The 113,091-nt window shown below is 68.5% G+C and carries 104 protein-coding genes, 2 tRNA genes and 2 riboswitches (1 of these 108 only partly in view); of the genes, 43 read left to right on the top strand and 63 right to left on the bottom strand.

All coding sequences use genetic code 11. From position 1 onward, the window contains the following. On the bottom strand, window positions 1-576 hold the beginning of the coding sequence (locus FHS98_RS15455) for an HAD family hydrolase (protein WP_167107115.1). It extends 1,812 nt beyond the left edge of the window; only the first 576 of its 2,388 coding nucleotides appear in the window; it begins with the start codon at window positions 574-576; the stop codon falls past the left edge of the window. Window positions 577-952: 376 nt separating this feature from the next. Here FHS98_RS15455 and FHS98_RS15450 point away from each other — a divergent pair, with 376 nt between their 5' ends. Next, complete coding sequence (locus FHS98_RS15450) at window positions 953-1,198, top strand: hypothetical protein (RefSeq protein ID WP_167107112.1); 246 nt, start codon at window positions 953-955, stop codon at window positions 1,196-1,198. A 64-nt stretch (window positions 1,199-1,262) separates the two neighbouring features. Here FHS98_RS15450 and FHS98_RS15445 read toward each other — a convergent pair whose 3' ends face one another. From FHS98_RS15445 to fliG, 8 genes are all read right to left on the bottom strand, one after another. Further along, window positions 1,263-1,961, bottom strand: coding sequence for a flagellar hook assembly protein FlgD (locus tag FHS98_RS15445; RefSeq protein WP_167107109.1), 699 nt, complete (start codon window positions 1,959-1,961; stop codon window positions 1,263-1,265). Between the two features lie 12 nt (window positions 1,962-1,973). After that, complete coding sequence (locus FHS98_RS15440; RefSeq protein ID WP_167107106.1) at window positions 1,974-3,269, bottom strand: flagellar hook-length control protein FliK; 1,296 nt, start codon at window positions 3,267-3,269, stop codon at window positions 1,974-1,976. A gap of 86 nt (window positions 3,270-3,355) precedes the next feature. Then, window positions 3,356-5,437 (bottom strand): flagellar biosynthesis protein FlhA, encoded by a 2,082-nt coding sequence (flhA, locus tag FHS98_RS15435; protein WP_167107103.1) that lies wholly within the window; start codon window positions 5,435-5,437, stop codon window positions 3,356-3,358. Window positions 5,438-5,464: 27 nt separating this feature from the next. Further along, entirely contained in the window at window positions 5,465-5,914 is a 450-nt protein-coding gene (locus tag FHS98_RS19015; protein WP_167107100.1) for a helix-turn-helix domain-containing protein, read from the bottom strand. After that, a complete protein-coding gene (gene fliN, locus FHS98_RS15425) occupies window positions 5,914-6,276 on the bottom strand; it encodes a flagellar motor switch protein FliN (protein ID WP_167107097.1) in 363 nt (120 codons plus the stop codon). Before fliN ends, FHS98_RS19015 begins: the two co-directional genes overlap by 1 nt. Next, on the bottom strand, window positions 6,273-7,802 hold the full coding sequence (gene fliF / locus FHS98_RS15420; protein ID WP_208402309.1) for a flagellar basal-body MS-ring/collar protein FliF: 1,530 nt from the start codon (window positions 7,800-7,802) through the stop codon (window positions 6,273-6,275). Before fliF ends, fliN begins: the two co-directional genes overlap by 4 nt. 144 nt (window positions 7,803-7,946) lie before the next feature. Beyond that, window positions 7,947-8,612: a FliH/SctL family protein gene (locus FHS98_RS15415; protein ID WP_167107091.1), complete on the bottom strand. Its 666-nt coding sequence runs from the start codon at window positions 8,610-8,612 to the stop codon at window positions 7,947-7,949. 49 nt (window positions 8,613-8,661) lie between these two features. Next, the gene (gene fliG / locus FHS98_RS15410; RefSeq protein ID WP_167107087.1) at window positions 8,662-9,696 is read right to left on the bottom strand and encodes a flagellar motor switch protein FliG; all 1,035 of its coding nucleotides are present in this window, start codon (window positions 9,694-9,696) and stop codon (window positions 8,662-8,664) included. 98 nt (window positions 9,697-9,794) lie between these two features. Here fliG and FHS98_RS15405 point away from each other — a divergent pair, with 98 nt between their 5' ends. The 3 genes from FHS98_RS15405 to FHS98_RS15395 all read left to right on the top strand — a co-directional run bounded on the left by FHS98_RS15405 (window position 9,795) and on the right by FHS98_RS15395 (window position 13,456). Next, window positions 9,795-12,509 carry a hypothetical protein gene (locus FHS98_RS15405; RefSeq protein ID WP_167107084.1) on the top strand — a complete coding sequence of 905 codons (2,715 nt, stop codon included), beginning with the start codon at window positions 9,795-9,797 and terminating at the stop codon, window positions 12,507-12,509. Window positions 12,510-12,553: 44 nt separating this feature from the next. Next, window positions 12,554-12,964, top strand: coding sequence for a flagellar basal body protein (locus tag FHS98_RS15400; protein WP_167107081.1), 411 nt, complete (start codon window positions 12,554-12,556; stop codon window positions 12,962-12,964). 156 nt (window positions 12,965-13,120) lie between these two features. Then, window positions 13,121-13,456 (top strand): PilZ domain-containing protein, encoded by a 336-nt coding sequence (locus FHS98_RS15395; protein WP_167107078.1) that lies wholly within the window; start codon window positions 13,121-13,123, stop codon window positions 13,454-13,456. Between the two features lie 2 nt (window positions 13,457-13,458). On the opposite strand, the gene FHS98_RS15390 is transcribed toward FHS98_RS15395, so the two are convergent. Next, complete coding sequence (locus FHS98_RS15390) at window positions 13,459-13,794, bottom strand: hypothetical protein (RefSeq protein ID WP_243848049.1); 336 nt, start codon at window positions 13,792-13,794, stop codon at window positions 13,459-13,461. Between the two features lie 190 nt (window positions 13,795-13,984). Between FHS98_RS15390 and FHS98_RS18695 the strand changes: the two genes are divergently transcribed. Then, a complete protein-coding gene (locus tag FHS98_RS18695; protein WP_208402302.1) occupies window positions 13,985-14,833 on the top strand; it encodes a hypothetical protein in 849 nt (282 codons plus the stop codon). A 40-nt stretch (window positions 14,834-14,873) separates the two neighbouring features. Here FHS98_RS18695 and FHS98_RS15380 read toward each other — a convergent pair whose 3' ends face one another. From FHS98_RS15380 to FHS98_RS15370, 3 genes are all read right to left on the bottom strand, one after another. Beyond that, a complete protein-coding gene (locus tag FHS98_RS15380) occupies window positions 14,874-16,289 on the bottom strand; it encodes an amino acid permease (protein ID WP_167107075.1) in 1,416 nt (471 codons plus the stop codon). A gap of 170 nt (window positions 16,290-16,459) precedes the next feature. Then, complete coding sequence (locus tag FHS98_RS15375; protein ID WP_167107072.1) at window positions 16,460-17,194, bottom strand: CbtA family protein; 735 nt, start codon at window positions 17,192-17,194, stop codon at window positions 16,460-16,462. A 9-nt stretch (window positions 17,195-17,203) separates the two neighbouring features. Then, entirely contained in the window at window positions 17,204-17,431 is a 228-nt protein-coding gene (locus tag FHS98_RS15370) for a CbtB domain-containing protein (protein WP_167107069.1), read from the bottom strand. Window positions 17,432-17,465: 34 nt separating this feature from the next. Continuing rightward, a riboswitch (cobalamin riboswitch) is annotated at window positions 17,466-17,616 on the bottom strand. Window positions 17,617-17,629: 13 nt separating this feature from the next. On the opposite strand from FHS98_RS15370, the gene FHS98_RS15365 reads away from it, so the two are divergent. The 5 genes from FHS98_RS15365 (at window position 17,630) to FHS98_RS15345 (ending at window position 26,256) form a co-directional block, all read left to right on the top strand. Next, window positions 17,630-18,190, top strand: coding sequence for a histidine phosphatase family protein (locus FHS98_RS15365; RefSeq protein WP_167107065.1), 561 nt, complete (start codon window positions 17,630-17,632; stop codon window positions 18,188-18,190). A 60-nt stretch (window positions 18,191-18,250) separates the two neighbouring features. Beyond that, a riboswitch (cobalamin riboswitch) is annotated at window positions 18,251-18,491 on the top strand. A gap of 200 nt (window positions 18,492-18,691) precedes the next feature. Further along, window positions 18,692-19,726, top strand: a complete 1,035-nt coding sequence (cobW, locus tag FHS98_RS15360; protein ID WP_167107062.1) for a cobalamin biosynthesis protein CobW — start codon at window positions 18,692-18,694, stop codon at window positions 19,724-19,726. Next, on the top strand, window positions 19,726-23,451 hold the full coding sequence (gene cobN, locus FHS98_RS15355) for a cobaltochelatase subunit CobN (RefSeq protein WP_167107059.1): 3,726 nt from the start codon (window positions 19,726-19,728) through the stop codon (window positions 23,449-23,451). The genes cobW and cobN overlap by 1 nt, the downstream gene beginning before the upstream one ends. Then, window positions 23,451-24,056, top strand: coding sequence for a cob(I)yrinic acid a,c-diamide adenosyltransferase (gene cobO, locus FHS98_RS15350; RefSeq protein WP_167107317.1), 606 nt, complete (start codon window positions 23,451-23,453; stop codon window positions 24,054-24,056). The genes cobN and cobO overlap by 1 nt, the downstream gene beginning before the upstream one ends. A gap of 91 nt (window positions 24,057-24,147) precedes the next feature. After that, window positions 24,148-26,256: a S9 family peptidase gene (locus FHS98_RS15345; RefSeq protein ID WP_167107056.1), complete on the top strand. Its 2,109-nt coding sequence runs from the start codon at window positions 24,148-24,150 to the stop codon at window positions 26,254-26,256. A 351-nt stretch (window positions 26,257-26,607) separates the two neighbouring features. Here FHS98_RS15345 and FHS98_RS15340 read toward each other — a convergent pair. The 3 genes from FHS98_RS15340 to FHS98_RS15330 all read right to left on the bottom strand — a co-directional run bounded on the left by FHS98_RS15340 (window position 26,608) and on the right by FHS98_RS15330 (window position 28,965). Then, window positions 26,608-26,684, bottom strand: a tRNA-Pro gene (locus tag FHS98_RS15340). 101 nt (window positions 26,685-26,785) lie between these two features. Next, window positions 26,786-28,105: an FAD-dependent oxidoreductase gene (locus FHS98_RS15335; protein WP_167107053.1), complete on the bottom strand. Its 1,320-nt coding sequence runs from the start codon at window positions 28,103-28,105 to the stop codon at window positions 26,786-26,788. A 98-nt stretch (window positions 28,106-28,203) separates the two neighbouring features. After that, entirely contained in the window at window positions 28,204-28,965 is a 762-nt protein-coding gene (locus tag FHS98_RS15330; protein ID WP_208402301.1) for a CsgG/HfaB family protein, read from the bottom strand. 180 nt (window positions 28,966-29,145) lie between these two features. On the opposite strand from FHS98_RS15330, the gene lepA reads away from it, so the two are divergent. Together lepA and FHS98_RS15320 are read left to right on the top strand one after the other, a co-directional pair. After that, window positions 29,146-30,954 (top strand): translation elongation factor 4, encoded by a 1,809-nt coding sequence (gene lepA, locus FHS98_RS15325; RefSeq protein WP_167107050.1) that lies wholly within the window; start codon window positions 29,146-29,148, stop codon window positions 30,952-30,954. A 231-nt stretch (window positions 30,955-31,185) separates the two neighbouring features. After that, complete coding sequence (locus FHS98_RS15320) at window positions 31,186-31,995, top strand: hypothetical protein (protein ID WP_167107047.1); 810 nt, start codon at window positions 31,186-31,188, stop codon at window positions 31,993-31,995. A gap of 221 nt (window positions 31,996-32,216) precedes the next feature. Here FHS98_RS15320 and FHS98_RS15315 read toward each other — a convergent pair whose 3' ends face one another. Beyond that, entirely contained in the window at window positions 32,217-33,938 is a 1,722-nt protein-coding gene (locus FHS98_RS15315) for a putative bifunctional diguanylate cyclase/phosphodiesterase (RefSeq protein ID WP_167107044.1), read from the bottom strand. A gap of 231 nt (window positions 33,939-34,169) precedes the next feature. Between FHS98_RS15315 and FHS98_RS15310 the strand changes: the two genes are divergently transcribed. The 4 genes from FHS98_RS15310 (at window position 34,170) to FHS98_RS15300 (ending at window position 36,909) form a co-directional block, all read left to right on the top strand. Then, complete coding sequence (locus FHS98_RS15310; RefSeq protein ID WP_167107041.1) at window positions 34,170-35,261, top strand: sensor histidine kinase; 1,092 nt, start codon at window positions 34,170-34,172, stop codon at window positions 35,259-35,261. Beyond that, the gene (locus FHS98_RS15305) at window positions 35,258-36,064 is read left to right on the top strand and encodes a LytR/AlgR family response regulator transcription factor (RefSeq protein WP_167107038.1); all 807 of its coding nucleotides are present in this window, start codon (window positions 35,258-35,260) and stop codon (window positions 36,062-36,064) included. Before FHS98_RS15310 ends, FHS98_RS15305 begins: the two co-directional genes overlap by 4 nt. Then, complete coding sequence (locus tag FHS98_RS18690) at window positions 36,039-36,233, top strand: GIY-YIG nuclease family protein (protein ID WP_208402320.1); 195 nt, start codon at window positions 36,039-36,041, stop codon at window positions 36,231-36,233. The genes FHS98_RS15305 and FHS98_RS18690 overlap by 26 nt, the downstream gene beginning before the upstream one ends. A 175-nt stretch (window positions 36,234-36,408) precedes the next feature. Next, the gene (locus tag FHS98_RS15300) at window positions 36,409-36,909 is read left to right on the top strand and encodes a hypothetical protein (protein WP_167107035.1); all 501 of its coding nucleotides are present in this window, start codon (window positions 36,409-36,411) and stop codon (window positions 36,907-36,909) included. Here the strand turns inward: FHS98_RS15300 and msrB are convergent. Then, a complete protein-coding gene (gene msrB / locus FHS98_RS15295; protein ID WP_167107032.1) occupies window positions 36,900-37,421 on the bottom strand; it encodes a peptide-methionine (R)-S-oxide reductase MsrB in 522 nt (173 codons plus the stop codon). The two genes, FHS98_RS15300 and msrB, sit on opposite strands and share 10 nt — an antisense overlap. Before the next feature lie 131 nt (window positions 37,422-37,552). Here msrB and FHS98_RS15290 point away from each other — a divergent pair, with 131 nt between their 5' ends. Together FHS98_RS15290 and FHS98_RS15285 are read left to right on the top strand one after the other, a co-directional pair. Continuing rightward, window positions 37,553-38,350, top strand: coding sequence for a hypothetical protein (locus tag FHS98_RS15290; protein WP_167107029.1), 798 nt, complete (start codon window positions 37,553-37,555; stop codon window positions 38,348-38,350). A 97-nt stretch (window positions 38,351-38,447) separates the two neighbouring features. Further along, on the top strand, window positions 38,448-39,005 hold the full coding sequence (locus FHS98_RS15285) for a hypothetical protein (RefSeq protein ID WP_167107026.1): 558 nt from the start codon (window positions 38,448-38,450) through the stop codon (window positions 39,003-39,005). A gap of 3 nt (window positions 39,006-39,008) precedes the next feature. Here the strand turns inward: FHS98_RS15285 and FHS98_RS15280 are convergent, their stop codons facing one another. The 15 genes from FHS98_RS15280 to FHS98_RS15210 form a co-directional block, all read right to left on the bottom strand. Continuing rightward, a complete protein-coding gene (locus FHS98_RS15280; RefSeq protein ID WP_167107023.1) occupies window positions 39,009-39,701 on the bottom strand; it encodes an ATP12 family chaperone protein in 693 nt (230 codons plus the stop codon). After that, window positions 39,698-39,928 carry a hypothetical protein gene (locus FHS98_RS15275; protein WP_167107020.1) on the bottom strand — a complete coding sequence of 77 codons (231 nt, stop codon included), beginning with the start codon at window positions 39,926-39,928 and terminating at the stop codon, window positions 39,698-39,700. Before FHS98_RS15275 ends, FHS98_RS15280 begins: the two co-directional genes overlap by 4 nt. Continuing rightward, the gene (locus tag FHS98_RS15270) at window positions 39,925-40,590 is read right to left on the bottom strand and encodes an HAD-IA family hydrolase (protein WP_167107017.1); all 666 of its coding nucleotides are present in this window, start codon (window positions 40,588-40,590) and stop codon (window positions 39,925-39,927) included. Before FHS98_RS15270 ends, FHS98_RS15275 begins: the two co-directional genes overlap by 4 nt. Further along, window positions 40,587-41,180, bottom strand: a complete 594-nt coding sequence (locus FHS98_RS15265; RefSeq protein ID WP_167107014.1) for an FMN-binding negative transcriptional regulator — start codon at window positions 41,178-41,180, stop codon at window positions 40,587-40,589. The genes FHS98_RS15270 and FHS98_RS15265 overlap by 4 nt, the downstream gene beginning before the upstream one ends. Further along, the gene (locus FHS98_RS15260) at window positions 41,180-42,289 is read right to left on the bottom strand and encodes an RluA family pseudouridine synthase (protein ID WP_167107011.1); all 1,110 of its coding nucleotides are present in this window, start codon (window positions 42,287-42,289) and stop codon (window positions 41,180-41,182) included. Before FHS98_RS15260 ends, FHS98_RS15265 begins: the two co-directional genes overlap by 1 nt. After that, a complete protein-coding gene (crcB, locus tag FHS98_RS15255) occupies window positions 42,286-42,666 on the bottom strand; it encodes a fluoride efflux transporter CrcB (RefSeq protein WP_167107008.1) in 381 nt (126 codons plus the stop codon). Before crcB ends, FHS98_RS15260 begins: the two co-directional genes overlap by 4 nt. A gap of 60 nt (window positions 42,667-42,726) precedes the next feature. Then, window positions 42,727-43,266, bottom strand: a complete 540-nt coding sequence (locus tag FHS98_RS15250; protein ID WP_167107005.1) for a hypothetical protein — start codon at window positions 43,264-43,266, stop codon at window positions 42,727-42,729. A 95-nt stretch (window positions 43,267-43,361) separates the two neighbouring features. Beyond that, window positions 43,362-43,943: a hypothetical protein gene (locus FHS98_RS15245; RefSeq protein ID WP_167107002.1), complete on the bottom strand. Its 582-nt coding sequence runs from the start codon at window positions 43,941-43,943 to the stop codon at window positions 43,362-43,364. Between the two features lie 253 nt (window positions 43,944-44,196). Next, the gene (locus FHS98_RS15240) at window positions 44,197-45,255 is read right to left on the bottom strand and encodes a ribonucleotide-diphosphate reductase subunit beta (protein WP_167106999.1); all 1,059 of its coding nucleotides are present in this window, start codon (window positions 45,253-45,255) and stop codon (window positions 44,197-44,199) included. A gap of 2 nt (window positions 45,256-45,257) precedes the next feature. Continuing rightward, entirely contained in the window at window positions 45,258-45,611 is a 354-nt protein-coding gene (locus FHS98_RS15235) for a hypothetical protein (RefSeq protein ID WP_167106996.1), read from the bottom strand. A gap of 175 nt (window positions 45,612-45,786) precedes the next feature. Then, window positions 45,787-48,042: a transferrin receptor-like dimerization domain-containing protein gene (locus FHS98_RS15230; protein ID WP_167106993.1), complete on the bottom strand. Its 2,256-nt coding sequence runs from the start codon at window positions 48,040-48,042 to the stop codon at window positions 45,787-45,789. Between the two features lie 172 nt (window positions 48,043-48,214). After that, window positions 48,215-50,119 carry a ribonucleoside-diphosphate reductase subunit alpha gene (locus FHS98_RS15225; RefSeq protein ID WP_425057353.1) on the bottom strand — a complete coding sequence of 635 codons (1,905 nt, stop codon included), beginning with the start codon at window positions 50,117-50,119 and terminating at the stop codon, window positions 48,215-48,217. Window positions 50,120-50,535: 416 nt separating this feature from the next. Beyond that, the gene (locus FHS98_RS15220) at window positions 50,536-51,384 is read right to left on the bottom strand and encodes an oxidoreductase (protein WP_167106987.1); all 849 of its coding nucleotides are present in this window, start codon (window positions 51,382-51,384) and stop codon (window positions 50,536-50,538) included. Between the two features lie 66 nt (window positions 51,385-51,450). Further along, complete coding sequence (locus tag FHS98_RS15215) at window positions 51,451-52,827, bottom strand: FAD-containing oxidoreductase (RefSeq protein WP_167106984.1); 1,377 nt, start codon at window positions 52,825-52,827, stop codon at window positions 51,451-51,453. After that, window positions 52,824-53,282 carry a DUF4126 family protein gene (locus FHS98_RS15210; protein ID WP_167106981.1) on the bottom strand — a complete coding sequence of 153 codons (459 nt, stop codon included), beginning with the start codon at window positions 53,280-53,282 and terminating at the stop codon, window positions 52,824-52,826. The genes FHS98_RS15215 and FHS98_RS15210 overlap by 4 nt, the downstream gene beginning before the upstream one ends. A 174-nt stretch (window positions 53,283-53,456) precedes the next feature. Between FHS98_RS15210 and FHS98_RS15205 the strand changes: the two genes are divergently transcribed. From FHS98_RS15205 to FHS98_RS15190, 4 genes are read left to right on the top strand one after another with little or no spacing between them, the layout of a single operon-like run. Beyond that, window positions 53,457-53,942, top strand: a complete 486-nt coding sequence (locus FHS98_RS15205) for a MarR family winged helix-turn-helix transcriptional regulator (RefSeq protein ID WP_167106978.1) — start codon at window positions 53,457-53,459, stop codon at window positions 53,940-53,942. Beyond that, the gene (locus tag FHS98_RS15200; protein ID WP_167106975.1) at window positions 53,939-55,369 is read left to right on the top strand and encodes an efflux transporter outer membrane subunit; all 1,431 of its coding nucleotides are present in this window, start codon (window positions 53,939-53,941) and stop codon (window positions 55,367-55,369) included. The genes FHS98_RS15205 and FHS98_RS15200 overlap by 4 nt, the downstream gene beginning before the upstream one ends. Beyond that, complete coding sequence (locus tag FHS98_RS15195) at window positions 55,366-56,577, top strand: HlyD family secretion protein (RefSeq protein WP_167106972.1); 1,212 nt, start codon at window positions 55,366-55,368, stop codon at window positions 56,575-56,577. Before FHS98_RS15200 ends, FHS98_RS15195 begins: the two co-directional genes overlap by 4 nt. Next, a complete protein-coding gene (locus FHS98_RS15190; RefSeq protein ID WP_167106968.1) occupies window positions 56,574-58,121 on the top strand; it encodes a DHA2 family efflux MFS transporter permease subunit in 1,548 nt (515 codons plus the stop codon). Before FHS98_RS15195 ends, FHS98_RS15190 begins: the two co-directional genes overlap by 4 nt. Window positions 58,122-58,157: 36 nt before the next feature. Here the strand turns inward: FHS98_RS15190 and FHS98_RS15185 are convergent, their stop codons facing one another. The 6 genes from FHS98_RS15185 to FHS98_RS19105 are packed head-to-tail and all read right to left on the bottom strand — an operon-like array spanning window position 58,158 to window position 63,722. After that, a complete protein-coding gene (locus tag FHS98_RS15185; RefSeq protein ID WP_167106965.1) occupies window positions 58,158-59,393 on the bottom strand; it encodes an adenosylmethionine--8-amino-7-oxononanoate transaminase in 1,236 nt (411 codons plus the stop codon). Continuing rightward, entirely contained in the window at window positions 59,390-60,007 is a 618-nt protein-coding gene (bioD, locus tag FHS98_RS15180; protein ID WP_167106960.1) for a dethiobiotin synthase, read from the bottom strand. Before bioD ends, FHS98_RS15185 begins: the two co-directional genes overlap by 4 nt. Then, window positions 60,004-60,747 (bottom strand): methyltransferase, encoded by a 744-nt coding sequence (locus tag FHS98_RS15175; RefSeq protein WP_167106957.1) that lies wholly within the window; start codon window positions 60,745-60,747, stop codon window positions 60,004-60,006. The genes bioD and FHS98_RS15175 overlap by 4 nt, the downstream gene beginning before the upstream one ends. Continuing rightward, the gene (locus FHS98_RS15170; RefSeq protein ID WP_167106954.1) at window positions 60,744-61,355 is read right to left on the bottom strand and encodes an alpha/beta fold hydrolase; all 612 of its coding nucleotides are present in this window, start codon (window positions 61,353-61,355) and stop codon (window positions 60,744-60,746) included. The genes FHS98_RS15175 and FHS98_RS15170 overlap by 4 nt, the downstream gene beginning before the upstream one ends. Then, window positions 61,352-62,515: an aminotransferase class I/II-fold pyridoxal phosphate-dependent enzyme gene (locus FHS98_RS15165; protein WP_167106951.1), complete on the bottom strand. Its 1,164-nt coding sequence runs from the start codon at window positions 62,513-62,515 to the stop codon at window positions 61,352-61,354. Before FHS98_RS15165 ends, FHS98_RS15170 begins: the two co-directional genes overlap by 4 nt. 55 nt (window positions 62,516-62,570) lie before the next feature. After that, window positions 62,571-63,722, bottom strand: a complete 1,152-nt coding sequence (locus FHS98_RS19105; protein WP_167106948.1) for a diguanylate cyclase — start codon at window positions 63,720-63,722, stop codon at window positions 62,571-62,573. A 302-nt stretch (window positions 63,723-64,024) separates the two neighbouring features. On the opposite strand from FHS98_RS19105, the gene FHS98_RS15155 reads away from it, so the two are divergent. Then, complete coding sequence (locus tag FHS98_RS15155) at window positions 64,025-65,119, top strand: branched-chain amino acid aminotransferase (RefSeq protein WP_167106945.1); 1,095 nt, start codon at window positions 64,025-64,027, stop codon at window positions 65,117-65,119. Window positions 65,120-65,139: 20 nt separating this feature from the next. Here the strand turns inward: FHS98_RS15155 and FHS98_RS15150 are convergent, their stop codons facing one another. Then, complete coding sequence (locus FHS98_RS15150) at window positions 65,140-66,135, bottom strand: aldo/keto reductase (protein WP_167106942.1); 996 nt, start codon at window positions 66,133-66,135, stop codon at window positions 65,140-65,142. Window positions 66,136-66,229: 94 nt separating this feature from the next. On the opposite strand from FHS98_RS15150, the gene FHS98_RS15145 reads away from it, so the two are divergent. Next, complete coding sequence (locus FHS98_RS15145) at window positions 66,230-67,114, top strand: LysR family transcriptional regulator (protein WP_167106939.1); 885 nt, start codon at window positions 66,230-66,232, stop codon at window positions 67,112-67,114. Here FHS98_RS15145 and astD read toward each other — a convergent pair. Together astD and FHS98_RS15135 are read right to left on the bottom strand one after the other, a co-directional pair. After that, on the bottom strand, window positions 67,098-68,519 hold the full coding sequence (gene astD, locus FHS98_RS15140) for a succinylglutamate-semialdehyde dehydrogenase (RefSeq protein WP_167106936.1): 1,422 nt from the start codon (window positions 68,517-68,519) through the stop codon (window positions 67,098-67,100). The two genes, FHS98_RS15145 and astD, sit on opposite strands and share 17 nt — an antisense overlap. A gap of 14 nt (window positions 68,520-68,533) precedes the next feature. Further along, window positions 68,534-69,730, bottom strand: a complete 1,197-nt coding sequence (locus FHS98_RS15135; RefSeq protein WP_167106934.1) for an aspartate aminotransferase family protein — start codon at window positions 69,728-69,730, stop codon at window positions 68,534-68,536. Window positions 69,731-69,822: 92 nt separating this feature from the next. Here FHS98_RS15135 and gcvA point away from each other — a divergent pair, with 92 nt between their 5' ends. Beyond that, a complete protein-coding gene (gene gcvA / locus FHS98_RS15130) occupies window positions 69,823-70,734 on the top strand; it encodes a transcriptional regulator GcvA (protein ID WP_167106931.1) in 912 nt (303 codons plus the stop codon). On the opposite strand, the gene FHS98_RS15125 is transcribed toward gcvA, so the two are convergent. The 6 genes from FHS98_RS15125 to FHS98_RS15100 all read right to left on the bottom strand — a co-directional run bounded on the left by FHS98_RS15125 (window position 70,709) and on the right by FHS98_RS15100 (window position 78,166). Continuing rightward, on the bottom strand, window positions 70,709-72,931 hold the full coding sequence (locus FHS98_RS15125) for a TonB-dependent receptor (protein ID WP_167106928.1): 2,223 nt from the start codon (window positions 72,929-72,931) through the stop codon (window positions 70,709-70,711). The two genes, gcvA and FHS98_RS15125, sit on opposite strands and share 26 nt — an antisense overlap. Window positions 72,932-72,992: 61 nt before the next feature. Continuing rightward, complete coding sequence (locus FHS98_RS15120) at window positions 72,993-73,409, bottom strand: hypothetical protein (RefSeq protein WP_167106925.1); 417 nt, start codon at window positions 73,407-73,409, stop codon at window positions 72,993-72,995. A gap of 116 nt (window positions 73,410-73,525) precedes the next feature. Then, complete coding sequence (locus FHS98_RS15115; protein ID WP_167106922.1) at window positions 73,526-75,799, bottom strand: TonB-dependent receptor; 2,274 nt, start codon at window positions 75,797-75,799, stop codon at window positions 73,526-73,528. 119 nt (window positions 75,800-75,918) lie between these two features. Beyond that, window positions 75,919-76,344, bottom strand: a complete 426-nt coding sequence (locus FHS98_RS15110) for a nucleotidyltransferase family protein (RefSeq protein WP_167106919.1) — start codon at window positions 76,342-76,344, stop codon at window positions 75,919-75,921. 90 nt (window positions 76,345-76,434) lie between these two features. Beyond that, on the bottom strand, window positions 76,435-77,358 hold the full coding sequence (locus FHS98_RS15105) for a pirin family protein (protein ID WP_167106916.1): 924 nt from the start codon (window positions 77,356-77,358) through the stop codon (window positions 76,435-76,437). Between the two features lie 109 nt (window positions 77,359-77,467). Further along, window positions 77,468-78,166, bottom strand: coding sequence for a pirin family protein (locus tag FHS98_RS15100; RefSeq protein ID WP_167106913.1), 699 nt, complete (start codon window positions 78,164-78,166; stop codon window positions 77,468-77,470). A gap of 214 nt (window positions 78,167-78,380) precedes the next feature. Between FHS98_RS15100 and FHS98_RS15095 the strand changes: the two genes are divergently transcribed. Further along, window positions 78,381-79,334: a CorA family divalent cation transporter gene (locus FHS98_RS15095; protein ID WP_167106910.1), complete on the top strand. Its 954-nt coding sequence runs from the start codon at window positions 78,381-78,383 to the stop codon at window positions 79,332-79,334. Here the strand turns inward: FHS98_RS15095 and mtnP are convergent. Further along, complete coding sequence (gene mtnP / locus FHS98_RS15090; RefSeq protein WP_208402300.1) at window positions 79,312-80,196, bottom strand: S-methyl-5'-thioadenosine phosphorylase; 885 nt, start codon at window positions 80,194-80,196, stop codon at window positions 79,312-79,314. The genes FHS98_RS15095 and mtnP overlap by 23 nt on opposite strands. Before the next feature lie 104 nt (window positions 80,197-80,300). On the opposite strand from mtnP, the gene FHS98_RS15085 reads away from it, so the two are divergent. Together FHS98_RS15085 and FHS98_RS15080 are read left to right on the top strand one after the other, a co-directional pair. Then, window positions 80,301-81,308 (top strand): threonine aldolase family protein, encoded by a 1,008-nt coding sequence (locus tag FHS98_RS15085; protein ID WP_167106907.1) that lies wholly within the window; start codon window positions 80,301-80,303, stop codon window positions 81,306-81,308. Beyond that, window positions 81,305-82,246: a DMT family transporter gene (locus FHS98_RS15080; protein WP_167106903.1), complete on the top strand. Its 942-nt coding sequence runs from the start codon at window positions 81,305-81,307 to the stop codon at window positions 82,244-82,246. Before FHS98_RS15085 ends, FHS98_RS15080 begins: the two co-directional genes overlap by 4 nt. Here the strand turns inward: FHS98_RS15080 and FHS98_RS15075 are convergent. Then, complete coding sequence (locus FHS98_RS15075) at window positions 82,213-83,016, bottom strand: Rossmann-fold NAD(P)-binding domain-containing protein (protein WP_167106900.1); 804 nt, start codon at window positions 83,014-83,016, stop codon at window positions 82,213-82,215. The genes FHS98_RS15080 and FHS98_RS15075 overlap by 34 nt on opposite strands. A 54-nt stretch (window positions 83,017-83,070) precedes the next feature. Here FHS98_RS15075 and pepN point away from each other — a divergent pair, with 54 nt between their 5' ends. Beyond that, window positions 83,071-85,668, top strand: a complete 2,598-nt coding sequence (pepN, locus tag FHS98_RS15070) for an aminopeptidase N (RefSeq protein ID WP_167106897.1) — start codon at window positions 83,071-83,073, stop codon at window positions 85,666-85,668. A gap of 36 nt (window positions 85,669-85,704) precedes the next feature. On the opposite strand, the gene FHS98_RS15065 is transcribed toward pepN, so the two are convergent. From FHS98_RS15065 to FHS98_RS15050, 4 genes are read right to left on the bottom strand one after another with little or no spacing between them, the layout of a single operon-like run. Beyond that, window positions 85,705-86,295, bottom strand: a complete 591-nt coding sequence (locus FHS98_RS15065) for an ABC-type transport auxiliary lipoprotein family protein (protein WP_167106894.1) — start codon at window positions 86,293-86,295, stop codon at window positions 85,705-85,707. A gap of 11 nt (window positions 86,296-86,306) precedes the next feature. Further along, complete coding sequence (locus FHS98_RS15060) at window positions 86,307-87,254, bottom strand: MlaD family protein (protein WP_167106891.1); 948 nt, start codon at window positions 87,252-87,254, stop codon at window positions 86,307-86,309. After that, window positions 87,254-88,138 (bottom strand): ABC transporter ATP-binding protein, encoded by an 885-nt coding sequence (locus FHS98_RS15055; protein WP_167106888.1) that lies wholly within the window; start codon window positions 88,136-88,138, stop codon window positions 87,254-87,256. Before FHS98_RS15055 ends, FHS98_RS15060 begins: the two co-directional genes overlap by 1 nt. Next, complete coding sequence (locus FHS98_RS15050; protein WP_167106885.1) at window positions 88,135-89,235, bottom strand: ABC transporter permease; 1,101 nt, start codon at window positions 89,233-89,235, stop codon at window positions 88,135-88,137. Before FHS98_RS15050 ends, FHS98_RS15055 begins: the two co-directional genes overlap by 4 nt. A 113-nt stretch (window positions 89,236-89,348) precedes the next feature. Here FHS98_RS15050 and FHS98_RS15045 point away from each other — a divergent pair, with 113 nt between their 5' ends. Genes FHS98_RS15045 through FHS98_RS15035 form a run of 3 tightly spaced genes read left to right on the top strand, consistent with a single transcriptional unit; the run spans window position 89,349 to window position 91,902 of the window. Further along, entirely contained in the window at window positions 89,349-90,470 is a 1,122-nt protein-coding gene (locus FHS98_RS15045) for a CDP-alcohol phosphatidyltransferase family protein (protein WP_167106882.1), read from the top strand. Further along, entirely contained in the window at window positions 90,458-91,222 is a 765-nt protein-coding gene (locus tag FHS98_RS15040; RefSeq protein WP_167106879.1) for an NTP transferase domain-containing protein, read from the top strand. Before FHS98_RS15045 ends, FHS98_RS15040 begins: the two co-directional genes overlap by 13 nt. Window positions 91,223-91,251: 29 nt before the next feature. Further along, window positions 91,252-91,902 (top strand): HAD family hydrolase, encoded by a 651-nt coding sequence (locus FHS98_RS15035; RefSeq protein WP_167107311.1) that lies wholly within the window; start codon window positions 91,252-91,254, stop codon window positions 91,900-91,902. Here FHS98_RS15035 and FHS98_RS15030 read toward each other — a convergent pair. Beyond that, on the bottom strand, window positions 91,899-92,330 hold the full coding sequence (locus FHS98_RS15030) for a hypothetical protein (protein WP_167106876.1): 432 nt from the start codon (window positions 92,328-92,330) through the stop codon (window positions 91,899-91,901). The genes FHS98_RS15035 and FHS98_RS15030 overlap by 4 nt on opposite strands. Before the next feature lie 73 nt (window positions 92,331-92,403). Next, window positions 92,404-93,726, bottom strand: a complete 1,323-nt coding sequence (locus FHS98_RS15025) for a cystathionine gamma-synthase family protein (protein WP_167106873.1) — start codon at window positions 93,724-93,726, stop codon at window positions 92,404-92,406. Window positions 93,727-93,795: 69 nt separating this feature from the next. Here FHS98_RS15025 and FHS98_RS15020 point away from each other — a divergent pair, with 69 nt between their 5' ends. Together FHS98_RS15020 and FHS98_RS15015 are read left to right on the top strand one after the other, a co-directional pair. Continuing rightward, entirely contained in the window at window positions 93,796-94,197 is a 402-nt protein-coding gene (locus FHS98_RS15020; protein ID WP_167106870.1) for a VOC family protein, read from the top strand. Window positions 94,198-94,231: 34 nt separating this feature from the next. Further along, the gene (locus FHS98_RS15015) at window positions 94,232-94,567 is read left to right on the top strand and encodes a hypothetical protein (RefSeq protein WP_167106867.1); all 336 of its coding nucleotides are present in this window, start codon (window positions 94,232-94,234) and stop codon (window positions 94,565-94,567) included. Here the strand turns inward: FHS98_RS15015 and pgeF are convergent. The 4 genes from pgeF to lgt are packed head-to-tail and all read right to left on the bottom strand — an operon-like array spanning window position 94,497 to window position 97,642. Continuing rightward, window positions 94,497-95,255, bottom strand: coding sequence for a peptidoglycan editing factor PgeF (pgeF, locus tag FHS98_RS15010; protein ID WP_341786079.1), 759 nt, complete (start codon window positions 95,253-95,255; stop codon window positions 94,497-94,499). The two genes, FHS98_RS15015 and pgeF, sit on opposite strands and share 71 nt — an antisense overlap. Then, window positions 95,252-95,758: a GNAT family N-acetyltransferase gene (locus FHS98_RS15005; protein ID WP_167106861.1), complete on the bottom strand. Its 507-nt coding sequence runs from the start codon at window positions 95,756-95,758 to the stop codon at window positions 95,252-95,254. The genes pgeF and FHS98_RS15005 overlap by 4 nt, the downstream gene beginning before the upstream one ends. Next, entirely contained in the window at window positions 95,755-96,798 is a 1,044-nt protein-coding gene (locus FHS98_RS15000) for a class I SAM-dependent methyltransferase (protein WP_243848047.1), read from the bottom strand. The genes FHS98_RS15005 and FHS98_RS15000 overlap by 4 nt, the downstream gene beginning before the upstream one ends. Then, window positions 96,782-97,642, bottom strand: a complete 861-nt coding sequence (gene lgt / locus FHS98_RS14995) for a prolipoprotein diacylglyceryl transferase (RefSeq protein ID WP_167106858.1) — start codon at window positions 97,640-97,642, stop codon at window positions 96,782-96,784. Before lgt ends, FHS98_RS15000 begins: the two co-directional genes overlap by 17 nt. 97 nt (window positions 97,643-97,739) lie before the next feature. On the opposite strand from lgt, the gene FHS98_RS14990 reads away from it, so the two are divergent. The 5 genes from FHS98_RS14990 (at window position 97,740) to FHS98_RS14970 (ending at window position 102,942) form a co-directional block, all read left to right on the top strand. Further along, on the top strand, window positions 97,740-99,950 hold the full coding sequence (locus FHS98_RS14990) for a molybdopterin cofactor-binding domain-containing protein (RefSeq protein WP_167106855.1): 2,211 nt from the start codon (window positions 97,740-97,742) through the stop codon (window positions 99,948-99,950). Between the two features lie 2 nt (window positions 99,951-99,952). Next, entirely contained in the window at window positions 99,953-100,948 is a 996-nt protein-coding gene (gene hemH, locus FHS98_RS14985; protein WP_425057352.1) for a ferrochelatase, read from the top strand. A 33-nt stretch (window positions 100,949-100,981) separates the two neighbouring features. Next, window positions 100,982-101,704, top strand: a complete 723-nt coding sequence (gene phbB / locus FHS98_RS14980; RefSeq protein ID WP_167106849.1) for an acetoacetyl-CoA reductase — start codon at window positions 100,982-100,984, stop codon at window positions 101,702-101,704. Between the two features lie 11 nt (window positions 101,705-101,715). After that, entirely contained in the window at window positions 101,716-101,982 is a 267-nt protein-coding gene (locus FHS98_RS14975; RefSeq protein ID WP_167106846.1) for a ribbon-helix-helix domain-containing protein, read from the top strand. A gap of 408 nt (window positions 101,983-102,390) precedes the next feature. Continuing rightward, the gene (locus FHS98_RS14970; RefSeq protein WP_208402298.1) at window positions 102,391-102,942 is read left to right on the top strand and encodes a hypothetical protein; all 552 of its coding nucleotides are present in this window, start codon (window positions 102,391-102,393) and stop codon (window positions 102,940-102,942) included. 51 nt (window positions 102,943-102,993) lie between these two features. Here FHS98_RS14970 and FHS98_RS14965 read toward each other — a convergent pair whose 3' ends face one another. Together FHS98_RS14965 and FHS98_RS14960 are read right to left on the bottom strand one after the other, a co-directional pair. Beyond that, window positions 102,994-107,685 carry an NAD-glutamate dehydrogenase gene (locus FHS98_RS14965; protein WP_208402297.1) on the bottom strand — a complete coding sequence of 1,564 codons (4,692 nt, stop codon included), beginning with the start codon at window positions 107,683-107,685 and terminating at the stop codon, window positions 102,994-102,996. 159 nt (window positions 107,686-107,844) lie between these two features. Continuing rightward, window positions 107,845-109,119 (bottom strand): PAS domain-containing protein, encoded by a 1,275-nt coding sequence (locus FHS98_RS14960; protein ID WP_167106841.1) that lies wholly within the window; start codon window positions 109,117-109,119, stop codon window positions 107,845-107,847. A 143-nt stretch (window positions 109,120-109,262) separates the two neighbouring features. On the opposite strand from FHS98_RS14960, the gene FHS98_RS14955 reads away from it, so the two are divergent. From FHS98_RS14955 to FHS98_RS14940, 4 genes are all read left to right on the top strand, one after another. Next, a tRNA-Thr gene (locus FHS98_RS14955) sits at window positions 109,263-109,338 on the top strand. A gap of 152 nt (window positions 109,339-109,490) precedes the next feature. Beyond that, a complete protein-coding gene (locus tag FHS98_RS14950; RefSeq protein WP_167106838.1) occupies window positions 109,491-110,711 on the top strand; it encodes a tyrosine-type recombinase/integrase in 1,221 nt (406 codons plus the stop codon). A 189-nt stretch (window positions 110,712-110,900) separates the two neighbouring features. Continuing rightward, the gene (locus tag FHS98_RS14945) at window positions 110,901-111,638 is read left to right on the top strand and encodes a HipA family kinase (RefSeq protein WP_341786078.1); all 738 of its coding nucleotides are present in this window, start codon (window positions 110,901-110,903) and stop codon (window positions 111,636-111,638) included. Window positions 111,639-111,663: 25 nt separating this feature from the next. Continuing rightward, window positions 111,664-112,455 carry a DUF3037 domain-containing protein gene (locus FHS98_RS14940; RefSeq protein WP_243848046.1) on the top strand — a complete coding sequence of 264 codons (792 nt, stop codon included), beginning with the start codon at window positions 111,664-111,666 and terminating at the stop codon, window positions 112,453-112,455. 124 nt (window positions 112,456-112,579) lie between these two features. Here FHS98_RS14940 and FHS98_RS14935 read toward each other — a convergent pair whose 3' ends face one another. After that, window positions 112,580-112,780 (bottom strand): helix-turn-helix transcriptional regulator, encoded by a 201-nt coding sequence (locus tag FHS98_RS14935; RefSeq protein WP_167106835.1) that lies wholly within the window; start codon window positions 112,778-112,780, stop codon window positions 112,580-112,582. Window positions 112,781-113,091: the final 311 nt, after the last annotated feature.

Here is a 113,091-nt window from a genome sequence, read left to right as displayed (position 1 = left end):
GATGGCGGACGGCGGAATGCCGAGCCCGGCCAGCACATGGCTGAACAACCCGGCCGCCTTGCCCATCCCATATTCGGACGAGCAGAAGATGTGGTCGATCATGCCGAGAAGTTCGGGGCCGGCGGTCCGCTCGATCAGGGTGCGGAGCTGCGGCGCCGACAGATAGGTGTCCGAGACGATGACGACATGAAGACCGCGCCGCCGGGCATCGAGGATCAGGTCGCGGGTCGGCGCGAAGGCGTAGCAATGCCGCGCCTCGGCATCGAGTTCGGCCTGAGCCATGGCGGCGCGCGCCGCCTCCGTGCTTTCGGGCAGCAGTTCGGCGTGGATTTCCTCCAGCGTCACCTCGGTGCGGCCATGCAGATAAGGCGCCTGGCGGCGGGCCTTGCGCTCGGCCCATATCCGCGATTCCACGGCGCCGCCGGGCAGCGGGAGATCGGCGAAGACGTCGATCGGCGCGTGGACGTTGCGCCATAGCAGCGTGTCGAAACAGTCGAGCGACAGGCATCGGATCTCGGGCGGCATCGTGGCCAGCAGCCCCGGCAGGCCGTCGGCCCGGATGGAAGTCTGGATCATCGTCATCCCCAGCGGAAGAGGGGCGCCCGGATCGGGGCGCTCCTTCCGTTATAGGATGAATGGGAGCCGTCTCGTGCGGCGCCGTCCGTTTGTCGCGAGGGCCGCAGGCCGCGATCCGGGTGGCGATCGACCTTAGGCAGTTTAACCGGAGATGAACCTAAGGATTATCCCGTAGTTGGTGAACAATTCTTCATGTTGAACAGCGCTGTCTGGCGGGGTCGTTCGGGCGACGCTCGGCGGCCAACCCGGGGGGGAACGGCGAATATGTGTTTGGAGCGGGACACAGATGGACGTATCTTGGGCGAGCGGAATCGGGGATCCCTGCCTCAAGGGTGAACTATCCGTAACGATATATGACGCAATCCTGAAATTCGCGGTGTCCGATCCGTCGCTGCTGTGGCGTGCCGCTGCGCGCCGGCTATCGGAGGGGGGGCTGGGCCTCGACGACGTGAACGCGACGATCGGTCATGCCGACGATCCGCTGATCGAGGAATGCCTGACCGCGCTGATCCTGCCGCTCTCGATCGAGGGGAGCGAACTGATCGATTACGAGGTTCAGCCCGACGTCGAAACGACCGCGATCGTCGGGGCCGAAGAGATTTTGTCCGCGCTCAACAGTTGAGCCGCCGCAGGGGGGAGGGGGCACGCCGCGCCATCGGCGGCGGCCTCGTCGTCGCGCGCGCCGCTCAGGCGTCCGCGGTGGGGGCCGAAGGCGATGAGACGGCCACCAGCCCCTGCAAGGAATAGCGCAGCCCGTTCACGCCCAGCAGCACATTCTGCCCGTCCGTCACCACGTCCTTGACGATGCCGACCGTGTTGATCGTCGCCTGCAAATCCGCGCCATTGTCCGTCTTCGCCGAAAGGGAGAGCGTATAGGCGCCGTCGGGCGCGGTCGTGCCGTCGTCCATCTTGCCGTCCCAGGTGAACCGCCCCTCGGAGGCCGGATCGAGCGTGACCTCCTTCACCACCTTGCCATCGGCATCCTTGATCGTGGCGGTCAGCGTGGCGGGCGTGCTGGAGATGGCATAGGTCCAGGTCGGTGTCGCATCGCCCTTGAGGCCGGCGGTGTCGGTGTCGAACCGCGCCTCGCGGCCGATGAAGGCGGAGGCCTGCGACACGCCCTGCGAACTGAGGCTGGCGAGGATGTTGTTGAGCGTGCCGGTCTGCTGCATCTCCTGCTCGACCTGCGAATATTGGACGAGCTGCTGGGTATATTCCGACGTGTCCATCGGGTTCAGCGGATCCTGATTCTGGAGCTGCGTGGTGAGCAGCTTCAGGAAGAGGTTGAGATCCGGCGAGAAGCTGTTGGCGGCCTGCTGCGTGCCGCCCGCATTGCCGGTGGCGGTGTTGCTCGTCGAGGAATCGGCGCTGGGAACGGAGGTCATGTCGGGTGGCTCCTATGCCATGAGGTCGACGCGGCCGCTCGTGCGGAGCTGCCGGTATGGGCTGAGGGACGCGATGGGATCGCCGTCGCCACGATCGCGGAAGGCGGCGCCCGTGTGGCGCGGGCGCCCGTCGGAATGGCCGTGCTGCTGTTGATGCTGCTGCTGGGCGAACTGGCCGGCGCCGCTGTCGCGACGATCGAAGCTGAAGCTGGAGCTGTCGGCGCGGATGCCCGCGTCGGCGAGCGAGCGGCCGAGATCGCCGGCATCGCGACGCAGCATGTCGAGCGCCTGCGGGTTGTCGGCGCGCACCGCCGCATGGAGCGCGCCCTTGTCGTCGAAGGAGAGACGCACCTCGACATGGCCCATCTCGGCCGGCGTCAGGCGGATCGTCACCTCGTCGCGGCCCGCCGCGACATGGCGCGCGATCTCGACGCCGATGTCCCGCCCGATCCGGCCGGGCTCGGCGGCGGCGACGGGGCTATCCTGCGGAGCGGCGGAGGGAGCGAAGACCGGCGCCTGCCGGACGGGTTGCGTCAAGGCGGGCGTCTGGCTGGCGAGCAGCGGCGGGAGATTGTCCGGGCCGTTGGCCGCCGGGGCCGCGCCGGCGGGATCGTGCGGCGTGGGGAGGACGGCCGATGTTCCGGCGCTGCCGCCCGTGGCGTCCGTGCCCTCGCTTTTCTGCCCGGCCGCGTGCCCGGTGGAGGGCGGCGGAAGGATGGCCGGGGCGGGGGCGGCTGCCAGCATCACGGGTTGTGGCGGCTGCGCATCGCCAGAGGCAGCCGGAGCGGATTTGGCGGTCTTGTCCTTGTCCGTGCCGAGGCCTTTCCCGTCCTTCGCTGCGGCATCGTCGTCTTTGGCGCCGACGACCGGCTTCCGGGCTTCGACGTCATCGGTGGGGATGGCCTGCCGGGAGCGCAACTGCGTGACGAGCGTCGCCGCCACGGTGGCAGGCGCCGGAGCCGCCGGCGCGGGTGACATGGCCGGGGTGGGCGTGGCCGCTGTCTCGGCTTCAGGCGGCGTGGCCTCCGTGACGGGCTGATCCGGCTGCACCTCCGGTTTCGCGGGGAGGGGAGCGGATACAGGTGGCCGATGGTCGGCGGCGGGCGCAGCGCTCGCGACCGGCTGGGGAAGCACCGGCTCGACAGGCGCCGGGGCCGGCGCAACACCCGGCTGGGCGGCTGGCGTCGCCGTGCTGCCGGACGTCCCGCCCGCCATCTCCAGCAGTCCCCCGAAGGCGGAGGCCGCCGGTGACGGAGCATCCGCCGCGCGGGCGGGCGTAGGCGTGGGGGCGACAGGCGCGACGTTCATTCAGCAATCTTCCCGCAGGATAGAAGGGGCATATTCCATCATAGGAGGATCGGGCCGGAGGCCGGTTCCGCCCCGCCGCTTTTGGATCAGCCGACCATGCCGAGGCTGCGGATGCGCGCGCGGGCATGGATCTCGTTCTGCGACAGCACCACGGTCGACGGCCGCACCCGCTCGATGATCGATCGCACGAAGGGCCGCAGCGGCGGGCTGGTGAGCAGGCAGGGGATTTCCCCATCCTGCGCCAGCCGGTCGAACGTCTCGCGGACGGAGGCGATGAACTCCTGAAGCTTGGAGGGCGCCATGGCGAGATGCCGCTCCTCGCCCTGCCCCAGGATGCTGTCGCCGAACGCCTCGTCCCAGCGCGGCGCGAGCGTGACGATCGGGATCGTCCCGTCGCGCGTCTGCTGGGCCGAAATCTGCCGCGCCAGCCGGCTGCGGACATGTTCGGCCATCTGGGCGATGTTCTGGGTGAAGCCGGTCGCCTCGCCGATCCCTTCGAGGATCGAGGGGATGTCGCGGATCGACACGCCTTCGGACAGCAGGGTCTGGAGGATGCGCTGGATGCCCGAGATCGAGATCTTGGCGGGAACCAGTTCGTTATAGAGCTTCTCGCATTCCCGATGCACTTCGGTCAGCAGCTTTTGCGTCTCCGAATAGGAGAGCAGGTCGGCGATCGAGTCCTTGACGATCTCGGTCAGGTGGGTGGTGATGATCGCGCCGCTGTCGACCACGGTGAGGCCCCGGAAGCCCGCTTCCTCGCGCAGCGTCCGGTCGATCCACAGCGCGGGGAGGTTGAACACCGGCTCGCGCGTCTCCTCGCCGGCGAGGCCCGGCGGGCCGCCCGAGGGATTGATGACCAGCAGCTTGTCGATGCGGATCTCGCCGCGCGCGACCTCGGTCTCCTTGACGTGGACGACATATTCGTTGGGCTTGAGCGACAGATTGTCGGTGATGCGCACCGCCGGCAGCACGAAGCCATAGTCGGTCGCCATCTGGCGCCGGAGCGCGCGGACCTGGATGTCGAGGCGCGGCTCGGTCTGCGAATTGTTGATGATCGGGAGCAGCGCATAGCCCAGCTCGATGCGCACCGCATCGATGGCGAGCGTCTGCTGGATGGGTTCCTCGACGTCGCTGGCCTGCTGCTGCGCGATCGCTTCCTGAAGCCGGGCCTGCGCGGTGGTTGCGACGGCCCGGCGGTTGAGCGCCCAGCCGGCCCAGCCGGTCAGCCCGCCCAGCACCGCGAAGGGCAGGAAAGGCAGGCCCGGCATGATCGCCAATATCGCCAGCAGCGCCGCCACCATGCCGAACGCCTTGGGATAGCGGCCGAGCTGATCGCCCAGCGCCGCGCCCGTCTTGCCGCTGATGCCGCCCTTGGAGACGAGCAGGCCGGCCGCCGTCGAGACGATCAGCGCCGGAATCTGGCTGACCAGGCCGTCGCCCGCCGTCAGCACGGTATAGGTGTGGAAGGCCTCGCCGATCGGTACGCCATGGATGACGACGCCGACAATGAGCCCCACCACGATGTTGATCGCGGTGATGACGAGGGCGGCGACCGCATCGCCCTTCACGAATTTGGAGGCGCCGTCCATCGCGCCGTAGAAGCCGCTTTCGGCCTCCAGCTCGGTGCGGCGTTCGCGGGCCTGCGCCTCGGTGATGAGGCCGGCGTTGAGGTCGGCGTCGATCGCCATCTGCTTGCCGGGCATGGCGTCGAGGCTGAAGCGCGCCGCCACCTCCGCGATGCGCCCCGCGCCCTTGGTGATGACGACGAAGTTGATGACCACCAGGATCATGAAGATGGTGAGGCCGATCACCGTCTCACCGCCCATCAGGAACTCGCCGAACGCGCCGATCACGCCGCCCGCCGCCTGATGCCCCTCATGGCCGTGGCCGAGGATCAGGCGCGTCGAGGCGAGGTTCAGGCCGAGCCTGAGCATCGTGGTGATGAGCAGGATGGTCGGGAAGCTCGAAAGCTGGAGCGGCGTGTCGATGAACAGCGCCGTCATCAGGATCAGCACCGAGGCGGTGATCGAGAGGGCGAGGCCGAAATCGAGCATCCAGCCTGGCATCGGCAGGATCAGCATCGCGATGATGCCGATGACGCCGATCGCGAGCGCGAGGTCGCGGTTCGGCCCAAGCCGCTTCAGCAGCATGTCGAGCTGGGGAGGCATGGCTACACTCCGAAACGGGAAAAGGCGTCAGGATGCCGGCGCGATGGCGATGCCGTCTTCGATGAAGCTGCGCAGCTTGTTGCGCATGGTCCTGACCGAGATACCGAGGATATTGGCCGCCGAGGTGCGGTTGCCGTGGCAGCGCGCCAGTGTCTGGAGGATCAGCTCGCGCTCCACTTCGGCGACGGTGCGGCCGACCAGCCGCTCATATTCCACCGGCGCTTCGGCGGGGAGCGCGGCCGGCGCCGCCTCCCGGTTGCCGTTGAGGCGGGCGACGACATCCTCGACGTCGATCGCCACGTCCACCATCACCAGCGGCCGGCCGGATCGCTGGAGGCGTTCCAGCGCCGCCATGCTGGCGTTGCGGACCGACAGTTCCCCTTCCGCGTCGCGCACCATTCCGGCGGCGACGTCCAGCGCCGCGCCGGGATCGCCGACCAGCAGCAGGTGGCCCGCAGGGGCCTCGGTTGCGGCCATCAGCGGTCCTGCCGCACGATTTCGGTGAGCGTCACGCCCAATGTGCCGTCGATCAGGACGACCTCGCCGCGCGCGATCAGGCGGTTGTTGACGAAGATGTCCGCCGGCTCGCCGACGCGCCGGTCCAGCTCCACCACGTCGCCGGTCTTGAGCCGCATCAGCTCGCCGATGTCCATGCGCGAGCGGCCGAGCACCGCCTGCACCTTCACCGGCACGTCGAACACGGCCTGAAGGTCGCTCGCGGTGGGCGCGGCACCCGGCTTGCCCGGCCCCGGCGGGGGCGTGTCGGACGGATCGGCCTCGAACTGGGTGGGCGCCAACTGGCGCGGTTCGGCATCCTGGGTCATCGCTTCCTCGTTCATGCGTTCATCCACTGGCGGATCACCGAGGCGGCCTCGGCGGGGCTGGACGTGATCGCGTCCCCGATGCGCTTCAGCGCGGAAAGCCGGATGCGGCCGTCGACCTGCGCGAGCGCGATCTCCTGATCGAGCAGCGGCGTGCCATCCTCATCCAGGCCGCCATCTTCGAGCTGGAGCAGGCCGTCGGCGTCTTCCGCCTGACCGCCGACCGGGATCAGCGTGTTGGGCGAGGCGCCGTCGGCGGGGCGCAGGCGGGGCAGAGCCATGCGCAGCGCGATCAGCGCGCCGCCCGCCACCAGCAGGATCTTGACGAGGCCGATGAGCTGGTCCGTCGTGATGCCGAAGGGCAGGCCGCCCTTGGCGGCGATCTCGTCGGCGGTCGGCGCGAAGGCCATGCTGTCGACCACCACGCTGTCGCCGCGCTCGGCATCATAGCCGACGGCATTCTCGATCAGGCGCGTGAGCCGCTGGTTCTCGACCGGCGACAGCCCCTTGGGCGCGGCATCGACCATCACCGCCACGGTCAGCCGCGTGATCCTGCCCGGCGAGCGGACGCTCACCGTGTGGGTGCGGCTGTTCTGGAAGGTCGTGTCTTCCGAGGTATCGTCCTTGGCGGACTGCTGGCTGTCGCGGCCCGAGCCGTTGATGCCGTTGCTGTCGGGGAGCTGGGTGCTGACCGAGGCCCCGTCCGCGTCCGCCTTGTTCTGGCTGTTCTGATCCTTGGAATCGACCGAGACCTGATGCTGGATCACCTGCTTGTCGGGATCGAAGACCTCCGCTTCCTCGCGCGTCTGGTCGCGGTCGAGCTGGACGGCGACCTGCGCATGGACCTTGCCGGCGCCGACCACCGGCTCGACGAGCTGCTCGATCTCGGTGCGCAGCCGCTCCTCGACCTGCGCCTGACGCTCCTCCATCTCGGAGGAGAGGGCGTCGCCCTCCTCGCCGGCGCGGGCGAGCAGGGTGCCCTGCTGGTCGACGATCGACACGCTGGTGGGCGACAGCTCGGGCACCGAGGAGGAGACGAGATAGCGGATCGACTGCACCGCCTCGCCGGGCAGCCGCCCGCGCGTCTTGAGCGTCACCGCCGCCGTCGCCTTGCGGGCTTCGGACGAGAACATCTCGCGGTCCGGCATGACGATGTGGACGCGCGCCTTCTCGACGCTTTCGAGGCTCTCGATCGACTTGGCGAGTTCGCCCTCGATCGCGCGCGTCTCGTTCATCTTGGCGCGCGAGGAGGAGACGCCGAACGGCTCCTCCGCGTCGAGCACCTCATAGCCGATCTTGCCGCCCAGCTTCTCGGAGGCCATCCCCATGCGCAGCTCCGGCAGGCGATCGGCGGGGGCCAGGATGGCGGTGCCGTCGGGCGAGAGCTGGAAGGGGACGTTCTGGGCCTTGAGCTTCTCGCTGATCGCCTGGGCCGCCGACGGGTCCAGATCCGAATAGAGATAGCCCATCCGGGGCGAGGAGCCGTGCAGCGCGAGCGCGGCGATGCCGACGAGCAGGGTCAGCGCGACGCCGCCCATCATCATCAGCTTGCGCGTCCCGAGCTGCGCTATGAGTGTACGCAATCCATTCAAGGCCGGCCTCGCGAGATAGACTGCAAGGGCGTCGCGCCCCTGCCTTCTCCATTATAGGATGACTCGCATAGGCAAATCTTGCCGGGAGAAATTCTTTTAGATCGCAGGCTTTTCGCGCAAAAGCGGCTGCATTTCGGCGATGACGGCTTCCCGGCGCGCGGCGGCGTCGATGGCCAGTCCGCCCTCATCCCAGAAAATCGCGGCATCGCCTTCGGGGAGGGTTTCGTCGGGAAGGACGGTGAGCGAGACGCGGCGACGCTCGCTGCCCTTGGGCTCCATCATCCGCTCCACCGCGCCCGCCAGCGTGGGGTGTACGCGGATGCCGAGCCGCGTGCCCCGCGCCACCTGACGCAGCACGCGGTCCAGCGCCTCGGCGATCGCACGCACCGGCGCCGCGGCGACCGCATGGCCGGCGAGCATGTCGGCGGCGGCGAGGGCGGCCTCGGCGGCGTCCTTCGCGATGCCGTCGGCGGTCTCGGCCAGCCGCGCGTCGATCTGCTCGATCGCGGCGTGGAGCGCGTCGGCGGCGGCGAGCAGGGCTGTGTCGCGCTCCTGCCGCGCCTGCTCCAGACCGCGCGCGAAGGCGTCGGCGCCGGCGATGGCCAGCTCCTCCCGATGCGTGTCCTCCATCGCCTCGATCTTCGCGTGGAGCGCGTCGATCCGGTCGTTGAGGGAACGGGCGTCGAACGCCGGGGCCTCGCCCCCGGTCATGTGGAACACCCGGTCGAATCCGAACGGCTTAACGTGGATGGCGGCCTCCATCACCGGCTTCCTTCTGCTGGCGGGCCGGACGTGCGCGGCACGCCGGCCATCAATAGATCATCGCGTCGTCGCTCTTGGGATCGACCAGCACGATCTCGCCCCGATCCCCCAGCGACTTGGCGAGGCGGACGAGGCTGGCCTGCGCTTCCTCGCAATCGCGGGCGCGGACCGGCCCCATCGCCACCATGTCCTCGCGCATCAGCTTGGCGGCGCGGTCGGTCATCGCGTTGAGGAAGAGCTGGCGCATCTCCTCGGGCGCGCCCTTCAGCGCCAGCGCCAGCTCGCGCTTGTTGCTGTTGCGCACCACGGTCTGGATCGCGGCGGGCAGCAGCTTGCCGAGATCCTCGAAGGTGAACATCAGCGCGCGGATGCGCTCGGCCGATTCCGGCGCGCGTTCGTCGAGCGCGGAGAGCATCGTCTCCTCCGACGAGCGATCGAGCGCGTTGAAGATCTCGGCCATGGCCTCGTGCGGGTCGCGCCGCTGCGAGCGGGCGAGGTTGGTCATGAATTCGGTGCGCAGCGTCTGCTCCACCTCCTGGATCACGTCCTTCTGCACCGTGTCCATGCGCAGCATCCGCATCACGACGTCGGTGGACAGCTCCTTGGGCAGCTCGGAGAGCACGCGCGCGGCATGGTCGGAGCGCAGCTTGTGGAGGATCACCGCCACCGTCTGCGGATATTCGTTCTTAAGATAGGAGGCGAGGACGGACTCGCTGACGTTGGAGAGCTTGTCCCACATCGTCCGGCCGGAGGGGCCGCGGATATCCTCCATGATCTCGCGCACACGGTCGGGCGGCAATATGCCTTCGAGCAGGCGCTCGGTCGTCTCGAACGATCCGTGCAGCGAACTCATGCTGGAGACCTCGCCCGAGAACTGGACGAGCAGATGCTCCACCACCGCCGCCGGGATGCGGCCGAGCTGGGCGATGCAGGAGGACAGCTCCTTGATCTCCTCGGTGGAGAGCTGCTCCCAGATCGGTCCGCCATGCTCCTGCCCGAGCGCCAGCATCAGCGCGGCCGCGCGCTGGAGACCGGTATATTTCTTGAGTTCGGCAGGTTCGGCGACCGTCGCCAGCATGTTCATCCGCTATCCCCAAAAATCTCGGTTACCCGGCCCGATCCGGCGGTCTTCCGTCTATCTTATAGGAGAGGCTCGGGTTCGCGCGGCCGAGGGAGGCGAAATTGACCACGAACATTTCCGGCAGTGTGATCGGGCTCAGCATCCTGACCGGGACGACGGACCTGTCGAGCCTGGGCATCACCACGCCGACGGTGGAAAGCGCGGCCGCGCGCGCCGCGCGGCTGCTGTTCACCACGCCGGACACCACGCCGCCCTGGCAGGCGCCGGCATCCTCCACGCCCGAATCCGCGCAGGTCGGCGCCATCCGCGCGATGGCCACGATCATCGACCAGATGAACCCGGACGAGGCCGCCGGGTCGAACGACGTCGAGGGCACCTTCGTCACCTACAAGGCGCTGGACCGCCTGCGCATCCTCGCCGACGCCGCGTCTCAGCCCGACATGTCGCCCACGCAGCGCGCCAATCTCCAGAAGACCTTCGCCAAGGGCCTTTCCGATCTGGAGGGCTTCCTCGCCAAGGTGCCGTCCGACCTGCTCAACATCGCGTTCGGCGATCCGTCGACCAGCGTCAAAAGCACGCCGCTCCAGGCGACCACCGACATCGGCACGACGATCGGCAAGGGCGTGCTCGACGACCATTCGCTGCCCGTGCCGGGCATCACCGGCAACGAGGTGCTGACCATCAACCTCGCCAAGGGCAGCCAGAAGGGCAGCGTGAACGTCGATCTCTCGACGATCGCCAATCAGCCGCCGACGCTCGACGACGTCGCCAAGGCGTTCAACGACGCGATCGCCTCGGTCGGCGGGTTCGACGTCACATTCTCGGTGACGAAGAGCAGCGGCAAATATGGCCTGTCGATGGCGTCGGACGGCACGCAGGTCTCGCTCGATCAGGTCGGCGCGCAGGATTCGCTCGTCGTGGTCGGCAGCCAGACGCAGTATGACACGCCGATCGGCGCGCAGATCTATCATTATGACGATAGCGCCAGCGGGCTGATCGGCCAGCTCATCGGCAATGTCAGCGCCACCCAGCCGGGCGCGACCAAGACCGACACCGACACGTCCGCCACGGCGACCGGCGATGGTTCCGATACCAAGCCCGCCGCATCGATCCCGGCCAGCCTCGTCGCCCAGTCCACGGTGACGAGCAAGGACGGCTATACCTATGTCGTCGGCACCACCACGGGGGACATGGGATCGCACATCGCCAATGGCGGCGACGACCTGTTCCTCACCAAGGTGGACAGCCAGGGCACGATCGTCTGGCAACAGAAGCTCGGCGTGCAGGGCGATGCGCAGGGCACGGCGGTGAGCCTGACGCCACAGGGCGACGTGGTGGTGGCGGGCTCCGTCACCGGACCGTTCGATGGCGGCCTCGGCACCACCTCTGACATGCTGGTCGCCAAGTTCAGCGCCAATGGCGAAAAGCAGTTCGCGACCTCCGTGCCATCGAGCGGCGACGATTACGCGACCGCGGTGGCGGTGGCGCCCGACGGCTCGATCTATCTCGGCGGCAAGTCGGCGGGGACGGGCGGCGGCGGCGCCTATGTCGCGCACATGGACGCCAGCGGGAAGATCATCCAGCAGCGCACGATCGACGGCGCGGGCGTGGACGGCGTCACCGCCTTCGCGGTGGACGGCTCGGGCAACCTCCTCGCGCTCACCCGCGAGAGCGGGCAGGCGATGGTCCACAAGCTGGACGGGCAGGATCTCGACAGCGAACTGGGGCAGGTGAGCCTCGGCGCGGCGGACGCGCGGGCCATCGCGGTGGCGGCGGACGGCAGCATCGCGGTGGTGGGCGCCACCTCCTCGGCGCTGCCGGACAATCCCTCCTACAACGCCGCCAATGGCCGGGACGGCTTCGTCACGCGGCTGGCCGCCGACCTGTCCGGCGCGAGCACCACCTATATCGGCGGCGCGGGGGACGATCAGATCGACAGCGTCTCCTTCATGGGCAGCGACATCTACGTCGGCGGGCGCACCACCAGCAATCTCAACGGCACGCTGCGCGGCAAGGTGGACGGCTTCGTCGGCCATGTCGACGGCGCGACCGGCGCGGTGGCCAGCCTCTCGCAGTTCGGTGGCGGCGCCGGCGTGTCCGATGCCGTCCACGTCTCGGTGGACAAGGGCGGCTCCAACATCCTCGGCGCGCTGGGCCTGCGGCAGGGCGTGCTCAACGACGACGTCTCGACCTCGCTCTCGACGCAGGTCGGGCTCAACGCCGGCGACAGCTTCTCCTTTCAGCTCGACGGCGGCGCGGTCCACAAGATCACGATCGCCGAAGGGGAGACGCTCACCAGCCTCCAGCGCAAGATCAAGCTTGCCGGTGGCGACAACATCTCCGTCACCATCCACAGGGACACGGATGACGACGACGATGAAAGCAATAACGACGCCGCCGGCGGAGGGCAGCTCCAGATCCAGGTGGCGCAAGGCCACACGCTCAGCCTGATGGCCGGCCCCGAGGGCACCGACGCGCTGGCGAAGCTGGGGCTGGAGCCGACCCGCCTGCATTCCGACGCGCCACGCGGCGCCAAGGATCCGCTGGTGAAGCCGGGCGGCAGCTATGGCCTCTCGCTCAGCACCGCGCTCGGCATCGGCAGCGTCAACGACGCGAAGGCGGCGCTGGATGCCATCAACTCGGCCATCTCGCTGACGCAGACGGCCTATCGCTCGCTCTATTGGGACGATGCGAAGGCGGCGCAGGTGAATGGCCAGGTCGGCAGCGGCTCGGCCTATCAGCAGGCGCAGATCGCTTCCTATCAGGCGGCGCTCGATCGGCTGTCCCAGCCGGTGTCGGGCTTGGGCCTGCTCTGAGACGCGCCGTTCCTCCCGCAACCGCAACGCCCGAGAGAGTCGTCATGCAGACCACATCCCCGCTGCTCGGCAGCATCGTCCAGTCGATGAAGCAGCTTTCCGAGCGGCAACGCGTCATCGCCCAGAACATCGCCAACAGCGAGACGCCCGGCTTCAAGGCGCAGGAGGTCGAGGCGCCCGATTTCTCCTCGCTGCTGGCGACGGGCGGCGTTCCGCATGTGGCGCGCCCGCAGGTGCAGGTGACGAGCGGGATGGTCGCGCTGGGCGTGCCGCCCACCTCGATCAACCGCATCGTCGCCGACAGCGACGTGAGCGAGACCAAGCCGGACGGCAATAACGTCACGCTGGAGGATCAGCTTCTCAAGATGGGTGAGACGCAGACCGACTTCACGACGATGACCAACCTCTATCGCAAGCAGATGGCGCTGATCCAGGCGGCGATCGGTCATCAGTAGGGGATGCGGACCACGTTGATATTCTATTCCGAAAGGGATAGTTGAAATGACCGTTCCAGGCCCATCCGCCCCATGGGAGTAGTAACGTCTTGGAAACGTCTGCGGTCCTATATTTCGGGGGTGTTTTACGTCTCACCGATACAGACTGGCATTGAGATGAGATACGATACTTCGCGCAGCCGCTTCAGTGTCGGGCATTTTGAAAGCCGGCACAGCATCGATATTCCGGCCGATCTGATTATCGAGCAGGGCGAAGTCCTGCACGCTTCGCTCGTCAACTTCTCGCGACATGGGGCGCGTCTGCATGTGCCGGGCGATTATGCGTCCGGGCAGACCTTCCGCCTCGAAGTCGCGGGCTGGCCGGCGCTGGACGGCCGGGTCGTGTGGAGCGAGAAGGGGCGTGTCGGCTGCCGGTTCGATCAGCCGCCCAGCCAGAAGACCTTCACGAGCATGTGCGCGTCCGCGACGGCGTGCGATCGCGAAGGTCTCTAGCCTCAGCGCCGATAGCCGAACCGGCTGCTCTCGAACGACACGACCGCCCCGGCATTGTCGCCGAGCGGAATCGCCGCCGTGCCATAGATGCCGCGCGTGCCGTGGGTGCCGATCATCGCGCCGACCTCCCCATGGATCTGACGCCCCGGCTGGCCCGAGCCTTCCAGCCCGGCGCGCGCCGCGTCGACGCTGTCCTCGGTGTTGTGACTCAGCAGATCGGCCTTCTGCTCGTCGCTCAGGCGAAGCGTGTAGGGGTCGGCGGGCTCCGCCGTCTGTGCCCATGCCGCGGCCGGCGCGAGGCCGAGAAGCCCGGCGAACGCGAATGCGATCGGGGCCATGCGGAAGCGAGGGCGCGTCGGGCAGGTCATGCCTCCCTTATAGGCCTGCGAAGTCTGGCGGCACAATGAACGGGATGTGGCACGAAGAGGCTTGCGACTTTCGCACCGTTCTCCACCATGAACATGTCGCTCAGTCGCCGTTCAGCCGCGATACGCTTTCCTGGTGCCATCTCATTGCAGGAACACCCTTATGCTGCCTCGCTTCGTGAAGAATAGCCTGTTCGCGGCCACCGGGCTTTCCATGGCGGTGGCGCCCTTCGCGGCCGCCGGCGCTTTGGCCCAGAGCGCTCCGCCGCCCTCCGGCGGTTACGATCAGGGCTACGATCAGGAGCCCCCGCCGGCCCAGGGTGGCTACGATCAGGGCTATGACGATCAGGGGCCGCCCCCCGGCTACGATCAGGGAAGCCCGCCTCCGGGCTACGATCGGGGCGCGCCGCCTCCGGCCGGCGGCTATAACCAGGCGCCGCCGCAGGGTTATGCGCCGCCTCCGGCCGCTCCGCCGGGCTATGACGGCACCCGTCCGCCGCCCCCGCCGCCCGGCTATCAACCCGGCCCCGCCGACGCCGCCCAGCGCGATCAGGACCAGCGCTACTCCGCTTATGCCGAGCAATGGGCGCGGGACAATTGCGTCAAGGCGCATGGCGATGCCGGCACCGGCGCGCTGATCGGCGGCGCGCTCGGCGCGATCATCGGATCGGGCTTTGGCGGTCATGGCGGCGGCGCGCTCGCCGGTGCGGTGGTCGGCGCGGCCGGCGGCGCGGTGGTGGCGGACAGCGCGGGCAGCAATGCGACCAGCCCCGGCTGCCCGCCGGGCTTCGTCGTCCGCCGCGGTGCGCCGGGCTTCGCTTATGGCGGCTATGGCGGCCAGCCCTATGTCTATGCGGCGCCGGGCTGGTATCGCCCGTGGGTCTATTATGGCGGCGCGTGGGTCTATCGGCCCTATCCCTACCATGTCTGGTATTATGGCCATTACGGCCGCTACGGCTATTATGGCCGGCCGCGCGGCTATTACCGCCACGGCCCCTATCGCCGCTGGTGAGGCCGTTCCCCGGCCCGTCGCGTGACGGGCCGGGGTTCGCTCAGCGGGCGTCCGCCAGCGCGGACCGCCGCATCGAATAGCCGAAATAGATCAGGCCGGCCGCGCCGATCCAGGCCGCGAACAGCAGATAGGTGTCCGCCGGAAGACCTGCGATCAGGTAGAGGCAGAACAGCACGCTCAGCACCGGCAGCGCCGGATAGAGCGGCACATGATAGCCGCGCGACAGATCCGGGTTGGTGCGCCGCAGGATGATGACGCCCGCCGACACCGCCGCGAAGGCGATCAGCGTGCCCATGCTGGTGAGGTTGACCAGCACGTCCAATGGCACCAGCGCCGCCAGTAGCGCCGCACCGACCGCGACCACCCAGGTGTTCTGCCTCGGCACATGGCTCACCGGATCGATCTTGCTGAAGAAGGCGGGGAGCAGCCCGTCGCGGCTCATCGCGTAGAGGATGCGCGTCTGCCCGAACAGCACCACCAATGTGACGCTGAAGATCGACGCGATGGCGCCGAGCGACAGCACCACCGCCGGCCATGCCGCGCCGGTGAGGTTGTGGAGGATCACGGCGAGCCCCGCCTCCTGCCCCGCGAACACGGTCCAGCGCTGCGCCCCCACCGCCGCGAGGGCGACGAGGATATAGGCCCCCGTCACGATCAGCAGCGACAGCACGATCGCCAGCGGCAGGGTGCGGCGCGGGTTCTTCACCTCCTCGGCGGCGGTCGAGACGGCGTCGATGCCGATGTAGGAGAAGAAGATCGACGAGGCCGCCGATCCGATCCCGATCATGCCCATCGGCGCGAAGGGGTGGAAGTTGGCGATCGAGAAATGCGCCAGCGCGATGACGACGAACAACGCCAGCACGGCGAGCTTGGCGACCACCAGGATCGCGTTCGCTGTCGAGGATTCCCGCGCGCCGCGCAGCAGCAGCACGAGGCACATCAGCACGAGGATGACGGCGGGGAGGTTGACGATCCCGCCCCTGCCCGGCGGATCGGCGATGGCCTCGGGCAGGCGCCAGCCGGTGACGACCAGCAGCAGCTCGTTCAGATATTGCCCCCAGCCGACCGCGATGGCGGAAGCCGACACGCCATATTCGAGCAGCAGGCAGGCGCCGATCAGGAAGGCCGCCAGCTCGCCCAGCGTCGCATAGGCATAGGAATAGGAGGAGCCCGCCGCGGGCACGCAGGAGGCCAGCTCAGCATAGCAGAGCGCGGTCAGCGCGGCGGTGATCCCGGCGATGACGAAGGAGAGGGTGACGGCCGGCCCCGCCTCGGGCACCGCCGTCGTCAGCGCCACGAAGATGCCCGTCCCGATCGTCGCGCCGACGCCCAGCATGGTGAGCTGGAAAAGCCCGATGCTGCGCGCGAGGGTGCGCCCGTCCTCTTCCTCGCCGGCAAGGAAGTCGACCACGGGCTTGCAGCGCAGAATCGTCTTCAGCGCGCTCGGCTTGGTCATCGGTTCGGCTCCCCCCGGATTGGCGGCTCAAGGATGCGTGCGCCTGTAGGCAGAGGCTCGCCCCTCGGCAACCGGAGACGCAACCGGAAATCCGGCGGCCGCCCGCTCCAGCCCCGGAGGCTGCGGCCGGGATGGCTGATCGCGATGTGCCGCGCGTGGCGGGGCCGTCCTCAGGCGCGGCGGAGGCGCCGCTCCGCCATCAGGCCGAAGCTCAGCCCGATCGTCGCCCACAGCAGCGCCTGTATTCCCAGCGCCGACACCCGGAACCGCCAGAGCAGGGCGGCGGGAAAATCGGCCGGCACCTCGTCGAAACCGGGCAGCAACGCCCCGGCGATCAGGATCACCGCGATAAAGGCCGCGATGCCCGCCAGCACGGCGTCGAAGCCGCCGAGCCGCTCCGCCAGCATCGCCTTCACCCGGAACGCCACGATGGTCGCCACCACCGAAGCGACCAGCATCGCGAAATAGGCGGCGGTGCGGATCTGGATGGTGTCGGGCTGGCCGACGGCGGGCGGATTGGGCGGATATTTGAGCGCCGGCACCACCGCGATCACCAGGAAGGCCAGCATCGCCAGCATCGCCGCCAGCGTCCGCGGGCCGACCCGCGCGAGGCGGCCATAGGCATAAGCGAAGAGCTGCGAGAAGATGCCCCCGATCGCCGCGCCATAGAGCGTCATCGCGGTGAAGAGGCCGAGCCCCTTCTGCGTCGCGCGGGAGACGATTTCGCCCTCGTCCTCGTCATGGCCATGACGATCGTGGTGGGCGTGCTCCTGCGCCTCGTGGGAGGCTTCGAAGGCGATCGCATGGTCCACCTGCGGCTCCGCCACGGCGCGTGCGAACAGGGTGGCGAGCAGCGCCGCGAGGATGCCGGCCAGCATCCCCCGCCACAGCATATCCTTGGTCATGCGCCGCCCCTAGTGGCAGGGAAAGCCGAGCAGATGGCGGCCGTCATGCACGAACTCATGCACCGCCTTGCCGTCGAACAGGGAGACGGCGCCCTGCTCGGTGCTGACGAAATAGAGCGCCAGCATCGCGATCAGCAGCCCGAACACCGCCCAGGGCAGGATATCCTTGAGCGGGATCGCGGCGGCATCGCCCACCGGGAGGAACGGATCGTCGAGAAAGGCGGCGGTGGCGGCCATGGCAGAACTCCTTGCGGGATATCGCGTCCCGGAATCGAAGAGATGATCCCGGTCGAGGTCTGACTCTCGACAGCGCCGAAGCGTTGCCGATAACAGTGGCGCGACCGTGCCGGATTTGCACCGGCTTCCCGTCCGGGATCGTTCGCCCCTGCTTAGGTGCGAAGGCCGGGCAGCGTCAAACGATATGCGGAGGCGGTGTTGGCGACTCATCTGAGCCTGCTGTGTTGCGTGGGCACCGCGATGGCGCGGACGGGGGGCTTCCCGGCGCCGGACGAGCCGCTGGATGGAGGCGGGCTGGCAAAGGCGAGGGCGCGCCGGATCGGGCGAACCCCGGCGCTGGTCTTGAGAAGCCCCGCGCAGGCGGCGGCCGGAACTGCGGAGGCGCTGGGGATCGGGGCGATCGCCGAGCCGAGGCTGGCGGATGCGGATTTCGGCGCCTGGGCCGGGCGGGCGCTCGCCGGGCTGCATGGGGAGGATGCCGTGGCGCTTGGCCGCTGGATGCGCGATCCCCAGGCTGGCGTTCCCGGCGGCGAGTCGCTGGACGAGGTGCGGGGGCGCGTTCGCCCCTGGTTGGCGGAGATGGCGGAAAGGGGCGAGGCCGTTCTTGCGATCAGCCATGCGATGACGATCCGCGCCGTGCTGGCCGAGGCGCTCGATCTGCCCGGCGCGGCGGTGATGCGGTTCGATGTGGCGCCATTGTCGCTCGCCACACTTTCCTTCCATCGCGGCTGGCGGCTTCAGCAGATCCGCGCCGACTGAGCCGCTTGCCAAACGACCGTCCGGGGCCTAGCGCTTCGGCCGTCCGCCTTCGGTGACGAAGCGGGCAAAGATCGCGCCGGTGCCTCGAAAGGGGCTTAATAGGGAACGCGGTGAGGGGGCTTCGCCTCCGACTCCGAGGCTGTCCCTGCAACTGTAAGCGGTGAGCGCGATGCATATCGCTCCTCGGGCATCACGAGGGGCAGCCACTGGGCCGGACGCTAAATCCTGCGAGGCCCGGGAAGGCCATGCATCGACGTGATGACCCGCGAGCCAGGAGACCTGCCGGCGTCTGGTCGCTCATGCCTGGCCCAGGGGATGGCCAAGGCACGGACCCGTCCGTCTGAGCGACGACCATGCGGCGGAGGCCTTGGAGCCTCCACCGTCCGTCGTGACGCGAGGAGGGATGATGCATCGATTCCAGCACCTGACGCCCCCGGCCCGCCCGCTTCCGTGCGGCGGCCCTTGCTCGCGCGCGTCCCACATCCTCTGAGGAGAGCCAATTTGGCCAAGGTTCCCACGACCGTCATCACCGGCTTCCTCGGTGCCGGCAAGACGACGCTGATCCGCCACCTGCTCCAGAACGCGCAGGGCCGCCGCCTCGCGCTTGTCATCAACGAATTCGGCGACGTTGGCGTCGATGGCGAGCTGGTGAAGGGCTGCAACGACGAAGCCTGCCCCGAGGGCGATATCGTCGAGCTGGCGAACGGCTGCATCTGCTGCACCGTCGCCGACGATTTCCTGCCGACCATGCAGAAGCTGCTCGATCGGCCCAGCCCGCCCGAGCACATCATCATCGAGACGTCCGGCCTCGCGCTCCCCAAGCCGCTGGTGAAGGCGTTCCAATGGCCCGACATCCGCGCACGGGCGACCGTTGATGGCGTGGTCGCGCTGATCGATGCCGATGCAGTGGCGGCCGGTCGCTTCGCCACCGACGAGGCGGCGCTGGCACTGGCGCGCGCGGCCGATCCCTCGCTCGATCATGACAGCCCGCTGGAGGAACTCTACGAGGACCAGCTCGCCTGCGCCGACCTCGTGGTGCTCAACAAGGCCGATCTGGTCGATGCCGACACGCTGGCGGGCGTCGAGCGCGACATCGACGGAGAGACGCGCAGCGGCGTTCGCATCGTCCGCGCGAGCCATGGCGCCGTGGACGTCGCCGTGCTGCTCGGCCTGACGGCGGCGGCCGAGGACGATCTCGACGCCCGCCCCTCGCACCACGACAGCGAGGCGGAGCATGACCATGACGACTTCGACAGCTTCGTCGTGACAGGCGGCGCGGTGGCGGATGCGGCGCCTCTGCTCGGCGCGATCGGGGAAGCGATCGAGGCGCACGACATCCTGCGCGTGAAGGGCTTCGTCGCGGTCGAGGGCAAGCCGGCGCGGCTGCTCGTGCAGGCGGTCGGCCCGCGCATCCAGCATCATTTCGACCGGGCGTGGTTGCCCGAAGAGGCGCGCCGCACGCAGCTTGTCGTGATCGGCCAGAAGGGGCTCGATCAGACCGCTATCGAGGCCGCGCTGGTGCGGGCGGTCGGCTGATGCATCTGCTGTCCGCCACGCCGGGGACGGTCTCGAACGGCGAGGAGGCGATCGATCTCGCCCAGTCGCCGGGCGATATCGTGATCCTCACCGTGGCGGACAGCGAACTCGCCTGCTTCGCCCGCGCGGCGGCGATGCTGGGGGAGGGCGGCCCCAGCGTCCGCCTCGCCAATCTGCTCCAGTTGAAGCATCCTTATTCGGTCGATCTCTATGTCGAGAAGGTGATCGCGCACGCCCGGTTCGTGTGCGTCGTGCTGCTCGGCGGCAAGTCCTACTGGCCCTATGGCGTCGACGAGATCGCCAGCGTGGCGCGCGCCAAGGGCATCGCCTTCGCCGCCATCGCCGAGGGGCAGGAGCCCGACCCGGCGCTGCAACGCGCCTCCACCCTCCCGCCCGAAACCTGCGAGAAGCTGCGCGACTATCTGCGGCAGGGCGGTGCCGCCAACGCGCTCGGCTTCCTGCGCACCGCCGCGCGGCTGATCGGGCGGGAGAGCGGTACGCCTGACGATCCGGTGCCGGTGGCGGATGCGGGCCTCCATGTGCCGGGCATCGAGCGGCCGACGCTGGCTGACGCGCAGGCGCGCTGGGTCGAGGGGCGGCCGGTGGCGCTGCTTATCTTCTACAAGGCATTGCTGCTGGCCGGGACGCTGGAAGCGGTCGACGCGATGCTCACCGGGCTGGAGGCGCGGGGGCTGAACGTGCTGGCCGTCCACGTCCGGGCGTTGCGCGAGCCCTTCGCGCGGGACTGGCTGGACGGGCTGCTTGGCGAGGTCACGCCCGATGTGATCCTCAACGCCACCTCCTTCGCGGCCTCCTCGCCGGGCGAGACGCGGACGCCGAGCGTGCTGGAGCGCGCCGACTGCCCGATCCTCCAGATCATCCTCGCCGGGGTCGATCAGGAAAGCTGGGAGCGCTCCGCCCGAGGCCTCGGCCCGCGCGACCTTGCGATGAACGTCGCGCTCCCCGAGGTGGACGGCCGCCTCTTCACCCGCGCGGTGGCGTTCAAGGCGGCCGAACGCTTCGACGCGCTGACTGAATGCGGCATCGTCGCGCCGAAGATCGTGCCGGATCGGGTCGCGTTCGTGGCCGATCTTGCCGCCAACTGGGCGAAGCTGCGTCGGACGCCTCCCGCCGAACGCCGCATCGCGCTGGTGCTGGCCAACTATCCCAATCGCGACGGCCGGATCGGCAATGGCGTCGGTCTCGATACACCCGCCAGCACCGCCGCGATCATCACCGCGCTGCGTGAGGCGGGCTATGCGACTGGCGATGCGCCCGACGATGGCGCGGCGCTGATGCGATGGATGACGGGTGGCGTCACCAACGACCTCTCCTCGATGGACCGGCCGGGCGAGATCGCCCTGTCGCTCACCGATTACCGTAGCGCCTTCGCCGCGCTCCCCGAGGTGGCGCGCATCGCCGTGACCGAGCGCTGGGGCGATCCCGAGGACGATCCCTTCGTCCGCGACGGCGCCTTCCGGCTTGCCATCCACCGCTTCGGCCATCTCGCCATCGCGGTGCAGCCGGCGCGCGGGTATAACGTCGATCCCAAGGCGAGCTATCATGATCCGGCGCTGCCGCCGCCGCACGCCTATCTCGCTTTCCATCTCTGGCTGGCGCGCGGGTTCGGAGCGCAGGCGGTCGTCCATGTCGGCAAGCATGGCAATCTGGAGTGGCTGCCGGGCAAGGCGGTGTCGCTGTCGGAAGACTGCTTCCCCGAGATTTGCGCCGGGCCGTTGCCGCAAATCTATCCCTTCATCGTCAACGATCCGGGCGAGGGCACGCAGGCCAAGCGCCGCATCGCCGCGACCATCCTCGACCATCTCACCCCGCCGCTCACCCGCGCCGAAAGCTATGGGCCGCTGAAGCAGCTCGAAGCCTTGGTGGACGAATATTATCTCGCCGCCGGCATGGACCCGCGCCGTCTGGAGCGGCTGAAGCGCGACATCCTCGATCTGGCGCAGGGCATCGGCCTCGATCGCGACGCAGGGGCGAGCGGCGATGGCGAGGACGCGCTGGCGGCGATCGACAATTATCTCTGCGAACTGAAGGAGATGCAGATCCGCGACGGTCTGCACATCTTCACCCGCTCGCCTGAGGGGAGGCAGCGGCGCGATCTGCTGGTGGCGCTCGCGCGGACGCCTCGGGGCTATGAGGCGGCGGGGCAGGGCTCGCTGCTGCGCGCGCTCGCGGACGATCTGGAGCTGGGCTTCGATCCGCTCGATTGTGTGATGGGGGGGCGCTGGGACGGGGTGCGGCCGGAGCGCCTCGCCGGGCTATCGACGGACCCGTGGCGGACTGCCGGCGATACGGTCGAGCGGCTGGAACTGCTCGCCGCCGCGCTGGTCGAGGGCGCGCGCGAGGATATCGGGCCGCAGAGCGTTGCCGTCCTCGCCACGATTGACACCATCCTCGCCCCCCGCGTCGATGCGTGTGGCGAGGCGGAGAAGGCGGCGCTGCTCACCGCGCTCGACGGGCGCTTCGTGATGCCTGGCCCCTCGGGCGCGCCGACGCGCGGGCGGCCGGACGTGCTGCCGACCGGGCGCAACTTCTACTCGGTCGATACCCGCGCCGTGCCGACCGCGGTGGCGTGGGACTTGGGCTTCCGCTCGGCGCAGTTGCTGGTCGAGGACTATCTCCAGCGCGAGGGCGAATATCCGCGCGCGATGGCGCTCTCCGCATGGGGGACGGCCAATATGCGCACCGGCGGCGACGATATCGCGCAGGCGCTGGCGCTGATGGGCGCGCGGCCGCGCTGGGAGTGGACATCGGGCCGGGTGGTCGGCTTCGAGCTGATGAGCTTGGCCGAACTCGGCCGCCCGCGCGTGGATGTGACCTTCCGCGTCTCGGGCTTCTTCCGCGACGCCTTCCCCGAGCAGATCGACCTGATCGACAGCGCCGTCCGCGCCGTCATGGCGCTCGACGAGCCCGAAGCCGACAACCCCGCCGTAGCTCGCCATCGTGCGGAGATGGCTACGCTGATCGAGGATGGAGCCGATCCGCAGGCAGCCGCCCGCCGCGCCGGCGCGCGCGTGTTCGGATCGAAGCCGGGGGCTTATGGCGCCGGCCTTCAGGCGATGATCGACGAGCGGCTCTGGCACAGCCGGGCGGACCTCGCGAACGTCTATCTCGACTGGGGCGGCTATGCGTATGGCGCGGGCGTCGAGGGCGATGCCGAGCGCGACCTGTTCGCCACGCGCCTCGCGGAAGCCGACGCGGTCGTCCAGAATCAGGATAATCGCGAGCACGACCTGCTCGACAGCGACGATTATTACCAGTTCGAGGGCGGCATCGCGGCGGCGATCGAGCATCTCTCCGGCCGCGCGCCGCTCTCCTATCACAACGATCACAGCCGCCCCGAACGCCCCGTCGTCCGCACGCTGGCCGACGAGATCGGCCGCATCGTTCGCGCCCGCGTCACCAACCCCAAGTGGATCGCGGGCGTGATGCGCCATGGCTATAAGGGCGCGTTCGAGATCGCGGCCTCGGTCGACTATCTCTTCGCCTTCGCCGCCACCACGCACGCGGTGAAGGACCATCATTTCGATGCCGTCCACGCCGCCTTCATCGAGGACGAGGCGGTGCGCGCCTTCATGGCGGAGGCCAATCCGGCGGCGCTGCGCGAGACGGCAGCGCGACTGGCGGAGGCGCTCGATCGGGGCCTCTGGAAACCCAGATCCAACAGCGCGGGCATGATGCTCGCCGAGCTTCAGGGAGACGTATGATGATCGAGCGGACCGAGGCCGAACATGCCGAGAAGATGAAGAAGAAGCAGGCCGCGCACGACAGGATCGTCGCCAACAAGATGATCGAGAAGGGGCTCCTCATCGTCCACACCGGCAAGGGCAAGGGCAAGACCACCGCCGCGCTCGGCATGGTGGTGCGCGCGATCGGGCATGGCAAGAAGGTGGGCGTCGTGCAGTTCGTGAAGGGCGCGATGACCACCGGCGAGAAGGCGGTGTTCGATGCCTTCCCCGATCATGTCGAGTTCAAGCCGATGGGCGAGGGCTTCACCTGGGACACGCAGGACCGCGCCCGCGACATCGCGGTGGCGCGCACGGCGTGGGACGAGGTGAAGCGGATGGTCGCCGATCCAGCCTATGACATGGTGCTGGCGGACGAGCTCAACATCGTGCTGCGTTACGACTATCTGCCGCTCGACGAGGTGCTGGCAGTGCTCACCGCCAGACCTGAGATGAAGCATGTCATCGTCACCGGCCGCAATGCGCCGGAAGCGCTGGTGGAGGCCGCCGATCTCGTCACCGAGATGGTGCTGGTGAAGCACCCGTTCCGCTCGGGCGTGAAGGCGCAGGCCGGCATCGAGTTCTAGGGGGCTGGCGGATATATCATCGCAACTTGACCGCCCGCGGGTGCGCGGCAAGACTGCGCGCATAGGTCCGGCCAACAAGCGGGGGTGTGGCTTGAAGCGTTCCTGGCTCGCTTTCCTTGGCGCAACGGCGTTGATCGGGGGTTCGGCTGCGAGCCCGGCGACCGCCTCCACGCCCGGCCTCGCCGATATCCTCGGCTATTCCTTCGTGGGCGAACTCACCGCCGCCGAGCATGTCGACCGCATCGCCTGGGTGGAGACGGTGCGTGGCGTGCGGAACGTCTGGGCGGCGGCCGGCCCGGATTTCCGGCCGCATCAGGTCACCCGCTATACGCAGGATGACGGGCAGGAGATCACGCATCTCCGCTTCTCCCGGGATGGCGGCACGATCGTCTATGTGCTGGGCGGCAGCCACGACGCCAATTGGCCGGCGGAGGGCAATCTCGCGCCCGATCCCGCCAATTCGCCGGTGCAGCCCAAGGTCGGCATCTGGGCCGCGCCCTTCGATGGCGGAGAGCCCCGCCTCCTTGCGGAGGGCGATCAGCCGACGGTCTCGGCGAAGGGGATGGTCGCCTTCGTGAAGGACGACCAGATCTGGTCGATGCCGCTCGACGGGTCCGCCAAGCCGGAGCGGCTGCTGTTCGATCGGGGGAAGGATCGCACGCCGCTCTGGTCGCCGGACGGCAACCGTCTGGCGTTCCTGTCGGGGCGGGGCGACCATAGCTTCGTCACCGTCTTCACCGACAAGGCGCACCCGCTCGTCTATCTCGCCCCCTCGACCGGGCGGGACGACGATCCCGTCTGGTCGCCGGACGGGCAGCGCATCGCCTTCAGCCGCCAGCCCGGCCAGGGCGGCGCCCCCGAGCCCCTGCTCCAGTTCCATCCGCAGCCTTTCTCGATCTGGACGGCGGACGCGACGACGGGCGAGGGCCGGCGCGTCTGGGCGAGCCCGGTCACGCTCGACGGCTCCTATCCGCAGAATGGCGACGGGCTCGGCCTGCGCTGGATGGCGGACGACAGGCTGGCGATGATCGCGACGCTGGATGGCTGGGAGCATCTCTACGCCCTGCCGACGGCCGGCGGAGCGCCGCGTCTGCTCACGCCGGGCGGCTTCATGGTCGAGCATGTCTCGGCAAGCCGCGATCTCAGGACGCTCTATTACGCCGCCAACACCGGCCCGGCGAAGGGGGACGACGACCGCCGGCACATCTTCTCGGTCGGCATCGCGGAGGGGGCGCCGCGGGAACTGACATCGGGCACGGGTCTGCAATGGTCGCCGGTCGCGGCCGGGCGAGGCGTCGCGCTGGTCGCCGCTGACGCGCAGCATCCGCCGGCGGTGGCGCTTGCGGATGGCAAGGCCTTGCGGCCGGTGCATGTCGCCGTGCCGGATTATCCCGCGCGATCGCTGGTGATCCCGAAGCCGGTGAGCTTCGCGGCGCCCGGCGGCTTCATCATCCAGGGCCAGCTCTTCGAGCCGGCCGGCGGGGGCGCGAAGCATCCGGCGCTGATCTTCGTCCATGGCGGCCCGCCGCGCCAGATGCTGCTCGGCTGGCATTATATGGACTATTATTCGAACGCCTACGCCGTGAACCAATATCTCGCGAGCCGGGGCTTCGTCGTCCTCTCGATCAACTATCGGCTGGGCGTGGGATATGGCCGGGCCTTCGAGCAGCCCGATCATTGGGGGCCGACCGGCGGTTCGGAATATCAGGACGTGCTGGCCGGCGCGCGCTGGCTTCAGGCGCAGGCCGGGGTCGATCCCGATCGCATCGGCATCTGGGGCGGCTCCTATGGCGGCTATCTGACCGGCATGGCGCTCTCGCGCAATTCGGATGTGTTCAAGGCGGGCGTGGATTTCCACGGCGTCCACGACTGGTCGCTCGATATCGGCGAGGAAGCGGGGCACCCCGTCGAGCGCTACGAGAAGGGCGATTGGAAGCAATTGATGAAGACCGCCTTCGAGGCCTCCCCCGATGCGCAGATCGCCCACTGGCGCTCGCCGGTGTTGCTGATCCAGGGCGATGACGATCGCAATGTGCGGTTCGACCAGACGGTGGACCTCGCCCGGAGGCTGACCCAGGCGGGCGTTCCCTTCGAGGAGATGGTGATCCCCAACGAGATCCACGGATTCCTGCGCTACGATAGCTGGCTCCGGGCCGATCGGGCGACCGCCCTTTTCCTGGAGAAAAAGCTGCGGCCCTGATCCTCCGTGCTCTGGAGCGAGATGCCGAAATCGAGGCGGATCGTGCGTTCGTTGAAGTGAGGTTCCGTCGCACGTCGGACAGGCGGGTGGCAAGTCCAGCTTGTGCAGTTCTTCTGCGAGCCGCAGCACGACTGGAAGCAGCCGCCTCATTGGGCCTGGCGGCGCGGTGGGAACCCAGCTTTCCTATGACGAGGTCGACAGATGACCGGTGTTTAGCCCGGCGCGGACGGGGGAATCCGGCCACTCCATAGCCGCTCCCATCCACATCGCCGGCGATACTTGTAGAGAGCAGTCTCGCGGGGCCTTCAGGCTAAATCCGCGCGCTTCTCAACCTTTTGCCGAAGCAGAAAGTGGTCGGGGAGAGAGGATTCGAACCTCCGGCCCCTGCCTCCCGAAGACAGTGCTCTACCAGGCTGAGCTACTCCCCGACGGAGCACCGGTCGTTTTTCGAAGCTCGGGAGCCGACCGGCGTTGCTGAGCGAGGCGTCCTATAGGGGCGGCTTTCGGATGGGGCAAGCACCTCTTTTCATCAATCTTGCATATTGTGGCTGGCCTCGATCATTTCGGCCAGCCGGACGAACTTCTCCCGTGGCGCGGCGCCCCGAGCGCGGGCGTTCTCGGCGGCTTCGATGCGCCGCCAGTCGGCGAAACTCACCGCTTCCACCCCCCGTGCGGCGAGCAATGTGGTGAGGCCGTCCCCGCCGGCCTTGCCCGCCGGCACCGGCAGGTCGGCGGCGATTTCCTCGGCGATCTGGAAGCCGTCGGGGCGATTCGTGCCGATCGTGCCCGTCGGCCCGCGCCGCGCCCAACCCGCGCAGTAGAGCCCCGAGCCCGCGCCGCCGATACGGCCATTCTCGTTGGTGAAGCGCCCTAGCCCCTCGTCATAGTCGAGCCCGGCGATGGTGATGCTGCGATAGCCGATGCAGCTCACCACCATCGAGCAGGGGATATCCTCCGTCTCGCCGGTGCCGGCGGCATGGCCCTCGGCGTCCAGCCGGGTATGCTCGACGCGGATCGCCTCGACCCGGCCCTCGCCGAGAATCGCGACGGGCGCGGTGAAGAATCGGAAGTCGATGACCACGGGTTTGTCGCCGACGCTTTCGCCCGCGAATCCGCGCAGTAGCGTCACCGACTTGCGCTGGCCCGGCTCCAGCGCGGCATCGTCGGCGGGGGGCGGCAGGTCGGCCAGGGCTACATGGGGCGCCGCGCGGGAGAGATGGTCCAGCTCGCCCAGCTCCTTGGGTGTCATCGCGATCTGGTGGGGGCCGCGCCGGCCGAGAATCTCCACGCGGCGCGTCCGGGCGTTCGCCAGCGGGCCGAGCGCGTGGCGGGCGATGTCCGATCCCTCGAACTCCTCCGGCGTCTTGGCGAGGATGCGCGCCACGTCGAGCGCGACATTGCCGTTGCCGATCACCGCGACCGTTTCGCCGTCGAGCGGGGGCGCGAGGTCGGCATGGTCGGGATGGCCGTTATACCAGCCGACGAAAGCCGCCGATCCGATCACGCCGGACAGGTCCGCGCCGGGGATGGAGAGCGGCCGGTCGGCGGGCGCGCCCGTCGCGATCACCACCGCGTCGTAGAGATCGTGGAGTTCCCCGATCGAGACGTCCCGGCCGACCATGACATTGCCGAAGAAGCGCACGGGCTGCGCGGCGGCGACGCCCTCATAGCGGTGGGTGACGGCCTTGATCGACTGATGGTCTGGCGCGACGCCGGATCGGATCAGCCCATAGGGCACGGGAAGGCGGTCGATCAGGTCGACCCGGACGTCGTTTCCGAAAGTTCTGAGGCAGGCCTCGGCCGTGTAGAAGCCGGCCGGCCCCGATCCGATCACCGCGACATGGCGCATGTAGATCCTCCCCTGTTGGGATCGTCATGCTAACCGGTTGGAAGATCGGCGCAAGCGCGGGGCGCGTGTCGATGCGCGCCCCGCGTTCGACGGAGCGCTTAGCGGGCGACCGGAGCCGCCGCCGCGGCGTTGGCGGGCAGGCCGCCCATCTGGGTCACCAGCTTGGTGTAGGCGTCGAGATAGGCGAGCACGATCACCTGGCCGATGGCGGTATCCTGATAGCCGCCGCCGCCGGCCGCCGCGAAGCCGCCCCACCAGCCGCCGCCGGCGCCGCCGCCGAAGCTCAGGTCGGACTTGCGGTAATAGCCTTCGGTCATCGCCTGCTCTTCGGTGGTGCGGGCGTTGACGAGGCTCAGCGTGACGTTCGCTTCCTTCTTGTTGATGCTGATGCCGCCCAGCACGCCGCCGAAGCCATGGCCGATCAGGCCGCCCAGCGCGCCGCCGACGGCGTTGCCGCCCGAATGGTTGTTGCCGCTGACGATGTCGGGCTGGAGGAAATAGTCCGCCGCCTTCACCTGGCCCTTGCCGAGGTTCGAGCCGCCCTGAAGCTCGCCATTGTCGGCCATGGCGCGCTCCATGTTGCGGTTCATCATCGCACGGCCGCGGTTCACCATGGTGAAGCAGCCGGATTGCGCGATGAACACCTTCAGGATCGCCTCGGGGCTGCCGAGATTATATTCGCGCCACCACTGGGTGTCCGGCTCGACGATCGCGACCGTGCCGAGGTTGCGCGTGCAATGCGGGATCTCCTGCGTGCCGCGGGCCTGCGCCTGACGGCCGGAGGAGGGGGCGGCGGCGGTCACCGGCGTGGCGACAAGCGCCGCCATGGCCGAAAAAGCGGCGAGAATACGGATAGTCATGACGAAAATCTCCCCTGTCGACCGCCGTTGCCGCGTTGCGAGGGATTGCAAAGCTACGGACGCGGGCGGCTCCGCCGCCGAGGATAGCGCAGCGCAGGGCCGGCATAAAGCCTTGGCTTGGGGTCTGGCGCGTCTGGTGCTATCGGGCAGCGCGAACCTTCCCGAGGACTTTTCTTCACCGTGGCCACTCCGCTCGACCGTATCCGCAATTTCTCGATCATCGCCCATATCGACCATGGCAAGTCGACGCTGGCGGATCGATTGATCCAGCGCACCGGCGGCCTCTCCGATCGCGAGATGACGGCGCAGGTGCTCGACAATATGGATATCGAGAAGGAGCGCGGCATCACCATCAAGGCGCAGACCGTGCGCCTCGATTACAAGGGCTATGTCCTCAACCTGATGGACACGCCGGGCCACGTCGACTTCGCCTATGAGGTGAGCCGGTCGCTGGCCGCCTGTGAGGGCGCGCTGCTCGTGGTGGACGCGGCGCAGGGCGTCGAGGCGCAGACGCTCGCCAACGTCTATCAGTCGATCGAGCATGACCATGAGATCGTGCCCGTCATCAACAAGATCGACCTCCCCGCCGCCGAGCCCGAGAAGGTGAAGGCCGAGATCGAGGACATCATCGGCCTGCCCGCCGACGATGCGGTGCTGGCGTCGGCCAAGTCCGGCATCGGCATCGACGAGATTCTCGACGCCATCGTCGCGCGCATCCCGGCGCCCAAGGGCGATGCCGACGCGCCGCTCAAGGCGATGCTGGTCGATAGCTGGTACGATCCCTATCTGGGCGTCGTCATCCTCGTGCGCGTGATCGACGGCTCGCTGAAGAAGGGCCAGCAGATCAAGTTCATGAATGCCGGCACCACGCACCTCGTGGACCGCGTCGGCTGCTTCCGCCCGAAGATCGAGCAGCTTGTCGACCTCGGGCCGGGCGAGATCGGCTTCATCACCGCGCAGATCAAGGAAATCACCGAGACCCGCGTCGGCGACACCATCACCGATGCCAAGCGCCCCGCCGCCGAGCCGCTGCCCGGCTTCAAGGAAGTGCAGCCGGTGGTGTTCTGCGGCCTGTTCCCGGTCGACGCCAACGACTTCGAGAAGCTGCGCGAGAGCATCTCGAAGCTGCGCCTCAACGACGCCTCGTTCAGCTTCGAGATGGAGACGTCCGCCGCGCTCGGCTTCGGCTTCCGCTGCGGTTTCCTCGGCCTTCTGCACCTGGAGATCATCCAGGAGCGGCTGATGCGCGAATATGATCTGGATCTCATCACCACGGCGCCGTCGGTGGTCTACAAGATCCACCTCAGCCATTCGAAGACCGAGGACGCGCAGACCATCGAGCTGCACAACCCGGCCGACATGCCCGATCCCAACCGCATCGAGATGATCGAGGAGCCGTGGATCGAGGCGACCATCTATGTGCCCGACGAATATCTGGGCTCCATCCTCAAGCTCTGTCAGGATCGGCGCGGCATCCAGAAGGATCTCACCTATGTCGGCGGCCGTGCGCAGCTCAAATATGAGCTGCCGCTCAACGAAGTGGTGTTCGACTTCTACGATCGCCTGAAGTCGATCTCGCGCGGCTATGCGAGCTTCGATTATCACCAGATCGGCTATCGCGAGGGCGATCTCGTGAAGATGGGCATCCTCGTCAACAACGAGCCGGTCGACGCGCTGTCGATGATCGTCCATCGCGGCACCGCCGAGGTGCGGGGTCGCGGCATGTGCGAGCGGCTGAAGGATCTGATCCCGAGGCACCTGTTCAAGATTCCGATCCAGGCGGCGATCGGCGGCAAAGTGATCGCCCGCGAGACGATCGCGGCGATGCGCAAGGACGTGACGGCCAAGTGCTATGGCGGCGACATCAGCCGCAAGCGCAAGCTTCTCGACAAGCAGAAGGAAGGCAAGAAGCGGATGCGCGAATATGGTTCGGTGCAGATCCCGCAGGAAGCCTTCATCGCGGCGCTCAGGATGGGGGATGACGCCTGAGGCCCGAGACTAAGGAGGGGATTGCAGCGCAATCCCCGAGTTAGACGAGGATCAGCCGAAGGCCGGCCGGCGGGTCACAGACCCGACCGACGACGCGGGCTTTGCCCGCGGCGGGTTCCCCTCCAGACATGGTGGCGAGAAGGCTGGGTTTCCGTTTTCCGTCAATCATATCGGTGCTACCGACTATCCGTTAGGCGCTCCGCCACGGTGACTGGCTTTGGGGTATGCACGATGATGGTCGTTCCGAGCCCTTCGCCACAGCAGGCGATATTGGTTGAAGCGCGACTGCATCAGAAGGACGTTGAGGGCTGTGCTTCGGTCCCCGGGTTCAGTTCCGGTGACATTGACGCTGAAGCAAAATATCTCATTTTCGGCCAGCGTTATGGGACGAACGAGTTTGTCGGCGAGTTCGGAAACATCGTTTGTGCGCTGAGCAGAAGCAGACCTATTACTGTGGTGGTCGATTGGCCGGTCTCCGATTCCGGGGCCTTTTCGTCCTATATTTCCGATCCGCGTGACGACGCGGATAAGTTCCTTCTGACCTTGCCGATATGGGATAGGGGTTCGACGGACGGGCGATCCAGCCAAGCCATGTTCCAATTCATGAGATTGCTACGACGTCTTCGCCTCGCCGGTCGGGACGTCGAAGTTGCTGGCTGCATTCCCCCCACTGCGGGGGATCAGAACGCGTGGGAGGCCGGGATCGCAGACGAGTTGAGGCTGATCTCCAAGAATGGGCGGTTGGTGGTCGCTCTGATGGGGAGCCTTCATGCGACTAAAAAGCTCGTGCCCGATCCTCGGAATATCCTTCCGCCCGATATGATCGATCCCGCCGCCGACAGGTTGCCCAAGGACCAAGTGATTTCCATCCATTTCGAATCCAAGGGCGGAACGGGGTGGGGCTTAGGCGGTCCCTATAAACTTCCGACATATGGCGGAGGTTCGACCTTGTGGTCTCGGTACGTCAGCACCGCGAATGGTTTTGATGGCCGCCTGTTCGTGGGAGCGTCAGCAACCGTATCGCCACCCGTGAAGCGATAAACGGCTTCCCAAAGGAGCGCGCCCGAAACCCGCCAGACCGTTCGCCACCAATCCCCGTCATTCCCGCGAAGGCGGGAATCCATTCGCGCTTCGTTTGACCTTCTGGCGCTGCGGGAATGGACCCCGGATCAAGTCCGGGGTGACGATCGGGGCGGGGTGGCGATGTAAGGGAGGCGGATGGGCGGAGGCAGGCGTCTGCTGCTAGCCATCACACTCGTCGCTCACCCCGCCACCGTAGCCCAGCCCGTCACATCTTCCGCCAGCATCGGGCGGCCGAACAGCCAGCCCTGCGCGTGGGTGCAGCCCATCTGGGCGAGGAGCGTGGCCTGTTCCTCCGTCTCCACGCCCTCGGCCACCACCATCACGCCGATCTGGCGCGCATAGGTCACCAGCATCCGTATCATCGACGCGGTGCGCGGCGTCGCGATGTCGCGGACGAAGCGGTGGTCGATCTTCAGGCTGTCGAACGACAGCGACTGGAGGTGGGTGAGGCTCGAATGCCCTGTCCCGAAATCGTCGAGCGCCACCGTCACGCCCAGTGCGCGGATCTCGTCGACGACATGGCGCAGCCGGCCGAGATCGGCGATGCGCGCCGTCTCGGTGATCTCGATGCGGATGCGATGCGGGGCCAGCTCCGCCGCCGCCAGCGCCGCCACGATCCGGCGCGGGGCGGAGCTTTCCATCAGCTCCACCACCGACATGTTGATCGACACCTGGATCGCCGGCGGCCAGCGCCCGGCGTCGAGGCAGGCGCGCCGGAGCGCGAAGTCGCCCAGTTCGTGGATCAGCCCGGAACGCTCGGCCACCGGGATGAACTCGCCCGGCGACACCTCGCCGCGGATCGGGTGGCGCCAGCGCAGCAGCGCCTCATAGCCGACCGGCCGCCGCGTCTTGAGCGACACGATCGGCTGATAGCGCATGGTGAACTGGTGGTGTTCCAGCCCCTGCCGGATCTCGGCGACGAGGCTCTCCTCCTCGGGCGCGGGGCCGGCATCGGCGTCGGCATCATGGAAGCGGATGCGATCGCCGCCTTCGGCGCGGGCGCGCAGCGCGGCGCTGGTGGCACGTTCGAGCAGGCGCAGCGAGGTCGATCCGTCGATCCCGGCGCGCGCCACGCCGATGCTGCCGGTGATCGGCACGCGACCGCCGGATTCGCTGGTGAACAGGAAGCGCATCGCGGCGAGATAGCGATCGACCGCGGCCGCCAGCGACACGGAGTCGCCGAGCGCGGTGAGCACGATCGCGAAACGGCTCTGGCCGACGCGCGCCATCAGGTCCATCGCGCGGACCGAGACGGACACCTGCATCGCCGCCTGGATCAGCAGCTCGGACGCCGCCGCCCAGCCGCGTTCCTCGAAGATGGCGTCGAACTGGTCCACCTCGACCACCAGCAGCGCGACGCCCAGGCGCGTGCGGGCGGAGGCCTCGATCGCCTGCGCGGTGCGATCGTGCAGCATCTCGGGCGTGGCGAGGCCGGTCAGCGGGTCGCGCCTCCGGCTTTCCTCGAGCAAATGGGAGAGGGTGTGGATCTCGGTCCGGTCCTGAAGGACGAGGCCCACCACCGTCGTGCCGCCGACCTGCGCGTGGATCAGCGACTGACGCCAGCTTCGGAAGCGCCCGCCGGCATCGACCAGCTCGACCGGCGGCAGCGCGTCGCCGCGCCGCGCCTCCGTCGCTGTCGCGCAGAGCTCGGCGAGCAGGGGGTGGCCCGTGATGGCGTGATAGCCGGGCGGCATGTCCGGTTCGGGCGCGAGGCCGAGCATCGTCTCGGCGGCCTCGTTGCAATAGGCGCGGCCGGGCTTTTCCGAGACGATCACGATGCCGTCGGAAAGCCCGCCGAGGATTGAGCGCGCGTCGCGCTTCAGCCCCGCCAGCACGCGGGCGTTGTAGAAGAACAATACCGCCGCCGCGAAGGCGAAGGCGATCGCGACCGCAAGCGTCATCGGTATGGCGTGCGCCAAGATCATTCCGTGCGTCCCAGAACCGACATCGCAACCCGCCCGCGAACGGCAATCCTATCATGCCGGAAGCGTTTGCGTTCGCGCTTTCAAGGTTAAGGATTGCTTAATTGCGCGCGGCCCCGGCGGCATTTTCACGCTCTATCGCGTCGCGGCGACGAAGGATGGCGCAGGCGGCTTCTACCGCCTGTCGTTTCCGGCTAGAGGTGTCGCCCTATGGCGCGAACCGGCCGCACTCCCAAGCCCTTCTTCGACGACAAGAATCGTGCCTTCTGGCTGCTCCAGTCGGCGGGATGGCTGGGCTATTTCCTGCTCCGCTCGCTGGGCGGCGTGGCCAACAACATGGGCCTGCTGTTCATCGTGCCGACCGCGCTGGCAACGGCGACCGGTTATTCGCTGACGCTGCTGATGGGGGCGGCGTTCCGCAAGCTCATCACCGCGCGGCCGTTCTGGACGTGGAGCATCTCGATCGCGCTGCTGCTGGTCTCGTCGGCGGCCTTCTCGACGATCGAGGTGTGGGCGAACGCCACTTTCTATCACCCCGGCACCCGGCCGGAAGGCGCGCAGTTCCTGGGCGCGATCCTGCTCGATTTCGCGGTGCTGGGCGCGTGGAGCGCGCTGTATTACGCGATCAACTTCTATCTGAAGCTGGAGCAGCAGACCGACCAGCTCCAGCGGCTGGAAGGGCAGGCCTCGGCGGCGCAGCTCGCGATGCTGCGCTATCAGCTCAATCCGCACTTCCTGTTCAACACGCTCAATTCGATCTCGACGCTGGTGCTGCTGAAGCAGACCGACCGGGCGAATCTGATGCTCTCGCGTTTGTCGGGCTTTCTGCGCTATACGTTGGTGAACGAGCCCACGGCGCAGGTCACGCTGGCGCAGGAGGTCGAGACGCTGAAGCTCTATCTCGAGATCGAGAAGATGCGGTTCGAGGATCGGCTGCGGCCGCATTTCGACATCGAGCCGGCGGCGGCGGGCACCCGTCTGCCCTCGCTGCTGCTGCAACCGCTGGTCGAGAATGCGATCAAATATGCCGTCACGCCGCAGGAAGAAGGGGCGGATATCGCCGTTTCGGCTCGGCTGATCGGGGATCGCGTGCAGATCAGCGTGACCGATACCGGCCCAGGGTTGAACGAGACGCAGCCACGGACCACCTACTCCACGGGTGTGGGCCTCGCGAATATCCGCGACCGGCTGACGCAGGCCTATGGCCAGCGGCAGCGCTTCGAGGCCCAGCCGGGTGCGGCTGGCGGCTTTGCGGTGACGATCGAGGTTCCATATGAAACGGAGCCCAAGGAGACGGCATGACGATACGGACGATCCTGGTGGACGACGAGCCGCTGGCGATCCAGGGGCTGCAACTGAGATTGCAGCGTCACGAAGATGTCGAGATCATCGATACCTGCCTCAATGGACGCGAGGCGATCCGCTCGATCAAGACGCACAAGCCTGATCTCGTCTTCCTCGATATCCAGATGCCCGGTTTCGATGGCTTCTCGGTCATTCAGGGCCTCATGGAGGTCGAGCCGCCGCTGTTCGTGTTCGTGACGGCCTATTCGGATCACGCGATCCGCGCCTTCGAGGCGCAGGCGACCGACTATCTGATGAAGCCGGTGGAGGAGGAGCGGCTGGCCGACACGCTCGACCGCGTCCGCCAGCGCCTCTCCGAGCGCAAGGGCGTCGAGGAGGCGGGTCGCCTCAAGGAAGCGCTGGCCGAGCACGCGCCCGAGGCCGCCGAGGCGATCGTCGACGGTGCGGCCGATGAAGGCCCCGCCGCCAACCGTTACGAGAAGCTCATCAACATCAAGGATCGCGGGCAGATCTTCCGCGTGGACGTGGACTCGATCGAGCGCATCGACGCGGCCGGCGATTATATGTGCATCTACACCGGCGACAACACGCTGATCCTGCGCGAGACGATGAAGTTCCTGGAGAAGCGCCTCGATCCGCGCCGCTTCCAGCGCGTCCATCGCTCGACGATCGTGAACCTCGATCTGGTGCGTCAGGTGAAGCCGCACACCAACGGCGAATGCTTCCTCGTGCTGGAGAGCGGCGCGCAGGTGAAGGTGTCGCGCAGCTACAAGGATGTGGTCGCCCGCTTCGTTCACTAAGGCGGGGCATTATCGGGCAGCAAAGGCCGCCGCCGCGTTCGTGGTGGTGGCCTTTGCCTTGGGCCATCCCGTCAAGGCGCTGAAGGCCTGGCAGCGGAAATGGAAACTCGATCTGATCGGCCGGACCAATCCCGGATGGGAGGATCTCTTCCTCACGCTCAACGCCTGACGAGGCAGAGATCGGTCCCAGCCTTCGCTGGGACGACGATGATGGCACTGGGACGACGACGATGGCGCTGGGGCGGCGATGTTGGAAGCGCCGCTACCCATCGCCGCAATCCTGTGCGACACTCCTGCCAGCGTGCGTTCGAGTCCTGTGATATCCGTCGCCGAGGGACCGAAGGATGCTGTTCCACCTCTCCATTGCCGCGCGCGATCCGCGCCATGTCGCTCATGTCATCGCCGAACTTTGGGGCGGGGCGGCCGAGCCCTTTCCTCCGGTGTCCGACAATGGCTGGATCGCCATCGCCGGGGATGATCGCGGTACCGCCATGGAGGTCTATCCGCTCGGCACCGTGCTGCGCGAGGTCGAGGGCGATGCCGATGCCACCGGCGAGGCGAGTGGCGCCGACGCCTTCACCGCCACCCACGCCGCGATCGCGACGCCGCTCGATCAACCGGCGGTGCTGGCGATCGCCGCGCGGGAGGGGTGGCCCGCCAAATATCGCAAGCGCGGCGGCGTCTTCGGCGTGATCGAGCTGTGGATCGAGGGTCGCCAGATGATGGAGATCCTCACGCCCGAGATGCAGGCCGAATATCTGGCCGCGATGAGCATCCCCAACTGGCGCGGGATGCTGGCGGCGCGGCGGGCGGCGATGGAGGCGGCGGTTCTCGCTCAGGCCTGAGCGGGCACGAAGCGCATCGCCACGCCGTTCATGCAGTAACGCAGCCCCGTCGGGGGCGGGCCGTCCTCGAACACATGGCCGAGATGCCCGCCGCAGCGCGCGCAATGGACTTCGGTCCGTTCCTCGCCGATCGAGCGGTCCACCCGCTCGCCGATCGCATGGGGGAGATGGTCATAGAAGCTCGGCCAGCCGGTGTGGCTGTCGAACTTGGTCGACGAGGCATAAAGCGGCAGCGCACAGCCCGCGCAGGCGAACACGCCCTTGCGATGCTCGTCGTTGAGCGGGCTGGTGAAGGGATATTCGGTCGATCCCTGGCGCAGCACCGCATAGGCTTGCGGCGACAGGCGCTTACGCCATTCGGCGTCGGGAAGCTGGAAGGGCGCGGGCGTCGCGGCGATGGCGCCGGCCTCGCCGCCCGAGCCCAGCCGCCACGCCAGCGCGCCGGCGGCGACGGTGGTGGCGAGGCCGAGAAAGGCGCGGCGATCGAGGCGGGGGGAGGATATCTCCGTCATGCTCTCTTATACGAATGGCGCGTGCCGCGGGTTACAGCTTCCGCCGATTTGACCGTTCGCCGCCATGCGCCTACGCCATCGATCGCAATTCGTTGCGTCCGCGTTTCCAAGCCTCATCCGAGGAGGAGGAAATGACCATGACGAGGATGCTGCTGCTCGGCCTGTTCGCGCCGCTCGTGGTTGCCGCGCCGGCGCTGGCCGAAAGCCCGTTCGACGGAACCTGGAAGATCGATCTCGGTGCCAGCAAGCTGCCCGAGAAGCCCGACGTCTTCCTGCTCAAGGACGGCGTGTACGAGTGCCGGAGCTGCGCGCCCGCCTTCAAGGTGAAGGCCGATGGCGCCTTCCATTCGGTCGCCGGCCATCCTTATTATGATGCGGTGTCGATCAAGGTGGTCGATCCGCGCACCGTGGTGGAGACCGATCGCAAGGGCGCCAAGACCGTCGTCTCGTCCACGAACAGTGTCTCGGCCGACGGGCGGACGCTCGATTTCAGCTTCAAGGACATGACCGCTGCCAGCGGCGCGGTGGTGACGGGCAAGGGCACGCAGACGCGCGTCGCCAGGGGGCCGGCGGGATCGCACGCCATTTCCGGCTCATGGCGGACGACGAGCCTCTCCAACTTCTCGGAGAACGGCCTCGTGCTGACCTTCAAGGAACAGGGCGGCATGTTCTCCATGTCGACGCCGACCGGCCAGTCCTATACCGCGAAGTTCGGCGGCCCGGCGGTGCCGGTCAAGGGCGACACCGGCGGCACGCACGCGGCCGTGAAGAAGACCGGCCCGCGCGCCTTCGAGGAAACCGATACGCGGGGCGGCAAGGTGGTGATGGTGATCGCCGGCACCGTCTCGCCGGATGGCAAGACGATGACCGCGACGGTCGACGACCGCGAGCATGGCGGCCACGCGACCTACAGGCTGGCCCGGCAATAAGGGGTGGACGCGGGGGGCGGGAAATGACCTCGCCCCTTGCGGCACCATTCGGCCATCCGGTGGTTGGAGTTGGACTGGCAACGGTGGGGAGGGGGACATGATCCGCATTCTGATCGGCAGCATCGTGGGCGGGCTGGCGCAATTCTTCGTGGGCTTCATCTTCTGGGGGCTGCCTTTCCTGTCGCGCATCCCCTTCACCATCGCGCCCGATCCGCAGAACGCCGCCGTGCAGACCGCGCTCGCGCAGAATCTCACGGCGACGGGCACCGGCACCTATTATGTCCCCTGGCCGGACAGCGCGGCGGGCACGGTGCTGCACGGGCGCGGGCCGGTGGCGCTGATCTTCTTCAACACGCACGGTTTCGCGTCGATGGACACGGGCTCGCTGGTGGTCGGCCTGATCCTGTCGATCGCGACGATGCTGCTGCTCGGCCTCGCGCTCCACGCGATCGCGGCGCGCGTGCTCGATTTCCCGAGCCGGGCGCGGATCGTGGTGCTGACCGGCGTGGCGACGGTGCTCTACTTCACCATCGCGGCACCGGTGTATAATTACTACATGCCGTGGGGCTACTGGATCTATCTCGGCCTGTCTCAGCTTGTCGGCTGGGTCGTCGGCGGGCTGATCCTCGCGCGCTGGTTCGTGCCGCGCGCCTGAGCCTTATTCGAGCAGGCCGAGGAAGCGGGCGGCGGCGCGGAAATCGCGCCGCTTGTCCTCGCGCGCGGCGGTGGCGAGAACGTCCTCGCCCCATTGCTCGGCCTGCCAGAGATCGTCCAGCTCGGCGGCCTCCCACCCGTCATGCTCGGTCATCGCGCCCTCGGCGATCGCCAGCGCGAGCACCAGCGAGCCGGATAGCGTGACGAGCGGCGACAGGCCGGCGAGGTGGAAGGCATCGCGCGCGGAAACCGCCGTCGCCAGACGCTTCACCGTCTCCTCGGGCTGAGCGATATGGACGATGCCGGCGGTGACGCGGAACTCCACGCCATAGCGCGCCCGCGCCCAGTCGAGCGGGCCGTCCCACATCGCGCCCTGCCGCGCGGTCAGCTCGGTGGGGTGCGAGGCGCGGTAGCAGAGCAGGTCGCCCTCGGCATAGCGCGCCAGGCCGGCGGCGAAGGCGGCGGTGTCGGGCGCGATGCGGTCGATCGCGGCGTTGGCGAGGCCGGTCAGCGGCATGGTGTGCGGATCGATCTCGCCCTCCACCTGCCGCCACTCCTCGGCGACGGCGTGGGCGAGCGCATCGGTCGGCAGCACCAGCTCGGCGCGGGCCGGCGTCCTGAGCGCGCGGCCGTCGAGGCGGATGGCGCGGTTCTCGACCGTGACGTCCTTCCAGAAACGCTTGGCCTGCGGGATCATTTCGGGCTCCGCCAGCGGCGCGCGAGCATCTTCGGTACCACGATCGTTTCGATCAGGCCGACCACGAACAGCACGCCGCCGAAGCCGTAGCGGCCGCCGAGCGCACCGCCCAGCATCATCCACAGCCCGAGCAGCATCAGCACCACGCCGCCGAGCCTGAGCCCGGTCAGCACCGCGAAGCGATCGCGGGCGCGCTTGTCGTCGATGGCCTTGGGGTCGGGTGTCATGCGGTCTCCCTCGAGCAGAGCAGGGGCAGTTCGGACGGATGGAGGGCGACGACATCGGCGCCCTCGGCCAGCAGCTCGGCCGGCTCATGATAACCCCATGCGACGCCGATCGCACGCACGCCGGCATTGTGCGCCATCAGAATGTCGTAGCTGGTGTCGCCGATCATCACGGTGGAAAGCCGATCCGCGCCCGCCTCCGCCATCGCCAGCTCGATCATCGAGGGATGGGGCTTGGAGGGGTGGCGATCGGCGGTCTGGAGCGTGACGAAACGCTGGAACAGACCGTGATGTTCGAGTACCAGCCTGAGGCCCCGGTCCGACTTGCCGGTGGCGACGCCGAGCAGCCAGCCGTCCGCCTCCAGCCGGTCGAGCGTCTCGACGATGCCCTCGTAGAGCGCTTCCTCGACCTCGCCCTGCTCGCGCATCCGCCGGAAGCAGCGCTTATAGCCTTCGGCGAGGTCATGGTGGTGCGCATCGTCGGCATCCGGCAACAGCGCGCGCATCGCCTCGGGGAGCGACAGGCCGACGATCCGGCGCACCGCCGCGCGATCGGGCGCGGCCCGGCCGGCCTCGGCGAAGCAGGCGGTCATTGCGGCGTGGATGTTCGCCTGGCTGTCGACCAGCGTGCCGTCGCAGTCGAAGATGGCGAGGCGGTTGGTCATCGCGCCATCAGCTCCGCCTCGCGCGCGCGGCCTGTGGCGGCGAGCATCCGCGCCAACGCGGCGCGATCCTCAGGCCCCTTGTTCTGGCCCATCTTGCGGGTGCCGCGCCATGCGGTGGGGGTCAGTTCGAAACCCCGGATCGCCTTGAGCATCGCCTCGAACCGGCCGGGCGGCATCTTGTCGCGCGTCCACACCGGCTTGGGCGCCAGCGCCCGCTCGAAATGATCGCTCAGCGCCTCGACCTGCGCGGCGAGCGCCGTCTCGTCGAGCGCCGTCACCGGCCCCTCGACCTCGACTGCGAGATAGTTCCAGGTCGGCACCTGATTCTCGGAGGCATACCAGTCCGGGCTGACGTAGAAATCGGCGTCGGTGACGCTCGCCACCCCATGCGCGCCGTCGAGATGGCGGGTGATGCGGTTGCCGCGTGCGAGGTGGAAGCGCAGCCGCCCCTCCGCCGTGACGATCAGCGGCGCATGGGCGACGATCGGCCCTTCCGGCCCGCCCACGCACAGCGTCGCGAAGCCGCGTGCGGCGACGAAGGCGCGCATCGCCGCTTCCTCCTCCCAGCGGAAGGCCGCGTTGGGATGCATCAGCCGCGCCCGCGGCCGCGACGCTCGCCCTTGCGCTCCTTGCGGCGATCCTTGGCGGCATGGGTGGCGGCGCGGCGCTTGCCCTCGGGCGTCTCGGAGAATTTCATCTCGTCGATCGGCAGCGCATCGCCCAGCGCCGGATCGAAGCCGAGATGCTTCAGACTGTCCGCGAAATGGGTGGGCAGCTCGGCGCGGATGTCGATCTGGCCGCCATCGGGATGATCGATTTTGATGCGACGGGCATGGAGGTGCATCTTGCGGCTGACGCCCCCGGTCAGGAAGGATTCCTGCCCGCCATATTTGCCGTCGCCGACGATCGGATGGCCGATCGCCGCCATATGGACGCGGAGCTGGTGGGTGCGGCCGGTCAGCGGATGCAGCTCGACGAAGGCGGCGCGGTTGCCGGCGCGCTCGATCACGCGATAGCGCGTGCGCGACGGCGAACCCTCCTTCTCGTCGACATACATCTTCTCGCCGCCGGTGCCGGGCTGCTTGGCGATGGGCAGCTCGATCAGCCCCTCCTCGATCGAGGGCACGCCGGCGATGATCGCCCAATAGACCTTCCGTGCCGTGCGGCTGGAGAAGCTCTTGGCGAAGAAGGCGGCGGCGCGCGCGTTGCGGGCGATCAGCAGCGCGCCCGACGTATCCTTGTCGAGCCGGTGGACCAGCTTCGGCCGCCCCTCGCTCTCGAACTGGAGCGCGTCGAGCAGGCCGTCGACATGACGCTCGGTCTTGGTGCCGCCCTGCGTCGCGAGGCCAGGCGGCTTGTTGATGACGATCGCGGCGTCATCCCTGTGGATCACGAGGCTCTGCGCGAACTCGGTCTCGTCGGCGGAGAGCGGCTTGCGCTCGCGCCTGGGCTTCGCCTTGTCGGGGGCGGGGGCCTCCAGCGGGGGCACGCGGATGATCTGCCCCTGCTCGACGCGATCGCCCGGCGCCGCGCGCTTGCCGTCGACGCGGAGCTGCCCCGTGCGCGCCCAGCGCGACACGATGTTGAAGCTGGCATCCGGCATATGGCGCTTGAACCAGCGATCGAGGCGGATGCCGTCGTCGTCGGGGGCTACCTTGAACTGGCGGACGTCCTCGCCCTTGGAGTCGGTCTTGGTCATGCGGGCAATATCCTAGCGAGGCCGAGGCCCACGAACAGCAGCAGGATCGCGCCCACGGCGGAGCTTGTGACATAGAGCGCGGCCGCGCCCCAGTCTCCGCGCTGGATCATGTTGGCGGCTTCCAGGCTGAAGGTGGAGAAGGTGGTGTAGCCGCCCAGCACGCCGACGCCGATCAACAGGCGCCAGCCCTCGCCCGCCGACGAGGCGGAACGCGCCAGCAGCCCGGCCAGCAGGCCCATGAAGAGCCCGCCGGAGAGATTGATGAACCAGGTTCCCCACGGGAATCCGGGGCCGAGCAGGGCAAGCGAGAGGCGCCCGACCTGATAGCGCAGGCCTGCGCCGAGCGCCCCGCCGACCATGACGAAGAAAAGCGGCATGGAATGCGCCTTAGAGCAGCGGACGCACAGGGGCTAGGGGCTGTGTCCGCCCGATGGGCGTCAGGCGCCTTCGGTCCAGACATAGTCGACCGGAGTGGCGCCGCGCGCGGGCGTGCCGATCGTGATGACGAAGATCACGTCCTTGCGCGTGCCGGCCAGCACCCAGTCGCCATTCTTGTCCTCGCGCTCGGTCTCGTAGCCGCCGGCCTGCGCGCGGGTGCGATACCAGTCGAGCACGGCGGCGCGATCGCCGGCGACGGCGAAGCTCGCCACGCGGGCCTTGCAGGCGCCGTCATGGCCGGCGGCCTCCTGGAGCTTCGCCTGCGGGTGCATGGGCAGATCGGCCGGCAGCTTCGCCGCCCAGTCATTGGCGTAGACGAGGCCCGAGAGGCAGTTGCTGGCGCCTTCCGTCACCACCGGCATCCCGCGATGCGGATCGACTCTGATCGCGCTCGCGAGCTGACGGTTGCCGGCGCTGTCGACCAGCGCGGCGTCCATCTGATCGAGATTCTTCGCGGGCGTCGAGGCCTTGTGGCAGCCGGGCAGGAGCATCAGCGCGGCGAGCGCGGGCAGCAGGGAGGCGGATCGGGCGAGGCGCATGAGGCGGGCGTCCTGTCTGTGTGACGCCGATGTAGCGCATCGCGGCGGCGTGCGCGGCTATGATGTCGGCCCGCCTGTCCCGAAATGGCCCGCCCTCAGTGACCCGTCACGAGGAGGTGGCCACTGCTGCCCTTGCCGTCATCGCCGATCTGGATGGCGAGGTGGGTGGGGCGATCCTTGTCGTCCGCCCGCGTCGCCTCGAACTGATTGGTGCCGGTGGCGGGATCGATTGTCCAGCCTTGCTTCTGCGCCTCGTCGCGATACCAGGCGAGCACGCGGCCGCTGTCGGCCGGCGCGGTGAAGCCCATCTCGACATTGCCCTCCCCGCCGGCATCGCCGCGCACGTTCACGCCGTGGATGCTGGTGCCGGGGAAGATCCTGAGATTGTCGATGTGCGTCGTGTCGGAGCCGAAGGCCATGTCCGGCAGGTTCACCTTGGCCGAGAAGCCCGGCACGTCGACCGAGACGCCGTGCGAGCCCTTGGTATCGCCGGCGGCCGATTCCGCGCTGTTGCCGAAGCTGATGCTGGCGGTGGTGTTGCCGTCCTTGTCGTGCGCGCGGATGTCGCAACCGGCGAGGAGCAGGCCGGCGGCGGCCAGCGCGACGGCGCCGTGCAGGCGAGAAAAGGGGCGGGCGGTCATCGGCATCGTCTCCCGGTCGGGCTGTCTTGCGGACATGCTACACCGGGGCCACGGGCAAGGTAAATCCGCCGCATGACCCTACGGCGTGCGATGTTTCAGACAAATCGCGCGTTTATTTCACCGACGAAACCCTGCCGCAAGGCAGACAGGTGACACCGCTTTCAAGCCGACGGCGCTTTCAACTTTCCCCCCGGGAGCGCCGTCGGTCAATGCAGAAGGGCGCGCCGTCTCGGACGGCGCGCCCTTTTTCCTGGGTGAAGCGCCGGCCCACGAGCCGGCGCCCCCTCGCTCACTCCGCGGCGACGCCCGCGCGGGTGAACATGTCGCCTTCGCTCGACGTGGCATCCTCATTGGCGGCGAGCGCCGACTTGGCGGCCTTGCGGCGATCGAAATTGTCCCACACCTCGCCCCAGTTGCCGCGCGTCGCGGCCTTGGAATATTCGGTGGCGCGGGTCTCGAAGAAGTTGGCGTGCTCGACACCGTTGAGCAGCGGCGCGAGCCACGGCAGCGGGTGCTCCTCGATCATGTAGATCGGCTTCAGGCCGAGCTGGCCGAGGCGCCAGTCCGCCACGAAGCGGATGTAGCGCTTGATGTCCTTGGGCGTCATGCCGTTGACCGGGCCCATCTCGAACACGAGGTCGATGAAGGCGTCCTCGATGCGGACGGTCTTCTGGCACATGTCCATGATGTCGTCCTTCACCGCCGGGGTGAGGCACTGACGCTCCTGACAGAAGGCGTGGAACAGGCGGATGATGCCCTCGCAGTGGAGGCTCTCGTCGCGCACCGACCAGCTGACGATCTGGCCCATGCCCTTCATCTTGTTGAAGCGCGGGAAGTTCATCAGCATCGCGAAGGACGCGAACAGCTGGAGCCCTTCGGTGAAGCCGCCGAACATGGCGAGCGTGCGCGCGATGTCCTGATCGTTGTCGACGCCGAAGGTGGCGAGATAGTCGTGCTTGTCCTTCATCTCTTTATACTGGAGGAAGGCGCTGTACTCGCTCTCGGGCATCCCGATGGTGTCGAGCAGGTGGCTGTAGGCTGCGATGTGCACCGTCTCCATGTTGGAGAAGGCGGTGAGCATCATCTTCACCTCGGTGGGCTTGAACACCCGGCCGTATTTCTCGTGGTAGCAGTCCTGCACCTCGACGTCGGCCTGCGTGAAGAAGCGGAAGATCTGGGTCAGCAGGTTGCGCTCATGGTCGGTGAGCTTCTGCGCCCAGTCGCGGCAATCCTCGCCGAGCGGCACCTCCTCGGGCAGCCAGTGGAGCTGCTGCTGGCGCTTCCAGAACTCGAACGCCCACGGATATTCGAAGGGCTTGTAGGTCTTGGAGGCTTGGAGAAGAGGCATGTTCAGGCTCCGTGCGAATGCAGGGCGACCGCAAAAGAGGTCAGGATCAGGATGGGCGAAAGAAAGGCGATGCCGCACGCCAGATAGAGCAGGCGGGCGACCGGACCGAGACGCGTGAAGACGGCGCGCGCGAGCAGCAGCGCGCCTGCCACATAGAGCGCGAAGGCGCTGACATGCACCGGCATCAGCGCCTGCGCGCGCGCGGGCAGCACGGAGGCGGTGAGGCTCAGCGTGGCGACCAGCCCGCTCCCCAGCAGCACCCAGAACTCCTGCGGCTTGCGGTGCAGCCGATAGGCCGCGAACAGCAGCACCGGGCCGACCAGCAGCGCGATCCAGCGCAGCAGCAGCACGCTCATGCCCGCCCCCATGCGGCCGAGAGCGGCCCCACGCGCGCCCCGCCAACGCCGGCGTCGCCGCCGGTCTGTTCGAAGAGACGGATTTTCATTCCGTGGAATATAGGCGCAAACACGGCATTTCGCGACTGCGCGGCCTCTCCCGCCACGGGAGAGGGCCGATGCGGCGCCCCCGGCATCATCGGGTGCCCGCCATCGCCACCGCCTGATCGAGCCGATCGGCATAAGCGTCGAGCACCGCCGCCGTCTTGCCGACATAGGCGGTGGCGTCGTCGAAGCGACGCTCCTCGATCGCTTCGCGCACACCCGGCAGCGTCTTGGCGCCATAGCCGGTGAAGCGGCCCGGCGCGTAGATCAGGTTCCGATACCAGGGCCGGAAAGGCAGGCCCGCCGGATCGATCAGCACCTGGTCGATCTGGCGGAGCGACGCCTCGATCCGCGCGCGGGTGGCGGCGGAGAGCCGGTCCTCGCCCGCCAGCATCGCATCGGCGGCGGCGGCCGAGCGGGTGAGCCGCGCCGAGGCAGCATCGAGCGCGGCCATGTCGATCGCCGGGGTCGGCGCCTTGGCCTCGGGGGCCGCGGTGGGCGCGTCCGGGTTGGAGGCGAGGCGGAAGGCGTGGACGGCGCGCGCGTCGGCCTGCGCCTGATCCTGCTTGCGCTGATCGGCCGCGAGCTTCTTCACCTCGTCGACATAACGCGCGACGGTGCTCGCGAAGTCGCCATAGCGGGCCGGCACGCGCGGCGCGTCGGCGGCGCGCATCACCAGCCGCCCGATCAGCTTCGACAGCGCCGCGCCATATTTCAGGCCCGGATCGTCGAACCGGGTGAAGTGGGTGAAGCTGTCATAGACCGAGTGGTAGGAGCCGCCGGCCGCATCCTCGCCGCCGAAGCCCACGTCCAGCGCCGGAATGCCGAGATGCTGGAGGAAGGAGGAGTAATCCGATCCCGATCCCAGCGGCCCGATCGGCAGATCGCCGCCGGCCTTCGCCGCCGCGACCATATAATCCTTCTCGCTGCCGGGCTTCTCCGCCTCATGCGCGAGGATCTCGGCGCGCGCGCGTTCGGCCAGCGTGGCGCCGGTCTCGGGATCGGTGACGTCGCCGGTGGTCTGGTCGGCGAAATGCTGAAGGTCGTGGCTGCCCTCGATATGGATGAAGCCGCGGCCGTTATTGTCGGTGTTGATGTAGAGCACGGCCTTGCGCTTCAGCTCGTCGGCGTGCGTCTCGGCCCATTCGGTCGAGCCGAGCAGGCCGGGCTCCTCGCCGTCCCAGCTCGCGTAGACGATGGTGCGATCCGGCCGCCAGCCCTTCTTCACGAGCTGGCCCATCGCCTGCGCCTCGTTGAGCATGGCGACATGGCCCGACAGCGGATCGGCGGCGCCGAACACCCAGCCGTCGCGATGGTTGGCGCGGATCACCCACTCGTCGGGGCGCGTCCTGCCCTTGAGCGTGGCGATCACGTCGTAGAGCGTCTTGAGCGACCAGTCCGACTTGACCGCCAGATGCGCCGTCACCGCGCCGGTGCCGCCATAATGATAGGCGAGGCCCAGCGCGCCGCGATTCCCGCCGGTCGCCAGCGGCCCTTGCAGCCCGGCGAGCAGCTTCGTCGCGTCGGCATAGGAAATCGGCAGCGTCGGAATCCTGAGAATCGTCTGCGCCTGTTCGCGGGTCAGCCGCTTGGCGTCGGCGGTGGCGCCGATGCCGGGGGTCAGCGGATCGCCCGGATAGAGGGTCATGTCCTGCACCGATCCGCGCTGCACGCCATGATCGGGCCGGCCGCCGCCCTGCGGATAGCTGTCCCACTTGGCATAGCCGTCGTCGGCGGGATCGGAATAGATCAGGCAACCCGCCGCGCCATGCTCCTGCGCGAGCTTGGGCTTCAGGCCGCGCCATCCCGCGCCATAGCGGGCAAGCACGATCTTGCCCTTCACATCGATGCCGCGCCGCGCCAGCTCCTCATAATCGGCGGGCATCCCGTAATTCACATAGACGACCGGCGCGGTGACGTCGCCGTCGCCCTGATAGGCGACATAAGGCGGCAGCGCGCCCTGCGTCTCGGCCGAGGTCGGATCGCCGGGGACGGGCGGCTCCTGCCCGCCGAGCGTCACCTTCGTCGGTGCGATCATCTCCAGCGTGGTGGAGATCGGGGTGGGATAGAGAACCTGGAAGGTTTCGATATGCGCGTCCCAGCCCCACGACCTGAACTGGGCGAGCACCTTCTCGGCATTCGCCTTGTCGTGCGGCGAGCCGACATGGTTGGGGGCGGACGACATGTCCTTCAGCCAGGCGGTCTGCTCGTCGCTGCTGATCGCGGCGTCGAAGGCGGCCTCGCGCGTGTGCGCGCCAGCGGCGACGGGCGCGGCGGCGGAGGCGAAGGTGCTGCAAGCGAGCGACGCGATGCCCACGCCGGCGAGAAGTCGTCCTGTGAAGGTCATGCCCCTATGCTCTCCCTGCTTGCCCCCCGGCAACCCGCTTTCCATCGCCCGGACGCGGGCAGCACGAAGGGGTGGCACAAGGCCATCACCCCGGCGCCGCCTGTGCCCGGCCGAACCGTCATCCCATTCCCCCGCGACCGTTCCGGCGGGGAGCGCGATCAGCCCGCGCGCCTTACTGGCAGGCGAGGCATTCGTCGTAATCGGTCACTTCCACGTCGATCTTGCGCAGGTCGGGCGTGTTGTCCGCCTCGACGCCGCCCGCGAAGCCGGCGCGCTGCACCGACTTGGAGCGCAGATAATAAAGCGACTTCACGCCCAGCTCCCACGCGCGGAAGTGGAGCATCAGCAGATCCCACTTCTCGACGTCGGCCGGGATGAACAGGTTCAGCGACTGCGCCTGATCGATGTAGGGCGTGCGATCGGCGGCCAGCTCGATCAGCCAGCGCTGGTCGATCTCGAACGAGGTCTTGTAGCAGTCCTTCTCCTCGATCGAGAGGAAGTCGAGATGCTGGACCGAGCCGCCCTTCTCGAGGATCGAGTTCCACACCGCATCGGAGTCCTTCGACTTCTGCTGGAGAAGCTTCTGGAGATAGGGGTTCTTCACCGAGAAGCTGCCCGACAGCGTCTTGTGGGTGTAGATATTGGCCGGGATCGGCTCGATGCAGGCCGAGGTGCCGCCGCAGATGATCGAGATCGACGCGGTCGGCGCGATCGCCATCTTGCACGAGAAGCGCTCCATCACGCCCTGATCGGCGGCGTCCGGGCACGGCCCGCGCTCATGGGCGAGCAGCATCGAGGCCTCGTCCGCCTTGGCGCGGATGTGGCGGAACATCTTCATGTTCCAGCTTTTCGCCATCGCGCTCTCGAAGCCGAGGCCGCGCGCCTGGAGGAAGGAGTGGAAGCCCATCACGCCCAGACCGACCGACCGCTCGCGGCCGGCCGAGTATTTCGCCCGCTCCATGCCGGGCTCGGCGCGCTCGATATAGTCGGTCAGCACATTGTCGAGGAAGCGCATCACGTCCTCGATGAACTGCTTGTCGCCGTTCCACTGGTCCCACGTCTCGAGGTTGAGCGAGGACAGGCAGCAGACCGCCGTGCGATCCACGCCATGCTGGTCCATGCCGGTCGGCAGCGTGATCTCCGAGCAGAGATTCGAGGTCGAGACCTTGAGGCCGACGTCGCGCTGGAACTTCGGCATGGCGCGGTTCACCGTGTCCGAGAACACGATATAAGGCTCGCCGGTCGCGAGGCGGACTTCCACGAGCTTCTGGAACAGCGCGCGGGCATCGACCTCGCCGCGCTTCGAGCCGTCCTTGGGGGACTTGAGCTCGAACGGGCGGCCATCGCGCACCGCTTCCATGAACTCGTCGGTGAGCAGCACGCCATGGTGCAGGTTGAGCGCCTTGCGGTTGAAGTCGCCCGAGGGTTTGCGGATTTCGAGGAATTCCTCGATCTCCGGGTGCGACACGTCGAGATAGCAGGCGGCCGAGCCACGGCGCAGCGAGCCCTGCGAGATGGCGAGCGTCAGCGAGTCCATCACGCGGACGAACGGGATGATGCCCGAGGTCTTGCCGTTGAGCCCGACCGGCTCGCCGATGCCGCGGACATTGCCCCAATAGGTGCCGATGCCGCCGCCGCGCGAAGCGAGCCAGACATTCTCGTTCCAGGTGTCGACGATGCCGTTCAGGCTGTCCGGCACCGAGTTCAGATAGCAGGAGATCGGCAGGCCGCGGCCGGTGCCGCCGTTCGAGAGAACGGGCGTGGCGGGCATGAACCACAGCTTCGAGATATAATCATACAGGCGCTGGGCGTGCGCCTGATCGTCGGCATAAGCAGACGCCACGCGGACGAAGAGATCCTGATACGTCTCGCCGGGCAGGAGATAGCGATCGTTCAGCGTATCCTTGCCGAAATCGGTGAGGAGCGCGTCGCGGCTGTCGTCCTTGACGATGTCATAGGGGATCGGGCGCGCGCCCTGGCCGTCCGACGACGCGTCCTTGGCGGCCGCTGCGGCGCGCTGGATGTCGAGAAGGGGGGCGTCGTTCATGACGGTCTCGCTGCTGCCCGAAAGATCCATGATGTCCATCCCGCGTTCATATTTCGTTCGACTCGGGACATACACTCCCGAGCATAGCATTGAGGGCGGTGCAGACGAGTCCGTTCTCCGTTCGTCCCACGGTGAAATGGGACGTCCGTTCCGCGATTCAAGGCTGAATCCCGGTGTTTCAACTCGATCTGGTGTCGGCCCCCAGCGCCTGACACAACCGATAGTGCCTCTGCCCGAGTCGCGGCACAAGTGGGTTTATTTTGGCGAAAGGTACGATTGGGTGCTTGACGCTTCCCAGGTGCCTGATTTCCGGCGCGTCGCTGCGGTGCGAAATGTGTGGATCAAATTGTGGCCGGTTTTACGGGCGACCAGACGTTGGGGATCGGCGCCGAAATGATCCGGCCGCGATGCGGATTGTCATCAACGGCCGGATACAGCAGCCGCCCTCAATTTTCCGGGAAATCGGCGGCGAGGCTCGTTTCGCGCCACTCCCGGATGAGGGCGATCCGCCCGGCCAGCCGCTCCGTCACCGCCTCATAGCCCCAGGCGCCGAGCACGAGGTGACGCGGTGCGTCGGGGCGGAGCGCGATGTCGATCATCGTCTGCGCGGCGCGGACCGGATCGCCGGCCTGCTGCCCGCTGATCGCCCTGGTGCTCTGGAGCCGCGCGCCGGCGGTGTCGGCATAATCGGGGATGCGGCTCGGCGTCTGTTCGAGCGAGCGGCCCGCCCAGTCGGTGCGGAACGGCCCCGGCTCGACGCAGGTGACCTGAAGCCCGAGCGGCCCCGTCTCGGCGGCGAGCGCGTCGGAGAAGCCCTCCACGGCGTGCTTGGAGGCGGCATAATAGCCCGAGCCCGGAAAGCCGGCGAGGCCGGCGACCGAGGTGATGTTGATGATGTGGCCGCGCCGGCGCTCGCGCATCCCCGGCAGCACGGCACGGGTGAGCGCGAACAGGCCGAAGACGTTGGCGTCGAACTGGGCGCGGATGCGGGCGTCCTCGCCCTCCTCGATGGTCGACTGATAGCCGTAGCCCGCATTGTTCACGAGCACGTCGATGCGGCCGAAACGGGCCTCGGCGGCCCCGACGGCGGCGGCGATCTGGCCCGTGTCGGTGACGTCGAGATCGAGCGCCAGCGCGCGATCGGGGGCGAGGGCGGCGAGATCGGCGACGCGATCCCTGCCGCGCGCGGTGACGACGGCGCGCTGGCCCTGTTCGAGAAGGAGCCGCGCCAGCTCGCGGCCGAAGCCGGTCGAACAGCCGGAGATGAACCAGACGGGGGTGTCGTCAGCGGTCATGGGGGCACTCGCCTTGGAGGAGGGGCGTCCATCTAGCGCGGCGGGGACGCCCCGGCCAAGAGGGGCTCAGGCGGGCTTCAGCTCGCCCGCGATGGTCGGCAGCAGTTCCGAGACGGTCGGGTGGATATGGACGGTGTGGGCGAGCGAGGTCGCCGTCTGCCCGGTCTGCATCATGTCGAGGATGACGTGGATCGCCTCGTCGCCGCCCGGCCCCAGCACCGCGCCGCCGAGGATATGGTCGCTGTCGGCGTCGACGACGATCTTCATGAAGCCCTGCGCCTCGCCCTTCTCGACGGCGCGGCCGACGCGCGTCATCGGCCGCCTGCCGACGCGGATGCGGTGGCCCTGCGCCTTGGCCTCGGCCTCGCCCAGCCCGGCGCGGCCGAGCGGCGGATCGGTGAACAGGCCGTAGCAGGGCAGGCGGTCGATCACCCGCCGGTCCGCCCCGTCGAGCAGGTTGGCGGCGACGATCTCGTAATCATTGTAGCTGGTGTGGGTGAAGGCGCCGCGCCCGTTGCAGTCGCCCATCGCCCAGATGCCGGGGACGTTGGTCTCCAGCCGGTCGTTGACGGTGACATAGCCGCGCGCGTCGCTGACGAGGCCGGCGGCGTCGAGGCCCAGATCGCCGGTGTTGGGCTGCCGCCCGACCGCAAGGAGGACGTGGCTGCCGATCACCTCGGGCGGTCCTTCCTCGCAGGTCACGCCGGCGGCGATGCCGTCCGGGTGCCTAGCGAAGCGGATGCATTCGGCGTTGAGGCGGAAGGCGATGCCCTCCTTCTCCAATATCTCCTGAAGCGCGGCGGAGACGTCCTCATCCTCGCGCGCGACGATGCGGGGGCCTTTCTCCACCACCGTCACCTCGGCGCCGAAACGGCGGTACGCTTGCGCGAACTCCAGCCCGATATAGCTGCCCCCGATCACGATCAGATGGCGCGGCACCTCGGTGAGCTGGAGGATCGAGGTGTTGGTGAGATAGTCGATTCCGTCGATGCCCGGAAAATCCGGCACGACGGCGCGGCCGCCGACATTGAGGAAGATGCGCGGCGCGCTGATCTCCTCCTCGCCCACCCGCATCCGGTCGGGCGCGAGGAAGCGGGCGTGGCCGCGGATCAGCGTGCAGTTCGCCATGCCGCCGACCCATTTCTCGACATTGCCCCGCGCATTCGAGGCGACGCCCTGCACGCGCGCCGTCACCTTCGGCATGTCGATGTCGATCGGCCCGCGCACCATCACCCCATAATCCGACGCGCGGCCGGCGAGATGGGCGGCATAAGCGGAGGCGACCAGCGCCTTGGTCGGCATACAGCCGGTGTTGACGCAGGTGCCGCCGAGCAGATGGCGCTCGACCAGCGCGACCTTCATGCCGGCGGCGCTCAGCCGCCCGCACAGCGACGGGCCGGCCTGCCCCGCGCCGACGACGATGGCATCGAATGCGCGGCTCACAGCGCGTGGACGGCGACGGCGGCGAGGAGCAGTGTCACCACGTCCTCGATCAGGGCCGCGGGCATATCCTTGCCGAACGCACGGGCGAGCGCGCCGCGCGCCGCGGCGCCGCCCAGCGTGCCGAGCACCGCGCCGATCGCGCCGATGAGCAGCGTGACGATCCATTGCCCGGAAGGGATGCCCACCGCCGCGCCGCACAGCGCGCCCAGCAGCACGCGCACGGCGAATTGCGGCGGCACCTTGCGGCTCGGCGTGGCGGGCAGCTTGTCGTTGACGATCTCGGCCAGCGCGGCGAGCGCCACCACCCATGGCGTCCAGCGATAGCCGAAGAAGGCGAGCCAGCTCCCGTGGAGATCGAGAAGCCCGAGTCGCGCCTTCACTGCGATCGCCAGCGGGGCGATCATCGCCCGGAGGCCCGCGATGAAGCCGATCAGAAGCGCCAATATGATGACCATCGCACTCTCCCCCTTCGGCTGCTCACCGCCGGAAAGCCCTGTCCCGTCCCAATTTGTAGCCGATCGGAACGGTGCTGTCACATCATCCGGCCAGAGCGATGCCGTGAAGAAGTATCTTGACGAATATTTGACCGCGCAATATCTGCATATGCAGACAATGCATCGGAAGGCGTTATGGCCGTTCTCACGATTCAAAGCTGCGCCGCACGCTCCTCGCCCGGGCGGCTGGTGCGCCGCATCGACAAGCTGATGGCGAACCTGGTCGAATCGCGGTTCGAGGATACCGGCGTCAGCTTCGTGCAATGGATCGCGCTCAAGGTCGTGCGCGACGGCGTGGCGCGCAACGCCGGCGATCTGGCCCGCGAGCTGTCGATCACCACCGGCGCCACCACGCGCATGATCGACGTGCTGGAGGCGCGCGGCTTCCTCGTCCGGGATCGTGGATCGGCGGACCGGCGCGTCGTGCAGCTCGCCGTCACCGACGAGGGGCACGCGCTTGTCGAGCAATTGCAGCATCGGGTCGTCGAGGCGTGGAACGAGGTGCTGGTGGATTTCGAACAGGACGAGGTAGACGTCGTGGTGGCTGGCCTCATCAAGCTGCTGGCCGCGGCGGAGCGTGTTTGCGGCTGCCCGGACAGGCATAAGGAGTTGGCGGAATGAAGCGGGTGATCGCATTCCCGGCGGTGGCGGCCATGCTGCTCGCCGGATGCGCGGCGGTGCCGCATGAGGGGCCGCAGGTGGCGCAGGTGCAGGAGGGCTCGCTCGGGCTCGAAAGCGGCACCGCGAAGATCGGCGCCGACTGGTGGACCGCGTTCGGCGATCCCCAGCTCGACGCGCTGATCCAGGCGGGCCTGGCCGGCAATCCCAGCCTCGCCGCCGCCGAGGCCCGCGTCCGCGCCGCGAGCGCCGAAGTGCAGGTGGAGCATTCCGCGCTGCTGCCCCATGTCAACGGATCGGCGCAGGTGATGCGGGCGCGGATCGGCGACAAGCTCGCGCCGCCGCCGATCGGCGGCAACACCGCCAACATCGCCATCGCCGGCGCCAATCTGGACTGGGATCTCGACCTGTTCGGCCGCCAGCGTTCGGCGGTGCGGCAGGCCTCCGCTTCGGCCGACGCGGCGCGGCTGGACAGCGCGGCGGCCCGGCTCTCGCTCTCGGTCGCGATCGCGCAGGCCTATGTCAGGCTTGCGCAGGCCAATCGCCTGATCGAGGTGGCGGACGGCTTCGTCGACACCCGGCAGAAGGCGCTCGGCTATGCCCAGGCGCGCGTGAAGAACCAGCTCAGCAGCCAGTTCCAGCTCAAGCAGGCCGAGACGCTGCTCGCCGAGGCCGAGCAGGTGCGGACGCAGGCCACCCGCCAGCGCGACGTGCTGATCCATGCCCTTGCCGCATTGGTCGGCCGGGGCGCCGATTTCTATCCGCAGATCGGGAAGCCCACGCTCGCGCTCGACAGGGCGCCGGTGGTGCCCGAGATGCTGCCCGCCGACCTGCTCGGCCGCCGGCCGGACCTGCTCGCGGGGCAGGCGCGGATCGAGGCGGCGGTGCAGGGCCGCAAGGTGGCACGCGCCGCCTTCCTGCCGGACGTGAGCATCACCGCGCTCGCCGGGCTCGCCTCGGTCGGCCTCTCCAACTTCTTCACCGGCGGCGCGGGCTCGTTCAGCGGCGGCGCCGCGCTCAGCCTGCCGATCTTCGAGGGCGGCCGCCTGCGCGCGCAGTATCGCGGCGCGACCGCCGATCTCGATGGCGCGGTGGCGAGTTATGACAACGCTGTTCTGAATGCCGTGCGCGAATCCGCCGACGCCATCACCAACGTCCGCTCGGCGGATGAGGATCTGGCCGAGCAGGGCCGCGTCGTGCAGGGCCTGCGCGACACGGTGCGGCTCGATCAGGTGCGCGTGCGGACCGGCCTCGGCTCGCAGCTCGACGCCATCGATTCCGGCTTCCGCCTGCTGGAGGCCGAGCAGGCGCTGGTCGGCGTGCAGGCCGATGCGCTGACCCGCCGCATCCAGCTCATCGCCGCGTTGGGCGGCGGCTTCGATCCTCTCGCGCCGCGTCAGGCGGCTCCTGCCGCGGACACCCACTCATGACCGACACCCCCCAGACCATCGATCGGGAGACTCCCATGGACGCCCCAGCGCCTGTCGCCAACGCCGTGCAGGAGCCGCCCAAGTCGCGCGCGCGCCGCACCGGTTTCCTCATCCTCGGCATCGTGATCGTGCTGGCCGCGATCGCTTATGGCGTCAGTATTCTGCTCGCCCCGTCGAGCGAGGAGACGGATGACGCCTATGTGGGCGGCAACATCGTCTCGATCACGGCGCGCGAAGGCGGCACGGTGATCGCGCTCCACGCCGACAACACGCAGGCGGTGACGCGGGGCCAGCCGCTGATCGATCTCGATCCGGCGACCGAGGATGTCGCGCTGGCCTCGGCCGAGGCCGATCTCGGCCGCGCCGTCCGCGCCTTCCGCTCGCAGGGCTCGTCGGTGGACGAAGCCTCGGCGGAGATCGCGCAGGCTCAGGCCGATCTCGGCCGCGCCGAGAACGACTATCGCCGCCGCAAGGCCGCCGTCGCCGACGGCGCCGTCTCGGGCGAGGAGGTGAGCCACGCCGCCGATGCCGTCACCACGGCGCGCGCCGCGCTGAACCTCGCCGAGGCGAAGCGTTCGCAGGCGGCCAGCGCGATCCAGGGCACCGACGTCTATAACAACCCGGCCGTGCTCGCCGCGATCGCCGCCGTGCGCCGCGCCGCGATCAGCCGCGCCTATATGAACATCAAGGCGCCCGTCTCCGGCGTCGTCGCCCAGCGCACCGTCCAGCTCGGCCAGCGGGTCGCGCCGGGCACGCCGCTGATGGCCGTGGTGCCGCTCGACAGCCTGTGGGTGGACGCCAACTTCCGCGAGACCCAGCTCGAGCATCTGCGCGTCGGCCAGCCGGCGACGATCAAGGCGGACGTCTACGGCAAGGGCGTGACCTTCCATGGCAAGGTGCTGGGCCTCGGCGCCGGCTCGGGCAACGCCTTCTCGCTGCTGCCGCCGCAGAACGCCTCGGGCAACTGGATCAAGATCGTCCAGCGCGTGCCCGTCCGCATCGCGCTCGATCCGAAGGAACTGGCCAAGACCCCGCTGCGCATCGGCCTGTCGATGAACGTGACGGTGGCGACCAGCGATCGTTCCGGCCCGATGGTGGCCGGCAGCACGCCGCCCGCCGGCGGCACGCAGGAAGCGGTGGACGGCGGCCCCGAGGTGGAAGCCCGCATCCGCCAGATCATCGCCCAGAACATGGGTTCCGCCCGGTGAGCGGCCCGGCCGCGCCGGGTGGGCAGCCCGCGCCGCTCACCGGCGCGGCGCTGGGCATCACCGCGATCGCGCTTGCGCTCGGCACCTTCATGCAGGTGCTGGACGGCACGATCGCCAACGTCTCGCTGCCCACCATCTCGGGCAATCTGGGCGTCAGCACTGACAACGGCACCTGGGTCATCACCTCCTTCGCGGTGGCGAACGGCGTGACGGTGCCGCTGACCGGCTGGCTGATGGGCCGGTTCGGCGTGGTCCGCACCTTCAGCGTCTCGGTGCTGGCCTTCACGGTCGCCTCGCTGCTCTGCGGCATCGCGTGGAGCCTGCCGTCGCTGATCGTCTTCCGCATCCTTCAGGGCGCCGTCTCCGGCCCGATGATTCCGGGCAGCCAGGCGCTGCTCATCTCGATCTTCCCGCCGCAGAAGCGGGGCACCGCGCTCGCCATCTGGTCGATGACGACGCTGACCGCGCCGGTGCTCGGCCCGGTGCTCGGCGGCTATATCTCCGACAATTATTATTGGGGCTGGATCTTCCTCATCAACGTGCCGATCGGCCTGATCTGCGCGGCGATGTCGTGGCGCGCGCTCGCCAGCCGCGAGACGCCGACCCGCAGGCTTCCCATCGATACCGGCGGCCTGCTCCTGCTCGCCTTCTGGGTGTTCAGCCTCCAGACGATGCTGGACCTCGGCAAGGATCGCGACTGGTTCAACCATCCGCTGATCGTCGTGCTGACCATCTTCGCCGTCGTCGGTTTCATCGCCTGGATCATCTGGGAGGTGACGGACCGGCATCCGGTGGTCGATCTGTCGCTGTTTCGCGGACGGAATTTCTCGCTCGGCACGCTGGCGCTGTGCCTCGGCTATGCGCTGTTCTTCGCCAACAACCTGCTGCTGCCGCTCTGGCTCCAGCAATATATGGGCTATAACGCCACCTGGGCGGGGCTCGTGGCGGCTCCCTCGGGCGCGGTGGCGGTGATCGCGACGCCGTTCGTGAGCCGGCTCAAGCTGGATGCGCGCTGGCAGGCGACGGGCGCCTTCCTGTGTTTCGCCGCCTCCTACTGGATCCGCTCGCACTATACGCCGGACGCGAGCTTCCTCGTGCTGGCGGCGCCGCTGGCGTTGCAGGGCCTGGCGATGAGCATCTTCTTCGTGCCGCTGCTCACCATCACGCTCGATGGCCTGCCGGCGGAGAAGGTGCCGTCGGCGAGCGGCATCTCCAACTTCGCGCGCATCACCGCGGGCAGCTTCGCGGCGTCGATCATCACGACCTATTGGGATCGTCGCGAGGCGCTGCATCAGGAGCGGCTGACCGAGATGGGCAATCCCTTCTCGCCCGTCTTCCGTCAGGCGACGGACCAACTCCAGTCGCTGGGGCTGAGCCCGTTGCAGGCGGCCGGGTCGATCTACCGTCAGATCATCAACCAGGCCTATCTGCTCTCCTCGCTGGAGCTGTTCTGGATCTGCGCGATCATGGCGGTGCTGATGATCCCGGTGGTGTGGTTCTGCCGCAAGCCGGCCCCCAGCGAGCATATGGTGGCCGCCGACTGACCCCGGCTCCCTCCCCGGACACGCGCCGGGGAGGGATCAGCCGAAGCGTTCCGCCGCCTCGCCGATCGCCGCGTAGATGCGGTCGAGATCGGCCTCGTCGATACAGTAGGGCGGCATCACATAGACGGTGTTGCCCATCGGCCGGACGAGCAGGTCGCGCTCGCGGAAGAAGGCCAGCAGCGCCGGTCCGATCGAGGCGAGATAGCCTTCGCCTCCGCCGATCTCACAGGCGGCAATGGTGCCCAGCCGACGCGCATCGCGGATATTGGGGAGGGCCGTGATCCGCGCCTCCTGCCGCTCCGCCAGCGTGGCGATGCGTTCAGCCACGGGCTCGTCGCGCCAAACGTCCAGGTTGGCGAGCGCGGCGGCGCAGGCGATCGGGTTCGCGGTGTAGCTCGACGAGTGGAAGAACATCTTCGCCTTGTCGGTGGAATAATGCGCTTCGAAGATCTCGGGCGTGGCCATCGTCACCGCGAGCGGGATCGCGCCGCCGGTCAGCCCCTTCGAGAGGCAGAGGATGTCGGGCACGATCCCCGCCTGTTCGCAGGCGAGCAGCGTGCCGGTGCGGCCCCAGCCGCTCATCACCTCGTCGGCGATGAAGAGCACGCCATGCCGCGCGCAGATCGCCCGCATCTCGGCCAGCACCCTGGGCGAATAGAACAGCATCCCGCCTGCGCCCAGCACCAGCGGCTCAAGGATCAGCGCGGCGGGCTTGTCCCGACACGCGGTCTCCAGCGCATCGAGCGTCGCCTGCCCGTCACCGATGGGGAAGGGCAGCGTGCCGACGTCGAACAGCAGCGGTGTGTACGCCTGATTATAGACCCCTCGCGCGCCAACCGACATGCCGCCGATTGTGTCGCCATGATAGCCATGCTCCAGCGTCAGGATGCGGTGGCGCGGCTCGCCCCGGTTGAGCCAGAAGCCCAGCGCCATCTTGAGCGCCACCTCCACCGAGGTGGAGCCCGAATCCGAATAGAAGACATGGGCGAGCGGCGCCGGCATCATCCCGACGAGGCCCTGCGCGAGCCGTTCGGCGGGCTCGTGGGTCCAGCCGGCGAAGATGATCTGGTCGAGCGTCTCGGCCTGCGCGCGGATCGCGGCCATGATGCGCGGATGGCAATGGCCGTGCGTCGTCACCCACCAGGACGAGATGGCGTCGATGATCCGTCGCCCGTCCGCCGTGTGGAGAGCCGCGCCTTCGGACCGCTCGACCAGCGGGATCGGCTCCCGCAAGCCATGCTGGGTGAAAGGGTGCCAGACGGGCGAGGTCACGCGCGGAAATCCTCGATGCGGAAATGCTCGTGGAAGGCGCCGCGCAGCGCGCCCGGCGTCAGCGGATCGAGGATCGGCAGGCGGCCCAGCCGCTTCACCTGCCCGATCTGGCAGATGGTGGCCTCATTATCCTCATTCTCGTCGCCGACGAAGGCGAGCCCAAGAATGGGCACGCCCCGCGCGCGCAGCGCCTCGATCGAGAGCAGGCTGTGGTTGATCGTGCCGAGCCCGGTCCATGCCACCAGCACCGCCGGCATCCCCCAGCGCGCGAAGAGATCGGCGAAGAGCAATTGCCGCGTCACCGGCACCAGCACGCCGCCGGCTCCTTCGACCACCAGCGGGCCTTTCACCTCGGGCGGAGTGAGCTGAACGGGATCGAGCGTGATGCCGTCCAGCTCGGCCGAGCGATGCGGCGAGAGCGGCTGGGTGAGGCGATAGGCTTCGGGCAGCACGCGCTCGACGCCGAGCGCCGCCACGCTGTCGGCGTCCGCGCCGTCCTCCAGCCCCGACTGGATGGGTTTCCAGTAGGTCGCGCCGAGCGCGCTCGCGAGCGCGGCGGAGAAGACGGTCTTGCCGATGCCGGTATCCGTCCCGGTGACGATAAGGCGGGTCATGCCCGCGCTTGTTCTCCCGAAGCGCCGAGGACGCAAGTGGCGACGACATAGCTGGCGATGGAGCCCGCCTCCTCGAAGCGACGCATCACCGCGTGAAGCTGGGCGGGGGTTAGCGGTTTATGGCCGGGGCGCGGCGTGCCGGCGCCGATCGCCTTCACCGCATGGAGGAAACCCCGCGCGTCGTGGTGGCGCACCGGCAGCGCCTCGATCGTGACGCCGAGGCCCATCGCGGAGAGCGCCCCGGCTTCCGGATAATCGGGCGTGCCGCAGGGGAGGCCGTCATGCGCCACGCGCCACTCGGCGAAGCTGCCCGCCGCCATCGTCGTGAAGACGAGATGGCCGCCGGGGGCGAGCAGCTTGCCCAGCCGTCCGATGGCGCCGGGCAGGTCCGCGAACCACTGGAAAGCGAGGCTGGAGACGATCAGGTCGAACCGGCCGGCGATGTCCGGGGCCTCGCCGTCCATCGTGGCAAAGGCGATATCCGGGCGGCCCGCGAAGCGCTGGCGTGCCCGCTCGACCATCGCGGGGGAGAGATCGGTCATATGCCAGCGCGCGCCGGGCAGGCGATCGACCAGCGCCGCGCCGAGCAGGCCGGTGCCGCAACCGATCTCCAGAATGCGCGGGGCCGCCGCGAGCGGCAGCGCGGCGACGCGGCCGGCCAGCCGCCCGGCGACGGTGCGCTGGACGGCGGCGTGGCGATCATAGTCGGCCGCGCGGCCGAAGGCGTCGGCGATGCTCAAGCGAGGAGGCTCGCGAAGGCGCGGATGCGCGTGGCACACCAGCCGGGATGGGTGAGGGGCAGGAGGTGGCCCGCCTCCTGCAGCGTCTCGCAGGGGGCTCCGGCGAAGACGCCGTCGCGCATCGGTGCGGGGAGAAGCGGGTCGGCCGCGCCATGCAGCACCAGCGTCGGCACGCGGACCATGCCGCGCCGGTCGGCCTCCGCAAGCAGGGCGAGGTCGGCGGCCAGCGCCGCTTCGTCGCGGATCGCGGGCGGGGGCTCACCGCCGCCGCAGCGGGTGTGGAAGTCGGCGAGCACCTCCATGGGAGCTTCCCCGAAACGCCTGCGCATCCGCTCGACCACGCGCGGCGGCACAGCGCCCTCCCCGGCAAAGCGGTCGAAGCCGTTGATCGCGATCAGCCCGACGCAGCTCTCCTGCATTGCGCCCGCCAACAGCATCGCGCCGAGCGAATGGCCGATGGCAATGCACGGCCCTGTGACAGCTTCTGCCGAGGGTTCTCCGAAATAGCCCCGATCCCACGCGATCGTCTCGAACTCGGGCAGCGCGGCGCGCACGCCGTCCCACAGCGTCGCGTCGAAGCCCCAGCCGTGCAGGAGAATGAGTTTCATCGCTGCATCCGGGCGACGATCGCATCGGCGAGACGTTCGATATCGGCCTCGTCATGCGGCGCGCGCAACGCGAGGCGCAGGCGGCTGGTGCCGGGCGGCACGGTCGGCGGGCGGATCGCGGCGGCGAGCAGGCCGTCGGCCGCCAACGCCTCGGCCAGCGCCAGTGCCTCCTCGGCGCCGCCGACGATGGCGGGAACGATCTGGGTCGAGCTGTCGGCGGTGTCGATCCCGGCCGCATGAAGCCGCGCGCGCAGATGCCCGCCATGGGCGGCGAGGCGGGCGCGCTCGGCGTCCATGCTCGGCACGAGATCCAGCGCCGCGTCGATCGCGCCCAGCATCGCGGGCGGCGGCGCGGTTGAGAAGATGAAGCCCCCGCAGGCGTTGACCAGATAGTCGATCAGCAGCCGCGATCCCGCGACATAGGCGCCGAAGCTCCCGAGCGCCTTGCTGAACGTGCCCATCACCAGGTCGGCGGCGTCGGGCACGGTGGCGGAGAGGCCGCGCCCCTGCGGCCCGAGCACGCCGGTGGCATGGGCCTCGTCGAGATAGAGGAAGGCGTCGTGCGCCTTCGCAAGGGCGGAGAGGCGGGCGAGGTCCGCCCGGTCGCCGTCCATGCTGAACACGCTCTCGGTGACGATCAGGCGCGGACCGGGCCGGTCGGCATAGCCGGCGAGCAATTCCTCCAGATGATCGAGATCGTTGTGGCGGAAGCGGATCTGGCGATGCCCGGCCGCGCCCGCATGGAGGCTCGCATGGATCAGCCGGTCGGTGAACAGCAGCGTGCCGGGCGCGGCCCTGAGCAGCGCCGCCAGCACCGCCGCGTTCAGATGCCATCCGCTCGGGAAGAGCAGGGCGGCCTCCTTCCCCTTGAAGGCGGCGATCTTCGCCTCCAGCGCCAGATGCGCCTCGTGCGTGCCGGTGACGAGCCGCGAGGCGCCCGAGCCGCTCCCCAGCCGCGCCGCCCATTCCGCCGATCGCTCGGCCAGCAGCGGGTGGAGGGCGAGGCCGAGATAGTCGTTGCTGGAAAAGTCGACCAGCCGCGCGGCGCCGCGCGTCAGCCGCCCCTGGGCTTCGAGCGTGGTGGCGCTGAGCCGGCGCCGTTCGTGGCGGGCGTCGATGCGCTCCAGCGCGGCGGCGAGGTGGGTTGCGAGCGCGGCCATGTCCTGCGCGCCTCTAGAGCGGATCGGCGCGACAAGGAACCGTCTGCGAGAGGGATCAGGCCGATACCCGCAGGCCGCTGCCGATCGCGTGACGGCCGCCGCCCGCATCCTTGGCGAGATAGAGCGCCATGTCCGCCTCGGCGAGAATCTGCTCGGCGTCGCGATTGGCGATCGATCCGAAGGCGACCCCGATGCTGGCGCCGATCAGCACCGGCTCGGCCGCGCAGCCTTCGATCGGCTCGCGTATCCGCTCCGCGATATGGCGGGCGACGAAGGTGGCCACGGCGCGATCGCTGCTGTTCATCACCACCACGAATTCGTCGCCGCCGAGCCGGCAGACGAAGTGCGGCGCCGCCACCGCCCGCAGCCGCATCGCCGCCGCCGCCAGCACGCGATCGCCCGCGCTGTGGCCGAAGCGGTCGTTCACCGCCTTGAAGCTGTCGAGATCGACGAACAGCGAGGTGATCTCGCCGTCCTGCCCGTCCGTGGCGGCGGTGCGCAGGCGGTTCAGCTCGGCGATCAGGCCGGCGCGGTTGGGAAGCCCGGTGAGGCTGTCGGTCGTCGCCAGCACGCGGTTGCGCCGCTCCGCCCGGAACAGCGCCACCAGCGTGCGGTTGTTCTGGAGCGTCAGCGCGGCGGTGGCGGCGATGATAACCGCGAACTGCATGGCGCCGGCGCGGAACATGCCATTGCCGGCCGTCGCCACCGCCGCGCAAAAGGGCACGGCGATCACCACGATCGCGGGAAGGGCGAGCCGCGGCAGCGCCGCCCAGCGAGTCGCGAGGCCGGCGACCACACCGATCAGCGATCCCGTCGCCACCACCATCAACGGCTTGGTCTGCATCAGCACGGTGGCCGAGCAGCCGGCCCCGAAGATGAGGCACATGATGAGCGCGCTCATCACCACCATGCGCGCCAGCGGGGCCGGCATCTGCCGCCCTCGCCGCTCGTGCAGGAAGGTGGGAATCAGGCGGAGCGCGAGGAGCAGGGAATCGACGGCGAACCACGCAATGGCCCAGCCGGCGCCGGTCAGCGCCATGACGGTGCCGCTCATCAGCAGCACGCCCATGCCGGTGAGCAGCAGCGCGCTCGGCTTCAGCATCACGGTTTCGAGGATGTCGCTGCGGAAGTCGATGGCTTCCTCGCGCGGAAGGCCGGTGAACCAGTCAAACAGGTCGCGCAGCGCCGCATCGATGCGGCCACGCACCCCTTTCGACTCGCTCGGACCCTCTAATGCCATGACATGCCCCTGCAATAGGAGCCGGGATAGGTAACCGAGGTTACCAAAATGTCCACGGACGTCGGATTTTTAGGCAATCGCCCCGGAATTTATCGGCGTTTCGGCGGATTTCTTCGTGGCGACGACGATGGAGATGATTCGTTAACCACATGATCGCGTGCGCGGCTTTGCGCGGTCGAGTCGATGAGCCGTGTCCGTTCGGACAGGCGGGGGTGGCCTGCCGCCCTTCGGCTCGATAAGGGGAGCGCGACAGATCCAAGGAGCGGTGCATGAACGCGGACGCCAAGCTGCAATTCTCGATCGAGCCCAACCCGGCGGCGGTGGCGGCGGCCGAGCGGGCCACGCTGCTGGAAGACCCCGGCTTCGGCCGCGTATTCACCGATCATATGGTGACCGTGAAGTGGACCGAGGGGCAGGGCTGGCATAGCGCCAAGGTGGAGGCGCGCCGCCCGTTCCAGCTCGATCCGGCCTGCGCCGTGCTGCATTATGCGCAGGAAATCTTCGAGGGGATGAAGGCCTATCGCGCCGAGGACGGGGGCATCACCCTGTTCCGCCCCGAGCAGAACGCCCGCCGCTTCAACGAATCCGCGCGCCGCATGGCGATGCCGGAGGTGCCGGAGGAACTGTTCCTCGGCGCGCTCGACGCGCTCATCAAGATCGACGAGGCGTGGATTCCGGGCGGCGAGGGCAGCCTCTATCTGCGCCCCTTCATGTTCGCGTCGGAGACCTTCCTCGGCGTGCGGCCGGCGGCGGAATATATCTTCTGCGTGATCGCCTGCCCCGTGGGCGCCTATTTCAAGGGCGGGAAGAAGGCGGTCAGCGTCTGGGTGTCGGACGACTATACCCGCGCCGCTCCGGGCGGCACGGGCGCGGCCAAGTGCGGCGGCAACTATGCCGCGAGCCTGATCGCGCAGGCCGAGGCGATCAAGCATGGCTGCGATCAGGTGGTGTTCCTCGACGCGGTCGAGCATCGCTGGGTGGACGAGCTAGGCGGCATGAACATCTTCTTCCTGTTCGACGACGGATCGATCCAGACGCCGCCGCTGACCGGCACGATCCTGCCCGGCATCACCCGCGCCTCGGTGATCGAGCTGGCGCGCGGCAAGGGCATCACCGTGCACGAGGAGCCCTATTCGATCGACCAGTGGCGCGCCGACGCCGCCTCGGGCAAGCTGCGCGAGGTGTTCGCCTGCGGCACGGCGGCGGTGGTCACCCCGATTGGTCAGGTGAAGAGCACGGCCGGCGACTTCACCATCGGCAATGGCGGTGGCGGCGAGACCACCGACATGCTGAAGGACGCCCTCGTCGGCATCCAGCGCGGCCGGATCGAGGACGCCAAGGGTTGGGTGCGCCGCGTCCGCTGAGGCGGGCGCACCCCCTTCCCTCAACGCTCGCTGTCGAGCGTCGCCATGCCCCAGGCGTTGTAGCGGTCGCCCTGCGCCGCGCCCCTGGGGACGGCACGCTCGATGGCCTCCAGATCGGCCTTGTCGAGCCGCACGTCGAGCGCGCCCAGCGCCTCGGCCAGCCGATCGCGACGGCGCGCGCCGATCAGCGGCACGATGTCCTGCCCCTGCGCCGCCACCCAGGCGATGGCGATCTGCGCGACCGTCACGCCCTTGGCCTCCGCCACCCGGCGCAGCGCCTCCACCAGCGCGAGGTTGGCGTCGATATTGCCCTGCTCGAAGCGGGGCGAGTGCGAGCGGAAGTCGGTCGGTGCGGCGATGCTGTCCTTGCTCCAATGACCCGAGATCAGCCCGCGCGACAGGATGCCATAGGCAGTGATGTCGATGCCGAGCGCGCGGCAGGTGTCGAGGATGCCGTCCTCGATCCCGCGCGAGACGAGCGAATATTCGATCTGGAGATCGGCGATCGGATGCACCGCCGCCGCCCGGCGGATCGTTTCGGAGCCGACCTCCGACAGGCCGATATGGCGGACATAGCCCTTCTCCACCATCTCGGCGATGGCGCCGATCGTGTCCTCGATCGGCACGTTCGGATCGAGCCGCGCCGGCCGATAGATATCGATGTGGTCGACGCCCAGCCGCTGGAGCGAATAAGAGAGGAAATTCTTCACCGCCGCCGGCCGCGCGTCGAAGCCGCACCATGATCCGTCGGGCGCGCGCAGGCCGCCGAACTTGACGCTCAACTGATAGCTGTCGCGCGGGCGCCCCTTCAGGGCCTCGCCGATCAGCATCTCGTTGTGCCCCATGCCGTAGAAATCGCCGGTGTCGAGAAGCGTGATGCCGGCATCGAGCGCGGCATGGATCGTGGCGATGCCCTCCGCCCGATCGGACGGGCCATACATGCCCGACATGCCCATGCAGCCGAGCCCGACCGCCGAAACCTTCGGGCCGGTCTTTCCGAGAGTGCGAATATCCATGCGTTCAGCCTCCTGTGCCGGGGGGCTTTATGGAGGCGCGCCGGCCGTGCGATAATCCGGCAAGCGTTGCACGAGCTGTACGGATAATCGAACAATGACCGACCTGGCCGATCTCGACGCCTTCGCCGCCGTCGCCCGTGCGCGGAGCTTCCGGGGTGCGGCGCTGCTGCGCGGCGTCTCGGCCTCGACACTCTCGGAAGCGGTGCGGCGGCTGGAGCAACGGCTGGGTGTCCGCCTCTTCAACCGCACCACGCGCAGCGTCACGCCGACCGAAGCAGGCGCGCGGCTGATCGAGCGGCTGGGGCCGGCGCTGGGCGAGGTCGAGGCCGCGCTGGATGTCGTCAACGGCTATCGGGACAGCCCGAGGGGCACGCTGCGCCTCAACGCGCCGGGGGCCGTGACGCGGCAGATCATGCCGCCGATCATCGCGGCCTTCCTGAAGGCGCATCCCGGCATCTCGGTCGAGCTGATTTCGGATGATCGCTTCATCGACGTGCTGGCGGCGGGCTTCGATGCCGGCATCCGCTATGAGGAGCGGCTGGAGCAGGACATGATCGCGGTGCCGATCGGCCCGCGCGTGCAGCGCTTCGCCTGCGGCGCATCGCCCGATTATCTGGCGGAACGGGGGTGCCCCGAGCATCCGCGCGATCTGCTGGGTCATGACTGCGTGCTCCACCGCTTTTCGAGCGGCGTCATGCATCCGTGGGAGTTCGAGCGGGGCGAGGAGATGGTGCGCATCACGCCGGCCGGGCGCTTCACCGGCGGCAATTTCGACGACGAGGTGGCCGCGGCGATCGCCGGCCTCGGCATCATCAAGAGCTTCGAGGGCTTTCTGGAGCCCTATTTCGCCGATGGGCGGCTGGAGCCGGTGCTGCCCGACTGGTGGCAGTCCTTCACCGGCCCCTTCCTTTACTATCCGAGCCGGCGGCTGATGCCGGCGCCCTTGCGGGCTTTCGTGGACTTCATCCGGCGGCCTTGAGGCCCTTGATCTCGCCCGACAGGTCCGCGACCACGCCGGCCTCGAAGCTTGCGACCGGATAGGCGCAATAGTCGGCGGCATAATAAGCGCTCGGGCGGTGGTTGCCCGAGGAGCCGAGCCCGCCGAAGGGCATGGTGCCGGCCGCCCCCGTGGTCGGGCGGTTCCAGTTGAGCACGCCCGCCCGCGCCCGATCCGCATAACGCCGCCACAGCGCCTCGTCGGCCGAGATCAGGCCGCCCGAGAGGCCGTAGGCGGTGGCGTTGGCGGCACGGATCGCGGCGTCGAAATCGGCGACGCGGATGACTTGCAGCACCGGCGCGAAGATCTCCGCATCCGGCACGTCGAGCCCGGTCACGTCGAGGATCGCGGGGGTGACATAGGCGTCCGAACGGCCGGCGATCTTTTCGAACGGACGGATCACCTTCGCACCCTTGGCGACGAGCGCGGCGACCGCCTCGCGCGCCTTGTCGGCGGCGGCGGCGGAGATGAGCGGGCCGAAGGTCGGCTCGGGCGTCTCGTCCCACTGGCCGATGGTGAGGCGGTCGGTCATCTGCGCCACGGCGTCCACCATGCGATCGCCCTCAGCACCCTCCGGCACGATCAGGCGACGCGCGCAGGAGCAGCGCTGGCCCGAGGTGATGAAGGCCGACTGGACCACGATCGAAGCGATCGCCTGCGTGTCACCATCCCACGCAATCAGCGGATTGTTGCCGCCCAGTTCGAGGGCGAGGATCACCTCGGGGCGATCCACGAACACCCGCCGGAAATGCGCGCCCGCACCCGCCGAACCGGTGAAGAGCAGCCCGTCGATATGCCCGTCGAGCAGCGCAGCGCCGGTGTCGCGTCCGCCCTGCACGAGGTTGAACACGCCCTCCGGCAGGCCGGCCTCGGCCCAGCATTTCGCCATGATCTCGCCGACCAGCGGCGTCTCTTCGGAGGGCTTGAACACCACCGTGTCGCCCGCCAGCAGCGCCGGGACGATATGACCATTCGGCAGGTGTCCGGGGAAGTTGTACGGCCCCAGCACCGCCATCACGCCATGCGGCCGATGGCGCAGGATCGCACGGCCGAAGGCCATGCCCTGCTCGCGCTCACCGGCCCGCTCGGCCTGCGCCTTGATCGAGGTTTCGACCTTGGCGACCATCGTGGCCGCTTCCTGCTTGCCCTCCCATGCCGGCTTGCCCGTCTCCTGCGAGATGGCGCTGGCGAGCGTCTCCGCATTCGCTTCCAGTCGGGCCTTGAAGGCGCGGACGAAGGCGATGCGCTCGTCGAGCGGCGTCACCGACCAGCCCTCGAACGCGGTGCGGGCCTTGGCGAGGACAGAGTGGACCTGCTCCGGGCCGGCGGCATCGCCTTCCCAGAGGGTTTCGCCGGTCGAAGGATTGGTTGAGATGAAGCGCGTCATGGGATGCGTTCCTATCACGCCACCGCGGCCAGTTGCACGCGCATCGCAGCGCAGGTCGCCTCGACGCGGCGGACGATCTCGTCGGCCTCCGCTTCCGTCAGGATCAGCGGCGGCAGGATGCGCACGCAATTGTCGCCGCAGCCCGAGAGCAGGATGTGCTGTTCCCAGCCCTTCATCAGGAATTCGCGGTTGTTCGGCTTGAGCTTGAGGCCGACCAGCATCCCCTTGCCGCGCAGCTCGACGATCATGTCGGGATTGCGCTCGGCGACCGCCTGAAGACGGCTACGGAGATAGTCGGACACGGTGCGGGCGTTGGCCAGCGTCTCCTCGCTCGCGATCACGTCGAACGCGGCGATCGCCACCGCCATGCCGAGCGGATTGCCGCCGAAGGTCGAGCCGTGCGTGCCGACGACCATGCCCTTCGACGCTTCCTCGGTCGCGAGGCAGGCGCCGACCGGGAAGCCCGAGCCCAGCGCCTTGGCGATCGCCATGATGTCCGGCGCGGCGCCCTCGAACCACTGGTGCGCGAAGAGCTTGCCGGTGCGGCCCATGCCGCTCTGCACCTCGTCATGGATCAAGAGCACGCCATGCCGGGTGCAAAGCTGGCGCAGGCGCAGCAGATCCTCGCCCGAGAAGGCCCGCGCGCCACCTTCGCCCTGCACCGGCTCGACGATCACCGCCGCCATGCCCGGCCGCGCGACCGCCTCGGCGAAGGCTTCGTGATCGTCCATTGCGAGATGGAGGAAGCCTGGCAGCGGCGGGCCGAAGCCGTCGAGATAGGCCGGATTGCCAGACGCGTTGATCGCGCCATAGGTGCGGCCGTGGAAGGAGCCGGTGAAGCCGATCACCTCGAAGCGCTCGGGCTGGCCGTTGACCTTGTGATAGCGGCGCGCGGTCTTGATCGCGCACTCCACCGCCTCGGTGCCGGTGTTGGAGAAGAAGACGCGATCGGCGAAGCTGTGCGCGACCAGTCGCTCGGCCAGTTCGATCTGGCCCGGCACGCGGATCGCGTTGGAGGTGTGCCAGAGCTTGCCCGCCTGACGGGTCAGCGCCTCGACCAGCGCCGGGTGGCAATGTCCCAGCGCGTTGGTGGCGACGCCGCTGATGCAGTCGAGCCAGCGCGTGCCGTCGGCCTCCTCCAGCCACACGCCTTCGCCGCGCACCGGGGTGACGGGGGCGGGGTTGTAGACGGGCATGATCGGGCTGGTCATCGGCTCATTCCTTGTGCGCGGATCGCATGGCTATTGACCCGGCGCTGCCTACGCACAAACGTAAAAGCGTCATATCCTCATGAGGGAATGGAATGAGCGAGGAGGATCGCCGCACGCTGCCCCCGATGGCGATGCTGCACAGCTTCGCCGCGGCCGCGCGCCATGGCAGCTTCAGCCGCGCCGCCGCCGAGGTGGGGCTCACGCAAAGCGCGATCAGCCGCCAGATCGCCCATCTGGAGGAATGGCTCGGCGTCAGCCTGTTCGACCGGACCGGGCGGCGCGTGAGCCTCAACGAGGCGGGCCGTGCCTATGCCGAGGAGGTGGAGGCGGCGCTGGGCGCGATCCGACGGGCGACGGCGCGCGCGATGGCTCGGCCCAGCGAACGGGTGATCGAGCTGGCGACGCTGCCGAGCTTCGGGATGCGCTGGCTGGCGCCGCGCCTGCCGAGGCTCACCGAGCGGCACCCCGATCTGATCGTCAACTTCGCCGCCCGCGCGGACGAGTTCGACTTCGTGACCGAGCCTTTCGACGCGGCGATCCATTTCGGCCGCCCCGACTGGCCGGGCGCGGTCTGCGACCTGCTGTTTCGCGAGGCGGCGATCCCGGTGGTGTCGCCGTCGCTGGCCGAAGGGTTGCGCGAGCCGCGCGATCTCGCCCGGCTGCCGCTGCTCGTCCAGTCGAACCGGCGAGATGCCTGGGCGCGCTGGTTCGCGCTGGCGGGGGTGGATCATGTGCCGGAGGGGCCGCTGCCCGGCTTCTCGCATTTCCTGATGCTGGCGCAGGCGGCGGCGGCGGGAGCGGGGGCCGCGTTGGTGCCGAGCTTCCTGATCGAGCCGGAGCTGGCCTCCGGCGCGCTCGTCCGGCCTTTCGACCTGCCGTTGCCGAGCGAGCGCGCTTATTACCTCGCCTATCCGCCGGCGAGGATGGAGTCCTCCGCCTTCCGCCAGCTCCGCGACTGGATGCTGGCGGAGGCCCGCGTCACAGCTTCCATCCGACCTGCATGAACAGGCTCCGCTGCGGGAAGGGGTGGTAGAGGAAATATTTGTCGTTGTTCACATTATCGACGCCGAGCGCGAAGGTCATGTGGTCGCCGACGCGGATGTCCGCGCGGAGATCGACGACGAAATATTTGTAAAAGCCCTGATAGACGTTGCCGACCACGTCGCTGTTGTCGAGCGCGCCGAAGTTGCGGCTGGAATAGCGCGCGGCGGCGGTGAGCGAGACGCGGTCGACCGGGCGCCAGGTGCCCACTACGCTCGCCTTCCAGTGCGGCACCTGCGGCAGCAGCTTGCCCTCGGCGGCCGGGAACACCGTATCCTTGCGCGTGGTCGCATCGGCATAGGTGACGCTCCCTGAGAGATCGAAGCGGGGCAGCAGATCGGTGCGCTGGATGGCCAGCTCGATGCCCCGCGCGCGTGTCCGGTCGACATTCTGGACGAAGGTGCCGAACTGGGCGGTGTCGGGCAGCGGCCCGGTCTGCGAGATCAGCGCGTCCTTGATGGATTCGTTGAAGACGGACAGGCGGATCGAGCCATGGGCGTCATGATGCTCGATCGCCAGCTCCTCGGAGAGCGCGCGCTCGGGCTTCAGGTTCGGGTTGGGGACCGCCGGCACCGGCGTCGTCACGATCTGGTAGAGTTCGCCGACCGTCGGGAAGCGCCATGCCTCGCCGAAGTTGAGACGCAGCGTCCAGTGCGGCGCGGCGTCCCAGGCGAGCGAGGCTTTCGGCGAGAAGCGATGCGCGGACAGTTCCGGCTGATCGGCGGCGATGGCGGGCGTCAGCGAGACGTTGCGTCCGTCATAGGCCTTCCACCATTCGTAGCGCCCGCCCGCCGTCAGCGTGACGGCGGGAAGCAGCCTCCACGCATCCTGCGCCCAGAGCGCGAGCGTGCGGGTGCGGCCCCGCGACTGGAGGTTGAGCGTGCCGTCGGGGCCGTTCAGCCAGTCGGTCGTGCTGTATCGGTTGCTGTTGAGGCGGAACCAGTCGCCATGCGCGCCGAAGCTCAGCGTGTGCGTCGCCGCCGCGTCGGAACGCCATGCGCCTTTGGCGTCCAGCGTCTTCCAGCCGGTGCCGTCGAGCCGGGTGACGTTCCCCGCTCCCCCCGAAAGCGCGGCCGGGGCCGTGCCGGTCGGCGTGCGCTGCACGTCGTGCGCGAAGTCGTAGAGCGTGCCGATCACCTGCCAGTCGAAGCGGTCGCCCGAGCCCGCCGCGGTGACGCTGTGCGACCAGTGGCGCTCGTCGAAGCGATAGATGCCGCTGTCGAAGCCGCTGGTGTAGGCAGGCGCGCCGCCTGCGCCGCTCAGATAGGTTTCGGCGTGCGCGTCTGTGTCGTTGAGGAACAAGCCGCCGACATAGGTGAGGCGGATGTCCGGGGTGATGTCCAGCGCCGCCTTGAGCTTGATCTGGTCCTGCGACTGGCGCTCGAACCCGCTCGCGCCGAGCACCCGTGTGGGCACGCCGGTGCGCGTGCTGCTGTCGAAGCCGCCGGTGGTGCCCGCGGGCTGCGCGCCGGTCACATAGAGCAAGGGCTGGCCGTGGCTCGTCACATGATCGACGCTGGCGAACAGCGCGAGCGGGCCGAAACGATCGCCCAGCGTGCCGCCGATCTGATAGGTGGGCAGCGTGTCGGATGTGCCATACTGGTTGAAGCGCTGCACGCTGGTGCCGGCGCTCGCCGTCGCTTCGAGCGTATCGGGCAGCCGCGTGGTGATGTTGACCACCGCGCCGATCGAATTGCCCGGATAGGCGGCCGAGAAGGGGCCGTAGAGCACGTCGATGCGCTCGATCTCCTGCGGGCTGACGAGGCTCCAGCGGGGCGAGGCGGTCGTGTTGTTGTTGCCGATGAGGGACGAAAGCAGCGCTCCGTCAGCATAGACCAGGCTGCGTGCCGAGGAGCCGAGGCCCGAGGTGCGCGTGGCGAGCGGGGCCTGCGTGTCGCCGATGTGGCGTTTGCGCACGATCAGGCTCGGCAGATATTTGACCGTGTCCTCCACGTTCATCGCGTTGACGGTGCGGGCGATGGTGTCGGCGTCGATCGACGCGCGGGTGGAAGGCGTGTTCTCGATGCTCGCCTGCTGCTTGCCGGCGGTGACGAGGATGTCGCCCGGAGAGGGCGGCAGGTCGGCCGCGAAAGCGGGTGCCGCGGCGAGCGCCAACGGCATGACGGACGCGCGCCGCAGCGCGCGCGGGAAGAAGGACATGGGATTTCCGATCGGCTGAAAAGGGACGTCGGCCGCGCGCGGGAAGGCGCGCGGCGGGCGATCAGCCGAGGGCGGGTGGTCCTGTGGCGGGCGGCGGCGGAGCGGCGAGGCCGCGCCCGATCGCCACCGTCTCGCCCGCATGATCGACCCGGACGGCCGCGACGCGCGCCGGCAGCGCGAGCTGCGGCAGCAGGGGTTCCGCCAACGCCAGGCCGAGTCCGGCGAAGGCGCAGGGATGATCGGGCATCGACGGATCGTGATGGCCGTGATGATCCATGCCCTTCATGCCCGCCATGGCATGGGCGGACGGCATCTCCATCGGCCCGCTGCCCGAGCAGAGCACGAGATGGAGCCCCTGCGCGTCGGCGACGGGCATCCAGCCGGCGGGAATGAGGAGTCGCAACGCCAGCGCGCAGGCGAGCAGGGCCAGCGCGATCGTCCGGGGTCTTTGCAGCCGGGATCGGGACGCGTCGATCATCGCCGGGGCTGTGCCCCCGTATCGCGCCCGGCTCAAGAGGAAGTTCCGTCCCGGATGCAAAAAGGGCGGCCCCTTGGCAGGGCCGCCCCTTTCGTTTGTCACAACCGGTCCGGCGATCAGAAGTGGAACTTCGCCTCGACGCCGATGATGCGGGGATCGTTTATCATGCCCGTCAGGTTGTTGAAGTCGATCGCGCTGATCGCGCGGATCTGGTTGGTGATGTTGCGCGAGAACACCGCCAGCTCGAAGTGAGTCGGCGAGATGTAGCCGAGCTTCAGGCCGCCTTCCGTCAGCGAGCGGCCGCGGAATTCCTTGGCCGTGTAGAGGAAGTAGTTGATGCTGCTGCGATACGCCCAATCGGTGTAGACGAAGATCTCGCCACCATTCTTGAGCGGCACGCCGTAGCGCGCGGTGACGTTGGCGACATAGCGCGGCGCCTGCGGCAGGTCGTTGCCGTCGATGATCGCGCGGCCTTCCGCGTTGATCGGATCGGTGACGGTGCAGAGCGCGCCGCAGACGCCGATCGAGATGTTCTTGTCGCGGATCTCGGTGAAGTTCCAGCTTCCGCCGGCCGTCAGCACGAGGTGCGGGATCGGACGGGCGTCGAGCTGACCCTCGATGCCATACCCCACCGCATGATCGGCGTTGATGAGCGCCGCCGAGTTGCTCTGGCCGCCGACGGCGGTGAGCTGAAGGTTCTTGGTGCGCCACCAGTAACCGTCGAGGTCGATATGATATTTGCGATCGCGGCTTTCGAACTTGAAGCCGCCTTCGCCCGAGATGGTGGTCTGCTTCCTGGCGACGCTCTGCTGGCTGCCGAAGGTCACGCGATCCTGGATCGCCGGTCCGAGATAGCCGGTCGCGACGCGGGCATAGGCGTTCACCTGCGGGGTCAGCGCATAGGTGGCGCTGGCATCCCAGGTCACGTCGCTGCCCTTGGCGTGCGCGGTCGAGGGCGTGATGACGCCGCCCGGATTCGGCGAGGCGCCGAAGGCGAGATCATAGCCGTTGACGAAGTCGCGCTTGCTGTCGTGGCTGTAGCGGACGCCGGCGCGCAGCGTCAGCTTGTCGGTGGCCTTGTATTCGCCCGAGGCGAAGATGCCGTAATTCTCGTTCTTGTCGTTGTGGAAGACGTCGCCGTCCTGCGTGCCGGTCGTGTCGAAATCCAGCTCATGATACTTCAGGCGCTGGTGGAAGTAATAGGCGCCGCCCTGGAGGCGGAAGCCGTTGAACTCTTCCGACTGGAAGCGGACTTCCTGGCTGAACTCCTTGGGGCGCACGATGTCGCCGGTGTTGTCCGGGAAGAGGCCGACGTTGAGGCCCAGCGCCGGCGCGGTGTAGGTGTCGCCGCCGTCGATGTCGCCGATCGACTTGACGTGCGCTTCCTCATAGCCGGTGATCGAATAGAGCGTGCCGAGGCCCTCGAAATGATAGTCGAGGTGGAGGTTGGTCCCCCACTGCGTCATGTTCTGCTCGCTGATGCCGTCCTGCGAGACATGGCTCGGGTTGAAACCCGGCTGGAAGTGGTTGCTGCCCTGCACGAACAGGCCGGCGCGGAACAGGCGGGGCGAACCGTTGAGATCGCGGCCGTGGACGTTGACCAGCGCGTGGAAGTCGCCCGAGGTGTAGGCGAGCTGGAGGCGGCCGGCGCGGTCGGCATAGCCTTCCAGCTTGCGCGGGCCGTTGCCGGTGGTGTCGTCGTTGGTGACCCAGTTGTCGCGGCTCTGCACGATGCCCGACGCGCGGAAGCTCAGGCCCTCGGCGATCGGGCCGCCGACGGCGCCCTCGACATTCGCCGTGTTATAGGTGGCGAGCGAACCGGTGATGTATCCGTTCCAGGTGTCGCTCGGCTTGGCCGAGTCCAGCTTGATGACGCCGGCGGGCGTGTTGCGCCCGAACAGCGTGCCCTGCGGACCGCGCAGCACTTCGACGTTCTGAAGGTCGAACACGGGGAAGGACTTGAGGAAATTGCTCTCCAGCGCGACGTCGTCATAGACGATCGACACCGGCTGCGCGGCGTTCGGATCGAAATCCGTGTTGCCGAGGCCGCGGATGTAGAAGCGCGGGAAGGTGCGGCCGAACGAGCTTTCGATCTGAAGGCTCGGCGTGCGCGACGACAGGAAGCGGATGTCGAGGCCGCTCGAATTGAGCACCGCGAGCTTCTCGCCACCGATCGCGGTGACCGCGACGGGCACATTCTTGGCGGATTCCTCGCGGCGGGACGCGGTGACGAGGATTTCGCCATTCTGGGCAGCCGCGTCGGGCGCGTTGGCGGCGGCGGCGGTGTCGCTCGTCTGCGCCTGCGCGGAGGCGGCGGCAAGAGCGGCAATGGCGGACGCGCCGCAGAAGAGCGTGCGTCCGATGGGCGACCGGGCAGACTTCGAAATCATGCTTTCCCCTATGTGGCCCGGCATCCTCTGATGGGCCTTGCTCCCGTTCTCGGGGGAGTCGAAGCGGCCCGTAACAGTTGTGACATATTCGCTCAAGCGCGCCTTGGCCGAACCGAGAATCAAGACTCCAAGCGTTGCAGAATCGCCGCACGTTGTTCGTCCTTGGGGCGGCCGAACAGGCGGCAATGGACGAGTATTTCGTCCACCGAGGGAATGAATAGCGTCATGTTTCCAAGCTGTTTCGCCACGCGGCTGACGGGGCGGACGGATCGCCAGCCCCGCGGCGTGCGCACCTCGAAGCCGGCCATGATCTCGACCGGCACGGGCGGCGCTTCCCAGCGGGCGAAGACGTGCGAGCGGAACCGGTCGGAGCCGCCGTCCGGCGACGGGCGGAGTCGCAGCGTGGCGAGCAGGGTTTCGGCATCGCGTTCGCTGGTCAGAAGATCGACGTCGGCGACCTCGATCGGATGCGCGCCGTGGAGCGCCATGGCGGCGCTGGCGATGATCCACCAGGGGTCTTGCGCGCCCTCCATCGCGGCCGCCACCCGGCGCAGCGTCTCTGTGAGCGGAGGGGGAAGCGAACCGTCCACCGTCCTCCCATAGCAGGATGGGCGGTGGACGTCAGGGGGAAGCGATCAGGGATAGCGGACGGGCTTCGGGTCTTCGGGGAGCGGGATGAAGTCCGGTTCGCCGGGCACGGCGGCGAAGCGCTGTGCGCGCCAGTCCTCCTTGGCCTGCTCGATCCGGTCCGCATCGCTGGAGACGAAATTCCAGTAGATGTTGCGCTTCTCGGGGAAGGGTTCGCCGCCGACCAGCATCAGGCGCGCGGCTCCGTCATGGGCGCGCAGCACGATCTCCGCGCCGGGGCGGAAGACCACCAGCTCGCCGGTGGCGAAGCCGCCCGATTGTCCCTCGACCGAGATGGCGCCCTCGACCACATAGATGGCGCGTTCGACATGCTCGGCCTTGAGCTGATAGCGGGCGCCGGCCTCCAGAAGGATGTCGGCATAGACCATGTCGGAGAAGGTCTTCACCGGCGAGGCCAGCCCGTCCGATCGGCCGGCGATCAGGGTGAGCGTCACGCCGTTCGCCTCGGTGGCGGGGATCTCGTCCGCCTTGTAATGGGCGAAGCTCGGCGCGGTTTCCTCATGCGCCCTGGGCAGCGCCACCCATGTCTGGAGGCCGAACAGGCTGGAGCCCTTCGCGCGCAGTTCCGGGCGGGTGCGCTCGGAATGGACGATGCCCGAGCCCGCCGTCATCCAGTTCACCTCGCCGGGGCGGATCGCCTGCACCGAGCCGACGGAGTCGCGGTGCATGATCTCGCCGTCGAGCAGATAGGTGACGGTGGCGAGGCCGATATGGGGATGGGGGCGGACATCGAGCCCCTCGCCGCCGGTGAAGGCGGCCGGACCCATCTGGTCGAGGAAGATGAAGGGGCCGACCATCCGGCGATGCGCCGAGGGCAACGCGCGCCGCACGGTGAAGCCGTCGCCGAGATCGCGGACCGGCGGCAGGATCACCATGTCGACGCCGTCCACATCGCTCGAACGCAGGGTCATGATCGGGCTCCTCAAGAAATCTGTGGCCGCCGGGGCCGGGGAGGGGGGCAGGGAGCCCCGGCGGCCTGACGGGGCGGCGGACAGGTATCGCCGCCCCGAACGCAATGTGTCACGCGGCGTCGACGAACACCACCTCGCTATCCTCGATCGCGATGACCTTGAGGGTCTCGACGTCCTGGATGGCGGCGCCGTCGCGGGCGTTGACGCGCACGCCCTCGATCTCGACCGCGCCGGTGGCGGGCACCAGATAGGCGCGGCGATCGGCGCCGAGCGCATACTCGGCCGTCTCGCCGGCCTTCAGCGTCGCGCCGACCACCCGCGCATCGGTGCGGATCGGCAGCGCATCGCCGTCATTGGCGAAGCCGGAGGCCAGCGTGACGAACCTGCCGGACCGCTCGCCCTTGGGGAAGGGACGGGCGCCCCAGCTCGGCTTGTCGCCGGTGCGGGTCGGCAGGATCCAGATCTGGAAGAGGGTGGTGGCCTCCTCCTCCAGATTATATTCCGAATGCGTGATGCCCGTGCCCGCCGACATCACCTGAACGTCGCCGGCGCCGGTGCGGCCCTTGTTGCCCAGGCTGTCCTGGTGGGTGATCGCGCCGGTGCGGACATAGGTGATGATCTCCATGTCGCGGTGCGGATGCGGCGGGAAACCAGAACGCGCCTCGATGACGTCGTCGTTCCAGACGCGCAGATTGCCCCAGTTCATCCGCTTGGGGTCATAATAGTTGGCGAAGGAGAAATGGTGCTTGGCATCCAGCCAGCCATGGTTCTCGCCGCCGAGCGTGGCGAAGGGGCGCAGTTCGATCATCGCGGTTCTCCCGATCCACGTTAAAGGATGATGGCCGAGGGGTTTTCCGAAGAGGCCCCCTGCCTGTCCGAGGGCCAATATAGGGGGCGGATTCATCCAGAATACTCGGATAAATCCATTTCCATCGTTCCAAAAAATGGAATGGTTGGTGTCGCCGCCGCCGGCGTGCGAAGAGCCGGAGCGGGAGTAGGCTTTTGCGACAAGAGGATGCCGCATGTTGAAATGCGCGGGCGGTACGAGTGATGGGGAGGATCTGGCCGGCGCTTGCTGGGTCGATCTGTGCAGCCCCACCGATGAGGAGATCATGCGCGTCGAGCGGGCGTTCGATATCGCGCTGCCCAACCGCGAGAGCCTGTCCGAGATCGAGGCCTCCAGCCGGCTGCGCGTGCATCAGGGCCAGCTCACGATGAGCGCGCCGCTGGTCGCGCGGCAGGGCGAGGCGGCGATCCTCGCGCCGACCGGCTTCATCCTCCGCTCCGGCCGGCTCATCACCATCCGCTTCGCCGAGATGACCGCCTTTGACACGACCCACGAGGCGATCGCCAAGGCGGACCATGAGGTCGGCGGACAGGAGGCGCTGGTGCGGCTGCTGGAGGAGCTGGTCGACCGCTCGGCGGACCGGCTGGAGCGCGTGGCGGAGGATCTGACCTCGGCCTCGCACGCGATCTTCCGCGATCCGCGCCCCGGCCAGAAACGCCGTCTCGGCCGCGAGACGCGCCGGCTGCGCGGGCTGATGGTCAGGATCGGCCGCTCCAGCGAGCAGATGGTGAAGGTGCGCCACGCCTTCCTCGCCATCGGCCGCATCGCCGCCTTCGTCGCCGATCGCTGCGAGCCCGCGATCGAGAACGGGCTGCGCGACCGGCTCGCCTCGGTGCGCCACGACATCGAGTCGCTGGACGAGTTCGAAACCTCGCTGACCGGCCGGGTGCAGTTGCTGCTCGACGCCGCCACCGGCTTCATCAGCATCGAGCAGAACGACGTGGTGAAGGTGCTCACCGTCGTGTCGGTCGCCGGCGTGCCGCCGGTGCTGGTGGCGGGCGTCTACGGCATGAATTTCCACATCATGCCGGAGCTGGGCTGGACGTGGGGCTATCCCTTCGCGCTGGTGCTGATGGTCGCCTCCACGATCCTGCCGGTGCTGTGGTTCAAGTGGCGGGACTGGCTGTGAAGCGCCTGAGGATCGCGTCGAGCTTCCGGGCCATCGCGCCGTCGCGCGCGGCAGGCGCCGTCAGGATCGCGTGATCGAGCGTCGTGTCGATGGGCGACGGGGTGCGCTCGGCCGGGAGTGCCTTCGCGAAAGCCGAGACGAGGCGGCGGGCGGTGACGGCGTTGCTGTGCATCTGCGCGACCACGTCGGTGGCGACGACGCCGGCCTCCTCCTCGCGCCAGCAGTCATAGTCGGTGACCATGCCGACCAGCGCATAGGGCAGCTCCGCCTCGCGGGCGAGACGCGCCTCGGGCATGGCGGTCATGCCGATCACGTCGGCGCCCCACTGGCGATAGGCGACGCTCTCGGCGCGGGTGGAGAATTGCGGGCCTTCCATCGCGAGATAGGTGGCGCCGGTGGAAACCTCGCCGCCCGCCGCCTCGATCGCCGCCGCGGCGAAGGCCGAGAGGCGCGGGCAGACCGGGTCCGCCAGCGACACATGGGCGACGAGGCCGGTGCCGAAGAAGGTCGCCGGGCGATGCATGGTGCGGTCGATGAACTGGTCCACCACGGTGAAGCGCCCCGGCGGCAGCTCCTCGCGCAGCGAGCCGACCGAGGAGATGGCGAGGATGTCGGTCGCGCCGAGGCGCTTCAGCGCATCGATGTTGGCGCGCGCGTTGATCTCGGTCGGCGGGATGGCGTGGCCCTTGCCGTGGCGGGGGAGGAACAGCAGCCGTGTCGCGCCGATGCGCCCTTCGAGGATGCGGTCCGACGGCCGCCCCCACGGCGTCTCGACATCATGCCATATCGCATCCTCGATCTCGTCGAGCGCATAGAGCCCCGAGCCGCCGATGATCCCGATCGTCCAGCCGTCGATGGCCATGCCGTACCTTTCCTGTTGCGCCCCAGCCGCCCGCTCGACGACCGGAGCGCCGCTGTCAACAGACAGCCGTTGACGGAGCGCCCCGCTGCCCCCAAGGCACGGCCATGCGCTTCTTCTCGGACAACGCCGCCACCGTCGCTCCCGCCGTGCTGGAGGCGATCACCGCCGCCAACCGTGTCGACACCGCTTATGACGGCGACTGGCTGAGCCAGCGGCTCGACGGCGCCTTCTCCGATCTGTTCGGCACCGAGGTCGCGGCGCTCTGGGTGACCACGGGCACGGCGGCGAACTGCCTCGCGCTCGCCGCGATGGTGCCGCCCCATGGCGGCGTGTTCTGCCACCGCGAGGCGCATATCAACACCGACGAAGCCGGCGCGCCGGAGTTCTTCACCCATGGCGCCAAGCTGATCCCGCTCGACGGCGAAGGCGCGAAGCTCACGCCCGAGACCGTCCGCGCCGCGCGCCGGGCGATCCGGCCCGACGTGCATCAGGTGCAGCCGCGCGCGCTCTCGATCACCAACGCGACCGAATATGGCCTCGTCTACGCTCCCGACGAGGTGGCGGCGCTGAGCGAGGTGGCGAAGGAACTCGGCCTCGGCGTCCATATGGACGGCGCGCGCTTCGCCAATGCGGTGGCGCGGCTCGGCTGCCACCCCGGCGACGTGACGTGGCGGGCGGGCGTCGATGCGCTGAGCTTCGGCTTCGTCAAGAATGGCGGGCTCTCGGCCGAGGCGCTGATCTTCTTCCGCAAGGATCTGGCCGACGTCGCGAAGATGCGCCGCAAGCGCGCGGGCCAGCTTCTTTCCAAGGGGCGCTATCAGGCGGCGCAGCTCCTCGCGCTGATCGAGGGGGATCGCTGGATCGCCAACGGCCGCGCCTCCAACGCAGGCGCGGCGGCGATCGCCGAGGCGGCCGGCAGCCGCCTGATGCTGCCGGTCGAGGCCAACGAGATTTTCCTGCGCCTCACCGCCGGGGAGGCCGCGTCGCTCCGTGCGCAGGGCTTCGACTTCTATGATTGGGGCGAGGGGCAGGCGCGCCTCGTCACCTCGTGGGATCAGCCGAGCCACGAGATCGACGCGCTCGCCGCCGCCATCCGCGCGCTGGGCACATGACCGAGCATCTGACCGGCACCCGCCCGCTGGGCGTCTCCGCCCGCGCGAAGGTGGTGATCCCGTTCATGGTCTGCACGCTGGTCTGGTCGTCGACCTGGCTGGTGATCCGCAGCCAGCTCGGCATCGTGCCGCCATCCTGGTCGGTGGCCTATCGCTTCCTGATCGCGATGGTGGCGATGGCGGCTTATGCCCGCTTCACCGGTGCCCGGCTGAAGCTCACGGCGCGCGAGCATGGCCTCGCGATGATCTACGGCGTCGCCCAATATGCGCTCAATTATTACTGCGTCTATCTGGGCGAGCGGGTCATCACCTCGGGGCTGGTGGCCGTCGTGTTCGCGCTGCTGGTGGTGCCCAATGCGCTGTTCGCGTGGGTGTTCCTGAAGCAGGGCGTGTCCAGGGCCTTCCTGCTCGGATCGGCGGTGGCGATGGTCGGCCTCGTGCTGCTCTTCTCGCACGAGCTTTCCGCTGCACCGGCCGCCAAGGTGGCGATCTGGACGGGGATCGGCTGGTCGCTCCTGGGCGTGTTGTTCTCGTCGATCGCCAACGTCATGCAGGCCGCCAGGACCGCCAAGGCGATCCCCGTCGCCAGCCTGATCGTGTGGGGCATGGCGTGGGGCACGCTGTTCGACTGCGTGGCGGCGTGGGCGATCGACGGGCCGCCGGTGCTCGATCCCCATGCGAGCTACTGGCTCGGCACGCTCTATCTCGGGCTGATCGGATCGGCGCTGGCCTTCACCTGCTATTTCGTCGTGATCCGCGCGATCGGGCCGGGGCGGGCGGCCTATACCAGCGTGCTGAGCCCGGTGCTGGCGATGCTGCTTTCGACGGTGTTCGAGAATTATCGCTGGTCGGCGGAGGCGGCGGTCGGCGGCGGGCTGTCGCTGTGCGGGCTGTTCGTGGCGCTTCAGGCGCGGCAGGCGGCGAGCCCCAGGCGATAATCCGGGTAGAGCGGCCGCCAGCCGAGCAGCCGCTTCGCCTTGCCATTCGCGACGCGCCGGTTCTCGGCATAGAAGCCCCGCGCGGCGGGCGAGAGGCCGGCCTCGTCGAGCGTCATCAGCGGCGGGGCTGAGAGGCCGAGCATTCGGCACGCTTCCTCGATCACGGCGTTCTGGCTGGCGGGATGATCGTCGGCGACGTTGTAGACGCCCGCCGGCCCCGCCTCGAACGACACCATCACCGCACGCACGATGTCGTCGACATGGATGCGGCTGAACACCTGCTCCGGGAGCGCGATCCGGTGGGCCTTGCCGCTCGCCACCCGCTCCAGCGCCGAGCGGCCGGGGCCGTAGATGCCGGGGAGGCGGAAGACGCGCACGTCGGGGCGGAGCGCTCCCCACGCCGCGTCGGCCTCGGCGCGGGCGGAGCGGCGGCCGGCGCCGATCGCGGCGGTCTCGTCCACCCACGCGCCGCCCGTGTCGCCATAGACGCCGGTCGAGGAGAGATAGCCGATCCAGCGTGCCGGCGATCGGGCAAGGTCCGCCCCGTAGCGCGCCAGCACCGGATCGGCGCCCCCTGCATCGGGCGGCACCGAGGAGAGGATGTGCGTGGAGGACGCGATCGCCAGCCGCACCGCCTCCCCGTCGTCGAAGCGTATCGCCCCGCCGCGCCCGTCGCGGTTCGTCGCGCGCAGCTCCCAGCCCCGCGCGTCGAGGCGTGCGGCCAGACGGGAAGCGGTGTACCCAAGCCCGAGGATCAGCATCGCCGTCATGCTTCGGGCCTGTGTCCGTTGTCACCGCATCTGTCCATGCCTAGAGGTTGGCACATGGATCAGCATTCCGCCATCGCAACGCCGCCCGCGCCCATCCTCCGGCAGGATTATCGCCCGCCGGCCTGGCTGGTGCCGACCATCCGCCTCGATTGCGATCTCGACGCCGCCGAGACGATCGTCCGCGCCCGCCTGGAGGTCGTCCGTAACGGCGACGGCCCGCTCGCGCTGGATGGCGATCCGGGGATGCGCCCCCGCGCCGTGTCGGTCGACGGCCGCGCGCTCGGCGAGGGCGAATGGCGGATCGAGGGTGACCAGCTCGTCATCGACCTTCCCGGCGATGCCCATGTCGTCGAGACCGAGGTGGCGATCAGCCCCGAGACCAACACCCAGCTCATGGGGCTCTATGCGTCCGGCGGCCTGCTCTGCACCCAGTGCGAGGCGGAGGGTTTCCGCCGCATCACCTTCTTCCCCGACCGGCCCGACGTCCTCACCCGCTACACCGTGAAGATGACCGCCGACCGCGCGACCTATCCGGTGCTGCTCGCGAACGGCGATCTGGTGGGCGAGGGCGATGCCGGCGGCGGGCGCCACTGGGCGGAGTGGAACGATCCCTTCCCCAAGCCCTGCTATCTCTTCGCGATGGTGGCGGGCGATCTTCAGGCCAACCGCGATCGCTTCACCACCATGTCGGGCCGCGAGGTACAGCTCGGCATCTGGGTGCGCGAGGCCGACCTGCCGCGCACCGATCATGCGATGGCGGCGCTCAAGGCCGCGATGGCGTGGGACGAGAAGGTCTATGGCCGGGAATATGATCTCGGCATCTTCAACATCGTCGCCGTCTCCGACTTCAACTTCGGCGCGATGGAGAACAAGGGCCTCAACATCTTCAACTCGCGCTACATCCTGGCGGACCCGGAAACCGCCACGGATGCCGATTACGACGCCATCGCCGGCGTCGTCGCGCATGAATATTTCCACAACTGGTCGGGCAATCGCGTCACCTGCCGGGACTGGTTCCAGCTCAGCCTCAAGGAAGGCTTCACCGTCTTCCGCGATCAGGAATTCTCGGCCGATCAGGGCAGCCGCGCGGTCAAGCGGATCGAGGATGTCCGCGTGCTGCGCGCGGCGCAATTCCCCGAGGATGGCGGCCCGCTCGCGCACCCGATCCGGCCGGACTCCTATCTGGAGATCAGCAACTTCTACACGGCGACCATCTACAACAAGGGCGCCGAGGTGATCCGTATGCTGCACACCATGCTGGGGGCGGAAGGCTTCCGGCGCGGCACCGATCTCTATTTCGAGCGCCACGACGGCGAGGCCGCGACCTGCGAGGATTTCGTGAAGGCGATGGAGGATGCCAACGGCGCCGACCTTGCAGACTTCCGCCGCTGGTACAGCCAGGCCGGCACGCCTCGCCTCCGCGCCGCGCTGAGCCACGAGCCCGGCACCGCCCGCGCGCGGCTGACGCTGGAGCAGACCGTGCCGCCGACGCCCGGCCAGCCCGACAAGCAGCCGATGCCGCTGCCGCTGCGCATCGCGCTGTTCGGCGCGAAGAGCGGCCGGCCGATCGTCGACGAGCAGGTCCATATTCTGGGCGGCGAGACGGGCGAGATCGTCTTCGAGGGCATCGACGAACAGCCCGTCCTCTCGATCAACCGGGGCTTCTCGGCGCCCGTCGTGGTGGAGACGAACCGCACGGCGGCCGATCTCGCCTTCCTCTCGGCGCACGACAATGATCCCTTCGCCCGCTTCGAGGCGATGCAGCAGCTCATGGTCGACACGCTGGTCGCCGCGATCGAAGGGGCGCATGTCGACACCCGGCCGGTGATCGAGGCGGTCCGCAACACGCTCACCGATCCGGCGCTCGACGCGGCGTTCATCGGCGAGGCGGTGATGCTGCCGACCGAGGCCTTCCTCGGCGACCAGTTGGCCGAGGTCGATCCCGCCGCGATCCGCGCCGCGCGCGAGGCGCTGCGTGTCCGCCTCGGCCGCGAGCTGGAGGGCGAATGGCGCGCGGCCTATGCCGCCACCGCCGCCAACCGCTTCGAATATACGCCGTCGGCCAAGGGCCTGCGCCGCCTGCGCACGGTCGCGCTCGGCTATCTCGCGGCGGCGGGGGCCGAGGGTTCGGCCGCGCTGGCGCTCGCCCAGTTCGAGGGCGCGGACAACATGACCGACCGCAACGGCGCGCTCGGCGTGCTCGCCAACAGCACCGCGCCCGAGCGCGAGACGGCGCTCGCCGCCTTCTATGCGCGCTACAGGGACGATGCGCTGGTGCTCGACAAATGGTTCACCACGCAGGCGCTGTCGACGCGCGAGGATACGCCGGAGGCGGTCGAGCGGCTGGCCGGGCATCCCGACTTCACGCTCGCCAACCCGAACCGGATGCGCGCGCTGGTCAGCGCCTTCGCGGCCAACCAGTACGCCTTCCACGCGGCCGACGGGCGCGGCTATCGCTTCGTGGCGGACATGATCCTCGCGGCGGACAAGCTCAATCCGCAGTCGGCGGCGCGGCTGGTGCCGCCGCTCGGCCGCTGGCGGCGCTTCGAGCCCCGGCGCTCGGCGCTGATGAAGGCCGAGCTGGAGCGCATCGTCGCGACGCCGGGCCTCAGCAAGGATGTGTTCGAGCAGGCTTCCAAGAGCCTCGCCTGAGGCAAGCCGGGGGCGGCCGCGCGCCGCCCCTGGTGCTTATTTCCCGATCCAGTCGGCGACCTGCGCGGCCACGTCGTTGGCGGCGACATTCAGCGCCTGCGCGACCGGCACCTCCGCGATCGACGCGGCCGGGGCATGGGCCTCGAAGCGGCGCGTCTCGAGGTGGCCGTCCTCGCGCTGGATGGTGGCGTCGTAGACGACCTCGACCTGCTTCGAGCCCGCATCCACCCCGAAGGCATGGAGACGGCCGGACAGCCGCATCCCCGGCGCCAGATGATAATCCCGCACGTCGAGCGCCGGGCGGCCGGTGCGCGTGCGGATCGTCTCGGCGAGCAGATCGCGGAACAGGCGCGCCGGCACGTCGGCCCATTGCGCGCCCTTCAGATAGGCAAGCTGGCTGGTGCCGCTGCGCACCGGAATGCGATTGTTGGCAAGCTCGGCCGGTGCGGTCGGCACCAGCACCGTCACCGACCGGCCGGCGGTGAGCGGCATCTGCTGCCCGGCGGGCATGGTCTGCACGGGCGCGAGGCGGAGCAGCTCGGGCGGCGGCTTGGGGCCGAAGCTCACGCAGCCGGCGAGCGCCAGCGCGGGCAGCAGCGCGGCGAGAGACAGGGTGCGGACGTTCATGATCTCTTCCCTCAATGCCGGGGCTTATAGTCTGGCAGGCGGCCGCCGCCGAGCACGCCGCCGGCACCGCCCGAGTTGAGCTTGTTGGCGGTCATGGTCAGCGCCTCGGCCATTTCGGACAGGTCGCGGACGAGCTGGTCGATCTGCGGCGCGGTATCCTTGCTGAGCGTCTGCACGCCCGGCCGCGCGTCGTTAATCATCGCGTTCAGGCTGTCCGCGCTCTGCTGGGCGGATTTCACCGCCTTGTTGAGATTGGTCATCAGCGGGCGGCCCTGCTGATCGAGCAGATCGTTGGTGGTGCCGGCAAGCTTGCCGAATTGCTGCGCGGCATCGCCCGCCTGCTTGATCGCGACCTGCGCGTTGGCGAGCGTCTGCTTCAACTGCGGACCTTGGCTGGCGAGATCGGTCGACAGCGTGTCGAGATTGGCGAGGATGTGGTGGATCGAGTTCTGGTTGCGATCGTCGAGAAGCTGGGTGACGCGATCGGTCAGCGCCTGGAGCTTCTTGAGCAGTTCCGGCGCGGAGTTGAGCAGGCCGGCGAGCGCGCCCGGTTTGGTGGGGATCACCGGCACGCCGAACGGCCCGATATCGGTGATCGGCGGCTGGCCCTTGGTGGCGCCGCCGAGGTTGATCTGGCTGACGCCGGTGAAGCCCACGCCCGCCACGGTGGCGGTGGTGCCCTTCAGGACCGGCGTGTTCTCGTCCACCGAGATGCGCACGCGCACCAGCTCGGGCGTGTCGGGGAGCAGCTTGATGTCGTCGATCTTGCCGACGGGCACGCCCGAGAAGTTGACCGCCGAGCCCTTGGCCAGACCATCCACCGAATTGGGGAAGAAGATGTCGTACTGGCGCTGATGGCCGTTGCCGACCTGGCTCATCCACACGATGAAGGCGAGCGCCACGGCCAGAATCGCAAGCACGACCCCGCCGACGAGCACATGGTTGGAGCGGGTCTCCATCAGTCGGTCATGCCCCTGTTATCGCCGCCATCGTCCGCCGATGCCGGTGCCGGTTTCCGGGCGGCCTCGCGCTCGGCGGACGTTTCGGCCGCCCGGCCGCGCGGGCCGTTGAAATATTCCTGAATCCACGGATGATCCAAAGCCAGCAGCTCCGGGATCGTTCCGACCGCGACCACCTTCTTGTCCGCCAGCACCGCGACACGGTCGCAGATCGCATAGAGCGTATCGAGATCGTGGGTGATGAGGAACACGGTGAGCCCCAGCAGATCCTTGAGCGCGCGGATCAGATCGTCGAACGCGGCCGCGCCGATCGGATCGAGCCCGGCGGTCGGCTCGTCGAGGAACAGCAGCTCGGGATCGAGCGCCAGCGCGCGGGCGAGGCCGGCGCGCTTCCTCATGCCGCCCGACAGCTCGGACGGATATTTGCTGGAGCTTTCCGCCGGCAGCCCGGTCGCCACGATCTTGTAGGAGGCGATCTCGTCGAGAAGCCGCTGGTCGATCGCGGGATAATATTCGTGGATCGGCACCTGCACGTTCTCGGCGACGGTCAGCGTCGAGAACAGCGCGCCGTTCTGGAACAGCACGCCCCAGCGGCGGCGGACGTCCTTAGTCTCGCTCTCGCCGCGATCGCGCGTCTGCTCGCCGAAGACGCTGATCTCGCCGGCGTCGGGCTGCTGGAGGCCGACGATCGAGCGCATCAGCACCGACTTGCCCGTGCCCGATCCGCCGACCACGCCGAGAATCTCGCCCCGCCGCACGTCGAGGTCCAGATCCTTGTGGACGACCTGATGGCCGAAGCTGTTGGTGAGCCCGCGCACGCAGATGACCGACGTTCCGGCCTCCGGCTCGGGCGGCTGCTTCCGGGCGGTCGCGTGGGTCGTCATATCCAGCCGATCGCCGTGTAGAAGATCGCGAAGAAGGCATCGAGCACGATCACGAGGAAGATCGACTGGACGACGGCCGCCGTGGTGCGCAGGCCGACCTCCTCGGCATTGCCCTCCACCTGCATCCCCTGGAAGCAGCCGGCCATGGCGATAATCATGCCGAACACCGGCGCCTTCAGCAGGCCGCCCCACAGGTCCGTCATCGGCACGACCTCGCGGATGCGCGCGACGAAGGTGACGGGCGGAATGCCGAGCTGGAGCCAGCACAGCAGCCCGCCGCCGACCAGCGCCACCAGCATCGCGTAGAAGGTGAGCAGTGGCATGGCGATCAGCGTGGCGATCACGCGCGGCAGCACCAGCGCCTGCATGGGGGAGAGGCCGATGGTGCGCATCGCGTCCACCTCCTCGGCCAGCCGCATCGATCCGATCTGCGCGGCGAAGGCCGAGCCCGATCGGCCGGCGACCATGATCGCCGTCATCAGCACGCCCAGCTCGCGCATGGTGAGGCGGCCGATCAGGTTGACCGTGAACACCTCGGCGCCGAACTGGCGGAGCTGCACCGCGCCCTGCTGGGCGATGACGATGCCGATCAGGAAACTCATCAGCCCGATGATGCCGAGCGCGTCGATGCCGACCACCTCGATCTGGCGGATCACCGCATTGCCGCGGAAGCGCCGGGGCGCGAGGATGACCTCCCACACCGCCACCATCGTCGCGCCGAAGAATTCGAGCAGGCCGAGCAATGTCCGCCCCGCGCTGATCGTGGCGGCGCCCACCTGCGCCAGCACGCGCTGGAAGGAGGGCGGCTGATCGGGCTGCGACTGGAAGGGCTTGTCGACCCCGCCGACCTTCTCGATCAGCTCGCGCGCCTTCTCGTCGCCGCCTTCGAGTGCGGCGCCATGATCGCGCTGGAGGCGGTGGACCAGCCACGCGCCGACCGTGTCGATTCGCTGGACGTCCGACAGGTCGACCCGCTCGGGCGAGGAATCCAGCGCTTCCAGCCGGTTCGGCACGGTGCCGAGCTGGGCCAGCGTCCACTGGCCGGTCAGGCGCAGCGTGCGGTCCTGCTCGGAGAAATCTGCGGGGTGAGGGCTCATGCGGGCGGGAGGATGCGGCAGATCATTACGGGCGGCAAGCGCTGAGAAGATCGGATTTTCATGAGATGCGCGACAAGACGAAACCTGCCAATAGGGCGACCATGGGAGTTTTTATGGACAGCAAGGTCTCTTTCCTCGAGGCCGGGCACAATGAGACGCGTGTGTTCGGCCTGTTGCCGGCCGAGCGCGCGCGCCGTTTCGCGACCAAGGCCAAACTGGCGGTGGCGGATCGGGTTCCGTCGGCGGGGCCGGTGATCGTCGCGGATATCGGCTTCGCCTGGGATCCGGCCTGGCTGGCGCATGTGCGCGATGCCGCGGGTCTGGCGGTGACGTGGCGGGGGCGGCCGGTGCTGGTCCATGCGGCGGACGCGGCCACGGCTGAGGCGGTCGTCGCGGCGATCGAGGCGGGGGCGCCGCTGCCGCAAGGGCTCGCCCTCACCGTGCAGGACGCGGAGACCGACGCCAGCCTTTACAACGCGACGCTGAGGAAGCGGGAGGACGCCTATCTGGCGCCGCTCACCCGCGATGCCGTGCCGACGATCGAGAAGGCGAGCTACGACGCCAGCTACAAGGGGGTGACCGATCTGCTCACCCTCTATCTGTGGCGGGGCGCGGCGTTCCACATCACACGCTGGGCGGCCTATGCCCGGATGACGCCGAACATGATTACCACGATCGGCGTGGCCTTGTGCATCTGGGCCTTCTTCCTGTTCAAGGAAGGGCATTTCGCGGCGGGCCTGCTCGTCGGGCTGGTCTTCATGGTGCTGGACACGGTGGACGGCAAGCTCGCCCGCTGCACCGGCACCAGTTCCGAATGGGGCAATATCCTCGATCATGGCGTGGACCTCGTCCATCCGCCCTTCTGGTATTGGGCGTGGGGCGTCGGGCTTGCCGGCTGGGGGCTGGCGTTCAGCCAGACGGAACTCTGGACGATCATGGCGGTGCTGGTCGCCGGCTATGTCGTGCAGCGGCTGATCGAGGGGGCGTTCATCGCCAGCTTCAAGATGCATATCCATGTGTGGGAGCGCACCGACAGCCGCTTCCGGCTGATTACGGCGCGGCGCAATCCCAACGTCGTGATCCTGTTCGCGAGCCTGGTGGTGTCGCGGCCCGACTGGGGGCTGCTGGCGGTGGCGTGGTGGACGGGGCTTTCCTGCCTCTTCCATCTGGTCCGTCTGGGGCAGGCCTATGCCCGGCGCGCGGGCGGCGGGGAGATCGTCTCGTGGCTGGCCTGACCGCGCTGCTGCTGGCCGGGCGTCGGCCGGGCGTCGATGCGCTCGCGGCGACGAGGGGGCAGACGCTGAAGGCGCTGATCCCCGTCGCGGGGACGCCGATGGTGGCGCGGGTCGTCTCCACGCTGCTGGCGAGCGAGGTCGGGCCGATCCGCGTGATGACGCAGGATGTCGAACCGATCGCCGCCGTGCTGCCGCCTGATCCGCGCATCGGCTTCCTGCGATCGGGCGCGGGCATCGCGCGCTCCATCGCGGCGGCGCTCAAGAGCGGCGAGGCGCCGTTCCCGCTGTTCGTCACCACCGCCGACCATGCGCTGCTCCGCCCCGAGACGATCGCGGAATTTCTGCGCGGAGCCGAGGGCGCGGACGTCGCCGTGGGGGTCGTCGAGCGCGCCGTGGTGCAGAGCCGCTTCCCGCAATCGAAGCGGACATGGCTGCGTTTCCGCAAGGGCGACTGGACGGGGGCGAACCTCTTCTACTTCGCGAGCGCATCGGCGCTGCCCGTGATCGAGACATGGGCCTCGGTGGAGCAGGATCGCAAGAAGGGCTGGAAGCTGATCGCCAGGTTCGGGCCGATGCTGCTGCTGCGCGCGCTCACCCGCACCATCACGCTGCACGATGCCGTCGCGAAGGCGGGGCGGCGGATGGGCGCGAATGTCCGCATGGTGGGGCTTGGCGATCCGCTGGCGGCGGTCGACGTGGACAAGGTGTCCGACCTCGAACTGGCCGAGGCGGTGTTGGAAGGGCGGGCGTGACGGGCGTTCAGGAGATCGCGATCTACGATATGGACCGCACCATCACGCGGACGGGCACCTACACGCCGTTCCTGATCCACGCCGCGCTGGCCCGTGCGCCGTGGCGGTTGCTGCTGCTGCCGGTCGCGCTGCTGGCGATGCTGGGCTATGCGCTCAAGCTCTTCACCCGCGCTCGGCTCAAGGAGATCAACCAGAGCCTGTTGCTGGGGGCCGAAATCTCCCGCGCCGATCTGGAGCCGGTGACGGCCAGCTTCGCCGACCGGGTGATGCGGCTCAACACGCTGCCCGGCGCGCTCCGCCAGATCGAGGAGGATCGCGCCGCCGGCCGCCGCCTCGTGCTCGCCACCGCCTCCTACCGCCTTTATGTCGAGGCGATCGCCGCGCGGCTGCGCTTCGACGACGTGATCGCCACCAACTCGATCCTCGGCCTCGACGCGCGGGTGACCGCGAAGATCGACGGCGAGAATTGCTACGGCCCCGCCAAGCTCCGCATGATCGAGGACTGGTTCCAGCGGCAAGGGATCGACCGCTCGAAGGCCCATGTCCGCTTCTATTCGGACCATGTATCCGACGCGCCGGTGATGGAATGGGCCGACGAGGCCTTCGCCACCACGCCCAGCCCGAAGATGCGCGCGCTCGCGGTGCAGCGCGGCTGGCCGGTGCTCGACTGGACCGCCTAGCGGGCGGGGACGTAATAGGCGCCGCGCTGGTCATAGGGGCGGCCGTCGATGCTCACCATCATCGATCCCCATTGGTCCTTTGGCCCGACGCTGACCGAGCGGCCGCACACCGGCGTCTCGAAGAAGCTCGACCACGGCCCGGCGCGGGACTGCTCGTAGATCTGGATCGCGCTCGCGCCGGGGCAGCGGGGCGAGGGCTCGGCGGCGACCACCTGCCGGTTGGGGCCTTCGTAGAGCGTCATATGGCCGAAGCAGGCCCTGGGGTGGCCGCCGACCGCCAGCTTCTCACGGGCGACCAGCTTGCGCCCGGCATCGGCCTCGGGGCCGGAACAGGCGAGGGCGACGGGCCTGCCCATCGGCGTGGGCGGAGCGGCCTCCGCGGCCGGGACGGCGGACAGGGCCGTCAGGCACAAGACGATCGGACGCATGGCGATCTCCCCCGTGGCAAGGCCGCGAGCGTCGCATGAAGCGCGCCCGCGGCCAAGCGACCCGGAAGGGGTATCAGACCGCTTTCAGCGCCTGATCGAAGTCGGCGATGAGATCGTCCGCATTCTCCACGCCGATCGAGATGCGCACGAGATTGTCGGTGATGCCCAGTTCCTGCTTGCGCTGATCGGGCACCGACAGATGCGTCATCGCCGCCGGGCAGGACGCCAGCGTCTCGGTGCCGCCGAGGCTGACCGCGAGCTTGGCGATCTTCAGGCTGTCGAGGAAGGCGAAGCTCTCGCGCTCGCCGCCCTTGAGATAGAGCGAGAAGGTCGATCCCGCGCCGGTGCAGTGGCGCTTGTAGATGTCGGCCTGCCGCGTGCCGTCCTGAAGGAAGCCGAGATAGCCGACGCTCTCCACCTTGGGATGATCGCGGAAGAAGGCGCAGACCTTCTCGGCATTCTCGCCCGCGCGGCTCATGCGCAGCTCCAGCGTTTCGAGGCTGCGGAGCAGCATCCACGCGGTGTTGGGATCGCAGATCGTGCCGATCGTGTTGCGCATCATGCGGATCGGGTTGATCCACGCCTTCGCGCCGGTGACGCCGCCGGCGACGAGATCCGAATGGCCGCCGGCATATTTGGTGAGGCTGTAGACCACGAGGTCCGCGCCATGGCGCAGCGGCTGCTGCCAGAGCGGGCCGAGGAAGGTGTTGTCGATCGCGATCGGCGGCTTGCTCTCGCCCAGCAGGCGATCGCGCACGCGCGACACGGCCTCGATGTCGACCAGCGCGTTGGTCGGGTTCGCCGGGCTCTCCAGATAGATCAGCGAGACGTTGCCCTGCGCCTTGGCCTTTGCGACCACGGCCTCGATCTCGGCTTCGGTGGCGCCGGCCGGGAAATCGAGGAAGGTCACGCCGAAGCGGCCGAGGATGCGGCCGATCAGCGTCTCGGTCGCGGCATAGAGCGGGGCGGAGTGGACGATCACGTCGCCCGGCTTCACCAGCGCCAGCATCAGCGTCGCGATCGCCGACATGCCGGAGGAGAAGACCAGCGCGTCCTCGGCCTCGTCCCAGATGCCGAGGCGATCCTCGAGAATCTCCTGATTGGGGCCGTTGAACCGCGAATAGACGAGGCCGTCCGCGCCGCCGGGGCGCTTGCCGGTGACGCCCTCGAAGTGGCGCTTGCCGGCCGCCGCATTCTCGAACACGAAGGTCGAGGTCAGGAAGATCGGCGGCTTGAGCGAGCCTTCCGACAGCATCGGATCGAAGGCGTGGCCCATCATCAGCGTCGACGGGCTGAGCTTGCGGCCGCCCACTTCGAGCACGTCCGCCTTGGGGCGGCGGCGCGGGGTGGCGCCGGTGAGATCGGCTTCGGTTTCGGGGTTTTTATGGTCTGTCATGCGATCCTCTCGGAGTCGTCGCGCAGCGACGCTATGGTGCTCCTCTAGCCGATTGTGGGAGACAATCCGATGCCGATCGCGATCGTTTCAGTGCCCGTGAAGGATCAGGCCGCCGCGCGCGACTGGTACACCGGGAAAATGGGCTTCACCCTGCTGCGCGACGAGGCGATGGGGCCGGAAATGCGCTGGATACAGCTCCAGCCCAGGACCGGCGGCTCGACCATCGCGCTGGTGACATGGTTCGAGGGGATGGCGGCCGGCGGCTTGCAGGGCGTGATGCTGCATGTGCCGGATATCGACGCCGAACATGCCCGGCTGCGGCAGGCGGGCGTCGAGGTGTCGCCGATCGACGAGCAGCCCTGGGGGCGCTTCACGATGCTGCGCGATCCCGACGGCAATGGCTGGATCGTAGCGCAGCTCAGCAATCCGGGCGAGGTGGCGTCGACGCTGGCTTCGAAGGGGTCGGGGTAATTGAAACGATAATGGGTTCAGAATCACTGGACCCATGTCCGACGCCATGGAAACTGACCGCGACTGGTTAGGATGGGTCTCCATGCAATTTCTGGTGCGTTTCGTACATGCGGCGCTGGTCGTCGTCGTCGGCTTGGCGATCGGCAAAATGTGCCAATATACGGCAATCGAGTATCTGGAGGATCGCCTCGGGTTCAACATCGCGTCGATAATCGGGATCGTGCCGTTCATAACCCTGCTGGTCTATTTGAAGGTCAGGCATCCCCGTTGGCTAGCGTACCGGCCGGCGACCATCGCGCCTAAAGCCCGATCAGCGCGATCTGGCGGCCATAGCCTGGCTCGCCGCGATGGGTCGCGCGGCGGTAGCTGAAGAAGCGGGCCTCGTCGGCATAGGTGTCGAGGCCGAGCGCCTCGATGCGGCGCACGCCCGCGTCGGCGAGGCGGGAGGCGACATAGGCCTCGATGTCGAACTGGTGATGCCCCTCGCGCCGGCCGGAGAGGAAGAAGCGCTCATTGGCCGCCTCCGCCTCGCAGAAGCGCGCGAGGAAGGCGTCGTCCACCTCATAGCTGCGCTTGCCGATGCACGGGCCGATCGCGGCGGCGATCCGCGCGCGGTCGGCGCCGAGCCTCTCCATCGCCTCGACCGTCGAGCCGACGACGCCGCCGATCGCGCCCTTCCACCCGGCATGGGCCGCGCCGACCACGCCGGCCTCGGCGTCCGCCAGCAGCACGGGCACGCAGTCGGCCGTCAGGATGCCGAGCAGCAGGTCCGGCCGGTCGGTGACGAGCGCGTCGGCATGGGGGCGGGCGTCGTCGGGGAAGGCGTCGGCCACCACGGCGGTGGCGCTGTGGACCTGATGGACGGTGGCGAGCATCGCGCCGGGCTTTACCGCGTCCACCGCCCGCCGGCGGTTCTCAGCGATGGCGGCGCGGTCGTCGTCCGAGCCCCAGCCGACGTTCAGGCCCGCATGGATGCCCTCCGACACGCCGCCCCTGCGGCCGAGAAAGGCGTGGGGGGCGCCGTGCAGAGCCTGCGACCGGATGGTTTCGACGCTCACAGCTTCATGCTCCACACGGGATCGTTGTCGATATGATCGCCCACCGTGAAGGGGTGGAAGCCGATCGGCGCCATCCCGTAGCGGGCGTAGAAGCGCTGGGCGCGATGATTATGCTCCCATACGCTGAGCGAGAGATGATCCGCCCCCTGCGCACGGGCGGTGGCGATCGCCCAGTCCATCAGCGTCGCGGCGATGCCGGCACCCTGCCAGGGCTTGAGCACATAGAGCTGCTTCAGCTCGGCCGAGCCTTCGGGCGCGGGCGGCAAGGTGCTGGGGCCGAGCTTGGCGAAACCGGCGATCCGGCCGCCGTCCACCGCGAGGCGGATCGCAAGGCCGGGCGTGCCGATCTGCGAAGGCAGGCCCTCGGGTCCGAACGCCGAGGCGATGAAGGCCTCCATGTCCTCGGCCTTGTAGAAGGGGCCGAAGGTCTCGACGAAGCAGCGGGATGCCATCTCCGCGAGGGCGGGGCCGTCCTCGGGGCGGGCGTCGCGATAGTCGATCATGCACATCCTCCGGGTGTCGGCCAGCCGGGCGCGGTCAGCGCCAGCGCCTTGAACAAGGTGCCCATCTCGTCCGGCGCGCAGAGGCGGCGCCAGGCGGTTTCGATCTCGGGCTGGCGCTCCGGCGCGGCGCGGGCCAGCGCGGCGGCGCGGGCGGCGATGCCGAGCGCTTCGAGCAATGCGCCCTGCGTCACCACCTTATGCGCGATCGCCCCTTCGGCGCGGGCGGCGTCGGCCAGCGCGGCGAAGTCGACATGGGCGGTCAGATCCTGCTCGCCCGGCGCGTCGAACGGATCGACGAAGCGGTGGCGATGCAGCGCCTGCAAGGTGTCGCCGGCGAGCGGCCCCTCATAGCCATAGTCGATCGCCAGCAGCGCGCCGCCCTGCGCCGCGATCCGCGCCGCCAGTTCGCGTAGCACCGCGACCGAGGCGGGCGACGTCTCCACCACCTCGCCATCTCGCAACGTCTCGGGGATCACCGCGTCGAAGCGCTGCTCGCCGAGCGTGGGGACGAGGCGGGTGCCGTCCCAATCGACCATCCGTTCGCGCCAGCCGCTGTCGGAGCGGAGGAGCTGGCGGATCGGCAGCGCGTCGAAGAACTCGTTGGCGATGACGATCAGCGGCCGGTCGGCGGGGAGCGATCCGACATCGTCATGATGCGTCGCGCCCGGCAGGCGCTCAAGCTGCGCCCGCCGCAGCACCGGGCTCGTCTCGACGAGATGGACCGGCGGCGCCAGCCCCGCCTTGCCCATCGCGCGGAGCGCGTCGGCCGCGAGCGTGCCGCGCCCCGGCCCCAGCTCGACATAGGCGCAGTCGGAGGCCCCGGCGCGCAGCGCGAGGTCCGCCGCCCACAGCCCGATCAGCTCGCCGAACATCTGGCTGATCTCGGGCGCGGTGGTGAAGTCGCCGGCCGCGCCCAGCGGATCGCGCGTGGCGTAATAATGGGCGTTGGCCAGCGCCATATACTGGGCGAGCGGGATCGCCCCGCCGCCCGCGATCAACCGCCGCAGCCGCCCGCCGAAATCCTCAGGCGACGCTGGCATCGCCCGCCACCGGCTCCACGCGCTGGCGGCGGCCCTTGGCGGTCAGCACGACGTAAAGGCCCACGAGGATCATCGGCACGCACAGCCACTGGCCCATGTGCAGATGCGTGACGCGGGCGAACTCGACGAGCTGCTCGTCCGGCTCGCGGAAGAATTCGACGATGAAGCGGAACACGCCATAGCCCAGCACGAAGCTGCCGGCGAGGAAGCCCGGCTTGTAGCGCGCATCGCTCTTCCAGAAGAGCAGGCTCAGGATCGCGAACAGGACGAGGCCTTCCAGTCCCGCCTCGTACAGCTCGCTCGGGTGGCGCGGCACGTCGCCGGCGCCGGGGAAGACGATCGCCCAGGGAACGGTGGAGGGCTTGCCCCACAGCTCGCCGTTCACGAAGTTCGCCAGCCGCCCGAAGAACAGCCCGATCGGCGCGACGCAGGCGATATAATCGGTGACGCGCAGCCAGTTCAGCCCCTTGCGGCGGCAATAGAAGAGGATGGCGATCAGCACGCCCGCCGCCCCGCCATGGAAGGACATGCCGCCCTCCCACAGCTTGAAGATCTCCACCGGGTGCTGGAGATAATAATCCGGCCGGTAGAACAGCACATAGCCGATCCGCCCGCCGAGCAGCACGCCCAGCGTCGCGTCGAACACGAAATCGTCGGCATGGCGCCGCGCCATCGGCGCGCCCGGCTGGTCGAGCAGCTTCAGCAGATACCACCAGCCGGCGAGGATGCCGGTGATATAGGCCAGCGAATACCAGCGGACCGCGACCGGACCCAGTTGCAGAGCGATCGGCGACAGGCCGAGCGATGTCCAGTGCGTGAAGGCGTTGGGGTCGACAGGAGGCAAATCGGCGGTCCTCGGGCTATGAGCCCCATCCTTTAGAGGGGCGGGGCCTCAGCGGAAAGACCTTCCGGTTCGCGTGGACGCGCCCTATCAGGCGGACATGACGGCTGGGATTTCGCGACGGCAGCTTCTGATCGGCGGGGGCGCCGGCATCGGCCTCATCGTGGCGTGGGCGGCGTGGCCGCGCCGCTATGGCGCGCATCCGGCGGCGGCGCCGGGCGAGACGGTGATGGGGCCGTTCCTCAAGATCGGCGTGGACGGGCATGTCACCATGATCGTGCCCCAGGCCGAGACGGGGCAGGGCGCATGGACCGCGCTCCCCCAGATGCTCGCCGACGAGCTGGGCTGCGACTGGCGGACGGTGGCGGTGGAGCCCGCGCCGATCGGGCCGCTTTATGCCAACCGCCTCGCGGTGGAGGAACTGGCGGCGGATGTGTCGCCGGTGCCGATCCGCAAGGTCGCGGTGCGGATGGCGGGCCGCTGGGCGGCCGATCATGGCGCGATGCTGACCGGCTTCTCCACCTCGGTGCGCGCCTTCGAGCGGCCGATGCGCGCGGCGGGGGCGACGGCGCGGGCGCTGCTCTGCATGGCGGCGGCGAAGCGCTGGGATGCGGACTGGCGCGCCTGCGACACTGAGGGCGGCTTCGTGGTGCGCGGCAACGACCGGCTGCGCTTCGCCGAGCTGGCCGCCGAGGCCGCCTCGCTCACCCCGCCGCGGACCCCGCCGCTGCGTGCGCCCGGAGCGGGCGGGCTCGCCGGCCAGCCTCTCCCCCGGCTTGACGTGCCCGCCAAGATCGACGGCTCGATGCGCTTCGCCGCCGACGTGCGCCTGCCCGGCATGGTGTTCGCCGCGATCCGGCAGGCACCTCCGGGCCGCAGCCGCCTCGTCCATCTCGACAGGGAGGCGGCGCGGGCGGTGCCGGACCTGATCGCGATCCTCGACAATCCCGGCTGGGTGGCGGCGGTGGGCGACAATGGGTGGGCGGCCAACCGCGCGCTCGACAGGCTCGCCCCGCGCTTCGAGACGCAGGGCGGGCTCCCCGACACCGCCTCGATCGACGCCGCGCTGGCCAAGGCGCTGGCGGCGGACGGCGACCCGATCCTCTCCCACGGCACGCCGGACAGGCTGCTCGGGGATCAGGCGATCCATGCCGACTATAGCGCCGGCCTCGCCGCCCACGCCGCGATCGAGACGCCCGCCGCCACCGCGCGGTTCGCCGACGGCCGGCTGGAGCTGTGGGTCGGCACGCAGGCCCCCGCCGCCGCCCGTGCCGCCGCCGCGCGGGCGATCGGCATCGCGGAGGGCGACGTGATGCTCTATCCGATGCCGCTCGGCGGCGGCTTCGGCGCGGGCTTCGACACGCGCCCGGCCGAGCAGGCGGCGATCCTCGCGCAGAAGCTCGGGCGGCCGGTGCAACTGATGTGGTCGCGCGTCGAGGAGTGCCTGCACGATCGCTTCCGCCCGCCTGCCCGCGCGCGGCTGTCGGCGGCGCTGGGGCCGGGCGGCACGATCGCCGCGTGGCGCGCCCAGGTCGCGACCCCGGCGACGATCCGCGACATGGTGGCGGGGCTCACCCCCTCGCTCCCCATCGGGCATGGCGGCGAACCGGCGGCGGTCGACGGGATGCTGCCCGGCTATGCCATCCCCGCCTTCGCGATCGACCATCACCCCGCCGACATCGGCCTCCCCACCGGCGTGCTGCGCGGCGAGGCGGCGGGCGTCACCACCTTCTTCGCCGAGAGCTTCGTCGACGAGCTGGCGCTCAAGGCCGGGGCGGACCCGCTGTCCTTCCGCATCACCCTGCTCGGCGCCAATCCGCGCCTCGCCCACTGCCTCTCGACCGCCGCGACGCTCGGCGGCTGGGAGGGCGGCGGCAAGGGGACGGGGCAGGGCCTCGCCTGCTTCGCGGGCTATGGCAGCTTCATCGCGGTGATGGCGGAGGCGCATGTCGGCGCGGACGGGCGGATCGCGGTGACCCGGCTCACCGCCAGCGTCGATTGCGGCCGGGTGGTGAACCCCGCCCTCGTCCGCCAGCAGATCGAAGGCGGCCTGCTCTTCGCGCTGCCCGCCGCGATCGGCGATCCGATCACCGTCACGCGCGGCCTTCCCGACCAGCGCCGTCTGGCCGCGCTCGGCCTGCCGAGGCTCGCGGAGACGCCCAGCCTCCAGATCGACATCGTGGCCTCCACCGCCGCGCCGGGCGGCGTCTCGGGCCTCGCCGTGCCGCCGGTCGCGCCGGCCATCGCCAACGCGCTGGCCGCCGCCACCGGCCGCCGATCCCGCACGCTTCCGCTGAGTGCCGCCGCATGACCATGGCCGTCCCCTCCATCGAGCCTCGCCGCATCGGCGTGCTGCTCGTCAACCTCGGCACGCCGGACGCGGCCGAGCCGGGCGCGGTGCGCCGCTATCTCGCGGAGTTCCTTTCCGACAAGCGGGTGGTGGAGATCCCGGCGGTGCTGTGGAAGCCGATCCTGCACGGCATCATCCTGCGCACCCGCCCGAAGAAATCCGCCCATGCCTATGCCCAGGTGTGGCGCGCGGACGGCTCCCCGCTCGCCGCGATCACGCGGCTTCAGGCGGCGGCGCTCAGGGATGCGTTCGGGCCGCAGGTGATCGTCGACTATGCGATGCGCTACGGCAACCCGGCCATCGCGGATCGGCTGGCGGCGCTCAAGGACCAAGGCTGCGATCGCATCCTGATCGCGCCGCTCTACCCGCAATATTGCGCGGCGACGACGGCCACCGCCAACGACAAGGCGTTCGAGGCGCTGGCGGCGATGCGCTGGCAGCCGGCGATCCGCACGCTGCCGCCTTATCATGACGATCCCGCTTATATCGGTGCGCTGGCGGCGTCGGTGCGCGCCTCGCTGGAGCGTCTCGATTTCGAGCCGCAGGCGATCGTCGCGAGCTTCCACGGGATGCCGCAGCGGACGAAGGAGCTGGGCGATCCCTATCACGACCATTGCCGGACGACGGCGCGCCTTCTGTCCGAAGCGCTCGGCCGCGAGCTGATCCTCGCCTTCCAGTCCCGTTTCGGGCGGGCGAAGTGGCTGGAGCCCGCCACCGACACCACGCTCGAAGCGCTGCCGGGCAAGGGCATCACCCGCGTCGCCATCGTCGCGCCGGGCTTCTCGGCGGATTGCGTCGAGACGCTGGAGGAGCTGGCGATCCGCGGCCGCGAGAGCTTCGAGCGGGCGGGCGGCCAGCGCTTCGCCTATCTTCCATGTCTGAACGATGACGGCCCCGGCATCGACATGTTGCGAATTGTCATAAAGCGGGAACTTGAAGGCTGGATGAGGCTTCCCTAGGCTTTCGACGTCCTGAGAATGTGGGAGAGGCAAATGAACCGCGTAGCAATCGTGACCGGCGGAACCCGTGGGATCGGCGAGGCGATCAGCGTCGCGCTGCGCGACATGGGGGTGAAGGTCGCCGCGAACTATGCGGGGGACGACGCCAAGGCGCAGGCCTTCACCGAGAAGACGGGCATCCCGGCCTATAAATGGGATGTGTCGGATTTCGACGCCTGCCATGCCGGCGTCGAGAAGGTGGAGGCCGATCTCGGCCCCGTCGACATCATCGTCAACAATGCCGGCATCACCCGCGACAGCACCATCCTCAAGCAGAGCTATGAGCAGTGGAAGGCGGTGATCGACACCAATCTGGGCGGCTGCTTCAACATGGCGAAGGCGACCTTTCCGGGGATGCGCCAGCGCGGCTGGGGCCGGATCGTCAACATCGGATCGATCAACGGGCAGGCGGGCCAGTACGGGCAGGTGAACTATGCCGCCGCCAAGTCCGGCATCCATGGCTTCACCAAGGCGCTGGCGCAGGAAGGCGCGAAGTTCGGCGTGACGGTCAACGCCATCGCGCCGGGCTATATCGACACCGACATGGTCGCCGCCGTGCCGGAGGACGTGCTGGAGAAGATCGTCGCCAAGATCCCGGTCGGCCGCCTCGGCCATGCCTCGGAGATCGCGCGCGGCGTCGCCTTCCTCATCGCGGAGGATGGCGGCTTCATCACCGGCTCGACGCTGTCGATCAACGGCGGCCAGCACATGTATTGAGGAGGGATCGGGTGGCCGGTCCGGTCAAGCGCTCGGTCGCGATCGCCGGCCACTCGACCTCGATCAGCCTGGAGCCCGTGTTCTGGCAGGCTCTGGTGGAGGCGGCGGCCGAGCTGTCGCTGCCCCTCTCCGCGCTGGTGGCGCGCATCGACGCCGAACGCATCGAGGCGGACGTGCCCGCCAACCTCGCCAGCGCGATCCGCGTCTGGCTGTTCGAGCGGGCGCGTGTTGGAAATGCGGGCGCGGCTCTCCCGCCGACGGGGATCGTGGAAGGATAGCGGCCGGCGCGTCCCTGTTGCACGCACCCGGTTTGCGGGCCTCTTCTGGACCCGCGGGCGTCTGGGACGCCCGGTTCGGCGGACCTTTGCGAGGCTTGCCCTGAACATTGCAACGGGCAGGCGAGCAAAGGCTGGCCATGGATGATGGAGCGAAGCGCTTCGGCTGATACCCGGATGACTTCGCGCCGGCCGCCCGGGGTTTCAACCCGGACCTTGCCCCGCCGCGACGTGATCGGGGCCGCGGAAGGACGGGCAGCTTGTAACCTATCTGGTGAAAAATGTCAAGAGGGTATCGCGCGCGTTACCGCTGTAGCCGGATGCCGTGCGATCGCAACGCGGGCGAAATCCCGGCGCGGCACGGTGTTCCGCGTCATGGCCCCGCCGTTGGGGCCGAGCCGGGATATAGCGATGGATTTCTACCGAGGTGACGACCGCCCGCCCCATGACCCCGTGCTGAGCACGCGGGGCTTTACCGCGAAGCCGCCCGCGCAGACGATGTCGGGCGATGAAGCGCGGGCGTTTCTCCAGAACATGGCGGGAGGCCCTGCCGAGATCGGCATGGTGTGGCGCAGCCAGACGCCGGGCGGGCTGATCGCGACGTCGATGATCGAGGATGGCGCGTTCACCCAGTTTCGCCATTTCTACAAGATCACGATCCCGGACGAGGAGATCACGCTCCGCCTGCTGACGCGGCGGAAGACGCTGGGCGCCAATGTTCAGCATTCCTCGGCGCTGAGCACGCGGGATTATTTCGTTCTGTTCAACAATGGCAATTATGATGCCGCCGATCTGATCGGCTTCTGCCATGGCCAGGTCCAGAGCAAGGAAGTGACCTTCCTGACGGCGATCCCGGCGCGTTACATCGCGGGCTTCCGGCAGTCGGCCTATACCGGACGGCCGGACGTGCCGTTCATCCCCTTCAGGCGCCTCGGGGACCTTCCCCGGAAAGGCCTCGCCTAGGCACGGCCCGGAGTTCCTCCCCCGCACGTGGAGGAGGAACTCCGGCGCCGCTTATTCCGCGCCCGTCTCGACGTGGCGGGCGAGCAGGATGCGGGCCTGCGCCGCCACCTGCGCCAGCATCGCCGGCGTCACGCTCGCGGCGGTGCGGGCGCGCTGGACGAGGCGGGCGAAGCGATCGACGCGGACCTGATGCTGGCCCAGCCACTGGTCGACCAGCGCCACCGGGCCGGCCTTCCCCGCGCGCGACAGGAAGTCGAGGCGGAGCTGCTCGAAATCGCGGGCGAGGCCGGCGGTCAGCAGGCGCTCCCACGGATCGGTCGGCGCGGCGCGCTGGGCGGCCGCCTTGGCCCAATCGAGCCCGAGCGCCTCGCCGAGGCGGACATAGGCGGCCACCACGTCGATCTCGCTCCAGCCCTGACGCGCGGCGAGCGAGGCGGTCGCGATCGCGCCGTCCAGCTCGTAAAGGCGGGCGACACGCTCGGCCAGCGCGGGGCTGGCACCCGTCTCCACGAGCCGGTTGCTGATCTGGGCGGTGGCGCCGCGCACCTCGGCCTTGACCAGCCGGTCGACCTCCTTGTCGAGCCGCGCCACGCCGGGGGCCAGCGCGGCGGCCATCTCGCCGGGCAGCGCCTGCGGGTTGGCGACGCGCAGCAGGTCCGCGATGTGCAGGCGGATCATCCGCGCCGCGACGTCGAGCAGCTCGAGGCGGCCCGTCTCGGGCATCGGCTCGGCCTCGATATCGGCGAAGAGCCGGGTCAGGCCGAAGATCGTGTCGCAGGCGAGATAGGCGCCGGCGACGCGGGCGAGGCCGACGCCTTCCTCCTCCGACAGCTCGAACGGGGCGACGAGGCCGAGGCGATTGACCACGCCGTTGGCGACCTTGGTGGCGATGATCTCGCCGCGCAGGCGGTGGCGGTCGATCGCGTCGCCGAAGCGGGCCTGCATCGGGGCCGGGAAGGCGCGGTGCAGGATCGGCGAGAGCGTCGGGTCGCTCGTGATCGGCGAGGCCTCGATCGCGGCCTGGAGCGTCAGCTTGGCGTGGCTGAGGATCACGGCCAGCTCGGGGCGGGTGAGGCCATGGCCGTCCTGCGCGCGGCGGGCGAGCTCGTCATTGCCCTTCAGCCCCTCCACCTTGCGGTCGAGGCGGCCGGTGGATTCGAGATCGACGATCACGCCGACCTGCGCCGGCAGCGCCGCCGGCCCGCCACGCTCGGCCGAGGAGAGCGACAGCGTCTGGAGGCGGTTGTCCTCCAGCACGATGGCCGCCACGTCGTCGGTCATGCTGGCGAGGAAGGCGTTGCGATCCTCAAAGGAGAGCCGCCCTTCCGCCATCTCGGCGTTGAGCGCGATCTTGATGTTGACCTCGTTGTCCGAGCAGTCGACGCCCGCCGAATTGTCGATGAAGTCGGTGTTCGAACGCCCGCCGAGCAGACCGAACTCGATGCGGCCGGCCTGCGTGGTCGAGAGGTTCGCGCCCTCGCCGATCACCTTGCAGCGGAGCTGGTTGGCGTCGACGCGGTTGGCGTCGTTGGCCGGATCGCCCGCATCGCTGTGGCTCTGGGTCGAGGCCTTGATGTAGGTGCCGATGCCGCCGAACCACATCAGGTCCACCGGCGCCTTGAGGATCGACTGGATCAGCGTGGTGGGATCGTAGGTGCCGGGCTCGATGCCGAGCGCGGCGGCCGCCTCGGCGGAGACCGGGATCGCCTTCTGGCTGCGCGGGAAGACGCCGCCGCCGGCCGAGATCAGCCTGGCCTCATAATCCGCCCAGCTCGACGCCGGGAGCGCGAACAGGCGCGCGCGCTCGGCCCAGCTCTTCGCCAGATCGGGGTTCGGATCGAGGAAGATATGGCGGTGATCGAAGGCGGCGACGAGCTTGATCGTCTTCGACAGCAACATGCCGTTGCCGAACACGTCGCCCGACATGTCGCCGCAGCCCGCCGTCACGATCGGATCGGACTGCACGTCGACGCCCATTTCGGCGAAGTGCCGCGTCACCGACACCCACGCGCCCTTGGCGGTGATGCCCATCGCCTTGTGGTCATAGCCGTGGCTGCCACCGGAAGCGAAGGCGTCGCCCAGCCAGAAGCCGTGCTCGACCGCGATCGCGTTGGCGATGTCGGAGAAGGTGGCCGTGCCCTTGTCGGCGGCGACGACGAAATAGGGGTCTTGCCCGTCGCGGATGCGGACATGCTCGGGATGGACCACCGCGTCCGCCACGATGTTGTCGGTGACCGACAGCAGCGAGCGGATGAAGATGCGGTAGCTCTCCGTGCCCTCGGCCAGCCAGGCCTTGCGGTCGGCGGGGGAGGGGAGTTGCTTGGGATAGAAGCCGCCCTTGGCGCCGGTCGGCACGATGACGGCGTTCTTCACCACCTGCGCCTTCATCAGGCCGAGGATCTCGGTGCGGAAGTCGTCGCGGCGATCGGACCAGCGCAGGCCGCCGCGCGCGATCGGGCCGCCGCGCAGATGGATGCCCTCGACGCGCGGCGAATAGACCCAGATCTCGCGCCACGGGCGCGGCGCGGGCAGGTCCGGCACGGTCGCGCTGTCGAGCTTGAAGGCGAGCGCCTCCTCGGCGGCGGGCGCGAAGGCGTTGGTGCGCAGGATCGATTCGATCAGCCCGCGCATCCGGCGCAGGATGCGATCGTCGTCGATCGCGGCGACGGCGACGAGGCCCTCGTCGATCGCGGCGAGCGCTTCCCTGGCCTTCTTCTCGGAAGCGTGCTTCGGGTCGTGGCGGGCGTCGAACAGCTCGACGAAGCCGCGCGTCACCTGCGGCGCGCGGGCCATCGCGTCGGCGACGGTGATGAGGCCGTAGTTGAGGCCGGTCTGGCGCAGATAGCGGAACCAGGCGCGCAGCAGCACGACGGCGCGCGGCTCCAGCCCGATGCCGACCAGCAGCTTGTTGAAGCCGTCATTCTCGGCGCGGCCTTCGAGCACCTGCGCGATCGCCTGCTCGGCGACGGCGGCGCGGGCCATCAGCGTGTCGGCCGATCCCTCGGGCGCCTGGAGCAGGAATTCGTGGATATGGCCGAGCTTGCCGCCGTCGAGCGCGGTCGGCATCTCCTCCAGCACGACGAAGCCGAAATTCTCCAGCACCGGCACCACGTCGGACAGCGGCACCAGCCCGCCCGTGCGATAGATCTTGAGATGGAGGCGGCCCTCATCCTCGCCGGCGCGGGCGAAGAGGCGGGCGGCGCGATCGGCGTCGCTGCCCAGGCCGGACAGGCGGATGATGTCGTCGGCGGCCTCGGCGGCATCCGAGCGGCCGCGATAGCCGGCCGGGAAGGCCCCGGCATAGCCGAGCGCGAGACGGGCGGCGCGGCTGGCGCCGACACGCTCGGTCAGCGCGCCCTCGACGGCCGGAGCCCAGCCGCGCACCATCTGCTCCAGACGGCGATCGAGCGGCTCGGCATCGGGCAGGGTGGCGCCCGCCGGCAGCGCGATGGTGTAGCGCAGCAGCGCCATGTCGCCGTCGCCGAGGTCGATCGCCCAGTTGACGAGGCGGCCCGAGGCGGCCTCCGCGATCATCCGGCCGAGCGCCTCGCGGCGGCTGGTGGTCAGCTCCTCGCGCGGCAGCCAGACGAAGGCGAAGAGATGGCGGCGCAGCACGTCGTCGATCAGGATCAGCTTCGGGCGCGGCCGGTCGGCGAGCGACATGGCGGTGAGCGCCACCTGCTTCAGCGCGCGCGGCGCGAAGGCGATGATGAGGTCGTGCGGCAGCTCGTAGAGAACGTGGCGCAGCGCCTTGCCGGCATGGCTGGCCGGATCGAAGCCCAGCGCCTCCTCCAGATCGGAAAGGCGGCGGCGCAGCAGCGGCACGCGATCGGGGCGCGTGGCGAGCGCGTTCGACGTCCACAGGCCGAGATGGATGTCGAGGCCGGTGACGCGCGGCCCGTCGCGGTGCGGCAGCACCACCATGTCGAGCGGCAGGCGGCGGTGGACGGTCGCGACGCGATCGGCCTTGAGCAGCAGCGGCGCCTCGTTGCCCGCCTCGAACCAGGCGATGGCGGCGGCGCGGGCGGCGTCGCCCCACACGGCGGTGGCATCCGAGCGGGGGATGCCGATCGCGTCGGCCAGCGTGCCGTCAGCGGCTTCGCGGCGATAGCCGAGCAGCGTCATGTTGCCGTCGAGGAACCAGCGCAGCAGCGCCGCGCCCTCGCCGTCGGGCAGGCGGTCGGCGCCTTCGCGCAGGGCGTGCTGGAGCATCGGCCAGTCCTCGACCGCGGCGCGGACATGCGAGAGCACGTCCTCCAGCTCGTCGACGATGGCGCGGCGATCCTTGGCGTCGGCGCGCTCGATCTCGAGATAGATGATGGACTCGCGGCGCTCGCCCTCGGTGCGGGCGGGGAGCAGGCCGGTGAGGCGCCCCTCGGCATCGCGGCGCACCGCCACGATCGGGTGGAGCAGGCGGTGGACGGCGAGGCCCCGCGCGGCGACCGCGGCGGCCACCGAGTCGACCAGGAAGGGCATGTCGTCATTGACGATCACCAGCCGCATCAGGCGACGGCCGCCTTCGCCGCCGATCGATTCGAGCGCCACGCTGGGCTGGCCGGCCGCACGGCGGGACGCCGTCTGCGCGACGAAGGCCGCGGCGGCCCCGCCATCCTCTTCGCTGAAGCCGTCGGTTTCGCCGGGAAGCGCGTCTGCCGTCAGGATCGCCGCGATTTCCGCGGCGAACGCGTTCGCGTCCTCCGCCTGTTTGCCGGAAGCCGTTTCGCTCGCCACAGATGCCGTCATTTTCGCTCCGCTCCTTGCGCGGTATGCCCGTTGATCGGGGCTGGTTTCGGGGTCGCTATGCGCCCGTCAGCGGCGCTTCTCAACCCCGCATGGCGCTGAGCAACGCCGCCCTTGGCAAGGGCTGTTCTAGCGGATCATTGTTGCGTTTGGCTGTCGCTGTCAGCGCGTGATCTTGCGGATCGCGCGATCGACCAGAGTCGCTTCCTCGGGCACCGGCGCGATGACGGCGAGGCGGCCATTCTCCTCCCGCCGCGCGAGCAGCAACACGAACTCGCCCGGATCGGACGGCAGGTCCAGCATCGCCTGCGGCTCCACCTTGCGCAGCGCCGCGCGGGCGATCTCGGCATGGCTGGGCGGGGCGGAGGCGGGCTTGCGCGCGACGCGCTCGGCCGCGACCATCGCCTTCAGGCCGCCCGGCTGCATGTCGATATGGCTGGCGAGCGCCCCCGCGCCGAGGCCGATGCGGCGGGCATGGGAAAGCGCGGCGGCGAATTCGGTGGCGCGCGCCTTGTCGACGCCCATGCCGAAGATGAGCTTGATGACCGCCGTCATCGGCGCGCGGGCCTGCGCCTTGATGCCCGAATCGTCGAGCAGCTCGGCATATTCGTCCGGCCGCACCTCGGAGAGCAGCGCGAAATCATAAGCGAGGCCCAGCGCGCGATAGAGCGCGGCGCGGCTCGACAGCCGGGCGCCCTGCGCGCGCTCGGCCTGTTCGCGCGCGGCGGCGAGATGATCCGCCAGCGCGGCATTGTGGCCGGGCAGGACGATGTCGGGCTCGCCCTCTTCCCCGCCGAGCGTCAGCCGCAGCGGCGAATCGTCGAGCCCGCTGCCCGGCCCGTCCGCCCACAGCGGGGCGTCGACCGGCTCCAGCGCCTGCCCCACTTCGAGCACCAGCTCGGCGGCGATATCGGCCTCGGCCAGCTCCTTCCAGTTGATGACGCCATAGACGTGGTCCACCGTTTCGTCGTCGGTGGAGAAGGGCATCAGGATGCCGCGATAGAGGGTGTTGTGGCCGCGCTGGCTGACGAACTCCGCCTCGAAGCCGATCGGCGCGCGGTTGGCGAGGATCTGGAGATAATGATCGGTCAGCCGGCTGAGCAGCGAGCGGCTCGGCACATCCTCGATCGACCGGATCTCGTCCGCCACCCCGCATTCGAGGCGCAGCGTGTCGCCCAGATAGGCGATGGCGGGATTCTCCGCGCCGCCGCTGAAATCGAGCAGCACCGAATGCGGGCCGAAATCGCCGGCATCCCGCGGATCGAGATCCCGGATCGACGGATAGGTGCGCCCGCGCAGCAGCGAGACCCAGAAATTATAGGCGCGCACATGCATCCGGCGTTCGTCGCCACCGATCTGCGGCGGACGCTCGGGCTCGATGTCGGCTTCATGATCCTCGCGATCGGGGTCTGGCCCGACCGCTCTGAGCTCGTCCATCCAGCGCACTCCACACCACCGCGCGACACCTGTCGCACGGGCCGGACTATGACCATCCCTCGTCATGGTTGAAATAGGGTAAAGCTGCGACGAGGCGTCTTGTGCTTCGTAAAACGCGCTGCTAGAGGCCCCGGCACCGGCGAGCCGCCTTAGCTCAGCTGGTAGAGCATCGCATTCGTAATGCGGGGGTCACAGGTTCGAGTCCTGTAGGCGGCACCAGAACATCCCTGGAACATGGCTACAAAATCGCAGAAATCTGCGGTATACTGAGCCTCGGATGGTCCCAGATTTTCCCACTATGTTCCGCTGTGGTCCACTGAAAAGGGACCACGAAACGAGGGACCACGAAAAGCTCAGGAGGGCGTGGTCCCATGCTGACGGTGGTCCAGATCCGGGCGTTGAAGCCCGCCGACAAACCCTACAAGGTCGCGGATGTTGATGGGCTGTTCCTATTGGTGCAGCCGTCGGGGGCGTTGCTCTGGCGCTTCCGGTTTCGGGCGCATGGCATCGAGAAGAAACTGTCGCTTGGCAGCTTTCCCGAGGTTTCCCTCCAGGAAGCGCGCAAGCTCAGGGATTCAGCGCGCGCCAAGCTGATCGACGGTGTCGATCCGGTGGAGGAGAAGCGGCAGCGTAAGTTGGAAGCCGAGGTCGCCGCACGCACGACGTTCAAGCTCGTGGCCGAGGAATATATCCAGAAGATGGAACGGGAGGGTAAATCCCCGGCGACGCTCAAGAAGGCGCGGTGGTTCCTCGACCTGCTCGACAGGGACATCGGCAAGCGCCCGATCTCGGCGATCACGCCGCATGAACTGCTGGACTCGCTTAAGCGGGTTGAACGGCGTGGGCATCATGAGACCGCACAGCGTCTCCGGGCATTTGCAGGACGCGTCTTCCGTTACGGTTTCGCCACGCTGCGCACGGAGCGCAATCCTGCCGACATCCTGCGCGGCGCCTTGGTCGTTCCACGTGTCAAGCATCATGCCGCCATTCTTGATCCCAGGAAGGTCGGCGAGCTTCTGCGCGCAATCGACGGTTATGAGGGGCGTCCGGAGAATCGCTTTGCGCTACAGATCGCACCCCACGTTTTCCTGAGGCCGGGCGAGCTCCGTCAGGCGAAATGGGGCGAGATCGATTTCGCCGAGAAGGTGTGGCGTGTTCCCGCCGAGCGGATGAAGATGAAGCAACCTCATACCGTGCCGCTTTCGCAGCAATCGCTGTTCCTGCTCGAAAGGCTGCGCGCGCTCGGTAACCGAAGCGAGTTTCTATTCCCGGCCCTTCATACCTCTCAACGTTCGATCTGCGAGAACACTCTCAATACCGCCATTCGGCGCATGGGATATGGTCAAGACGAGATGACCAGCCACGGGTTCAGGGCGATCGCGAGTACGCTGCTAAACGAATCTGGCCTCTGGCATCCCGATGCGATCGAGCGGGCGCTTGCGCACGGGGAAAGGGACAAGGTTCGTGCCGCTTACCACCGCGGCGCCCATTGGGATGAGCGAGTCCGCATGGCTCAATGGTGGTCGGATCATCTCGACCAGTTGAAGGTCGGCGGCAAGGTGGTGAAGGTGCGCTTTCGGAAGCGGGCGTAACTTAACGCTGACGGCCGTTCCGATCAGTCCGCCTTGGCGTGAAAGCAGGGCGTCATTGACACTTGTTACGGCCGCGGGTCTTTATGGGCGAACGCCAAAAGGAGCGGCGCGCGAATGTTATATTGCGGCCGCGATTGGCAGCCCACGATCATAAGGCGTGTCATCGAACCCTTATTCAGCAGTACGCGGGTGGTGAAGGTCGCCACGGATGCCGGCATCGGATTCATCAAGGGCCTGGGCAATCCGCAGGGCAATGAAAGCCTCGCACTGGAACTGGTTGGATCGGAGTTGGCCGTTGCGGCTGGGCTGACCGTGCCTCCGTTCGCGATCATCGATGTCTCCGAAATTGAGATCCCCATGTCCAATGGAGGAACCGTTGGTTTCGGTCCCGCCTTCATATCAAAGGAGTTGAGGGGCCAGACCAGCGATGGCAGCGACACCTTTCCCAAGCGGATGATCAACCGGCAAGATATGGCGCTTTTGGTGATGTTCGACACATGGGTGCGGAACTTCGACCGCTGTCCGCCTGAGGATTATTACGATCCCTCGCCCAGACGAGATAACCTCTTTTTCACGCCTCGTAGACGAAAGTTCGAGATGGTCGCCTTCGACCACACGCACTGTTTCGTGGAAGAGGATCTTGCGGGCGGTCTGGCCGGAACCCATTTTATCGAGGATGATCGCGTGTACGGGGTTTTCCCGGAATTCCGGCCCTATCTGACTGAACGTCTGTTGCGGAGGGCTGCGGCCGCCGTTGCTCAGATTGACGCTGACGTCATCGAGGCGATAGTGGGATCCGTCCCACACGCGTGGGGGCCGTCCGCTCATGTGCGCGAGCGCTGGGTCGAGCAGATTTTCGAACGAGGTAAGAGGGTTGAGGAATATGTGTTCGCACGACTCGTGCCCCAGCTTCAGATGAAGGTCTGAGACGATGGCCGCTCAATCAAAGGGAATGTACGCACTGATCCAGTTCAGCCCCGTGCCCGAACGCATGGAGTTTCTGAACATAGGCCTGCTCATGCTTGTCCCGGACCAGCGGTTCGTGGGCATCCGCTTTGCGCGCGGACAATCTCGCCTCGATCGCGTCTTTGGACGCCAGCCGAAGGTATATATCGAAGCGATCAAAGACTCGTTTGAGAACCGACTGCGGCAGGAGATCGCGAAGGGCCTCGAAAGCGGATACGACGAGTTCGTGCGGCGTCGAGCGAATGATATCCGCCTTTCTCCCCTGCTTCCCGTACTCGTGGGCGATGCAGAAGCGGAATTTGAGAACCTCTTCGATGAGCTGGTGGGCGACGACGACAAGTTGGCCCGCGAGCCTCGGATCCGCCGCAAGCTCCGGGAAGCCTTCGAAGAGAACCGGGTCGAGATGTTGCTCGATAAGCCCGAGGAAGTGGAACTGCCTGAGTATGGGATGAAGGTCTCCGTTCCCTACGGTTACCAAAATGGCTGCTACAATTTCATCGACGGGATGCGCATTCCACGGAATGTGAACGACGGTCTGCGAGAGGCCGGGAAGCGCGCCATGGAAGGCGGCCTCATTTGGAAGCATTTCCAGAACGAGCCGATGTGCAAGCGCCTGGTCGTCGTCGGAGACTTTTCAGAGCAGTCCAACGGCTTCTATCACGCCGTGAGCGACCAATTTGAAGGCGCCAACGTTCGGCTTTACCGCCTCGATGATTTGCGTCCGCTATTCAACGACATCATCGAAAATGCCGAGTTGCATGGCAGAATCGCTCACTGATCGATCGGAATAGCCGAGCTTCCCGACTGCCCGCCCGTGAGCCCGCGATGCGGCGATTCCTGTAGCTGAACGACATTTTGTCAGAGGAATTGTCACATCGCAGTGATTGCAGGTCCGGTGTGGATCAGCTTCCGCGCTCAAGTGACATGGGGTCTTCAAGCCAGCCGTTCACAGCGGATTCTCGCCAGCCCATACAGCGCTCGGCGATCCGAATCTGTCTGGGAAAGACGCCCGCCTGCATCTTCCGATAGAGCGTGGAGCGGCTGAGACCGGTACGCGCGAGTACCGTTCTGATGCGCAGGATGCGGTCGGGTTGATCGGACATGCGGAACTCCCGTCTGTGGGTTGGACGCGAGCGACGAGATTAAGACGTCCGAGTTCGTCCCTGAACCACCTTGCTGCCCATTCTTGCCCGTTCTTCCCCTCGCGCCTCGGCGGATCCGGGCCGAGGCGTCTCGCTGACGCGACCGGGCTCTACTCCGCTTGACGCTCCATCGAGCCGCTGGCGCGTCTCGCCGGCTTCGCCGTGACGATCCCTGACGCTGTCAATCGGCGTCCAAAAGGGACCCCCTATAGGCGTCGAAAAGGGACCCCTTTGAGAGGCGAGTGGCGGTTGTCCCGGTAGTCCATAGGAGG

Source organism: Sphingomonas oligoaromativorans (assembly GCF_011762195.1).
GTDB classification, from domain to species: domain Bacteria; phylum Pseudomonadota; class Alphaproteobacteria; order Sphingomonadales; family Sphingomonadaceae; genus Solisphingomonas; species Solisphingomonas oligoaromativorans.
The sequence above is the reverse complement of the archived record's forward strand: the minus strand, read 5'-3'. Positions and strand labels throughout refer to the sequence as shown.

Coding starts and splice junctions, on each gene's coding strand:
- FHS98_RS15230 (WP_167106993.1), bottom strand. CDS start 48,042: ATGACCTTCACAGGACGACTTCTCGCCGGCGTGGGCATCGCGTCGCTC.
- FHS98_RS15390 (WP_243848049.1), bottom strand. CDS start 13,794: ATGGCCCCGATCGCATTCGCGTTCGCCGGGCTTCTCGGCCTCGCGCCG.
- FHS98_RS15220 (WP_167106987.1), bottom strand. CDS start 51,384: ATGACCGCTGACGACACCCCCGTCTGGTTCATCTCCGGCTGTTCGACC.
- FHS98_RS15370 (WP_167107069.1), bottom strand. CDS start 17,431: ATGGCCGCCACCGCCGCCTTTCTCGACGATCCGTTCCTCCCGGTGGGC.
- fliN (WP_167107097.1), bottom strand. CDS start 6,276: ATGAACGAGGAAGCGATGACCCAGGATGCCGAACCGCGCCAGTTGGCG.
- FHS98_RS15150 (WP_167106942.1), bottom strand. CDS start 66,135: ATGGATATTCGCACTCTCGGAAAGACCGGCCCGAAGGTTTCGGCGGTC.
- FHS98_RS15050 (WP_167106885.1), bottom strand. CDS start 89,235: ATGAGCCCTCACCCCGCAGATTTCTCCGAGCAGGACCGCACGCTGCGC.
- FHS98_RS14935 (WP_167106835.1), bottom strand. CDS start 112,780: ATGTCCGATCAACCCGACCGCATCCTGCGCATCAGAACGGTACTCGCG.
- cobO (WP_167107317.1), top strand. CDS start 23,451: ATGATCGAGCGGACCGAGGCCGAACATGCCGAGAAGATGAAGAAGAAG.
- FHS98_RS15320 (WP_167107047.1), top strand. CDS start 31,186: ATGATGGTCGTTCCGAGCCCTTCGCCACAGCAGGCGATATTGGTTGAA.
- FHS98_RS15120 (WP_167106925.1), bottom strand. CDS start 73,409: ATGATCGACGCGTCCCGATCCCGGCTGCAAAGACCCCGGACGATCGCG.
- FHS98_RS14990 (WP_167106855.1), top strand. CDS start 97,740: ATGACGGCTGGGATTTCGCGACGGCAGCTTCTGATCGGCGGGGGCGCC.
- FHS98_RS15035 (WP_167107311.1), top strand. CDS start 91,252: ATGGACCGCACCATCACGCGGACGGGCACCTACACGCCGTTCCTGATC.
- FHS98_RS14960 (WP_167106841.1), bottom strand. CDS start 109,119: ATGGACGAGCTCAGAGCGGTCGGGCCAGACCCCGATCGCGAGGATCAT.
- crcB (WP_167107008.1), bottom strand. CDS start 42,666: ATGCCGCTTTTCTTCGTCATGGTCGGCGGGGCGCTCGGCGCAGGCCTG.
- FHS98_RS15265 (WP_167107014.1), bottom strand. CDS start 41,180: ATGCATCCCAACGCGGCCTTCCGCTGGGAGGAGGAAGCGGCGATGCGC.
- FHS98_RS15065 (WP_167106894.1), bottom strand. CDS start 86,295: ATGAACGTCCGCACCCTGTCTCTCGCCGCGCTGCTGCCCGCGCTGGCG.
- fliG (WP_167107087.1), bottom strand. CDS start 9,696: ATGAACATGCTGGCGACGGTCGCCGAACCTGCCGAACTCAAGAAATAT.
- FHS98_RS15290 (WP_167107029.1), top strand. CDS start 37,553: ATGACCATGACGAGGATGCTGCTGCTCGGCCTGTTCGCGCCGCTCGTG.
- pepN (WP_167106897.1), top strand. CDS start 83,071: ATGGATCAGCATTCCGCCATCGCAACGCCGCCCGCGCCCATCCTCCGG.
- FHS98_RS15080 (WP_167106903.1), top strand. CDS start 81,305: ATGACCGAGCATCTGACCGGCACCCGCCCGCTGGGCGTCTCCGCCCGC.
- FHS98_RS14970 (WP_208402298.1), top strand. CDS start 102,391: ATGGATTTCTACCGAGGTGACGACCGCCCGCCCCATGACCCCGTGCTG.
- FHS98_RS15005 (WP_167106861.1), bottom strand. CDS start 95,758: ATGATCGACTATCGCGACGCCCGCCCCGAGGACGGCCCCGCCCTCGCG.
- cobN (WP_167107059.1), top strand. CDS start 19,726: ATGCATCTGCTGTCCGCCACGCCGGGGACGGTCTCGAACGGCGAGGAG.
- FHS98_RS15055 (WP_167106888.1), bottom strand. CDS start 88,138: ATGACGACCCACGCGACCGCCCGGAAGCAGCCGCCCGAGCCGGAGGCC.
- FHS98_RS15095 (WP_167106910.1), top strand. CDS start 78,381: ATGTTGAAATGCGCGGGCGGTACGAGTGATGGGGAGGATCTGGCCGGC.
- FHS98_RS15285 (WP_167107026.1), top strand. CDS start 38,448: ATGATCCGCATTCTGATCGGCAGCATCGTGGGCGGGCTGGCGCAATTC.
- bioD (WP_167106960.1), bottom strand. CDS start 60,007: ATGACCCGCCTTATCGTCACCGGGACGGATACCGGCATCGGCAAGACC.
- msrB (WP_167107032.1), bottom strand. CDS start 37,421: ATGACGGAGATATCCTCCCCCCGCCTCGATCGCCGCGCCTTTCTCGGC.
- FHS98_RS15170 (WP_167106954.1), bottom strand. CDS start 61,355: ATGAAACTCATTCTCCTGCACGGCTGGGGCTTCGACGCGACGCTGTGG.
- FHS98_RS15210 (WP_167106981.1), bottom strand. CDS start 53,282: ATGGTCATCATATTGGCGCTTCTGATCGGCTTCATCGCGGGCCTCCGG.
- FHS98_RS15195 (WP_167106972.1), top strand. CDS start 55,366: ATGACCGACACCCCCCAGACCATCGATCGGGAGACTCCCATGGACGCC.
- FHS98_RS15225 (WP_425057353.1), bottom strand. CDS start 50,119: ATGGATCTTTCGGGCAGCAGCGAGACCGTCATGAACGACGCCCCCCTT.
- FHS98_RS14950 (WP_167106838.1), top strand. CDS start 109,491: ATGCTGACGGTGGTCCAGATCCGGGCGTTGAAGCCCGCCGACAAACCC.
- FHS98_RS15300 (WP_167107035.1), top strand. CDS start 36,409: ATGCTGTTCCACCTCTCCATTGCCGCGCGCGATCCGCGCCATGTCGCT.
- gcvA (WP_167106931.1), top strand. CDS start 69,823: ATGAGCGAGGAGGATCGCCGCACGCTGCCCCCGATGGCGATGCTGCAC.
- FHS98_RS15445 (WP_167107109.1), bottom strand. CDS start 1,961: ATGACCTCCGTTCCCAGCGCCGATTCCTCGACGAGCAACACCGCCACC.
- FHS98_RS15105 (WP_167106916.1), bottom strand. CDS start 77,358: ATGACCCTGCGTTCGAGCGATGTGGACGGCGTCGACATGGTGATCCTG.
- FHS98_RS15200 (WP_167106975.1), top strand. CDS start 53,939: ATGAAGCGGGTGATCGCATTCCCGGCGGTGGCGGCCATGCTGCTCGCC.
- hemH (WP_425057352.1), top strand. CDS start 99,953: ATGGCCGTCCCCTCCATCGAGCCTCGCCGCATCGGCGTGCTGCTCGTC.
- FHS98_RS15415 (WP_167107091.1), bottom strand. CDS start 8,612: ATGGAGGCCGCCATCCACGTTAAGCCGTTCGGATTCGACCGGGTGTTC.
- fliF (WP_208402309.1), bottom strand. CDS start 7,802: ATGATGATGGGCGGCGTCGCGCTGACCCTGCTCGTCGGCATCGCCGCG.
- FHS98_RS15310 (WP_167107041.1), top strand. CDS start 34,170: ATGGCGCGAACCGGCCGCACTCCCAAGCCCTTCTTCGACGACAAGAAT.
- FHS98_RS15440 (WP_167107106.1), bottom strand. CDS start 3,269: ATGAACGTCGCGCCTGTCGCCCCCACGCCTACGCCCGCCCGCGCGGCG.
- FHS98_RS15380 (WP_167107075.1), bottom strand. CDS start 16,289: ATGACCAAGCCGAGCGCGCTGAAGACGATTCTGCGCTGCAAGCCCGTG.
- mtnP (WP_208402300.1), bottom strand. CDS start 80,196: ATGGCCATCGACGGCTGGACGATCGGGATCATCGGCGGCTCGGGGCTC.
- FHS98_RS15115 (WP_167106922.1), bottom strand. CDS start 75,799: ATGATTTCGAAGTCTGCCCGGTCGCCCATCGGACGCACGCTCTTCTGC.
- FHS98_RS15045 (WP_167106882.1), top strand. CDS start 89,349: ATGGACAGCAAGGTCTCTTTCCTCGAGGCCGGGCACAATGAGACGCGT.
- FHS98_RS15275 (WP_167107020.1), bottom strand. CDS start 39,928: ATGACACCCGACCCCAAGGCCATCGACGACAAGCGCGCCCGCGATCGC.
- FHS98_RS15015 (WP_167106867.1), top strand. CDS start 94,232: ATGTCCGACGCCATGGAAACTGACCGCGACTGGTTAGGATGGGTCTCC.
- FHS98_RS15235 (WP_167106996.1), bottom strand. CDS start 45,611: ATGAGCGTGCTGCTGCTGCGCTGGATCGCGCTGCTGGTCGGCCCGGTG.
- FHS98_RS15145 (WP_167106939.1), top strand. CDS start 66,230: ATGACCGACCTGGCCGATCTCGACGCCTTCGCCGCCGTCGCCCGTGCG.
- FHS98_RS15020 (WP_167106870.1), top strand. CDS start 93,796: ATGCCGATCGCGATCGTTTCAGTGCCCGTGAAGGATCAGGCCGCCGCG.
- FHS98_RS19015 (WP_167107100.1), bottom strand. CDS start 5,914: ATGGCCGCAACCGAGGCCCCTGCGGGCCACCTGCTGCTGGTCGGCGAT.
- FHS98_RS15400 (WP_167107081.1), top strand. CDS start 12,554: ATGCAGACCACATCCCCGCTGCTCGGCAGCATCGTCCAGTCGATGAAG.
- FHS98_RS15155 (WP_167106945.1), top strand. CDS start 64,025: ATGAACGCGGACGCCAAGCTGCAATTCTCGATCGAGCCCAACCCGGCG.
- FHS98_RS15025 (WP_167106873.1), bottom strand. CDS start 93,726: ATGACAGACCATAAAAACCCCGAAACCGAAGCCGATCTCACCGGCGCC.
- FHS98_RS15250 (WP_167107005.1), bottom strand. CDS start 43,266: ATGCGCCTCGCCCGATCCGCCTCCCTGCTGCCCGCGCTCGCCGCGCTG.
- FHS98_RS15000 (WP_243848047.1), bottom strand. CDS start 96,798: ATGCCAGCGTCGCCTGAGGATTTCGGCGGGCGGCTGCGGCGGTTGATC.
- FHS98_RS15375 (WP_167107072.1), bottom strand. CDS start 17,194: ATGACCAAGGATATGCTGTGGCGGGGGATGCTGGCCGGCATCCTCGCG.
- FHS98_RS15280 (WP_167107023.1), bottom strand. CDS start 39,701: ATGATCCCGCAGGCCAAGCGTTTCTGGAAGGACGTCACGGTCGAGAAC.
- FHS98_RS14965 (WP_208402297.1), bottom strand. CDS start 107,685: ATGACGGCATCTGTGGCGAGCGAAACGGCTTCCGGCAAACAGGCGGAG.
- FHS98_RS14940 (WP_243848046.1), top strand. CDS start 111,664: ATGTACGCACTGATCCAGTTCAGCCCCGTGCCCGAACGCATGGAGTTT.
- FHS98_RS15305 (WP_167107038.1), top strand. CDS start 35,258: ATGACGATACGGACGATCCTGGTGGACGACGAGCCGCTGGCGATCCAG.
- FHS98_RS15315 (WP_167107044.1), bottom strand. CDS start 33,938: ATGACGCTTGCGGTCGCGATCGCCTTCGCCTTCGCGGCGGCGGTATTG.
- FHS98_RS15260 (WP_167107011.1), bottom strand. CDS start 42,289: ATGACCAAGACCGACTCCAAGGGCGAGGACGTCCGCCAGTTCAAGGTA.
- FHS98_RS15245 (WP_167107002.1), bottom strand. CDS start 43,943: ATGTCCGCAAGACAGCCCGACCGGGAGACGATGCCGATGACCGCCCGC.
- astD (WP_167106936.1), bottom strand. CDS start 68,519: ATGACGCGCTTCATCTCAACCAATCCTTCGACCGGCGAAACCCTCTGG.
- FHS98_RS15075 (WP_167106900.1), bottom strand. CDS start 83,016: ATGACGGCGATGCTGATCCTCGGGCTTGGGTACACCGCTTCCCGTCTG.
- flhA (WP_167107103.1), bottom strand. CDS start 5,437: ATGCCTCCCCAGCTCGACATGCTGCTGAAGCGGCTTGGGCCGAACCGC.
- FHS98_RS15125 (WP_167106928.1), bottom strand. CDS start 72,931: ATGTCCTTCTTCCCGCGCGCGCTGCGGCGCGCGTCCGTCATGCCGTTG.
- FHS98_RS15395 (WP_167107078.1), top strand. CDS start 13,121: ATGAGATACGATACTTCGCGCAGCCGCTTCAGTGTCGGGCATTTTGAA.
- FHS98_RS18690 (WP_208402320.1), top strand. CDS start 36,039: ATGTGGTCGCCCGCTTCGTTCACTAAGGCGGGGCATTATCGGGCAGCA.
- FHS98_RS15205 (WP_167106978.1), top strand. CDS start 53,457: ATGGCCGTTCTCACGATTCAAAGCTGCGCCGCACGCTCCTCGCCCGGG.
- FHS98_RS15135 (WP_167106934.1), bottom strand. CDS start 69,730: ATGACCAGCCCGATCATGCCCGTCTACAACCCCGCCCCCGTCACCCCG.
- FHS98_RS15060 (WP_167106891.1), bottom strand. CDS start 87,254: ATGGAGACCCGCTCCAACCATGTGCTCGTCGGCGGGGTCGTGCTTGCG.
- FHS98_RS15085 (WP_167106907.1), top strand. CDS start 80,301: ATGCGCTTCTTCTCGGACAACGCCGCCACCGTCGCTCCCGCCGTGCTG.
- phbB (WP_167106849.1), top strand. CDS start 100,982: ATGAACCGCGTAGCAATCGTGACCGGCGGAACCCGTGGGATCGGCGAG.
- FHS98_RS15165 (WP_167106951.1), bottom strand. CDS start 62,515: ATGGCCGCGCTCGCAACCCACCTCGCCGCCGCGCTGGAGCGCATCGAC.
- FHS98_RS15330 (WP_208402301.1), bottom strand. CDS start 28,965: ATGACTATCCGTATTCTCGCCGCTTTTTCGGCCATGGCGGCGCTTGTC.
- FHS98_RS15100 (WP_167106913.1), bottom strand. CDS start 78,166: ATGATCGAACTGCGCCCCTTCGCCACGCTCGGCGGCGAGAACCATGGC.
- FHS98_RS15335 (WP_167107053.1), bottom strand. CDS start 28,105: ATGCGCCATGTCGCGGTGATCGGATCGGGGCCGGCCGGCTTCTACACG.
- FHS98_RS15030 (WP_167106876.1), bottom strand. CDS start 92,330: ATGCGTCCGATCGTCTTGTGCCTGACGGCCCTGTCCGCCGTCCCGGCC.
- FHS98_RS18695 (WP_208402302.1), top strand. CDS start 13,985: ATGCTGCCTCGCTTCGTGAAGAATAGCCTGTTCGCGGCCACCGGGCTT.
- FHS98_RS15270 (WP_167107017.1), bottom strand. CDS start 40,590: ATGACCAACCGCCTCGCCATCTTCGACTGCGACGGCACGCTGGTCGAC.
- FHS98_RS15240 (WP_167106999.1), bottom strand. CDS start 45,255: ATGCCTCTTCTCCAAGCCTCCAAGACCTACAAGCCCTTCGAATATCCG.